At 61.5% G+C, this 112,019-nt stretch carries 107 protein-coding genes (1 of these 107 running past the window's edge); 45 read left to right on the top strand and 62 right to left on the bottom strand.

Annotated elements, in window-relative coordinates:
• The 5 genes from QCBJ_RS25605 to pilG form a co-directional block, all read right to left on the bottom strand.
• A protein-coding gene (locus QCBJ_RS25605; RefSeq protein ID WP_102061865.1) for an Hpt domain-containing protein crosses the window boundary here: on the bottom strand, positions 1–5,159 show its 5' portion. The gene continues 661 nt to the left of window position 1, outside the view; 5,159 of the gene's 5,820 nt are visible here — the first part of the coding sequence; its start codon is at positions 5,157–5,159; the stop codon falls past the left edge of the window.
• A 106-nt stretch (positions 5,160–5,265) separates the two neighbouring features.
• Entirely contained in the window at positions 5,266–7,317 is a 2,052-nt protein-coding gene (locus tag QCBJ_RS25600) for a methyl-accepting chemotaxis protein (RefSeq protein ID WP_015886334.1), read from the bottom strand.
• Complete coding sequence (locus QCBJ_RS25595; protein WP_015886335.1) at positions 7,314–7,838, bottom strand: chemotaxis protein CheW; 525 nt, start codon at positions 7,836–7,838, stop codon at positions 7,314–7,316. The genes QCBJ_RS25600 and QCBJ_RS25595 overlap by 4 nt, the downstream gene beginning before the upstream one ends.
• Before the next feature lie 12 nt (positions 7,839–7,850).
• Positions 7,851–8,216: a twitching motility response regulator PilH gene (gene pilH / locus QCBJ_RS25590; RefSeq protein WP_014720320.1), complete on the bottom strand. Its 366-nt coding sequence runs from the start codon at positions 8,214–8,216 to the stop codon at positions 7,851–7,853.
• Positions 8,217–8,262: 46 nt separating this feature from the next.
• Complete coding sequence (gene pilG / locus QCBJ_RS25585; RefSeq protein WP_003176671.1) at positions 8,263–8,670, bottom strand: twitching motility response regulator PilG; 408 nt, start codon at positions 8,668–8,670, stop codon at positions 8,263–8,265.
• A 239-nt stretch (positions 8,671–8,909) separates the two neighbouring features.
• Between pilG and gshB the strand changes: the two genes are divergently transcribed.
• The 7 genes from gshB to QCBJ_RS25550 all read left to right on the top strand — a co-directional run bounded on the left by gshB (position 8,910) and on the right by QCBJ_RS25550 (position 14,965).
• Positions 8,910–9,863 (top strand): glutathione synthase, encoded by a 954-nt coding sequence (gene gshB / locus QCBJ_RS25580; RefSeq protein WP_102061864.1) that lies wholly within the window; start codon positions 8,910–8,912, stop codon positions 9,861–9,863.
• A 77-nt stretch (positions 9,864–9,940) separates the two neighbouring features.
• On the top strand, positions 9,941–10,846 hold the full coding sequence (locus QCBJ_RS25575) for an energy transducer TonB (RefSeq protein ID WP_015886336.1): 906 nt from the start codon (positions 9,941–9,943) through the stop codon (positions 10,844–10,846).
• Positions 10,847–11,081: 235 nt separating this feature from the next.
• Positions 11,082–11,651, top strand: a complete 570-nt coding sequence (locus QCBJ_RS25570) for a YqgE/AlgH family protein (RefSeq protein ID WP_015886337.1) — start codon at positions 11,082–11,084, stop codon at positions 11,649–11,651.
• The gene (ruvX, locus tag QCBJ_RS25565; protein ID WP_102061863.1) at positions 11,651–12,088 is read left to right on the top strand and encodes a Holliday junction resolvase RuvX; all 438 of its coding nucleotides are present in this window, start codon (positions 11,651–11,653) and stop codon (positions 12,086–12,088) included. Before QCBJ_RS25570 ends, ruvX begins: the two co-directional genes overlap by 1 nt.
• A 73-nt stretch (positions 12,089–12,161) precedes the next feature.
• Entirely contained in the window at positions 12,162–12,668 is a 507-nt protein-coding gene (pyrR, locus tag QCBJ_RS25560) for a bifunctional pyr operon transcriptional regulator/uracil phosphoribosyltransferase PyrR (protein WP_046034946.1), read from the top strand.
• Positions 12,669–12,692: 24 nt separating this feature from the next.
• A complete protein-coding gene (locus QCBJ_RS25555; protein ID WP_015886339.1) occupies positions 12,693–13,697 on the top strand; it encodes an aspartate carbamoyltransferase catalytic subunit in 1,005 nt (334 codons plus the stop codon).
• Positions 13,694–14,965 carry a dihydroorotase gene (locus tag QCBJ_RS25550; protein ID WP_102061862.1) on the top strand — a complete coding sequence of 424 codons (1,272 nt, stop codon included), beginning with the start codon at positions 13,694–13,696 and terminating at the stop codon, positions 14,963–14,965. The genes QCBJ_RS25555 and QCBJ_RS25550 overlap by 4 nt, the downstream gene beginning before the upstream one ends.
• An 85-nt stretch (positions 14,966–15,050) precedes the next feature.
• Here the strand turns inward: QCBJ_RS25550 and QCBJ_RS25545 are convergent, their stop codons facing one another.
• Positions 15,051–15,461, bottom strand: a complete 411-nt coding sequence (locus QCBJ_RS25545; protein ID WP_163825880.1) for a TM2 domain-containing protein — start codon at positions 15,459–15,461, stop codon at positions 15,051–15,053.
• Positions 15,462–15,729: 268 nt separating this feature from the next.
• Here QCBJ_RS25545 and QCBJ_RS25540 point away from each other — a divergent pair, with 268 nt between their 5' ends.
• Positions 15,730–16,365, top strand: coding sequence for a C40 family peptidase (locus tag QCBJ_RS25540; protein WP_046034944.1), 636 nt, complete (start codon positions 15,730–15,732; stop codon positions 16,363–16,365).
• Positions 16,366–16,557: 192 nt separating this feature from the next.
• On the opposite strand, the gene QCBJ_RS25535 is transcribed toward QCBJ_RS25540, so the two are convergent.
• On the bottom strand, positions 16,558–17,592 hold the full coding sequence (locus QCBJ_RS25535) for a type IV pilus twitching motility protein PilT (RefSeq protein WP_102061861.1): 1,035 nt from the start codon (positions 17,590–17,592) through the stop codon (positions 16,558–16,560).
• Positions 17,593–17,649: 57 nt separating this feature from the next.
• On the opposite strand from QCBJ_RS25535, the gene QCBJ_RS25530 reads away from it, so the two are divergent.
• From QCBJ_RS25530 to QCBJ_RS25490, 9 genes are all read left to right on the top strand, one after another.
• Positions 17,650–18,336, top strand: a complete 687-nt coding sequence (locus tag QCBJ_RS25530) for a YggS family pyridoxal phosphate-dependent enzyme (protein ID WP_015886344.1) — start codon at positions 17,650–17,652, stop codon at positions 18,334–18,336.
• A gap of 33 nt (positions 18,337–18,369) precedes the next feature.
• On the top strand, positions 18,370–19,188 hold the full coding sequence (gene proC, locus QCBJ_RS25525) for a pyrroline-5-carboxylate reductase (protein WP_015886345.1): 819 nt from the start codon (positions 18,370–18,372) through the stop codon (positions 19,186–19,188).
• A gap of 9 nt (positions 19,189–19,197) precedes the next feature.
• Complete coding sequence (locus QCBJ_RS25520; RefSeq protein ID WP_015886346.1) at positions 19,198–19,788, top strand: YggT family protein; 591 nt, start codon at positions 19,198–19,200, stop codon at positions 19,786–19,788.
• A 135-nt stretch (positions 19,789–19,923) separates the two neighbouring features.
• Positions 19,924–21,063, top strand: coding sequence for a homoserine O-acetyltransferase (locus QCBJ_RS25515; RefSeq protein WP_015886347.1), 1,140 nt, complete (start codon positions 19,924–19,926; stop codon positions 21,061–21,063).
• 7 nt (positions 21,064–21,070) lie between these two features.
• Positions 21,071–21,691, top strand: a complete 621-nt coding sequence (metW, locus tag QCBJ_RS25510; protein WP_003234603.1) for a methionine biosynthesis protein MetW — start codon at positions 21,071–21,073, stop codon at positions 21,689–21,691.
• A 21-nt stretch (positions 21,692–21,712) separates the two neighbouring features.
• Positions 21,713–22,147, top strand: a complete 435-nt coding sequence (locus tag QCBJ_RS25505; protein ID WP_015886348.1) for a DUF4426 domain-containing protein — start codon at positions 21,713–21,715, stop codon at positions 22,145–22,147.
• Positions 22,144–22,740 (top strand): RdgB/HAM1 family non-canonical purine NTP pyrophosphatase, encoded by a 597-nt coding sequence (rdgB, locus tag QCBJ_RS25500; RefSeq protein WP_043206037.1) that lies wholly within the window; start codon positions 22,144–22,146, stop codon positions 22,738–22,740. The genes QCBJ_RS25505 and rdgB overlap by 4 nt, the downstream gene beginning before the upstream one ends.
• Positions 22,737–23,939: a radical SAM family heme chaperone HemW gene (hemW, locus tag QCBJ_RS25495; protein ID WP_102061860.1), complete on the top strand. Its 1,203-nt coding sequence runs from the start codon at positions 22,737–22,739 to the stop codon at positions 23,937–23,939. Before rdgB ends, hemW begins: the two co-directional genes overlap by 4 nt.
• A 17-nt stretch (positions 23,940–23,956) precedes the next feature.
• Positions 23,957–24,280 carry a DUF3392 domain-containing protein gene (locus QCBJ_RS25490; protein ID WP_015886351.1) on the top strand — a complete coding sequence of 108 codons (324 nt, stop codon included), beginning with the start codon at positions 23,957–23,959 and terminating at the stop codon, positions 24,278–24,280.
• A 142-nt stretch (positions 24,281–24,422) separates the two neighbouring features.
• Here QCBJ_RS25490 and trmB read toward each other — a convergent pair whose 3' ends face one another.
• The 4 genes from trmB to QCBJ_RS25470 form a co-directional block, all read right to left on the bottom strand.
• Positions 24,423–25,148, bottom strand: coding sequence for a tRNA (guanosine(46)-N7)-methyltransferase TrmB (gene trmB / locus QCBJ_RS25485; RefSeq protein ID WP_015886352.1), 726 nt, complete (start codon positions 25,146–25,148; stop codon positions 24,423–24,425).
• Positions 25,149–25,157: 9 nt separating this feature from the next.
• Complete coding sequence (locus QCBJ_RS25480; protein ID WP_102061859.1) at positions 25,158–25,952, bottom strand: thiazole synthase; 795 nt, start codon at positions 25,950–25,952, stop codon at positions 25,158–25,160.
• A 52-nt stretch (positions 25,953–26,004) separates the two neighbouring features.
• Positions 26,005–26,205 (bottom strand): sulfur carrier protein ThiS, encoded by a 201-nt coding sequence (thiS, locus tag QCBJ_RS25475; RefSeq protein ID WP_015886354.1) that lies wholly within the window; start codon positions 26,203–26,205, stop codon positions 26,005–26,007.
• A gap of 71 nt (positions 26,206–26,276) precedes the next feature.
• Positions 26,277–26,654, bottom strand: a complete 378-nt coding sequence (locus tag QCBJ_RS25470) for a DUF423 domain-containing protein (RefSeq protein ID WP_015886355.1) — start codon at positions 26,652–26,654, stop codon at positions 26,277–26,279.
• A gap of 74 nt (positions 26,655–26,728) precedes the next feature.
• On the opposite strand from QCBJ_RS25470, the gene mtgA reads away from it, so the two are divergent.
• Positions 26,729–27,451, top strand: coding sequence for a monofunctional biosynthetic peptidoglycan transglycosylase (gene mtgA, locus QCBJ_RS25465; RefSeq protein ID WP_015886356.1), 723 nt, complete (start codon positions 26,729–26,731; stop codon positions 27,449–27,451).
• A gap of 128 nt (positions 27,452–27,579) precedes the next feature.
• On the opposite strand, the gene rpoH is transcribed toward mtgA, so the two are convergent.
• The 4 genes from rpoH to ftsY all read right to left on the bottom strand — a co-directional run bounded on the left by rpoH (position 27,580) and on the right by ftsY (position 31,657).
• The gene (gene rpoH / locus QCBJ_RS25460) at positions 27,580–28,434 is read right to left on the bottom strand and encodes an RNA polymerase sigma factor RpoH (RefSeq protein ID WP_003176698.1); all 855 of its coding nucleotides are present in this window, start codon (positions 28,432–28,434) and stop codon (positions 27,580–27,582) included.
• A gap of 129 nt (positions 28,435–28,563) precedes the next feature.
• Positions 28,564–29,589: a permease-like cell division protein FtsX gene (gene ftsX / locus QCBJ_RS25455; RefSeq protein ID WP_046034939.1), complete on the bottom strand. Its 1,026-nt coding sequence runs from the start codon at positions 29,587–29,589 to the stop codon at positions 28,564–28,566.
• Entirely contained in the window at positions 29,586–30,257 is a 672-nt protein-coding gene (gene ftsE, locus QCBJ_RS25450; protein WP_003234627.1) for a cell division ATP-binding protein FtsE, read from the bottom strand. Before ftsE ends, ftsX begins: the two co-directional genes overlap by 4 nt.
• Positions 30,254–31,657, bottom strand: a complete 1,404-nt coding sequence (gene ftsY, locus QCBJ_RS25445; RefSeq protein ID WP_102061858.1) for a signal recognition particle-docking protein FtsY — start codon at positions 31,655–31,657, stop codon at positions 30,254–30,256. The genes ftsE and ftsY overlap by 4 nt, the downstream gene beginning before the upstream one ends.
• A 337-nt stretch (positions 31,658–31,994) precedes the next feature.
• Between ftsY and QCBJ_RS25440 the strand changes: the two genes are divergently transcribed.
• The 4 genes from QCBJ_RS25440 to QCBJ_RS25425 all read left to right on the top strand — a co-directional run bounded on the left by QCBJ_RS25440 (position 31,995) and on the right by QCBJ_RS25425 (position 36,622).
• Complete coding sequence (locus QCBJ_RS25440; RefSeq protein ID WP_015886359.1) at positions 31,995–33,350, top strand: pitrilysin family protein; 1,356 nt, start codon at positions 31,995–31,997, stop codon at positions 33,348–33,350.
• Positions 33,343–34,833: a pitrilysin family protein gene (locus QCBJ_RS25435; RefSeq protein WP_015886360.1), complete on the top strand. Its 1,491-nt coding sequence runs from the start codon at positions 33,343–33,345 to the stop codon at positions 34,831–34,833. The genes QCBJ_RS25440 and QCBJ_RS25435 overlap by 8 nt, the downstream gene beginning before the upstream one ends.
• A complete protein-coding gene (rsmD, locus tag QCBJ_RS25430; RefSeq protein WP_015886361.1) occupies positions 34,833–35,450 on the top strand; it encodes a 16S rRNA (guanine(966)-N(2))-methyltransferase RsmD in 618 nt (205 codons plus the stop codon). Before QCBJ_RS25435 ends, rsmD begins: the two co-directional genes overlap by 1 nt.
• Before the next feature lie 179 nt (positions 35,451–35,629).
• The gene (locus QCBJ_RS25425; RefSeq protein WP_102061857.1) at positions 35,630–36,622 is read left to right on the top strand and encodes a hydrolase; all 993 of its coding nucleotides are present in this window, start codon (positions 35,630–35,632) and stop codon (positions 36,620–36,622) included.
• On the opposite strand, the gene QCBJ_RS25420 is transcribed toward QCBJ_RS25425, so the two are convergent.
• A complete protein-coding gene (locus QCBJ_RS25420; protein ID WP_102061856.1) occupies positions 36,609–37,463 on the bottom strand; it encodes a sulfurtransferase in 855 nt (284 codons plus the stop codon). The genes QCBJ_RS25425 and QCBJ_RS25420 overlap by 14 nt on opposite strands.
• Before the next feature lie 33 nt (positions 37,464–37,496).
• Complete coding sequence (locus QCBJ_RS25415) at positions 37,497–38,168, bottom strand: TetR/AcrR family transcriptional regulator (protein WP_015886364.1); 672 nt, start codon at positions 38,166–38,168, stop codon at positions 37,497–37,499.
• A 146-nt stretch (positions 38,169–38,314) separates the two neighbouring features.
• Between QCBJ_RS25415 and QCBJ_RS25410 the strand changes: the two genes are divergently transcribed.
• The 5 genes from QCBJ_RS25410 to QCBJ_RS25390 all read left to right on the top strand — a co-directional run bounded on the left by QCBJ_RS25410 (position 38,315) and on the right by QCBJ_RS25390 (position 43,101).
• Positions 38,315–39,742, top strand: a complete 1,428-nt coding sequence (locus QCBJ_RS25410) for a coniferyl aldehyde dehydrogenase (protein ID WP_102061855.1) — start codon at positions 38,315–38,317, stop codon at positions 39,740–39,742.
• A gap of 28 nt (positions 39,743–39,770) precedes the next feature.
• On the top strand, positions 39,771–40,316 hold the full coding sequence (locus QCBJ_RS25405; RefSeq protein ID WP_102061854.1) for a twin-arginine translocation pathway signal protein: 546 nt from the start codon (positions 39,771–39,773) through the stop codon (positions 40,314–40,316).
• 82 nt (positions 40,317–40,398) lie between these two features.
• Positions 40,399–41,994, top strand: coding sequence for a GMC family oxidoreductase (locus tag QCBJ_RS25400; RefSeq protein WP_015886367.1), 1,596 nt, complete (start codon positions 40,399–40,401; stop codon positions 41,992–41,994).
• 103 nt (positions 41,995–42,097) lie between these two features.
• Complete coding sequence (gene coaD / locus QCBJ_RS25395; RefSeq protein WP_003176711.1) at positions 42,098–42,577, top strand: pantetheine-phosphate adenylyltransferase; 480 nt, start codon at positions 42,098–42,100, stop codon at positions 42,575–42,577.
• 272 nt (positions 42,578–42,849) lie between these two features.
• Entirely contained in the window at positions 42,850–43,101 is a 252-nt protein-coding gene (locus QCBJ_RS25390) for a YfhL family 4Fe-4S dicluster ferredoxin (RefSeq protein WP_003195146.1), read from the top strand.
• Positions 43,102–43,218: 117 nt separating this feature from the next.
• Here the strand turns inward: QCBJ_RS25390 and mutM are convergent, their stop codons facing one another.
• Together mutM and QCBJ_RS25380 are read right to left on the bottom strand one after the other, a co-directional pair.
• Positions 43,219–44,031, bottom strand: coding sequence for a bifunctional DNA-formamidopyrimidine glycosylase/DNA-(apurinic or apyrimidinic site) lyase (mutM, locus tag QCBJ_RS25385; protein ID WP_015886368.1), 813 nt, complete (start codon positions 44,029–44,031; stop codon positions 43,219–43,221).
• 21 nt (positions 44,032–44,052) lie between these two features.
• A complete protein-coding gene (locus QCBJ_RS25380) occupies positions 44,053–44,865 on the bottom strand; it encodes an HDOD domain-containing protein (protein WP_173390415.1) in 813 nt (270 codons plus the stop codon).
• A gap of 209 nt (positions 44,866–45,074) precedes the next feature.
• On the opposite strand from QCBJ_RS25380, the gene QCBJ_RS25375 reads away from it, so the two are divergent.
• The 3 genes from QCBJ_RS25375 to ilvD all read left to right on the top strand — a co-directional run bounded on the left by QCBJ_RS25375 (position 45,075) and on the right by ilvD (position 49,669).
• The gene (locus QCBJ_RS25375) at positions 45,075–46,271 is read left to right on the top strand and encodes a class I SAM-dependent rRNA methyltransferase (protein ID WP_015886370.1); all 1,197 of its coding nucleotides are present in this window, start codon (positions 45,075–45,077) and stop codon (positions 46,269–46,271) included.
• A gap of 125 nt (positions 46,272–46,396) precedes the next feature.
• On the top strand, positions 46,397–47,587 hold the full coding sequence (locus tag QCBJ_RS25370) for an MFS transporter (RefSeq protein WP_015886371.1): 1,191 nt from the start codon (positions 46,397–46,399) through the stop codon (positions 47,585–47,587).
• A gap of 240 nt (positions 47,588–47,827) precedes the next feature.
• Positions 47,828–49,669 carry a dihydroxy-acid dehydratase gene (ilvD, locus tag QCBJ_RS25365; RefSeq protein ID WP_102061853.1) on the top strand — a complete coding sequence of 614 codons (1,842 nt, stop codon included), beginning with the start codon at positions 47,828–47,830 and terminating at the stop codon, positions 49,667–49,669.
• A gap of 95 nt (positions 49,670–49,764) precedes the next feature.
• Here ilvD and QCBJ_RS25360 read toward each other — a convergent pair whose 3' ends face one another.
• The 4 genes from QCBJ_RS25360 to QCBJ_RS25345 all read right to left on the bottom strand — a co-directional run bounded on the left by QCBJ_RS25360 (position 49,765) and on the right by QCBJ_RS25345 (position 55,093).
• Positions 49,765–52,212 (bottom strand): TonB-dependent siderophore receptor, encoded by a 2,448-nt coding sequence (locus QCBJ_RS25360; protein ID WP_102061852.1) that lies wholly within the window; start codon positions 52,210–52,212, stop codon positions 49,765–49,767.
• A gap of 131 nt (positions 52,213–52,343) precedes the next feature.
• Entirely contained in the window at positions 52,344–53,291 is a 948-nt protein-coding gene (locus tag QCBJ_RS25355; protein ID WP_102061851.1) for a FecR family protein, read from the bottom strand.
• Entirely contained in the window at positions 53,288–53,821 is a 534-nt protein-coding gene (locus tag QCBJ_RS25350; protein WP_015886374.1) for an RNA polymerase sigma factor, read from the bottom strand. Before QCBJ_RS25350 ends, QCBJ_RS25355 begins: the two co-directional genes overlap by 4 nt.
• A 213-nt stretch (positions 53,822–54,034) precedes the next feature.
• Positions 54,035–55,093: a hypothetical protein gene (locus QCBJ_RS25345; protein ID WP_064054339.1), complete on the bottom strand. Its 1,059-nt coding sequence runs from the start codon at positions 55,091–55,093 to the stop codon at positions 54,035–54,037.
• Positions 55,094–55,335: 242 nt separating this feature from the next.
• On the opposite strand from QCBJ_RS25345, the gene QCBJ_RS25340 reads away from it, so the two are divergent.
• Positions 55,336–56,727 carry an L-cystine transporter gene (locus tag QCBJ_RS25340; protein ID WP_015886376.1) on the top strand — a complete coding sequence of 464 codons (1,392 nt, stop codon included), beginning with the start codon at positions 55,336–55,338 and terminating at the stop codon, positions 56,725–56,727.
• A 94-nt stretch (positions 56,728–56,821) separates the two neighbouring features.
• Here QCBJ_RS25340 and QCBJ_RS25335 read toward each other — a convergent pair whose 3' ends face one another.
• Positions 56,822–57,334, bottom strand: coding sequence for a dihydrofolate reductase (locus tag QCBJ_RS25335; RefSeq protein WP_043206339.1), 513 nt, complete (start codon positions 57,332–57,334; stop codon positions 56,822–56,824).
• A 69-nt stretch (positions 57,335–57,403) separates the two neighbouring features.
• Between QCBJ_RS25335 and QCBJ_RS25330 the strand changes: the two genes are divergently transcribed.
• Together QCBJ_RS25330 and QCBJ_RS25325 are read left to right on the top strand one after the other, a co-directional pair.
• Positions 57,404–58,783: a DUF2868 domain-containing protein gene (locus QCBJ_RS25330; protein ID WP_102061850.1), complete on the top strand. Its 1,380-nt coding sequence runs from the start codon at positions 57,404–57,406 to the stop codon at positions 58,781–58,783.
• Positions 58,776–60,134, top strand: a complete 1,359-nt coding sequence (locus tag QCBJ_RS25325; protein WP_015886379.1) for a DUF3482 domain-containing protein — start codon at positions 58,776–58,778, stop codon at positions 60,132–60,134. Before QCBJ_RS25330 ends, QCBJ_RS25325 begins: the two co-directional genes overlap by 8 nt.
• A 9-nt stretch (positions 60,135–60,143) precedes the next feature.
• Here QCBJ_RS25325 and QCBJ_RS25320 read toward each other — a convergent pair whose 3' ends face one another.
• The 8 genes from QCBJ_RS25320 to QCBJ_RS25285 form a co-directional block, all read right to left on the bottom strand.
• A complete protein-coding gene (locus tag QCBJ_RS25320) occupies positions 60,144–60,707 on the bottom strand; it encodes a hypothetical protein (protein WP_102061849.1) in 564 nt (187 codons plus the stop codon).
• 141 nt (positions 60,708–60,848) lie between these two features.
• A complete protein-coding gene (locus QCBJ_RS25315; RefSeq protein WP_046034922.1) occupies positions 60,849–61,400 on the bottom strand; it encodes a phosphonate degradation HD-domain oxygenase in 552 nt (183 codons plus the stop codon).
• Positions 61,400–62,533: a TIGR03364 family FAD-dependent oxidoreductase gene (locus QCBJ_RS25310; protein ID WP_102061848.1), complete on the bottom strand. Its 1,134-nt coding sequence runs from the start codon at positions 62,531–62,533 to the stop codon at positions 61,400–61,402. The genes QCBJ_RS25315 and QCBJ_RS25310 overlap by 1 nt, the downstream gene beginning before the upstream one ends.
• Before the next feature lie 125 nt (positions 62,534–62,658).
• Complete coding sequence (locus QCBJ_RS25305; RefSeq protein ID WP_015886383.1) at positions 62,659–63,681, bottom strand: putative 2-aminoethylphosphonate ABC transporter substrate-binding protein; 1,023 nt, start codon at positions 63,679–63,681, stop codon at positions 62,659–62,661.
• Between the two features lie 18 nt (positions 63,682–63,699).
• Complete coding sequence (locus tag QCBJ_RS25300; RefSeq protein ID WP_102061847.1) at positions 63,700–65,406, bottom strand: putative 2-aminoethylphosphonate ABC transporter permease subunit; 1,707 nt, start codon at positions 65,404–65,406, stop codon at positions 63,700–63,702.
• Between the two features lies 1 nt (position 65,407).
• Positions 65,408–66,472 (bottom strand): putative 2-aminoethylphosphonate ABC transporter ATP-binding protein, encoded by a 1,065-nt coding sequence (locus QCBJ_RS25295; RefSeq protein ID WP_015886385.1) that lies wholly within the window; start codon positions 66,470–66,472, stop codon positions 65,408–65,410.
• Positions 66,473–66,695: 223 nt separating this feature from the next.
• A complete protein-coding gene (locus QCBJ_RS25290; protein WP_046034919.1) occupies positions 66,696–67,559 on the bottom strand; it encodes a LysR family transcriptional regulator in 864 nt (287 codons plus the stop codon).
• Positions 67,560–67,575: 16 nt separating this feature from the next.
• Positions 67,576–69,834: a heavy metal translocating P-type ATPase gene (locus QCBJ_RS25285; protein WP_102061846.1), complete on the bottom strand. Its 2,259-nt coding sequence runs from the start codon at positions 69,832–69,834 to the stop codon at positions 67,576–67,578.
• 85 nt (positions 69,835–69,919) lie between these two features.
• Here QCBJ_RS25285 and cadR point away from each other — a divergent pair, with 85 nt between their 5' ends.
• Positions 69,920–70,360 carry a Cd(II)/Pb(II)-responsive transcriptional regulator gene (cadR, locus tag QCBJ_RS25280; protein ID WP_015886388.1) on the top strand — a complete coding sequence of 147 codons (441 nt, stop codon included), beginning with the start codon at positions 69,920–69,922 and terminating at the stop codon, positions 70,358–70,360.
• A 79-nt stretch (positions 70,361–70,439) separates the two neighbouring features.
• Here the strand turns inward: cadR and QCBJ_RS25275 are convergent, their stop codons facing one another.
• From QCBJ_RS25275 to QCBJ_RS25265, 3 genes are all read right to left on the bottom strand, one after another.
• Positions 70,440–71,273, bottom strand: a complete 834-nt coding sequence (locus QCBJ_RS25275) for a thymidylate synthase (protein WP_015886389.1) — start codon at positions 71,271–71,273, stop codon at positions 70,440–70,442.
• A gap of 51 nt (positions 71,274–71,324) precedes the next feature.
• Positions 71,325–72,137, bottom strand: coding sequence for a prolipoprotein diacylglyceryl transferase (gene lgt, locus QCBJ_RS25270; protein ID WP_015886390.1), 813 nt, complete (start codon positions 72,135–72,137; stop codon positions 71,325–71,327).
• Positions 72,138–72,214: 77 nt separating this feature from the next.
• Positions 72,215–72,997 (bottom strand): sulfite exporter TauE/SafE family protein, encoded by a 783-nt coding sequence (locus tag QCBJ_RS25265; RefSeq protein WP_015886391.1) that lies wholly within the window; start codon positions 72,995–72,997, stop codon positions 72,215–72,217.
• Between the two features lie 122 nt (positions 72,998–73,119).
• Here QCBJ_RS25265 and QCBJ_RS25260 point away from each other — a divergent pair, with 122 nt between their 5' ends.
• Positions 73,120–73,866 (top strand): NRDE family protein, encoded by a 747-nt coding sequence (locus QCBJ_RS25260; protein ID WP_102061845.1) that lies wholly within the window; start codon positions 73,120–73,122, stop codon positions 73,864–73,866.
• A 147-nt stretch (positions 73,867–74,013) separates the two neighbouring features.
• Here the strand turns inward: QCBJ_RS25260 and ptsP are convergent, their stop codons facing one another.
• Positions 74,014–76,293, bottom strand: coding sequence for a phosphoenolpyruvate--protein phosphotransferase (gene ptsP / locus QCBJ_RS25255; RefSeq protein ID WP_015886393.1), 2,280 nt, complete (start codon positions 76,291–76,293; stop codon positions 74,014–74,016).
• Between the two features lie 22 nt (positions 76,294–76,315).
• Positions 76,316–76,795, bottom strand: coding sequence for an RNA pyrophosphohydrolase (locus QCBJ_RS25250; RefSeq protein ID WP_003176750.1), 480 nt, complete (start codon positions 76,793–76,795; stop codon positions 76,316–76,318).
• Positions 76,796–76,938: 143 nt separating this feature from the next.
• Between QCBJ_RS25250 and QCBJ_RS25245 the strand changes: the two genes are divergently transcribed.
• The gene (locus QCBJ_RS25245) at positions 76,939–77,595 is read left to right on the top strand and encodes an HAD family phosphatase (RefSeq protein WP_015886394.1); all 657 of its coding nucleotides are present in this window, start codon (positions 76,939–76,941) and stop codon (positions 77,593–77,595) included.
• Positions 77,596–77,697: 102 nt separating this feature from the next.
• On the opposite strand, the gene QCBJ_RS25240 is transcribed toward QCBJ_RS25245, so the two are convergent.
• Together QCBJ_RS25240 and ilvA are read right to left on the bottom strand one after the other, a co-directional pair.
• The gene (locus QCBJ_RS25240; protein ID WP_015886395.1) at positions 77,698–78,111 is read right to left on the bottom strand and encodes a DUF2269 family protein; all 414 of its coding nucleotides are present in this window, start codon (positions 78,109–78,111) and stop codon (positions 77,698–77,700) included.
• Between the two features lie 40 nt (positions 78,112–78,151).
• Positions 78,152–79,666 (bottom strand): threonine ammonia-lyase, biosynthetic, encoded by a 1,515-nt coding sequence (ilvA, locus tag QCBJ_RS25235; RefSeq protein ID WP_102061844.1) that lies wholly within the window; start codon positions 79,664–79,666, stop codon positions 78,152–78,154.
• A gap of 136 nt (positions 79,667–79,802) precedes the next feature.
• Here ilvA and rpiA point away from each other — a divergent pair, with 136 nt between their 5' ends.
• On the top strand, positions 79,803–80,474 hold the full coding sequence (rpiA, locus tag QCBJ_RS25230) for a ribose-5-phosphate isomerase RpiA (protein WP_015886397.1): 672 nt from the start codon (positions 79,803–79,805) through the stop codon (positions 80,472–80,474).
• Positions 80,475–80,501: 27 nt separating this feature from the next.
• Here the strand turns inward: rpiA and QCBJ_RS25225 are convergent, their stop codons facing one another.
• The 4 genes from QCBJ_RS25225 to QCBJ_RS25210 all read right to left on the bottom strand — a co-directional run bounded on the left by QCBJ_RS25225 (position 80,502) and on the right by QCBJ_RS25210 (position 84,724).
• Complete coding sequence (locus tag QCBJ_RS25225; RefSeq protein ID WP_015886398.1) at positions 80,502–81,416, bottom strand: SdiA-regulated domain-containing protein; 915 nt, start codon at positions 81,414–81,416, stop codon at positions 80,502–80,504.
• A 120-nt stretch (positions 81,417–81,536) separates the two neighbouring features.
• Positions 81,537–82,463: an SdiA-regulated domain-containing protein gene (locus tag QCBJ_RS25220; protein WP_102061843.1), complete on the bottom strand. Its 927-nt coding sequence runs from the start codon at positions 82,461–82,463 to the stop codon at positions 81,537–81,539.
• Positions 82,464–82,642: 179 nt separating this feature from the next.
• Positions 82,643–83,308: a fumarylacetoacetate hydrolase family protein gene (locus QCBJ_RS25215; RefSeq protein ID WP_064054353.1), complete on the bottom strand. Its 666-nt coding sequence runs from the start codon at positions 83,306–83,308 to the stop codon at positions 82,643–82,645.
• A 21-nt stretch (positions 83,309–83,329) separates the two neighbouring features.
• Positions 83,330–84,724: an FAD-binding oxidoreductase gene (locus QCBJ_RS25210; RefSeq protein WP_015886401.1), complete on the bottom strand. Its 1,395-nt coding sequence runs from the start codon at positions 84,722–84,724 to the stop codon at positions 83,330–83,332.
• A 204-nt stretch (positions 84,725–84,928) separates the two neighbouring features.
• Between QCBJ_RS25210 and serA the strand changes: the two genes are divergently transcribed.
• Positions 84,929–86,158, top strand: coding sequence for a phosphoglycerate dehydrogenase (gene serA / locus QCBJ_RS25200; protein WP_003176761.1), 1,230 nt, complete (start codon positions 84,929–84,931; stop codon positions 86,156–86,158).
• 63 nt (positions 86,159–86,221) lie between these two features.
• On the opposite strand, the gene QCBJ_RS25195 is transcribed toward serA, so the two are convergent.
• On the bottom strand, positions 86,222–86,662 hold the full coding sequence (locus QCBJ_RS25195) for a DUF4399 domain-containing protein (RefSeq protein WP_015886402.1): 441 nt from the start codon (positions 86,660–86,662) through the stop codon (positions 86,222–86,224).
• Positions 86,663–86,797: 135 nt separating this feature from the next.
• Between QCBJ_RS25195 and QCBJ_RS25190 the strand changes: the two genes are divergently transcribed.
• Positions 86,798–87,292, top strand: a complete 495-nt coding sequence (locus tag QCBJ_RS25190) for a transporter substrate-binding domain-containing protein (RefSeq protein WP_043206040.1) — start codon at positions 86,798–86,800, stop codon at positions 87,290–87,292.
• 104 nt (positions 87,293–87,396) lie between these two features.
• Here the strand turns inward: QCBJ_RS25190 and QCBJ_RS25185 are convergent, their stop codons facing one another.
• Both QCBJ_RS25185 and QCBJ_RS25180 read right to left on the bottom strand, forming a co-directional pair.
• Positions 87,397–87,891, bottom strand: a complete 495-nt coding sequence (locus QCBJ_RS25185; protein WP_015886404.1) for a DUF523 domain-containing protein — start codon at positions 87,889–87,891, stop codon at positions 87,397–87,399.
• A 2-nt stretch (positions 87,892–87,893) separates the two neighbouring features.
• The gene (locus QCBJ_RS25180; protein WP_043206041.1) at positions 87,894–88,526 is read right to left on the bottom strand and encodes a 2OG-Fe(II) oxygenase; all 633 of its coding nucleotides are present in this window, start codon (positions 88,524–88,526) and stop codon (positions 87,894–87,896) included.
• A 131-nt stretch (positions 88,527–88,657) separates the two neighbouring features.
• Between QCBJ_RS25180 and QCBJ_RS25175 the strand changes: the two genes are divergently transcribed.
• Positions 88,658–89,410 (top strand): DUF2059 domain-containing protein, encoded by a 753-nt coding sequence (locus tag QCBJ_RS25175; protein WP_102061842.1) that lies wholly within the window; start codon positions 88,658–88,660, stop codon positions 89,408–89,410.
• Between the two features lie 46 nt (positions 89,411–89,456).
• Here QCBJ_RS25175 and QCBJ_RS25170 read toward each other — a convergent pair whose 3' ends face one another.
• On the bottom strand, positions 89,457–90,398 hold the full coding sequence (locus tag QCBJ_RS25170; RefSeq protein ID WP_102061841.1) for an alpha/beta hydrolase: 942 nt from the start codon (positions 90,396–90,398) through the stop codon (positions 89,457–89,459).
• A gap of 99 nt (positions 90,399–90,497) precedes the next feature.
• On the opposite strand from QCBJ_RS25170, the gene QCBJ_RS25165 reads away from it, so the two are divergent.
• Both QCBJ_RS25165 and QCBJ_RS25160 read left to right on the top strand, forming a co-directional pair.
• Positions 90,498–91,073: a DUF6436 domain-containing protein gene (locus QCBJ_RS25165; protein WP_046034914.1), complete on the top strand. Its 576-nt coding sequence runs from the start codon at positions 90,498–90,500 to the stop codon at positions 91,071–91,073.
• 30 nt (positions 91,074–91,103) lie between these two features.
• A complete protein-coding gene (locus QCBJ_RS25160) occupies positions 91,104–93,458 on the top strand; it encodes a penicillin acylase family protein (RefSeq protein ID WP_102061840.1) in 2,355 nt (784 codons plus the stop codon).
• 49 nt (positions 93,459–93,507) lie between these two features.
• On the opposite strand, the gene QCBJ_RS25155 is transcribed toward QCBJ_RS25160, so the two are convergent.
• The gene (locus tag QCBJ_RS25155; RefSeq protein WP_093542575.1) at positions 93,508–94,473 is read right to left on the bottom strand and encodes a GlxA family transcriptional regulator; all 966 of its coding nucleotides are present in this window, start codon (positions 94,471–94,473) and stop codon (positions 93,508–93,510) included.
• Positions 94,474–94,681: 208 nt separating this feature from the next.
• Between QCBJ_RS25155 and QCBJ_RS25150 the strand changes: the two genes are divergently transcribed.
• Positions 94,682–95,323 carry an HD domain-containing protein gene (locus tag QCBJ_RS25150; protein ID WP_102061839.1) on the top strand — a complete coding sequence of 214 codons (642 nt, stop codon included), beginning with the start codon at positions 94,682–94,684 and terminating at the stop codon, positions 95,321–95,323.
• A 265-nt stretch (positions 95,324–95,588) separates the two neighbouring features.
• Here the strand turns inward: QCBJ_RS25150 and QCBJ_RS25145 are convergent, their stop codons facing one another.
• From QCBJ_RS25145 to QCBJ_RS25110, 8 genes are all read right to left on the bottom strand, one after another.
• Positions 95,589–96,473, bottom strand: a complete 885-nt coding sequence (locus QCBJ_RS25145) for an ABC transporter permease subunit (RefSeq protein WP_015886412.1) — start codon at positions 96,471–96,473, stop codon at positions 95,589–95,591.
• On the bottom strand, positions 96,470–97,351 hold the full coding sequence (locus QCBJ_RS25140) for an ABC transporter permease subunit (protein WP_232504883.1): 882 nt from the start codon (positions 97,349–97,351) through the stop codon (positions 96,470–96,472). The genes QCBJ_RS25145 and QCBJ_RS25140 overlap by 4 nt, the downstream gene beginning before the upstream one ends.
• 35 nt (positions 97,352–97,386) lie before the next feature.
• Complete coding sequence (locus tag QCBJ_RS25135) at positions 97,387–98,529, bottom strand: ABC transporter ATP-binding protein (protein WP_003195240.1); 1,143 nt, start codon at positions 98,527–98,529, stop codon at positions 97,387–97,389.
• A gap of 66 nt (positions 98,530–98,595) precedes the next feature.
• The gene (locus QCBJ_RS25130) at positions 98,596–99,690 is read right to left on the bottom strand and encodes a polyamine ABC transporter substrate-binding protein (RefSeq protein WP_102061838.1); all 1,095 of its coding nucleotides are present in this window, start codon (positions 99,688–99,690) and stop codon (positions 98,596–98,598) included.
• Between the two features lie 241 nt (positions 99,691–99,931).
• Entirely contained in the window at positions 99,932–101,026 is a 1,095-nt protein-coding gene (locus tag QCBJ_RS25125; protein ID WP_015886415.1) for a polyamine ABC transporter substrate-binding protein, read from the bottom strand.
• 195 nt (positions 101,027–101,221) lie between these two features.
• Positions 101,222–102,586 carry an aspartate aminotransferase family protein gene (locus QCBJ_RS25120; protein ID WP_015886416.1) on the bottom strand — a complete coding sequence of 455 codons (1,365 nt, stop codon included), beginning with the start codon at positions 102,584–102,586 and terminating at the stop codon, positions 101,222–101,224.
• 59 nt (positions 102,587–102,645) lie between these two features.
• Positions 102,646–104,004 (bottom strand): glutamine synthetase family protein, encoded by a 1,359-nt coding sequence (locus QCBJ_RS25115; RefSeq protein ID WP_046034908.1) that lies wholly within the window; start codon positions 104,002–104,004, stop codon positions 102,646–102,648.
• Between the two features lie 79 nt (positions 104,005–104,083).
• On the bottom strand, positions 104,084–104,323 hold the full coding sequence (locus QCBJ_RS25110; RefSeq protein ID WP_102061837.1) for a hypothetical protein: 240 nt from the start codon (positions 104,321–104,323) through the stop codon (positions 104,084–104,086).
• Positions 104,324–104,601: 278 nt separating this feature from the next.
• On the opposite strand from QCBJ_RS25110, the gene QCBJ_RS25105 reads away from it, so the two are divergent.
• Entirely contained in the window at positions 104,602–105,978 is a 1,377-nt protein-coding gene (locus QCBJ_RS25105) for a glutamine synthetase family protein (protein ID WP_003213894.1), read from the top strand.
• A 260-nt stretch (positions 105,979–106,238) separates the two neighbouring features.
• On the top strand, positions 106,239–106,868 hold the full coding sequence (locus QCBJ_RS25100; protein WP_046034907.1) for a TetR/AcrR family transcriptional regulator: 630 nt from the start codon (positions 106,239–106,241) through the stop codon (positions 106,866–106,868).
• A 115-nt stretch (positions 106,869–106,983) separates the two neighbouring features.
• Here the strand turns inward: QCBJ_RS25100 and QCBJ_RS25095 are convergent, their stop codons facing one another.
• The 6 genes from QCBJ_RS25095 to ssuE form a co-directional block, all read right to left on the bottom strand.
• A complete protein-coding gene (locus QCBJ_RS25095) occupies positions 106,984–107,199 on the bottom strand; it encodes a molybdopterin-binding protein (RefSeq protein WP_003213899.1) in 216 nt (71 codons plus the stop codon).
• Between the two features lie 28 nt (positions 107,200–107,227).
• Positions 107,228–108,034 carry an aliphatic sulfonates ABC transporter ATP-binding protein gene (gene ssuB, locus QCBJ_RS25090; RefSeq protein WP_015886420.1) on the bottom strand — a complete coding sequence of 269 codons (807 nt, stop codon included), beginning with the start codon at positions 108,032–108,034 and terminating at the stop codon, positions 107,228–107,230.
• On the bottom strand, positions 108,031–108,819 hold the full coding sequence (gene ssuC / locus QCBJ_RS25085; RefSeq protein ID WP_015886421.1) for an aliphatic sulfonate ABC transporter permease SsuC: 789 nt from the start codon (positions 108,817–108,819) through the stop codon (positions 108,031–108,033). The genes ssuB and ssuC overlap by 4 nt, the downstream gene beginning before the upstream one ends.
• Before the next feature lie 9 nt (positions 108,820–108,828).
• The gene (gene ssuD / locus QCBJ_RS25080) at positions 108,829–109,977 is read right to left on the bottom strand and encodes an FMNH2-dependent alkanesulfonate monooxygenase (protein ID WP_015886422.1); all 1,149 of its coding nucleotides are present in this window, start codon (positions 109,975–109,977) and stop codon (positions 108,829–108,831) included.
• Between the two features lie 25 nt (positions 109,978–110,002).
• Positions 110,003–110,971: a sulfonate ABC transporter substrate-binding protein gene (locus QCBJ_RS25075; RefSeq protein WP_015886423.1), complete on the bottom strand. Its 969-nt coding sequence runs from the start codon at positions 110,969–110,971 to the stop codon at positions 110,003–110,005.
• A 94-nt stretch (positions 110,972–111,065) separates the two neighbouring features.
• Positions 111,066–111,659 carry an NADPH-dependent FMN reductase gene (ssuE, locus tag QCBJ_RS25070; protein ID WP_015886424.1) on the bottom strand — a complete coding sequence of 198 codons (594 nt, stop codon included), beginning with the start codon at positions 111,657–111,659 and terminating at the stop codon, positions 111,066–111,068.
• Positions 111,660–112,019: the final 360 nt, after the last annotated feature.

The raw sequence follows: 112,019 nt of genomic DNA, 5'->3' as shown, positions 1-112,019 counted from the left end.
CGGCTGACGGTGTGCAGCAGGTCGCCCAGGTAGAACAGCTCATAGCGCTGGCCGGCGTATTCATAACACGGCGGGTCTTGCTGGTAATGGCCCGCCAGCTCATGGGGCAGCACCCGCACCAGACCCTCGATGGTGTTGAGCGGAATCGCGTACTGGTCGTCCGCACATTGCACCATCAGCGCACGGTTGACCGACACGGTAAACGGCAAGCGAATACGGAAATGCACACCCTCGCCCGGCGTCGAATCAATGACCATCGAGCCGCCAAGCTGACGCACTTCCTCATGCACCACGTCCATGCCCACGCCGCGTCCGGAAATCTGCGTGATCTTTTCGGCGGTGGAGAAGCCCGGCTGCAGGATGAACTGCAACACGTCGCGGTCGCTGATCTCTTGATGCGGGCCCAGCAAGCCACGCTTGATCGCCTTGCGCCGCACGGCCTCCAGCGGTACACCTGCGCCGTCATCGCGCATGTCGAAAACGATGTCGCCGCCTTCGTGGGTCAGGTCCAGGGTGATGCGGCCTTTCTCGGGCTTACCGGCCAGCAGTCGCACATCGCGGGACTCCAGGCCATGGTCGACGGCGTTGCGCAGCATGTGCTCCAGCGGTGCCGCCATGCGTTCCAGCACATTGCGGTCCATCTCGCCCTCGGCGTTGCCGACGATGAATTCCACGTCCTTGCCCAGCTCACCCGCCACCTGGCGCACGATACGCTTGAGGCGCGGCAGCATGCGTTCGAACGGCACCATGCGCGTGCGCATCAGGCCTTCCTGCAACTCGGTGTTGATGCGCGCCTGTTGCTGCAACAGGTCGTGCGCGTCCTCGTTGCGGCGCTCGAGGGTGTCCTTGAGGTCGAGCAGGTCGGAAGCGGACTCGGACAACGCGCGGGACAATTGCTGCAGCTGCGAGTGGCGGTCCATTTCCAGCGGGTCGAATTCTTCATAACCCAGGCGCTCGGCCTCGGCCTGCTGGCGACTGAGGATGCGGCCCTGGGTCTCGGTATCGAGACGCCGCAGTTGGTCGCGCATGCGCTCGATCGTGGTTTCCACTTCGGTCAGGGCAATGCGGGCGTCGTTGACTTGCTGCTCGATACGGCCACGGAAGATCGAGGTTTCACCGGCCAGGTTGACCAAGTCGTCGAGCAGCTCGGCAGAGATCTTCACCATGTCGGCGGCCGGGTCTACCACGGCCTCCGCCTTGCCCGTCGGCAACGCCACCGGTGTCACCGGTTCGTCGCTGGGGTGCACCAGGCTTTTGATGCGCTCGATGAGCTTGTCCACCGAGCCGACCGGCAAACCGTCGGCCACCGCGTCGATCATCTGCGCCAGGCGGTCGTGGCAGCCTTGCAGCAACGCAAACAGCTCGGCGGACGGCGCCAGTAGGCCTGCGGACAGCCCTTCGTAGAGAAACTCCAGTTCATGGGCCAGATCGCCGATCGGCCCGATCTCGACCATGCGCGCGCCGCCCTTGAGGGTGTGCAGGTCGCGCAGCAGGGTTTCGACTTCCTGGCGGCTGCCGGGCTCGGCCTGCCAACGCAGCAAAGCGCTGCCTGAGCTGTCGAGAATGTCGGCGGCTTCTTCGAGGAAGATATCCAGCAATTCAGGATCAGCACCCGAGGCTTGCGCAGCCTCGGTCGGTGCCGTCGGTGTGCTGCCCTGGCGGAATCCACGCAATTGGGCGATCAACTCGCCGGCATCGCTCAGGGGCCGTTGCTGTTGCAATTCATCAAGCTGCAAGGCCAGCCGCTCATGGCTGGCCATCAGTAACAGCGACAGCTCGGGAGAGTAGCTGTAGCGACGGTCCACCAGCCCTTCATACAAACATTCCAGCTCGTGGGCCAGGTCAGCCACCGGCCCGATTTCGGCCATGCGCGCGCCGCCCTTGAGGGTGTGCAGGTCACGTTGCAACGAGGACAGCGGTCCCGCGTTATCCGGCTCCAGCAACCAGCGTTTGAGCGACTGCCCGGCGCTGTCGAGGATGTCCACGGCCTCTTCCAGGAAGATCTCGACGATCTCATCGTCCATCGTCGTTGGCTGATCCAATTGCGCCGTGGCCGCCCCCAGCTCGGAGATGCTCAAGGCGCGGCTGCCGTCGCTTTTGATCAGGCCGGTGGCCGACGGGTCAAGGGCCTCATCCAGCAACTCGCGCAACGCCTGCACCCGTGCCGGCGCCGGGCTGATTTCCTGCCCGGCGGCCAATTGGTCGAGCATGTTGATCAAGGCTTCATGGGCCTGCTCGGCCTCGTGGAAAAACCGCTCGCTCACCGCCAGGCTGCTCTCCTCCACCGCGCCATAGAGGTCGAGCAGCGCTTCGCAGAGTGCGTCGATGGCGTGCAGGTCGGCGACGTGCGCGCCCTCCCCCAGGGTGGTCAGTTCGTCCAGCAGCGCGGTGAGTTCCTGGCGTTCGCCGGGATGCTGTTGCCAGCGGCGCAGCAGGCTTTCGGCGTCGAGCAGAATGTCCATGCCCTGGGCCAGGAAGTTGGCGATCAGTTGCGGGTCGCGCTTGATACGCAGACCGGTATTCGGGGCGTCGAGCAATGCTTCAAGCTGCTGATCCAGCAGGCGTTGGGTGCGGTTGATCAGGTCCTCTGCGCCTTTGATCGGCGCCAACGGGTCGCTGTCCAGATCACGCAGCCCGCGCTGGAACAGGCTCTCGGCTTCGAGCAGCAACTCCACTTCGTCCAAGTCCAGCGGCAGGCGGTGTGCCTTGTATTCGCGGGTGAGGTGGTCCAGCGGGCGCGCCAGTTCGGCGATGGGCAGCACGCCGGCCATGTAGGCGCTGCCTTTGAGCGTGTGCAGGGCGCGTTGCAGTTCATCGCTGACGTGCAGCGGTACATGCTCGGCGGCCTGTTGCAGGAAGTGATTGAGGCTGTCCAGATGGCTTTGGACTTCGTTGCGGAAGATCTCCAGCAGCATCGGGTCATGGGGTTCGGCAGACGGCTGCGGCGTACCGCTGGCCAAGGCGTGGGCGCGGGCGGCCAGGGCGTCGACTTCATCGCGCTGGCGCTGGTCGTCGGTGGCGAAGTCCGCGATCAACTCCGGCAGCAAGGCCACCGCTTCATCCAGCACCTGTTGTACCTCGGGGCTCAGGGCTACGCTGCGTTCCAGTACGCGATTGAGCAGGTTTTCCACAGCCCAGGCCAGCTCGGCCAGGACCAGTGCGCGGACCATGCGGCCGCTGCCCTTGAGGGTGTGGAAAGCACGGCGCATTTCGCCCTGGGCGGTTTTGTCCGCGCTGTTGGGCAGGTAACGGTGCAGCACGTCGAGGACTTCGTCGGTTTCCTCGAGGAAGACCTCGCGCAGCTCATCGTCGATGGGCTCTTCGTCGGCCGGTGGCGGCAGCAGGCTACCGGGGCGTTGCAGGGCCGGCGGGTTCAGGCGCGACGTGGGGCTGGCCAGCGCGTCGAACTGCGACTGGCTCGGCGCGACCTCCACCGCCAGCGCTCCATCCGGTGCAACCAGGGCTTGGCGCCAGGGTTTCTCGGCAGGCAGGTAACCCAGCGCCGCCAGGCCTTGGGTGGCCAGCTCCAGCACCCGTTCACCTGCGGCATCGGGGTCTTGGAGCATCCGTTCGAGGTAGTACTCCAGGCTGCTGATCACGTCGGCAAAATGCGCCAGTTGCCGCTCGGTCGGCGGCGCGTCGTTGCCCATCAACTGTTCATCGACGTAGTCCGTGCAACCGCGCATCAGGCTCGCCGCGCGTGGCAAAGGGATCATGGCCAGGGCGCCGCGCACCTGGCTCAGCAGTTCCGGCAGGGACTCAAGGCGCTGGCGGTCCCAGTCGGCTTCGATGCAATCGATCACGAGTTCCTTGGCTTGCTTGAGGCACTGGCAGGATTCACGGATCACCAATTGGTGGATCTGGGTCAGGTCGGTGGTGGGCAGGCGGCTTTCTTCGCGGCTTTCCGGCTCCACGGTGCCGGCCATGCCAGCCAGTGTGGCTTCGACATAGAGCAAGGCGCCGGCGACGTCCATCAGCACGGCATCGTTGGGTTCGCGTTGGCCCTGGGCCAGGCTCAGCACCACGGCAAGCTGGTCGATGATGACTTTACGCGGCTGGCCGAAGCCCAGCACCGCCAAGGTGTCGGCGATCTGCCGCAGTGGCGCGAGCAGCGCGTCGAGGTCGCTGGTGTGCTGACGGTCGCTGCGTACGAACAGGTCGAGGCGTTCTTTTACCCGCACCAACTCTTCACACAATGCACCCAGCACCGAGCCCATGGCGTTGCGGTCCGGCCCGGCCAGACGTGCGCGTTCGGCATCGACCACCGTGCTGTCCGGCAAGGCTTCATCCAGGCCGTAGCGTTCCTTGAGGCTTTGCATGCGCGGTGTCGGCCGGGTGACCTTGGCCACATAAAACAGCAAGCTCTTGAGCAACTCATCTGGCGCCGGCTGGTTGATGCCGCCGATGCCTTGGGCGAGCAGGCGCTTGAGCTGTTTGTCACTGGCCTTGAGCAAACTGCGCAGCGCTGGGCTGTTGGCGATCACGCCGATGAGCATGCCTTCGACCAGCGCCGAAGTGACTTGCCACAGCGGCAACAACGGCGCGCCCTGGCACAAGGCTTCGAGACGCGCGAACACCCGCGCCATGTCCTCCAGGTTGCTGGGGCCGTGGTCTTCGCGCAGCAGCCCGGCCAGGGCCTGTTGCAGCAGCTGATGCCACTGGCGCAGTTGCTCTTTCAGGTCGGGCACCGCGCGTTGCGCCAGCGCTTCATCGGGCAGCGGCGCGATGGTGAGCAGTTGCGGGCTGAACAGGCTGGTCTCCGACAGCAGGCTTTCGCCGCGGGCGCTGCGCAGGTCGTTGAGCAACGGCAATACCACCAGCGGCAGGTCGCGGCGGGCGCTGTGCACGCGGTCCAGGTAGAGCGGCAATTGGTTGAGGGCCTGTTGCAGCAGGCGGATGCTTTCGTCGCGCTGGCTCACATGGCCGGCTTGCAGAGCCAGGGCCAGTGCTTCGACTTCCTCGGCCAGCAGGGCCGCGCCGTAGAACTCGACCATTTGCAGCGCGCCATGCACCTGATGGATGCCGGCCAGGCATTCGCTGATCGCGTCGCCGTCAGTGGTTTCGACGTACGCATCCAGCGCCGAACGGGCCTGTTGCAGGGTTTCGGCAATGTCGCCCTTGACCCATTCGAGGGCCACGTAGTCGTGCCGATCAACCATAACTGCTCCGCTTAGAATTCGTGGGTTGCTGGTGGTGCGAGATCTCAAGACAGATAGAGATCAAATGTGGGAGGGGGCAAGCCCCCTCCCACATTGGTACTGCATTTCAATCGTCGACCTGCTTTGGCGGCGGCAAGGTAAACCCCGACACCGACCGGCGCAGTTGGCTGGCCATTTTCGCCAGGTTGCCGATGCTTTCGGCGGTGGCCGTGGAGCCCGACGAGGTCTGGGTAGTGATCTGCTGAATCACGTTCATGGTCAGGGAGATCTGCCCCGCCGACGAGGTCTGTTGCTGCGCCGCGTTGGAAATACTCTGGATCAGCGCCGCCAGGGTTTTCGACACGCCTTCGATCTCTTCCAACGCCACCCCGGCGTCCTGTGCCAGCCGCGCGCCGCGCACCACTTCGGTGGTGGTCTGCTCCATGGAGATCACCGCTTCGTTGGTGTCAGCCTGGATCGCCCGCACCAGGGTTTCGATCTGCCGGGTGGCCGCCGACGAGCGCTCGGCCAGCCGTTGCACTTCATCGGCCACCACCGCAAAGCCGCGCCCGGCGTCACCGGCCATGCTCGCCTGGATCGCGGCGTTGAGGGCGAGGATGTTGGTTTGGTCGGCAATGTCGTCGATCAGGCTGACGATGTCGCCAATCTCCTGGGACGACTCACCCAGGCGCTTGATGCGCTTGGCGGTGTCTTGGATCTGTTCGCGAATGTTGTCCATGCCGTGGATGGTGTTGTGCACCACCTCGTTACCCTTGTTGGCGATCTCCACCGAGCGCTCCGCCACCGCCGAGGACTCGGCGGCGTTGGCCGACACCTGGTCGATGGACTGGGCCATCTGGTTGATCGCCGTGGACGCTTCGGCGATCTGCTGGGCCTGGTGCTCCGACGCCTGGGCCAGGTGCATGGCGGTGGCCTGGGTGTCCTGCACCGCACCGGCGACTTGCCCGGCGGTGAGGTTGATGGTGGCGACCAGGTCGCGCAGTTGGTCGACGGAGTAGTTGATGGAATCGGCGATGGTGCCGGTGAAGTCTTCGGTCACCGAGGCCGTCACGGTGAGGTCGCCGTCGGCCAGGTCTTCGATTTCATCCAGCAGGCGCATGATCGCGTTCTGGTTGCGCTCGTTCTTCTCGGCGGTTTCATGCAACTGGCGGTTGGTCTCGCGCACCATCACCAGGCCGATCAGGATGATCGAGGTCAGCGCCAACAGCCCCAGCACATAACCGCCGATGGTGTCGAAACTGCGCCCGCTGGCCAGGTTTTCAAAACCGGTGGCCAGGTGCGAGGCTTCATCGAGCAGGGTTTGCGACAGGTTGAAGATATTGCTCGCCGAGGCGCGGACCTGGAACAGTTGCGGCGAGGTCTCGAGGATTTCATCCACGGAGCCGGAGACAAATTCGAACAGCTCGGCGATTTCCGCCAGCCGCGCCCGGGCGTCGCGGTCTTCGACCTGGGTGATGCGCAGGCCGGGGTTGCCCTGGAGCATGCCGTTGAGCACCTGGCCGAAGCGGTTGGCGTCACGGCCAAAGGCGTCGGCGGCCTGCACGGCGGTTTCGTCGCCGGCCAGTACGGTGTTCACCGCGCCAAGGATCCGTTCGGCCAACAGTGACTGGCGCTGGGCCAAGGCCACTTGGCTGGCCGGGGCGCCACGCTGCAGGAGGATATCGACGACCTTTTCCGACTCCATCTGCAACTGCGGCACGGTTTCGGCCAATGTCGCGGCGACCTGATGCAAGGACAACACGGTCTGTTCGCTGGCGAGGATGGCGTCTGTGTTTTTCAGCAGCGCTTCCCAGTCGGTCTGCACCGCGCGCATTTCGGCGCGCACGGCGTTGGGCGCGGCAGGCAAGCCGGTTTCCGGGTCACCTTTTTTCAGGTAGCCCCAGCGCTGGGCGAAGTCGTTGCGCGCATCGCCCAGCAGCTTGAACGCGGCGGCCTTGCCGGCGGCGGCTTCGGTGGCGTTCTTGGCGATGCGCTGGGACAGTACGCGCAGCTCACCGGCGTGGCCGATGTACTGTTTGTCATAGGTGGACTGGGTGTTGAGGTACGCAAAGTTGGCGAACAGCAACATGATGAACACGATCAGTGCGATGAACAGCACGATGATCTGCGAGCGGCTGCGCGAGCCGGCCTGGGGTTTTGGCGTGGTGGCGGTGGTCATGCGGCAACATCCATGAAACCTGGAGCCTGGGCCAGGGCGAATGGGCTGAAGACCTGCCACTGCTGGTCGCCCTCGAACTGGCCCTGGATAAACGGAACACCGGGCGCGGCGCTCGCCAGCAGTGCGTCTTGTGCGAAATGCTGCATCCCCACCACCTCGTCCACCAGCAGCCCGACAAACAAGTCGTTGAATTCCACCACCAATACGCGCCGCTGTTTGCGCGCCTTGGACAGTTCAAGCCCGAGAAACCCACCCAGGTCCATCACCGGCAACAGGCGCCCACGCAGGTTAGCCACGCCCTTGACCCAGGCCTTGACCCCGGGCATAAGCGTGCAGCGCGGTTCATGCAGGACTTCGGCAACTTCGCCCATGGGTGCCACATACCAGTGCGGCCCCAAGCGAAAACCGATCCCGCTCCAACGTTGCAGGCGGGCTTCCTGGGACGGCAGGTCGGCGGCCAGCAGGCGGCAGCGCCGGTCGATGTCCAACAGCAGCTCGAAGGCGGTTTGCGACTCGGTCATGATGGCGAACCGTCAGCCGGCCAGCACCTTGTTCAGGGTGGCGATCAGGGTTTCTTCATCCACCGGCTTGGTCAGGTAATCCTTGGCGCCCTGGCGCGCCCCCCAGATCTTGTCGGTTTCCTGGTCTTTGGTGGTGATGATGATGATCGGGATGCCGTTGGTTTCCGGCTCCTTGGACAGTTGGCGGGTGGCCTGGAAGCCATTGAGGCCCGGCATCACGATGTCCATCAGCACGGCGTCGGGTTTTTCCTGGCGGGCCAGGGCCACGCCGTCCGCACCGTTTTCGGCCTTGAGAACCTGATGGCCATGCTTTTCCAGCATGCCGGTCAGTTTGTACATTTCGGTCGGCGAATCGTCGACGATCAGAACACGTGCCATGGTTTTCCCCGCTACATAAGTTCGCGCCGACCCTCGTGAGGCGACGTCAGTGTGCTTGTTCTACTGCGGCGAAGCCGGGCACGTAGGCCTTGATCGCACTCAGCAGTTCTTCCTTGCTGAAAGGCTTGGTCAAAAACTGATCGACGCCGACGATGCGCCCCTTGGCCTTGTCGAACAGGCCGTCCTTGGAGGACAGCATGATCACCGGGATCGACTTGAACGCCGGGTTGTTCTTCACCAGGGCGCAGGTCTGATAACCATCCAGGCGCGGCATCATGATGTCGACAAAGATGATGTGCGGGTGATGATCGACAATCCGGGCCAGGGCATCGAAACCGTCGATGGCCGTGATGACATCGCACCCCACGTTCTTCAACAAGGTTTCAGCGGTACGGCGGATCGTCTTTGAGTCGTCGATCACCATCACTCTCAAGGCGTTGGAATGCTGTTCCATATCTGCTCTGCCATCGCCACAGCGAATCGGTTTTCGGTGTGTACTGCCTGATGTTGCACAGGATGAGCGCCGCAAGCCTTGGAATTCAAGGGCTGCTGCGCCGTGGCAGTCTTTTTAGCACAGTCTCCGGGCGCAATCTATCGAGCAACCGGCCAGGTGGTTTTTCCTTGACCCACAACAGCCACAGCGCCACTCTGACGCCACTTTTATGCGCCCTAATTTGCTAGAGGAAATCCCCCATGAGCGTTCGCGTCGGCATTGTCATGGACCCTATCGCCAGCATCTCCTATAAAAAGGACAGCTCGCTGGCCATGCTCCTGGCCGCCCAGGCCCGCGGCTGGACGTTGTTCTATATGGAGCAGCGCGATCTTTACCAGGGTAACGGCGAGGCCCGCGCACGCATGCGTCCGCTGCAGGTGTTTGCCAACCCTGAGAAGTGGTTCGAGCTGTCGGACGAAATCGACAGCCCGCTGAGCGATCTGGACGTGATCCTGATGCGCAAGGACCCGCCGTTCGACATGGAATTCGTCTACTCCACCTACCTGCTGGAGCAGGCCGAGCGCGCCGGCGTGCTGATCGTGAACAAGCCGCAGAGCCTGCGCGACTGCAATGAAAAGCTGTTCGCCACCCTCTTCCCGCAGTGCACCCCGCCCACCGTGGTCAGCCGCCGCGCCGACGTGCTGCGTGAATTCGCTGCCAAGCACGGCGATGTGATCCTCAAGCCGTTGGACGGCATGGGCGGCACCTCGATCTTCCGTCACCGCGCAGGCGACCCGAACCTGTCGGTGATCCTGGAGACCCTGACCGCCCTGGGCACTCAGCAAATCATGGGCCAGGCCTACCTGCCGGCGATCAAGGACGGCGACAAGCGCATCCTGATGATCGACGGCGAGCCGGTGGACTACTGCCTGGCGCGCATCCCGGCGGCTGGCGAGACCCGCGGTAACCTGGCAGCCGGCGGTCGTGGTGAAGCACGCCCTCTGTCGGACAAGGACCGTTGGATTGCCGCCCAGGTTGGCCCGACCCTGCGTGAAAAGGGCTTGCTGTTTGTCGGCCTGGACGTGATCGGCGAGAACCTGACTGAAATCAACGTCACCAGCCCCACCTGCATTCGCGAGATCGACAACGCATTTGGCACGAACATCGGCGAAATGTTGATGGCTGCCATTGAGCGCAAGCTACAAGCCAAGTGACATAGAACAGCCGGACACACACCAACATTGCGTTATCATGCGCCACCTGTGAAACGCGCGATGTTGGTTTTTTTGTCATGACGCTCCCGTCCGAACTGCCCCCCGAACTCTCCCATAGCGGCGTGCGCCCGGCTGATCGGCTCGGATTTACCCTGTTCCTCGCTGCACTGATTCACCTGGCCCTGATCCTCGGCGTGGGGTTCACCCTGGTCGAACCCAAGCAAATCAGCAAAACCCTGGAAATCACCCTCGCCACGTTCAAGAGTGAAAAGAAGCCCGAGAAGGCTGACTTTCTCGCCCAGGACAACCAGCAGGGCAGCGGCACCCTCGACAAGAAGGCCGTGCCCAAGACCACTGAAGTGGCGCCGTTCCAGGACAACAAGGTGAATAAAGTCACCCCGCCGCCGGCGCCCAAGCCCGAGGTGAAGCAGGCCGCGCCCAAGGCTGCGGTGACCACCGTCGCGCCCAAACCGCAAAAAGCCCCGACCCAGCGCGAAAAAACCAAGACCGAACCGACGCCCGAGCCCGTGAAGCCCGCGCCGACGTTCGACAGTTCGACACTCTCCGACGAGATTTCCAGCCTGGAAGCCGAGCTGGCCAACGAACAGCAGCTGTACGCCAAGCGCCCGCGCATCTACCGGCTGAACGCCGCCTCGACCATGCGCGACAAAGGCGCCTGGTATAAGGACGAGTGGCGCAAGAAGGTCGAGCGTATCGGTAACCTCAACTACCCGGATGAAGCGCGACGCCAGCAGATTTATGGCAATTTGCGCTTACTGGTGTCGATCAACCGCGACGGCACGTTATATGAAGTCCAGGTGCTGGAATCGTCAGGCCAGCCGCTGCTGGACCAGGCCGCCCAGCGCATCGTGCGCCTGGCCGCGCCCTTTGCCCCGTTCAGCGGCGACTTGAACGACGTCGACCGCCTTGAAATTATCCGCACCTGGAAGTTCGCCAAGGGCGACCGCCTGTCCAGCAACTGAATACGCCCTTTGTGGTAAGCGGGGTTGTTGTGGTGAGCGGGCTTGCCCCGCGCTGGGGGGGCGAAGCCCCCCCAATCCAGGCACAGAGGTTCTCCAGCTAAAATGAAACATCCGGTTTTGGGGCGGCTTCGCAGCCCAGCGCGGGGCAAGCCCGCTCACCACAACAACCCTGTTTGCCACAATTATGGTCCACCCCAGCTTGTCAGTTCGCCCCTCCACCGCCACACTAGCGGACATGAAAAATGTCAGCCCGACCTACCTCAAGCACCAATTCCTGATCGCCATGCCCCATATGGCCGACCCGAACTTTGCGCAGACCTTGACCTACATCGTCGAGCACACCGCCAAAGGTGCCATGGGGTTGGTCATCAACCGCCCGCAAGAGCTGAACCTGGCGGATATCCTTGAGCAACTGCGCCCGGAGGTCGACCCTCCAGCCCGCTGCCAGGGCGTGCCGATCTACATCGGCGGGCCGGTGCAGACCGATCGCGGCTTTGTGCTGCACCCCACCGGGCCGAAGTTCCAGGCCACGGTCGACCTGGAAGGCGTGTCGCTGTCCACTTCACAGGACGTGCTATTCGCCATCGCGGACGGCGTGGGCCCTGAGCAAAGTGTGATCACCCTCGGCTACGCGGGTTGGGAAGCCGGCCAACTGGAAGCCGAGCTGGCCAGCAACGCGTGGCTGACTTGCCCCTTCGACGCTGAAATCCTGTTCAACACGCCCAGCGAACTGCGCCTGGAGGCAGCCGCGGCCAAACTGCGCGTCAACCTCAACCTGCTGACCAGCCAGGCGGGGCACGCCTGATGGCTTTGCGCTTAATCCTCGGTTTTGACTACGGCACCAAGCAGATCGGCGTAGCCGTCGGCCAGGTCATCACCGGCCAGGCTCGCGAACTGTGCACCTTGAAAGCCCAGAACGGCATACCGGACTGGAACCAGGTCGAGGCCCTCATTAAAGAGTGGAAGCCCGACGCCGTGGTGGTCGGCCTGCCCTTGAACATGGATGGCACGCCCAGCGACATGTGCCTGCGCGCGGAAAAATTCGCCCGACGCCTCAATGGCCGCTACAACATCCCCTTCTATACCCACGACGAACGCCTGACCACCTTCGAAGCCAAGGGTGAGCGCCGAGACCGTGGCGGCCAGAAGGGCAGCTACCGCGACAACCCCGTGGACGCCATCGCCGCCGCGCTGCTGTTGCAGGGTTGGCTGGACGACAACACCGCTTTATTTGAATCCTGACTGACGCGGCTTGCCGCGTCTTTTTACGTTTGAGCCCGGACCTTGCCTGCGCCAAGGTCCTGAAGGAGCCTGCATGAGCTTGCCGAACCCCGCCGAACTGATCAGCCAAATGGCCAAAGACCTCACGGCCCATCTGCAACACCGTGCCATCAGCGAGCCACGTTTCATTGGCATTCGCACCGGTGGTGTGTGGGTGGCCCAGGCGTTGCTGGAAGCGCTGGGCAGCGACTCGCCCCTCGGCACCCTGGATGTGTCCTTCTACCGCGACGACTTCAGCCAGAACGGCCTGCACCCACAAGTGCGTCCGTCGGCGCTGCCTTTCGAAATCGAAGGCCAGCACCTGGTGCTGATCGACGACGTGCTGATGAGCGGTCGCACCATCCGCGCCGCCATGAACGAATTGTTCGACTATGGCCGCCCGGCCAGCGTGACGCTGGTGTGCCTGCTGGACCTGGACGCCGGTGAGTTGCCGATCAGCCCGGATGTGGTCGGCGCCACCCTGTCGCTGCAAGCCCACCAACGGGTAAAATTGTCCGGTCCCACGCCGCTCGAACTCGAACTGCAAGACCTCGCCCTTTAAACCGCCTTGTAAAGAGTCCCCGCGATGACGCCTCTAGATGCCAAGCGCCCGCTGCAGCTCAATGCTCAGGGTCAGTTGCAACACTTCTTGTCCCTCGACGGTTTGCCCCGCGAACTGCTGACTGAAATCCTCGACACCGCCGACTCGTTCCTCGAAGTCGGTGGCCGCGCGGTGAAGAAGGTCCCGCTGTTGCGCGGCAAGACCATCTGCAACGTGTTCTTCGAGAACTCCACCCGCACCCGCACCACCTTTGAACTGGCGGCCCAGCGACTGTCGGCCGACGTGATCACGCTGAACGTGTCCACCTCGTCGGCGAGCAAGGGCGAAACCCTGCTCGACACCCTGCGCAACCTGGAAGCCATGGCCGCCGACATGTTCGTGGTACGCCACGGCGACTCCGGCGCCGCGCACTTCATCGCCGAGCACGTGTGCCCGCAGGTAGCGATCATCAACGGCGGCGACGGCCGTCACGCCCACCCGACCCAGGGCATGCTCGACATGCTCACTATCCGTCGGCACAAAGGCAGCTTTGAAAACCTCTCGGTAGCCATCGTCGGCGACATCCTGCACTCGCGGGTGGCACGCTCGAACATGCTGGCCCTGAAAACCCTGGGTTGCCCGGACATCCGCGTGATCGCGCCGAAAACCCTGCTGCCGATCGGTATCGAGCAGTACGGCGTGAAGGTCTACACCGACATGGCCGAAGGCCTCAAGGATGTGGATGTGGTGATCATGCTGCGCCTGCAACGCGAACGGATGTCCGGTGGCCTGCTGCCGAGCGAAGGCGAGTTCTACCGCCTGTTTGGCCTGACCACTGCACGCCTGGCCGGCGCCAAGCCGGATGCCATCGTGATGCACCCTGGCCCGATCAACCGTGGCGTGGAGATTGAGTCGGCGGTGGCCGACGGTAACCAGTCGGTGATCCTCAACCAGGTGACCTACGGCATCGCCGTGCGCATGGCGGTGTTGTCCATGGCCATGAGCGGGCAAACCGCGCAACGTCAATTCGAGCAGGAGAACGCCCAGTGAAGCTCAGCATCCTCGGCGCCCGCGTCATCGATCCGGCCAGTGGCCTGGATCACGTCACCGACCTTCATCTGGAAGCCGGCAAGATCATCGCCATCGGCGCCGCGCCCGCAGGCTTCAGCGCCAGCGAGACCCTCGACGCCAAAGGCCTGGTGGCCGCGCCTGGCCTGGTCGACCTGAACGTCGCCCTGCGCGAGCCAGGCTACAGTCGCAAGGGCAACATCATCAGCGAAACCCGCGCCGCTGCGGCCGGTGGCGTGACCAGCCTGTGCTGCCCGCCGCACACCAAGCCGGTGCTGGACACCTCGGCGGTGACCGAGCTGATCCTCGACCGCGCCCGTGAGGCCGGCAATTGCAAAGTGTTCCCTATCGGCGCCCTGAGCAAAGGCCTGGAAGGCGAACAACTCGCCGAGCTGATCGCCCTGCGTGACGCCGGTTGCGTGGCCTTCGGCAACGGCCTGGAAAGCTTTCGCAGCACCCGGACGCTGTTACGCGCCCTGGAATACGCAGCCACCTTCGACCTGACGGTGATCTTCCACTCCCAGGACCGCGACTTGGCTGAAGGCGGCCTGGGCCATGAAGGCGCCGTGGCCAGCTTCCTCGGCCTGCCGGGCATTCCGGAAACCGCCGAAACCGTAGCCCTGGCCCGTGACCTGCTGCTGGTGGAACAAAGCGGTGTGCGTGCGCACTTCAGCCAGTTGACCAGCGCCCGAGGCGTCGCCCTTATCGCCCAGGCACAGGCTCGCGGACTGCCGGTCACGGCGGATGTGGCGTTGTATCAGTTGATCCTGACGGATGAGGCGCTGATCGACTTCTCCAGCCTGTACCACGTGCAACCGCCGCTGCGCACCCTGGCCGACCGCGAAGGTTTGCGTGCGGCGGTCAAGTCCGGTGTGGTCTCGGCGATTTCCAGCCATCACCAGCCCCATGAGCGGGATGCCAAGCTGGCACCGTTTGGCGCGACAGAGCCGGGCATCAGCAGTGTCGAACTGTTGCTGCCGCTGGCGATGACACTGGTGGAGGATGGATTGCTGGACTTGCCGACACTGCTGGCACGCCTCAGCGCAGGCCCGGCTGAGGCATTGCGCCTGCCGGCGGGTAAGTTGGCGGTGGGTTCGGCGGCGGACTTGGTGCTGTTTGACCCGGCCCGCTCCACGGTTGCCGGGGAGCACTGGCTGTCCAAAGGTGAAAACTGCCCGTTCATCGGCCATAGCCTGCCGGCGACGGTGCGCTACACCTTGGTGGATGGGCGGATCAGCTACCAGGCCTGAAAAATCCCACATCTAATGTGGGCATGATCAATGTGGGAGGGGGCTTGCCCCCTCCCACATGTTGATCTCCACCAGAAGTTAAAGATCAGCGGCCGCTGTTGCGCTCGGCATTGCGGATCGATATCTGTGTATTCAACGTCCAGAAGTCATACAACACCCCCACCAGGAACAAACCGCCGGTCAGCAGGTAGATCAGGCCGGTGATCCATTTGCCTTGGTACATGCGGTGCACGCCAAACACCCCGAGAAACGCCAACAGCACCCAGGCCACGTTGTATTCGATCGGCCCGGCGGTAAAACGCAGGTCCGCTTCACGGTCCATGGCCGGGATCAGGAACAGGTCGATCAGCCAGCCGATACCCAGCAAGCCAAAGGTGAAAAACCAGATCGTGCCGGTCACCGGTTTGCCGTAATAGAAGCGGTGCGCCCCAGTAAAACCAAAAATCCACAGCAGGTAACCGATCACCTTGCTGTGGGTGTCTTGCTGCGAACCAATCTGCTGATAGGTGTTCATCGCGTACCTCTTTTGCCTCGATAGATAAATTTTTTCACTTTCTTTGTGACTTTTTTACAGGCGCCCGACGTACGGCAAATGGTATCTTCCCTGCCCTGAAAGCCTTATGCCACCTGACTTGTGTAGGACAATTGCGGCGAATCGTCGCGTTTTTCCTGATTTTGACGTCAAGGTTCAGTCGACAAACGGCCTGAGAACGACACAAAAAGCTGTTATAAAGTTGCGCGCAAACCCATAAGAGCCACGCCTAATGCGACCATTTTTCAAGACATGGCTAACCATTTGCCTATTAATGCCACTGGCCGCCCACGCCACCAATCGTGAGCAACGACTTCCTAACGTTAACGGTTTCACCCCTAAAGTTCACAGCACACCCAGCACGGCCAAATCGGTAAAGCTGACCGTCAACCGCCCGACTCAACTGAGCAAGGCCCACGGTAAAGCAAACCCGGCCCTGATGGCAGTCAACACCAAACAGAGCAGCACCGTCCTCAGCCGCGCCGTGAACGTGCTCGGTACTCCTTATCGTTGGGGCGGCAGCAGCCCAAGTAAAGGGTTCGACTGCAGTGGTTTGGTGAAATATGCGTTTAACGACGTAGCGGCCGTGGATTTGCCGCGCACCTCCAACGCCATGGCCGCCGGCCACGGGCAGAAGGTTGACCGCAAGGACCTGAAACCGGGTGACCTGCTGTTCTTCAAACTGAAGAGCCGCCAGGTGAACCACGTTGCCATCTACCTGGGCAACGACCGTTTCATCCACGCACCGCGCCGTGGCAAGGCGGTCAGCATCGACACGCTGAAGAAGCCGTTCTGGGACAAGAACTACGTGATCGCCAAGCGGGTGCTGCCGAAAGAGCAGAACAATCTGCGGGTCGTCCAGCGCTAAGCCTGCCGCAAAGCTATAGGCGGCTTGTTGTAGTGAGCGGGCTTCTGTGGTGAGCGGGCTTGCCCCGCGCTGGGGCGCGCAGCGGCCCCAATGAGGCCACCGAATTTCCGCAGATACAACTCGTCGCCTGGTTTTTGGGGCGGCTTCGCCACCCAGCGCGGGGCAAGCCCGCTCACCACAACAAGCCCGCTCTCATATATCTGCTGGCATCCTCGCCTTCTCCCGTGCGTCTTCGCGACTGATCACCCCCTCCCCGACCAGCGCCTTCAAGCTCATATCCAACGTCTTCATCCCCAACGCCCCACCGGTCTGGATCGCTGAAACCATCTGCGCCACCTTGTCCTCGCGGATCAGATTGCGAATGGCCGGCGTGCCCAGCATGATTTCATGGGCCGCTACGCGCCCGCCGCCGACCTTCTTCACCAGGACCTGGGACACCACCGCCTGCAACGACTCCGACAGCATCGAGCGGACCATGGCCTTTTCCCCCGCCGGGAACACATCCACCAGCCGGTCTACGGTCTTTGCCGCAGACGTGGTGTGCAGGGTGCCAAATACCAGGTGCCCGGTCTCAGCCGCTGTCAGCGCCAGGCGAATGGTTTCCAAGTCGCGCAATTCGCCTACCAGGATTACGTCCGGGTCTTCACGCAGCGCCGAGCGCAGGGCGGTGGAAAAACTGTGAGTGTCACGGTGCACCTGGCGCTGGTTGATCAGGGCGGTCTTGGGTGTGTGGATAAACTCGATGGGGTCTTCGAGGGTGAGGATGTGCTGGCGCCGATGCTGATTGAGAAAATCGATCATCGCCGCCAGGGTGGTGGACTTGCCCGAGCCGGTCGGGCCAGTCACCAGCACCAAGCCGCGTGGCAGCAGGGCGATACGCCGGAACACTTCGCCAAGACCAAGGCTTTCAAGGCTCTGCACCTCGCTGGGAATCGTGCGAAACACCGCCCCCATGCCACGGTCCTGCGTGAACACATTGGCCCGGAAGCGCGCCACGCCAGGCAGGTCGAACGCGAAATCCGTTTCAAGAGATGTTTCGAAATCCTTTTGCTGGTGCTGATTGAGCAACGGGCTCAATAAGTCCGCCACTTGCCGGGGTGAGAGCACCGGCCAATCCAACGGCCACACCTCGCCATCCACCCGCAACATCGGCGCCAGGCCGGCCGACAGATGCAGGTCGGAGGCGCCACGGCTTACGCTGGCCGCCAGCAATTCAGTGATATCCATAGGGCTTTCCATTTCCAGTAGAATGCCGCGGACTCCATATCCACGGGCGCATCTTGAATGTCGACGATAGCAGACAACATCGGCCAGGTTAGCCAGCGCATCCGCGCCGCAGCCGACGCCGTGCAACGTGACGCAAGCAGCATCCACCTGCTGGCCGTGAGCAAGACCAAACCCGCGCCAGCCGTGCGCGAAGCCTATGCCGCCGGAATGCGCGACTTTGGCGAGAACTATCTGCAGGAAGCCTTGGGCAAACAGGCCGAATTAACCGACCTGCCCTTGAGTTGGCACTTCATCGGCCCCATTCAATCGAACAAGACGCGCGCTATCGCCGAGAACTTCGCTTGGGTGCATTCCGTGGACCGCCTCAAAATTGCACAACGCCTGTCCGAACAACGCCCGGCCGACCTGCCACCGCTGAACATCTGCATCCAGGTCAACGTCAGTGGCGAAGCCAGCAAGTCCGGCTGTACGCCCGCCGACCTGCCGGACCTGGCCAATGCGATCAGCGCCCTGCCGCGCCTGAAGTTGCGTGGCCTGATGGCGATTCCTGAGCCGACTGAAGATCGCGCCGCGCAAGATGCAGCGTTTGCCGCTGTACGCGACCTGCAAAACAGCCTGAACCTGCCGCTCGACACACTTTCCATGGGCATGAGCCACGACCTTGAGTCGGCCATCGCCCAAGGCGCCACCTGGGTGCGGATCGGTACCGCCCTGTTTGGCGCCCGCGACTACGGCCAGCCATGAAATGGCTGACTTCCATCTGAGTAAGGACCTGTCATGAGCAACACGCGTATTGCCTTTATCGGCGCCGGTAACATGGCGGCCAGCCTGATCGGTGGCCTGCGGGCCAAGGGCCTGGGCGCCGCGCAGATCCGCGCCAGCGACCCCGGCGCCGACACCCGTGCCCGCGTCAGCGCCGAGCACGGTATTGAAACCTTTGCCGACAACGCCGAGGCCATCCGTGGCGTCGATGTGATCGTGCTGGCGGTGAAGCCGCAGGCCATGAAGGCCGTGTGCGAAAGCCTGCGCCCGAGCCTGCAACCGCAGCAACTGGTGGTGTCCATCGCCGCCGGCATTACCTGCGCCAGCATGAATAACTGGCTGGGCGCCCAGCCGATCGTACGCTGCATGCCCAACACCCCAGCGCTGGTCAGCCAAGGCGTGAGCGGCTTGTACGCCACCGCCGAAGTGAGCGCCGAACAACGCAACCAGGCGCAAGCGCTGCTGTCCGCCGTGGGCACCGCCCTGTGGTTGGAACACGAGCAGCAGCTGGACGCGGTCACCGCCGTGTCCGGCAGCGGCCCGGCGTATTTCTTCCTGTTGATCGAAGCCATGACCGCCGCCGGGGTGAAGCTGGGACTGTCCAAGGACGTTGCCGAGCAACTGGCCGAGCAGACCGCCTTGGGTGCCGCGCATATGGCGGTTGCCAGCGATGTGGACGCGGCCGAGTTGCGCCGTCGCGTGACCTCCCCCGGCGGCACCACACAGGCGGCCATCGAGTCGTTCCAGGCCGGGGGCTTTGAAGCCCTGGTGGAAAAAGCATTGAGTGCCGCTGCGCACCGCTCGGCGGAACTCGCCGAACAACTGGGCAAATAAGGAGCCAACATGATTGGTTTGAACACCGCAGCCGTCTACGTGCTGCAAACCCTCGGCAGCCTGTACCTGCTGATCGTACTGATGCGCTTTGTGCTGCAACTGGTACGCGCGAACTTCTACAACCCGCTCTGCCAGTTCATCGTCAAGGCCACCCAGCCGCTGCTCAAGCCGTTGCGTCGGATCATCCCGAGCCTGTTCGGCCTGGACATGTCGTCGCTGGTGCTGGCGATCCTGGTGCAGTTGGCCTTGATGGCGCTGACCCTGCTGCTGACCTACGGCACCACCGGCAATTTCGTACAGTTGCTGATCTGGGCGATCATCGGCGTGACCGCGCTGTTCCTGAAGATCTTTTTCTTCGCCTTGATCATCAGCGTGATCCTGTCCTGGGTCGCGCCGGGTAGCCACAACCCTGGCGCCGAGCTGGTGAACCAGATCTGCGAACCGGCCCTGGCGCCGTTCCGCAAGCTGCTGCCGAACCTGGGCGGCCTGGATATCTCGCCGATCCTGGCATTCATGGTGCTCAAGTTGCTGGATATGCTGGTGATCAATAACCTGGCGGCGATGACCATGATGCCGGACATTCTGCGTTTGCTGATCTAACGCGGATCAAATGTGGGAGCAAGCCTGCTCCCACATTTTCGAACTGCACACTGAATTCAATCCGCGCAGGCCTTTGCTTGCCGCTGGGGTTCGCGCTCTTTAGACTTACGCCTCATTTAAACGAGAGCAGGGTCGATGCCAACTGCCTTTCCCCCCGATTCTGTTGGACTGGTCGTGCCCCAAATGGCGCACTTCAGCGAACCGCTGGCCCTGGCCTGCGGCCGTTCGCTGCCTGCCTACGACCTGATCTATGAAACCTACGGCCAACTGAATGCCACGGCGAGCAACGCCGTGCTGATCTGCCACGCCCTGTCCGGCCATCACCACGCTGCCGGCTTCCACTCGGTCGACGAGCGCAAACCCGGCTGGTGGGACAGTTGCATCGGCCCCGGCAAGCCCATCGACACGAACAAGTTCTTTGTGGTCAGCCTGAACAACCTCGGCGGCTGCAACGGTTCCACCGGCCCGAGCAGCCTCAACCCTGAGAACGGCAAGCCGTTCGGCGCAGACTTCCCGGTGCTCACCGTGGAAGACTGGGTGCACAGCCAGGCGCGCCTGGCCGACCTGCTGGGCATCGACCAATGGGCCGCCGTGATCGGCGGCAGCCTGGGCGGCATGCAAGCGCTGCAATGGACCATCACTTACCCCGATCGCGTGCGCCATTGCCTGGCCATCGCCTCGGCCCCTAAATTGTCGGCGCAGAACATCGCCTTCAACGAAGTGGCGCGCCAGGCGATCCTGACCGACCCTGAGTTCCACGGTGGTTCGTTCCAGGAAGCCGGTGTGATCCCCAAGCGCGGCCTGATGCTGGCGCGGATGGTCGGGCACATCACTTACCTGTCCGATGACTCCATGGGCGAGAAATTCGGCCGTGGCCTCAAGAGCGAGAAGCTCAACTACGACTTCCACAGCGTCGAGTTCCAGGTAGAAAGCTACCTGCGTTATCAGGGTGAGGAGTTCTCGGGGCGTTTCGACGCCAACACCTATTTGCTGATGACCAAGGCGTTGGACTACTTCGACCCAGCCGCCAACTTTGATGACGACCTGGCGAAAACCTTCGAAGGCGCCACGGCCAAGTTCTGCGTGATGTCATTTACCACCGACTGGCGCTTCTCGCCGGCGCGCTCCCGCGAGCTGGTGGATGCTCTGATGGCTGCGCGCAAGGACGTCTGCTACCTGGAAATCGATGCACCGCAAGGCCACGACGCCTTCCTGATCCCGATCCCACGCTACTTGCAGGCCTTCAGCAATTACATGAACCGCATAACTTTGTGAGAACGCCATGAGAGCCGACCTGGACATCATCCAAGACTGGATCCCCGCCGGCAGCCGCGTGCTCGACCTTGGCTGCGGCGATGGCGAACTGCTGAGCTGGCTGCGCGACCACAAGCAAGTCACCGGCTACGGCCTGGAAAACGACCCGGACAACATCGCCCAGTGCGTGGCCAAGGGCATCAACGTGATCGAGCAGGACCTGGACAAGGGCCTGGGCAACTTTGCCAGCAACAGCTTCGATATCGTGGTGATGACCCAGGCCCTGCAGGCGGTGCACTACCCGGACCGCATCCTCGACGAGATGCTGCGCGTAGGTCGCCAGTGCATCATCACCTTCCCCAACTTCGGGCATTGGCGCTGCCGCTGGTACCTGGCCACCAAGGGCCGCATGCCGGTGTCGGACTTCCTGCCGTACACCTGGTACAACACGCCGAACATCCACTTTTGCACCTTCGAAGATTTCGAAGCCCTGTGTGGCGAGCGTGAAGCCAAGGTGATCAACCGCCTTGCCGTCGATCAACAGCATCGCCACGGCTGGGCGAGTAAGCTATGGCCCAATCTGTTGGGCGAAATCGGTATTTATCGGGTCAGCAGTCCTGGCCTCACGGACCACAAGATTGCCGTCTAATCATTTTCAAGAGGGACGATCATGAGTCGTTTGGCTGTTTTTCTATTGACCGCATGCCTGGGTGCCAGCGCCATGGCCGCGGACGCTATCGACGCTAATCGCAAGAAAGATTTCGGCGATATCACCGTTCACTACAACACGTTCACCTCCAGCTTCCTGCAACCGGAAACCGCCCAGAAAGTCGGCGTAGTGCGCAGCAAGGAGAAGGGTTTGATCAACGTGACCGTGATCAAGGGCGTGACCCCGGTGGCCGCGCAAGTGACGGGCACCATCAAGGATTTGGGTGGCAAAAGCGAGATCCTCACCTTCAAGCAAATCAACGAAAAAGGTGGCATCAATTATCTCGCGCCCTACGCCGTGACCCAGCGCGAATACAAGACCTTTACCATCAACGTTGAAACCGGCGGCAAAGCCCATAGCTTCCAATTCAACCAGGAACTGTTTCCGGCGGAATGATGAACCTTACCCAACTCGTACTGGCCAGCCATAACGCCGGCAAGCTTAAAGAACTGCAAGCCATGCTCGGCGACTCCGTGCAGTTGCGCTCGATCGGCGAGTTCAGCCAGGTGGAGCCGGAAGAGACCGGCCTGTCGTTCGTCGAGAACGCCATCCTCAAGGCGCGCAATGCTGCGCGTATCTCCGGCCTGCCAGCGCTGGCGGACGACTCGGGCCTGGCGGTGGACTTCCTCGGCGGTGCGCCGGGCATCTACTCGGCACGCTACGCCGATGGCAAGGGCGACGCCGCCAACAACGCCAAGCTGCTGGATGCGCTCAAGGGCGTGCCCGACGCCGAGCGCGGCGCACAGTTCGTCTGCGTGCTGGCCTTGGTGCGGCATGCCGATGACCCGCTGCCGATCTTGTGCGAAGGCCTGTGGCACGGGCGCATCCTGCACGCGGCCAGTGGTGAGCACGGTTTTGGCTATGACCCGCTGTTCTGGGTGCCGGAACGTAACGTTTCCAGCGCCGAACTGAGCCCGGCCGACAAGAACCAGATCAGCCACCGTGCTCGCGCAATGGATTTGCTGCGCCAACGCCTGAGCCTGAAATGACCCAGAACACCTCTGCGCAGCCACTGATCCACGGTGGCGCGCAAACACTTCGGGCGGCCTTGCCTGTGCTGCCGCCTCTGGCGCTGTATATCCATATCCCGTGGTGCGTGCGCAAATGCCCCTATTGCGACTTCAACTCCCACACCGCCAGTAAAGTGCTGCCGGAAGAAGAGTACGTGGACGCCCTGTTGGCCGACCTCGATCAGGACCTGCACGCGGTTTACGGTCGCGAACTGAGCTCGATCTTTTTTGGTGGCGGTACGCCGAGCCTGTTCAGCGCCGCAGCGTTGGGCCGTTTGCTCAAGGGTGTGGAAGCGCGCATCCCGTTCGCCAGTGATATCGAGATCACTCTGGAAGCCAACCCCGGGACGTTCGAGCAGGAAAAGTTCGTGGCGTACCGCCAGCTGGGGATCAATCGCCTGTCCATCGGTATCCAGAGCTTCCAGCAGCAAAAGCTTGAGGCTCTGGGCCGTATTCACAACGGCGATGAAGCCGTACGCGCTGCCGGTATGGCGCGCCAGGCCGGGTTCGATAACTTCAACCTGGACTTGATGCACGGTTTGCCCGATCAGTCCCTGGACGACGCTTTGAGCGACCTGCGCCAGGCCATCGCGCTGAAGCCAACGCACTTGTCCTGGTACCAGCTGACCCTGGAACCCAACACCGTGTTCTGGAACCAGCCGCCCGCGCTGCCGGAGGACGACACCTTGTGGGATATCCAGGAAGCCGGCCAGGCACTGCTCGCCGAACACGGTTATGCGCAATATGAAGTGTCGGCTTATGCCCAACCGGGCCGCCCGGCCCGGCATAACCTCAACTACTGGAGCTTCGGTGACTTCATTGGCATCGGCGCCGGTGCCCACGGCAAACTCAGCCACCCCGACGGGCGCATTGTACGTACCTGGAAGACCCGAGCACCGAAGGACTACCTCAACCCGGCCAAAAGCTTCCAGGCCGGCGCGAAAGAACTGACTAACGAAGAACTGCCGTTCGAATTTTTGATGAACGCCTTGCGCCTGACCGAAGGCGTCGAAGCGAAGCTCTACGCTGAGCGCACCGGGCTGGCGTTGTCGAGCCTGGATGAAGGCCGCCGCGAGGCAGAACAAAGTGGCTTAATGCAGGTCGAACCGTCACGCCTGGCGGCGACCGACCGCGGGCAACTCTTTCTCAATGACCTGTTGCAGAAGTTTTTGAGCTGACGCTCTAAGGAAATCGAATGGATTTGGTACTCGACCTGCTCGCCACCGTATCCCGTTGGAGCCGTAGCAACCTGTCGGAAATCTCCCTGGCCCTCGTCGGCTGCCTGCTGGTGCTGTTTGGCGCCGATATCAAAGGCTGGGTGGAAGCGCGCTTGGGCAGCATCGCAGGCGCATTGCGCGTCCCGTTAATGGCGTTGGTGTGCATGATCGGCAGCGGCGCGGCGTTGATCTACGCCACGCCGTGGATTGTACGGGGGTTGAGCCAGTTCAATAACTACAGCCTGGCGCCGGTGTTGATCGTGGTACTGGTACTGATCGGTGTAGTCGCCGACCGCCGCTGATCATGAGCAAAACGTCGATACAAATGTGGGAGGGGGCTTGCCCCCGATGGCGGTGGACCAGTCACTGTTTGTGGTGACTGACACTCCGCTATCGGGGGCAAGCCCCCTCCCACATTTGATTGCATTTCAAGCTAATGGTGAGTTACGCCAACTTCTCGAACTTCAGATCCCACACCCCATGCCCCAATCGCTCGCCACGGCGTTCGAACTTGGTGATCGGGCGTTCAGCCGGGCGTGGCACGCATTTGCCGTCTTCCGCCAGGTTGCGATAGCCGGGGGCGACGTTCATCACTTCCAGCATGTATTCCGCGTAGGGTTCCCAGTCGGTGGCCATGTGCAGGATGCCGCCAACCTTGAGCTTGCTGCGTACCAGCTCCGCGAAGGAGGCCTGGACGATGCGGCGCTTGTGGTGGCGGGCTTTGTGCCATGGGTCGGGGAAGAACAGCATCAGGCGGTCGAGGCTATTGTCGGCGATGCAGCGGTTGAGCACTTCAATCGCGTCGCAGTCGTAGACCCGCAGGTTGGTCAACCCTTGGGTCAACACACCATTGAGCAGCGCGCCGACACCGGGGCGGTGGACCTCCACGCCGATGAAGTCCTGGTCGGGCGCGGCGGCCGCCATTTCCAGCAGGGAGTGGCCCATGCCGAAGCCGATTTCCAGGGAACGCGGGGCCGAACGGCCGAACACCTGGTCGTAGTCCACCGGCGCGTCGGCCAAGGGCAACACGAACAGGGGCGTACCTTGCTCCAGGCCCTTTTGCTGGCCTTCGGTCATGCGACCGGCGCGCATCACAAAACTCTTGATGCGGCGGTGCTTGGACTCGTCGCCTGCTTCCGGGGTGTTCGGCGTTTCGTTTGATTCAGTCATCAATGGCTCTTACTTGATCAGACCATCCAGCGGCGAAGAGGCGCTGGCGTAGAGTTTTTTCGGCATGCGACCGGCGAGGTAGGCCAGGCGGCCCGCGACGATGGCGTGGTTCATGGCTTCGGCCATCATGATCGGTTGCTGGGCATGGGCGATGGCCGAGTTCATCAGCACTGCGTCGCAGCCCAGCTCCATGGCGATGGTCGCGTCGGAGGCCGTGCCCACGCCCGCATCCACCAGCACCGGGATCTTGGCTTCTTCGAGGATGATCTGCAGGTTGTACGGATTGCAGATACCCAGGCCGGAACCGATCAGGCCGGCCAGCGGCATCACGGCGATACAGCCGATTTCCGCCATTTGCCGCGCGATGATCGGGTCATCGCTGGTGTAGACCATCACGTCGAAGCCTTCCTTGACCAGGGTTTCAGCGGCCTTGAGGGTTTCGATCACGTTGGGAAACAGGGTTTTCTGGTCGGCCAGCACTTCCAGCTTCACCAGGTTGTGGCCGTCGAGCAGTTCACGGGCCAGGCGGCAGGTGCGCACGGCTTCGATGGCGTCGTAGCAACCGGCGGTGTTCGGCAGGAAGGTGTAGCGATCCGGCGACAGCACTTCGAGCAGGTTCGGCTCGCCTTCGATCTGGCCGAGGTTGGTGCGGCGGACGGCGAAGGTGACGATCTCGGCGCCCGAGGCTTCGATGGCCAGGCGGGTTTCTTCCATGTCGCGGTACTTGCCGGTGCCGACCAGCAGACGGGACTGGTAGGTACGACCGGCCAGGACGAAGGGCTTGTCGCTACGAACGATGCTCATGGGAAATCCTCGAAATGGGGTGAGGTTCTGCAGAATTCAGGAAGCTGCGCGATCAGCCGCCGCCGATGGCGTGGACCACTTCGACCTGGTCACCTTCGGTGAGCGCGGTCTCGGCGTGCAGGCTACGCGGGACGATATCCAGGTTGAGTTCCACTGCGACGCGACGCCCGGTGAGGTCCAGGCGGGTCAGCAGGGCCGCAACGGTTTCACCGTCGGGCAGTTCAAAGGATTCGCCGTTCAACTGAATGCGCATGCCACGGGCCGCCATCGTTTTTAGGGGCCCGCATTCTAGCCCGATCAAGGTTGATGACCCAAGTCCCTCGGTCAGATCGCCTGCAAGCGCCAGGCAGCCAGCCCCAGGAAAAACCAGCCCAGCAAGAACGCCAACCCGCCAAATGGCGTGATGATGCCCAGCTTGCTGATGCCCGTCATCGTCAGCACATACAAGCTGCCGGAGAACAACAGGATGCCGACAGTAAAGGAGATGCCCGCCCAGCTGACCAACCGACCAGGAATATGCGCGGCCAGCAGCGCTACGCCGAACAGCGCCAAGGTATGTACCAGTTGGTAGGTCACCCCGGTATGGAAGATCGCCAGGTACTCGGCGCTCAAGCGGTTTTTCAGGCCATGGGCGGCGAACGCGCCAAGGGCCACACCGGTGAAGCCAAAAAAGGCAGCCAGCATCAGAAAGCTACGCAGCATCAGGAACTCCAGTCAGACTCATCGGGCAGGGTCTGTATAATGGCCCGCTCAACGGGTTCGGCCAAGCCATCTCTATGCTGCGTCTCCTCTTCAAACGCTTTCTCAATGTCGTTAAATGGTTTGCCATCGCCAGTGTGCTGTTGGTACTGCTGTTTCGCGTCGTCCCGCCGCCCTTCACCGCGCTGATGGTGGAGCGCAAGGTCGAATCCTGGTTCGACGGCGAACCCATTGACCTGCAGCGCAGCTGGGTGCCGTGGGACGAGATCTCCGATGACCTCAAAGTGGCGGTGATGGCCGGTGAAGACCAGCGTTTCCCGCAGCACTGGGGCTTTGATTTCGGCGCGATCCAGGCGGCTATCCAGCACAACGAGCGCGGTGGTTCGATACGCGGCGCCAGCACGTTGAGCCAGCAGGTGTCGAAAAACCTGTTCCTGTGGGCCGGCCGCAGTTATTTGCGCAAAGGCCTGGAGGCTTGGTTTACCGGGCTGATCGAGGTGTTGTGGCCCAAGCAGCGGATTCTTGAGGTGTACCTCAACAGCGTGGAGTGGGATGAAGGCGTCTTCGGCGCGGAGGCGGCGGCGCGGCATCACTTTGGGGTGAGTGCCAAAGGGTTATCGCGGCAGCAGGCCAGCTATTTGGCCGCGGTGTTGCCGAACCCTCGGGTGTGGAGTGCCAGTCATCCGACGGCGTATGTGGCAAGGCGCGCTGCTTGGATTCGGCAGCAGATGAGCCAGCTGGGTGGTGATGGATATCTGGTTGAGTTGAATAACGCCCGCAAAGCCCCTTGGTCCGACTGAACCAACACAAAAACAAATGTGGGAGGGGGCTTGCCCCCGATAGCGGTGGATCAGTCAGCTTATTTGTAGCTGACCCACTGCAATCGGGGGCAAGCCCCCTCCCACATTTTTATTGACCGCGTCGCGTTTTAGGCGGCGATCGACAACTTCAGCTTATTCATCGCGCTTTTCTCAAGCTGACGAATCCGCTCGGCCGACACGTTGTACTTCTGTGCCAGGTCGTGCAGCGTGGCTTTTTCTTCCGCCAGCCAGCGCTGGTAGAGGATGTCACGGCTGCGGTCGTCCAGCACTTCCAGCGCTTCGTGCAGGTTGTGGTTGGAGTTGTCACTCCAGTCCGCATCCTCCAATTGACGCGCCGGGTCGTACCGGTGGTCTTCCAGGTAGTTGGCCGGCGATTGGAAGGCGCTGTCGTCGTCCGCTTCGGCGGCCGGGTCGAAGGCCATGTCATGGCCGGTCAGGCGGCTTTCCATCTCGCGCACTTCACGCGGTTCCACGCCCAGGCTTTCAGCCACGCGGTGGACTTCCTCGTTGTTCAGCCACGCCAAGCGTTTTTTCTGGCTGCGCAGGTTGAAGAACAGCTTGCGCTGGGCCTTGGTGGTCGCGACTTTCACAATGCGCCAGTTGCGCAGGATGAACTCGTGGATTTCCGCCTTGATCCAGTGCACGGCAAACGACACCAAGCGCACACCCATCTCAGGGTTGAAGCGCTTTACCGCCTTCATCAGGCCAACGTTGCCTTCCTGGATCAGGTCAGCCTGGGCCAAGCCGTAGCCGCTATAGCTACGGGCGATATGTACGACAAAACGCAGGTGGGCGAGCACCATCTGCCGAGCCGCCCCCAAATCCTGCTCATAGTAGAGACTCTCGGCCAGTTCACGCTCCTGCTCGGGCGTCAGCAATGGAATGCTGTTGACCGTGTGCACATAGGCTTCCAGGTTCGCACCCGGGACCAAGGCATAAGCAGGTTGCAAAGAAGTGGTCATACGAAAAAACCTCCGACTCACATAACTCGTGCAGTTCAGCACTGCGAAAATTGACCGGGAACCGTAGGACAAGTTCCCTAAACCACTGATACGGTCAATACAAACGAAACCACATTAATCTGACATTAACTACTTCGGTGCCAGCTCACGTAAATGCCGAGCGACCGCAATCCAAGCACCGATATACCCCAACAATACCGCGCCAAGCAAGAGACTAAGACCATCGGCTACCGGCACACCGGCCAGCGCGAAATCGCTGCCGTAGAGTCCGGCCAGCCCGACCACCGCGTCGTTCAGCCAGTCCAGGCCAAATGCCAGCACCCCCCAGGACAAAATCCCCGCACCGAAGCCATAAAGCGCGCCCATGTACAGAAATGGACGACGCACATAGCTGTCCGTGCCGCCGACCAGTTTAATCACTTCTATCTCTGTGCGACGGTTTTCAATATGAAGACGAATGGTATTGCCTATCACCAAAAGTAATGCAGACACCAACAGCACCGTCAGGCCGAACACAAACCGGTCGCCGAGCTTGAGGATCGCCGCCAGGCGCTCTACCCAGACTAGATCAAGTTGTGCCTGCTGCACCTTCGGCATCTCTGCGAGCTTTTGTCGCAGGGCCTCCAGCGCCGGCTTGTCGACTTCATTCGGCGTCACCAGCACCACGCCCGGCAGCGGGTTCTGCGGCAACTCCTTGAGCGCCTCGCCCAGGCCGGATTGTTGCTGGAACTCCTCCAGCGCCTGATCGCGGCTGATGTACTCGGCATCCGCCACGCCGGGCAGGTTCTTGATGTCATCGCGCAAGGACTCGCCGTCTTTAGCGCTGGCGTCGATGTTCAAGTACAGCGAGATCTGCGCCGCGCGCTGCCAGGAGCCGCCCAGGCGCTCCACATTATTAAGCAGCAGCGACAGGCCCATCGGCAGGCTCAGGGCCACCGCCATCACCAGGCAGGTGAAAAAGCTGCCGATCGGCTGTTTGCCCAGGCGGCGCAGGCTGTCGAGCAGGCTGGCGCGATGGCTTTCGATCCAGGCGCGCAGCAAGGTGCTGAAGTCCGGACCGTCGTCATCGTGATCGTGTTTTTTCTTCTGCGGTTGCGGGTCGGCCGGTTTCGGCGCCACGCGCTCGGAGACTTTAGGGCTGCGTGTTGCACTCATACGCCGGCCTCCCCATCACCGATCAGGCGGCCGCGTTGCAGGGTCAGCATGCGATGGCGCATGCGTGCGATCAGCGCCAGGTCGTGGCTGGCGATCAGCACGCTGGTGCCCAAGCGGTTGATGTCTTCGAACACCCCCATGATCTCGGCCGCCAGGCGCGGGTCGAGGTTACCGGTGGGTTCGTCCGCCAGCAGCAAGGCCGGGCGGTGGACGATGGCGCGGGCGATGCCGACGCGCTGTTGCTGACCGGTGGAGAGATCGCCAGGGTAGAGATCGGTCTTGTCCGACAGCGCCACGCGCTCCAGGGCCGAATCCACGCGCTTGACGATCTCGGCCTTGGACAGCCCGAGGATCTGCAACGGCAGCGCCACGTTGTTGAACACGGTGCGATCGAACAGCAACTGGTGATTCTGGAACACCACGCCGATCTGGCGGCGCAGGAACGGGATTTGCGCATTACTGATGGTTGCCAGGTCCTGGCCGGCCAGCAGCAGTTTGCCGGTGGTCGGGCGCTCCATGGCCAGCAGCAGGCGCAGCAACGTACTTTTACCGGCGCCGGAGTGGCCGGTGACAAACAGAAATTCGCCGCGACGCACTCGAAAGCTCAGCTCATGCAAGCCGACATGCCCGTTGGCATAGCGTTTACCGACCTGTTCGAATCGAATCATGAACGCTCCCGCTCGGCAAAGAGTGCCTGTACAAAGGGTTCGGCTTCAAAGGTGCGCAGGTCATCAATGCCTTCACCGACACCGATATAACGAATCGGCAACCCGAACTGTTTGGCCAGGGCGAAGATCACGCCGCCCTTGGCCGTGCCGTCGAGCTTAGTCAATGCCAGGCCGGTCAGTTGGACCGTCTGGTTGAATTGTTTGGCCTGGCTGATGGCGTTCTGGCCGGTACCGGCATCCAGCACCAACAGAACCTCGTGCGGCGCGTCTGCGTCGAGCTTGCCGATCACGCGACGGACTTTTTTCAGCTCTTCCATCAAATTGTCTTTGGTGTGCAGGCGACCGGCGGTATCGGCGATCAGCACATCGATGTTCCGTGCTTTGGCGGCCTGCACCGCATCGAAGATCACCGAGGCGGAATCGGCGCCGGTGTGCTGGGCGATGACCGGGATCTTGTTGCGCTCGCCCCAGACCTGCAGCTGTTCAACCGCTGCGGCTCGGAACGTATCGCCCGCCGCCAGCATCACCTTCTTGCCTTCGGACTGCAGCTTTTTGGCCAGCTTGCCGATGGTGGTGGTCTTGCCGGCGCCGTTAACGCCCACCACCAGGATCACAAACGGCTTTTTCGGGGTGATCACCAGCGGCGCTTCCACCGGCTTGAGCATGGCGGCCAGCTCGGCCTGCAGGGATTTGTACAGCGCGTCGGCGTCGGTCAGTTGCTTGCGCGCGACCTTCTGGGTGAGGCTCTGGATGATCACGGCGGTGGCTTCGACACCCACGTCGGCGGTGAGCAGGCGGGTTTCGATGTCTTCCAGCAATTCGTCATCGATGACCTTTTTACCCAGGAACAGGCTGGCCATGCCTTCGCCGATACTGGCGCTGGTCTTGCTGAGGCCTTGCTTGAGGCGGGAGAAAAAGCCGGCTTTGCTGGTTTCAACAGGGGAAACGGGTTGCTCGATGACCGCAGGAGCGGCAACCAATGGCTCGACCGCCACGGGTGCTGGTGCTGGTGCTGGTGCTGGTGCTTCAACGATAACCGGCTGCGGCTCAACGATCACCGGAATCGGTGGAACCACATGCTCGGCCTGCACATCTTCAACCAGTGCCACGGGCTCTTCAGCCACCGGCAGTTCCAGCCATGGCTTGTGCTCGGGTTCCGGCTCAGGTTCCGGCTCCGCCTCGGCGACCGGCTGCAATACCGGCTCAGCCATCGGCAATACCACCGGCGCAGGGGTTTCGGCGACCGGTTCGGCTTCTACTATAGGCTCGGGGATCGGTTCGGCTTGAACCTGCGGTTGTTCGTCAACGGTTTCCTGCGGCTTTTTGCGCAGCCATCCGAACAGGCCTTTTTTCTCGCCAGCCGGGGCTGGGGTCTTCTTGTCGTCGTTGGAACCAAACATGGAGACGGCTATCTCAAGGTAGCGATGCGCCAGGGCGCCTCGGTAAATAAATTCGATGCAGAACAGACTGCTTTAACGCCCGCTTGTTCATGCGCAACATTTTGTAAGGCGTAAATAAAGGCCTCAACAAATCGACTCAATATAGGACTGAAGCGACAAAATCGGCGAAAAGTGGAAGATCATCGGGGAAACCCTCCATCTATCCCAACATTCCTACGACCGGATTCGGGACAAGATGACTACCGCAGTGGCCGTCCCTAAATCGGATCAGTATCCTAGCACCTCCTCGCCCGCCGACGCTAAGACCAAGCGGGCAGCCCAACAGGTTTAAAAACGAATGAATGCTCTAGCCCGCCGCGCCGCAGGCCTGCTGTTCAGCACAGTTTGTCTGCCTCTTTCAGCCTTGGCTGCCGACCCACAACCCACCCACGAATTCACCCTGGACAACGGCCTCAAGGTCGTCGTGCGCGAAGATCATCGCGCCCCGGTGGTGGTTTCCCAGGTCTGGTACAAGGTCGGTTCGAGCTATGAAACCCCGGGCCAGACCGGTTTGTCCCACGCCCTGGAACACATGATGTTCAAGGGCAGCGCCAAGGTCGGCCCCGGCGAAGCCTCGCTGATCCTGCGCGACCTGGGCGCCGAAGAGAACGCCTTCACCAGCGATGACTACACCGCTTACTACCAGGTGCTGGCCCGCGACCGCCTGGGCGTTGCCTTCGAGCTGGAAGCCGACCGCATGGCCAGCCTGCGCCTGCCGGCCGACGAGTTCAGCCGCGAGATCGAGGTCATCAAAGAAGAGCGTCGCCTGCGCACCGACGACAACCCGATGTCCAAGGCCTACGAGCGTTTCAAGGCCATGGCATTCCCCGCCAGCGGCTACCACACGCCGACCATCGGCTGGATGGCTGACCTGGACCGCATGAAAGTCGAAGAGCTGCGCCACTGGTACCAATCCTGGTACGTACCGAACAACGCCACCCTGGTCGTGGTCGGCGACGTCACCCCGGACGAGGTGAAGAACCTCGCCCAGCGCTACTTCGGCCCGATTCCCAAGCGCGACGTACCACCGGCCAAGATCCCGATGGAACTGGCCGAACCCGGCGAGCGCCAGTTGACCCTGCATGTGCAGACCCAACTGCCGAGTGTGATGCTGGGCTTCAACGTACCCGGCCTGGCCACCGCCGACGACAAACGCTCGGTACAGGCTCTGCGCCTGATCTCCGCCTTGCTGGACGGCGGCTACAGCGCACGTATCTCCGAGCAGTTGGAACGCGGTGAAGAGCTGGTCTCTGCTGCGTCCACCAACTACGACGCCTATACCCGCGGTGACACCCTGTTCATGTTGAGCGCCACACCCAACCAGCAGAAAAAGAAAACCGTCGCCCAAGCGGAAGCCGGCCTGTGGCGCCTGCTGGACGAGCTGAAGGCCAAGCCGCCGACCGCCGAAGAACTGGAACGCATCCGCGCCCAGGTCATTGCCGGCCTGGTCTACCAGCGTGACTCCATCACCAGCCAGGCCACGGCCATTGGCTCCCTGGAGACCGTCGGCCTGTCGTGGAAATTGATGGACACCGAACTTGCCGACCTGCAAAGCGTGACGCCGGAAGATATCCAGAAAGCCGCACGCACCTATTTCACCCGCGAACGTCTCAGCGTCGCCCATGTCCTGCCTCAGGAGACCGCTCATGAGTGATCGCAAAAGCAGCCGCCTGATCCTGCCTGGCCTGATCGTCGTTACCCTGATCGCCGCCGGTGCCGTGTACTTCCTGCGCCCGAACGAATCCGTCGCCAGCCAGGCCTTGGAAAAAGCCCAATCGAGCAACCAGCTGCAATCCCTGGCGGAACTGGACGGCAAAGCGCCGACCAACCGCAAGCTCGATGTGCAAACCTGGACCACCGCCGAAGGCGCCAAGGTGTTGTTCGTCGAAGCCCATGAACTGCCGATGTTCGACGTGCGCATCCTGTTCGCCGCCGGCAGCAGCCAGGACGGCAACGTACCGGGCCTGGCGCTGATGACCAACGCCATGCTCAACGAAGGCGTGCCGGGCAAGGATGTGAGCCAGATCGCCCGCGACTTCGAAGGCCTGGGCGCGGACTTTGGCAATGGCGCGTACCGCGACATGGCGCTGGTGTCCCTGCGCAGCCTCAGCGACAGCGACAAACGCGACGCGGCGCTCGCGCTGTTTGACGACGTGATCGGGAAACCGACCTTCCCGGCCGACTCCCTTGCGCGGATCAAAAACCAGATCCTGGCCGGCTTTGAATACCAGAAGCAAAACCCTGCCAAGCTGGCCAGCCTTGAACTGTTCAAGCGCCTGTACGGCGATCACCCTTATGCGCACCCCACCGAAGGCACGCCAGAGAGCGTCCCGAAGATTACCCTGGCACAGTTGCAAGCCTTCCACGCCAAGGCATACGCAGCGGGCAACGCAGTGATTGCAGTGGTCGGCGACCTGACCCGCGCCGAAGCCGAAGCCATGACGGCCAAGGTTTCCGCATCGCTGCCCAAGGGCCCGGCCCTGGCAAAAATCGCCCAACCGACCGAACCCAAACCGGGTTTGAGCCGTATCGAGTTCCCGTCCAAGCAAACGCACCTGCTGTTCGCGCAACTGGGCATCGACCGCGCCGACCCGGACTACGCCGCCTTGTCACTGGGTAACCAGATCCTCGGCGGTGGTGGTTTCGGCACCCGTTTGATGAGCGAAGTGCGCGAGAAACGTGGCCTGACCTACGGCGTGTACTCCGGCTTCTCGCCGATGCAGGTGCGCGGACCGTTCATGATCAATCTGCAAACCCGCGCAGAAATGAGCGGCGGCACCTTGCGCCTGGTCGAGGACGTGGTGGCCGACTACCTCAAGACCGGCCCGACGCAAAAGGAGCTGGATGACGCCAAGCGCGAGCTGGCCGGCAGCTTCCCGCTGTCGACCGCGAGCAACGCCGATATCGTCGGGCAGTTGGGCGCCATGGGTTTCTATAACCTGCCGCTGAGCTATCTGGAAGATTTCATGAAACAATCCCAGGCCCTGACCGTAGATCAGGTCAAGGCTGCAATGAACAAACACTTGAGTGCCGACAAGATGGTCATCGTGACCGCCGGCCCGACCATTGCGCAAAAGCCACTACCGCCCCCCACTGATAAACCCGCCGAGCAGCCGCTCGGGGTTCCGGAGCATTAATGGCCAGTTCATCTCGCCCGAAAAAACCTGTCCACAACGTGCATAACGGTGTGGGCCAACTGCGCATCATTGGCGGTGAATGGGGCAGCCGCAAGCTGAGCTTCCCTGACGTCGTAGGCCTGCGCCCGACGCCGGACCGCGTGCGTGAAACCCTGTTCAACTGGCTTGCGCCGTACATCGCCGGCGCCAAGGTGCTGGACCCGTTCGCCGGCAGCGGCGCGCTGTTCCTGGAGGCGTTGTCCCGCGGTGCCGCACTGGCTCAGGCGCTGGATGCGAGCAATGTCGCAGTCTCCAGCCTCAAGGAACACCTGGGCACCCTGCGCTGCACCAACGGTCAGGTGCAAACCGCCGACGCGCTGCGCTACCTCGAAACCCAGGCCGCCAGCGAGTACGACGTGGTGTTCCTCGACCCGCCGTTCAACCAGAACCTGCTGCCGACCGTGTGCGCACTGTTGGAAGAACGTCAATGGCTGGCACCGGACGCGTGGATCTACACTGAAAGCGAGACCGCGCCTTCTACCCTGGGCTTACCGGGCGCATGGCGCCTGCACCGGGAGCAGAAGTCCGGGCGGGTGTATTACGCGTTGTGGCACCGCTTGGTCGAGAGCGCTGCGTGATCTTTCAGGCTGAACTCAATGGTGGCGAGGGAGCTTGCTCCCGCTGGGCTGTGTAGCGGCCCCAAAATCTGCAATCGTGTTCTGACTGAATAAATGCGGCGTTCTTGATGGGGCTGCTACGCAGCCCAACGGGAGCAAGCTCCCTCGTCACAGTGAGTTCGTTGCCCACCGAGAGTGTCATGACCCCTTCCGCCCACCTGTTCACCCCCGCCTACGGCCTCGGCAACCCCCACCTGCAAACGCTGTGGGGCCCGCTGTGGCGACCCACCACCCACATCGAACGCCAACGCGAACGTCTGTGGCTGGAAGACGGCGACTTCCTCGACCTTGACTGGCATGGCCCCCACGACGCGCAAGCGCCGTTGGTGCTGGTGTTGCACGGGCTGACGGGCTCCTCCAACTCGCCCTACGTGGCCGGCCTGCAAAAAGTCCTTGCCGCGCAAGGCTGGTCCAGCGCGGCGCTGAACTGGCGCGGGTGCTCAGGCGAACCGAATCTGTTGGCGCGCAGCTATCACTCGGGCGCGAGCGAAGACCTGGCAGCGACGATTGCCCATCTGCGGGCCAAGCGGCCGTTGGCACCGTTGTACGCCGTGGGTTATTCACTGGGTGGCAATGTGCTGCTCAAGCATTTGGGCGAAACCGGCGAGGCGTCAGGGCTGCAAGGCGCGGCGGCGGTGTCGGTGCCGTTTCGCCTGGACCAGTGTGCGGACCGTATCGGCTTGGGCTTTTCGCGGGTTTACCAGAAGCATTTCATGCGTGAAATGCTGGCGTATATCCGCGTCAAACAAAGCCGCTTTCTACAGGATGGGCGGGCGGATGGGCTGAAAACCCTGGAAGCCCTGGGCTCATTGGAGAAGATGCGCACGTTCTGGGATTTCGATGGCCGGGTTACCGCGCCACTGCACGGCTTCTTGAGTGCAGAGGACTATTACCGCCGCGCATCGAGCCGCTATTACCTGGGCGATATCCGCACACCCACCCTGATCATCCAGGCAGCGGATGACCCGTTTGTGTTCGCCCACAGCCTGCCCGAGGCACATGAACTGTCGGCGTGCACGGAGTTTGAACTGCTGGCCAAAGGGGGGCATGTCGGCTTTGTCGATGGAACCCTGAAGCGCCCCGGTTATTACCTGGAGCGCCGCATTCCTGACTGGCTGCTCAGTCGCCGGTAGCGATTGCCCGCGCCGGATCGTTAATCCACTCACTCCACGACCCCGCATACAATTTGCCCAACGGATATCCCGCCAGGCTCAAGGCGAACAGGTTGTGGCACGCCGTCACCCCCGAACCGCAATACGCCACCAGCTCATCTGGCGAGCGCCCCTGCAATTGGGTGGCGAAGCGCTGCTTGAGCTGCTCAGCCGGCAGGAAGCGGCCGTCGCTGCCGAGGTTTTCGTTGAACGCCGCGCACTGCGCGCCAGGGATGTGCCCGGCAATCGGGTCGATGGGCTCCACTTCACCGCGAAAGCGCGGTTGGGCGCGGGCATCGATCAGGGTCAGGCCGGGTTGGCCCAGGCGTTCTAGCAGGTGTTCGGCGTCCAGCACCATTCGATTATCCGGCGTACCGACGAAAGTGCCCGGCTCAACCACCGGTGCGTCCAGGCTCAACGGGAACCCCGCCGCATGCCAGGCCTTGAGGCCGCCATCCAGAATAAACACGCCATCACGCTTGCCCAGCCAGGCCAGCAACCACCAGGCCCGTGCGGCATAGGCGCCAGGGCCGTCGTCGTAGAGCACCACGTCGGTGTCGACATTGACGCCCCAGGCCCGCAATTGCTCGGCGAAGGCATTCGCTGCCGGCAATGGATGACGGCCGGTCACGCCCTTGGTCACCGGTCCGCTGAGGTGGCGCTCCAGATCGGCATACTGCGCGCCTTCGATATGCCCTTCGGCATAGCTGCAGCGCCCGTAATCCGGGTCTTCCAAGGCAAAGCGGCAATCGAGGATCACCACACCGCCGGCCTTCTGGCGTTCGGCCAATTGCTGAGGGCTGATCAGTTGGGCAAGCGGCATGACGGACTCCTATGAACAGATTCGGGAAAGGTCCTACTTCACTTCTTCCAATGCCTGATTCAACGGCACATAAAATTCTTTGAACAATGCATCCACTGCCTCTTTGGCCTGGGGCGTCACAAACCCAGCCTCCAGCACCAGCACCTGATACACCCCACGCTTGATCGCCTCGGCGCTCAAGTGGGCGGAGTTTTCGTTGGTGGTGCACAAAAAACGCACCCAGGAGGTGAGGATGATCCAGGCATTGAGGGTCAGGGCTTCGGTTTGCACCGGGTCCATATTGAGAATACCGGCGTCGACGAACCCCTGGTAAATGGCGCCGCCCTGGACCAGGCAGCGTTGGGAAAAGCGCCGATAACCAGTGGCCAGTTCCGGGTCGCTTTCCAGCAGGTGTTCGAGGTCGCGGTGCAGGAAGCGGTAGCGCCACATGCCGGCCAATACGGCTTGCAGGTAGAAACGTTTGTCTTCGACAGTGACAGCGCGGCCTTGGGGCGGGCGCAGGAAACTGTCCACCAGGGCTTCGTATTCGCGAAACAGCAAGGCGATGATCGCCTGCTTGTTGGGGAAGTGGTAGTACAGGTTGCCCGGCGAAATTTCCATATGGGCGGCAATATGGTTGGTGCTCACACTGCGCTCACCCTGCTGGTTAAAAAGCTCCAGGCTGGTTTGCACAATGCGCTCGCTGGTCTTTACTCGTGGTGCCATAGGGGATCAGCTTCTGTACACGTGATGGGGCATCTTACGGCCTATTCTCGTAGGGATAAATCCGCATGTAGGCGTAATGATATTTGACAATTTAGAGTAATGACTCTAAAAATCCAGGCAGACCTATAACAATCGGGAGCGCCGCCATGTCCGCCAACGTTGCCTACCTGCAAGATACCCAGGCGCTGGATCAACTCCAGCACCTGTTCGACACCCAGCGCCGTGCCTACGCAGCCAACCCGATGCCGCCAGCGGCCCAGCGCCAGCAATGGCTCAAGGCACTGCGCGATCTGCTCAGCAACGAGCGCCAGGCGCTGATCAACGCGATCAGCCAGGACTTCAGCCACCGCAGCGCCGACGAAACCCTGTTCGCTGAACTGATGCCCAGCCTGCATGGCATTCACTACGCCAGCAAACACCTCAAGGGCTGGATGAAACCTTCCCGCCGCGCTGTAGGCATTGCCTTCCAACCCGCGTCAGCCAAAGTCATCTACCAACCGCTGGGCGTGGTCGGGGTGATCGTGCCCTGGAACTACCCGCTGTACCTGGCCATCGGCCCCTTGGTTGGCGCGTTGGCGGCGGGTAACCGGGTGATGCTCAAGCTCAGCGAATCCACTCCCGCCACCGGCGAACTGCTCAAGGCGCTGCTGGCAAGAATCTTCCCCGAGGACCTGGTGTGCGTGGTGCTGGGTGAAGCGGAAGTCGGCATGGCCTTCTCCAAACTGCCCTTCGATCACCTGCTGTTCACCGGCGCCACCAGCATCGGCAAGCATGTGATGCGTGCAGCGGCCGAACACCTCACGCCGGTCACTCTGGAATTGGGTGGCAAGTCGCCCGCCATCGTGTCGGCCGACGTACCACTCAAGGACGCCGCCGAACGTATTGCCTTCGGTAAAGCGTTGAACGCCGGCCAGACCTGTGTCGCGCCAGACTACGTGCTGGTACCGGAAGACCGGGTCGACGCGTTCGTCGCGGCCTACACCCAGGCCGTTCGCGGATTTTATCCGACCCTGGTCGACAACCCAGACTACACGGCCATCATCAATGAGCGGCAACTGGCCCGGCTGAATGCTTACGTCAAGGACGCCACCGACAAAGGCGCCACCTTGATCCCGCTGTACGACCAGGGCCAGGCACGGCGCATGGCCCACAGCCTGTTGTTGAATGTCAGTGACGACATGACGGTGATGCAGGACGAAATCTTCGGCCCGGTGCTGCCGATCGTGCCGTATCGCGGCCTTGACCAGGCCTTTGCCTACATCAACCAGCGCCCTCGCCCACTGGCCCTGTACTACTTCGGCTACAACAAGACCGAGCAGAACCGCGTACTCCACGAAACCCATTCCGGCGGCGTGTGCCTGAATGACACCCTGCTGCACGTGGCCCAGGACGATATGCCGTTTGGCGGAATCGGCCCGTCGGGCATGGGCCACTACCACGGTCATGAAGGTTTTCTCACCTTCAGCAAGGCCAAGGGCGTGCTGGTGAAACAGCGCCTGAACGCGGCGAAGTTGATCTACCCGCCCTACGGAAAATCCATTCAGAAGTTAATCCAGAAGCTGTTCGTTCGCTGAAACCGCCACCCACGGGACAACAATAACAATGAACCCTAGCCTGACTGATTCACCTGCGCTGTCGCGGCGCGGCGTCTTGAAAATCGGCCTGTGCGCCAGCGCGTTCCTGGCCACCGCCGGGTTGGGCGCCAGCCTCAGCGGTTGCTCCAGCAGCACCCCGGCCAGCGGCTTTGCCCTGTTGCGCAGCAGTGACTTGCCGTTCTTGCGCGCGATCGTCCCGGTACTGCTCGAGGGCGTAGCCAGCGCTCAGGGAGTCGCCAGCGGGGTGGAAGACACGCTTAAAAAGCTCGACTTCAGCCTGCAGCGCCTGTCGCCGGAAATGTTCAAGCTCACCCAGCAATTGTTCGACGTATTGAGCATGGGCATCACCCGCGGGCCGTTGACCGGGATCTGGGGCAGTTGGGAAAACGCCAGCGGCGAGCAGATCCGCAACTTCCTGCACCGCTGGGAGAACAGCTACCTGAACCTGCTGCGCATGGGCCAGGGCTCGCTGCTCAAGCTGGTGATCATGGCCTGGTACTTCCAGCCGGCGTCCTGGGCCCACTGCGGCTACCCTGGCCCGCCGAAGATCTAGCCTTGATAACCGCCCCCCTGTGGGAGGGGATGTGCAGTGTTTTCCCGAACTCAACTTCGTACAAAAATAAGAGTGCATTCCTATGCCCGTACCTGATCTGTTCCGCGACGGCATGGCCCGTGGCTGGAAAACCCACAATGGCGCCGCCCTCGACAACGACCTGACCCTGGAAGCCGACGTGGTGATCATCGGCAGCGGTGCGGGGGGCGGCACCACCGCTGAAACCCTCAGCGCAGCGGGCTACAAAGTGCTGCTGATCGAAGAAGGCCCGCTCAAGACCAGCAGCGATTTCAAGCTGCTCGAAGACGAGGCCTACACCAGCCTCTACCAGGAAGGCATCGGCCGCATGAGCAAGGACGGCGCGATCACCATCCTGCAGGGCCGGGCCGTGGGCGGCACCACGCTGATCAACTGGACATCGAGCTTTCGTACCCCGGACGCCACCCTCGCCCACTGGGCCAGCGAATACGCCGTGAAAGGCCACAGCAGTGCCGAAATGGCGCCCTGGTTTGAAAAAATGGAACAACGCCTGGGCATCGCGCCCTGGGCTCTGCCGCCCAACCCCAACAACGATGTGATCCGCAAAGGCTGCGAAAAGCTCGGTTACAGCTGGCATGTGATCCCACGCAACGTGCGCGGCTGCTTCAACCTGGGGTATTGCGGTATGGGCTGCCCGGTCAACGCCAAGCAGTCGATGCTGGTGACCACGATTCCGTCGACCCTGGAGAAGGGTGGAGAACTGCTCTACCTGGCCCGTGCCGAACGCCTCATCTACAGCGGCGACACCATCAGCAGCCTGGAATGCGTGGCCATGGACGCCCTGTGCGTGGCGCCGACCGGACGCAGGATCACGGTGAAAGCCAAGCATTACGTGCTCTCGGGCGGCGGCATCAACAGCCCTGCACTGCTGATGCGCTCGGACGCGCCCGACCCGCACTCACGGCTGGGCAAACGCACCTTCCTACACTTGGTGAATTTCTCCGCCGGGCTGTTCGATGAGGTGATCAACCCGTTCTACGGCGCGCCGCAGTCGATCTATTCCGACCATTTCCAGTGGCAGGACGGCACCACCGGCAAAATGTCCTACAAGCTGGAAGCACCGCCTTTACATCCAGCGTTGGCCAGCACCCTGCTCGGTGGCTACGGCACCCAGAACGCCCTGGACATGAGCCAATTGCCCAACACCCACGCGATGCTGGCGCTGCTGCGCGACGGCTTCCACCCTGACAGCCCGGGCGGCAGCGTGGAGCTGCGCGGCGATGGCACGCCGGTGCTTGACTATCAGGTGTCGGACTACGCATGGGATGGCTTGCGCCGTGCCTTCCACAGCATGGCCGAGATCCAGTTCGCCGCAGGCGCCACGTCGGTCAAGCCGCTGCATCACGATGCGCGCTACGTGAAAACCTTGGGAGAAGCGCGCGCGATGATTGAAGGCCTCAACCTGGAATTGCACCGCACCTGCCTGGGCAGCGCCCATGTGATGGGCGGATGTGCCATGGGTGAAGACCCCAAAAATGCGGTGGCCGACAGCCTCGGGCGCCATCACCAGTTGCGCAACCTGTCGATCCACGATGGGTCGCTATTCCCCACCAGCATTGGGGCCAATCCACAATTATCGGTGTACGGTTTGACCGCGCAACTGGCGACGGCATTGGCCGAACGTCTGAAAACGGCATGAAAAAACCGTCGATTAACGGCATGTATCTCCATAAGTCGACTTGGCCGACCGGGATGGCTGCGATACCATCCGATTCCCCAACGGACTCCGCCAGGACGACGCGATGAACCGAGTGTTGTACCCAGGTACCTTCGACCCGATTACCAAAGGCCATGGCGATCTGGTCGAACGTGCCTCACGCTTGTTCGACCATGTGATCATCGCGGTCGCGGCCAGCCCCAAGAAAAACCCGCTGTTTCCCCTGGAGCAGCGCGTGGAGCTGGCGCGTGAGGTCACCAAACACCTGCCCAACGTGGAAGTGGTGGGTTTTTCCACGCTGCTGGCGCATTTCGCCAAAGAGCAGAACGCCAACGTGTTCCTGCGCGGCCTGCGCGCGGTGTCGGACTTCGAATACGAATTCCAGCTGGCCAACATGAACCGCCAACTGGCACCGGACGTGGAAAGCCTGTTCCTCACCCCGTCGGAGCGTTACTCGTTCATTTCCTCGACGTTAGTCCGTGAAATCGCCGCTTTGGGCGGAGATATCACCAAGTTCGTACATCCGGCCGTGGCCGATGCGCTGACGCTGCGCTTCAAAAAATAATTCTGATGAGCGGTCCAGTTGTAGTCATCGGGCTTGCTGTGGTGAGCGGGCTTGCCCCGCGCTGGGCTGCGCAGCAGCCCCTCTGAACACACCTTGCACTGTCGGTTACACCTTGCCGTCAGGGTTTAGGGCCGCTTCGCGCCCCAGCGCGGGGCAAGCCCGCTCACTACAGACAAGCACCTACCTCAGGCTCGCACTGCGGGCGCCAATGCGGCACAATTGCGCGCATTAGTTTTCAGATGCCTTGGCTGACAGCCCTGGCAGGAGTTTCCATGTCCTTGATCATCACCGACGATTGCATCAACTGCGACGTCTGCGAACCCGAGTGCCCGAACGCCGCGATTTCCCAAGGCGAAGAGATCTACGTGATCGACCCCAACCTGTGCACCCAGTGTGTCGGTCACTATGACGAGCCGCAGTGCCAGCAGGTTTGCCCGGTGGATTGCATTCCGCTGGATGAAGCTCATCCGGAAACGGAAGAGCAGTTGATGGAGAAGTACCGGAAGATTACCGGTAAGGCCTGACGCTGTTTAGCGCCTGTCATGGCCTCATCGGGGTGCCCCCTCCCACAGTGAAAGTGTTCGCAATTCAAATGTGGGAGGGGGCAAGCCCCCGATGGCAATATCAGCCATCACATAGAATCAGCGCTGGCACCTAGGGCAAAACACACTTGCCCGCTGCCCCAGCACCACGTTGCGCAACTCGGTCCCGCAGACCTTGCACGCCTCCCCTCCCCGGCCGTAGACGAACAGTTCCTGCTGGAAATACCCCGGTTGCCCGTCGCCGCCGATAAAGTCTCGCAACGTGGTGCCACCGCGTTCGATGGCAGCCGCCAGCACACGCTTGATCTCGATCGCCAGCTTCAAATAGCGCCCACGTGAAATACCGCCTGCGGCCCGACGCGGGTCAATCCCCGCCGCGAACAGCGCTTCAGTCGCATAGATATTACCCACGCCCACCACCACCGCGTTGTCCATGATGAATGGCTTCACCGCCATCGACTTGCCACGCGACAGCTGGAACAAACGATCACCGTCAAACAGCTCGGTCAGCGGCTCCGGCCCCAGGCGAAGCAGCAGTTCGTGATTGTGCGGGTCCTGGCTCCAGAGCATCGCGCCAAAGCGACGCGGGTCGGTGTAGCGCAGGGCCATGCCCGATTCCAGTTCGATATCCACATGTTCATGCTTGGCCGCCGGCAGGCCGACTTCCACCAGGCGCAGGTTGCCCGACATGCCCAAATGGCTGATCAAGGTGCCCACTTCGGCATTGATCAGCAGGTACTTGGCGCGCCGCTCCACCAACACGATGCGCTGGCCGGACAGGCGCACATCGAGGTCTTCCGGGATCGGCCAACGCAAGCGCCGCTCACGCACCACCACGCGGCTGACCCGCTGGCCTTCCAAGTGCGGGGCAATCCCGCGCCGGGTGGTTTCGACTTCTGGTAACTCGGGCATGTGTACCTCTTGCAAGAAGGATCAGTGGGCGCCGAGCTCGCGAATCGACAACTTCAAGCTCTCGAAGTCGTAGTCCGACAGGCCCACGTAGTCCAGCACCAGGTGGCTAATGGCATTCCACTCATGGTCCACCGCCTGGTTGCCCAGTACGCGGTAGGACGAGCAAATGTGCTCGGCCATTTTCAGGATCGCCAGCAGGTTTTTAAGCTGCGGATTGCGCGACGACTCGTCGCTGAAAATCGCCAGGGCGTTGTGGTGGTTGGCGATCGCGTCGGTCACATGCTCCGGCAGGCGCCAGGACTTGGCGGTGTAGTAACCCACCACGGCATGGTTGGTGTTGAACGCGTTGTTCTCGGTATCGACCACGCGGCAGTCGGGGCCGGCATTCGCATACGCCTGTTCCAGCACCGACATATAGCTGGGAAAGCGCTTGAGCATCAGCGGTACGCCACAGTCGTGGAACAACCCCAGCGCGTAGGCCTCATCCACCGCCTGGGCGCCGGTGCGCTTGGCCAAGGTGAGGCAAGTCATGGCCACATCCTGGGCGGTGTCCCAGAAACGGTTGAGCGTGACGATGGTGTCGTCGCTCATCTCGCCTTTGATCGACAGGGCGTTGATCAGGTTGATGATCGACCGGCTGCCCAGCAAATTCACCGCTCGCTGGATCGAGGCAATCTTGTTGCTCAGTCCGTAGTACGACGAGTTGACGATCTTCAGCAGCGCGCCGGACAGGCCGGGGTCCTGGGAGATCAACCGCGCGATCACTTCCAGGTCCGGATCGGGCATGTATTGCTCCATTTGCAAATCCACCATGATTTGCGGCTGGGGCGGCACGCTGATGCCTTGCAGGGCCTGTTGGATCTGTTCGGCGGAAAGCTCTTGGGACATAAGTACACACTCTGGGCTAGGCAGGGATTCTAACCCCTAAGCAAAGCTGACTGACACCTCAAAACCCGAATTGAAACCAGCGCCCACATGTCCGGCGGCGCCACCGAGCCCTATACAAAAAGGTATACTCCCGCTCTTTTTTCCGGAGCGACGTCATGTCCCTGCCAAGCCTGCGTCTCAAAGCCAACGCCGATCGTCGTTTGCGCAACGGCCACCTGTGGGTCTACAGCAACGAAATCGACGTGGCCGCCACCCCACTTCACGGCTTCCAGGCGGGCGACCAGGCCATCCTCGAAGCGGCCGGCGGCAAGACCCTGGGCATCGTGGCCATGAGCCCGAACAACCTGATCTGCGCCCGCCTGCTGTCGCGCGACATCAAGTTGCCGCTGGACAAGTCGCTGCTCGTGCACCGCCTCAACGTTGCGCTGTCCCTGCGTGACCGCCTGTTCGACAAGCCGTTCTACCGCCTGGTCTACGGTGACTCCGACCTGCTGCCAGGCCTGGTAGTCGACCGTTTCGGCGACATCCTCGTGGTACAGATCGCCTCGGCGACCATGGAAGCCCATAAAGAAGACGTGATCGCCGCCCTGACCCAAGTGCTCAAGCCGAGCGGCATCCTGTTCAAGAACGACTCCGCCGCGCGCGACGCCGAAGGCCTCAACCGGTACGTCGAAACCGTGTTCGGCCTGGTGCCGGAGTGGGTGGCGCTGGAAGAAAACGGCGTGAAATTCGAAGCCCCGGTGATCCAGGGCCAGAAAACCGGCTGGTTCTACGACCACCGCATGAACCGCGCCCGCCTGGCCCCGTATGCCAAAGGCAAACGCGTGCTGGACCTCTACAGCTACATCGGCGGCTGGGGCGTGCAAGCTGCGGCCTTCGGCGCCAGTGAAGTGTTCTGCGTCGACGCGTCGGCCTTCGCCCTCGACGGCGTGGAGCGCAATGCCGCACTGAACGGCGTTGCCGAGAAAATGACCTGCATCGAAGGCGACGTGTTTGAAGCCCTCAAGGAACTGAAAGCCAGCGAAGAGCGCTTCGACGTGATCGTCGCCGACCCGCCGGCCTTCATCAAACGCAAGAAAGACATGAAGAACGGCGAAGGCGCCTACCGCCGCCTGAACGAGCAAGCCATGCGCCTGCTCAGCAAGGACGGCATCCTGGTCAGCGCCTCGTGCTCCATGCACCTGCCGGAAGACGACCTGCAGAACATCCTGCTGACCAGCGCCCGCCACCTGGACCGCAATATCCAGATGCTGGAACGCGGCGGCCAGGGCCCGGACCATCCGGTGCACCCGGCGATTGTCGAGACGCGGTATATCAAGAGCATTACGTGCCGGTTGTTGCCTAATAGCTGATGCCGTTGGCCTGTAGGAGCCTCCGGGCTCCTACGAGCTTTCAGGAAGTTTCGCACCGCACCAGGTTTTGACTTTCCTCTGCTCAGGCTCGATCCTCGACCCCCTCACGGAATCGAGGCTCGCGCATGTCGGCAGCAATCACACACGCTGAAAAACCCTTCATTGTTTTCTGGCTGATGACCATGACCTTGCTGGGCGTCTTCCCGCTTGACGTCGTGCTGCCGTCCTTTCCCGCCCTGGCGGAACACTTCTCCACCTCGACCACCCAGATCGCCCGCTCAGTCAGCCTATTCGCTATTGGGTTTTCCTGCTCCATGCTGTTGATCGGCCCGCTGTCCGACAGGATCGGCCGCAAAAAACTGCTACTGGCCAGCATGGTCGTTGCAATCATTGGCGCGGCCGGGTGCTTGGCGGCCAGCAACACGCCCCAATTCCTGTTTTTCCGTGTCATCCAGGCCATGGGCTGCGGCGGCTTCATACTGTCCCAAGCGCTGGTACAGGACCTGTTCTTCGGCAGAGAACAAGAGCGGTTGCGGATCGCAATGGTCACGGCCGGAGGAATCTTCATTTCGATTTCCCCGCTGCTGGGCGCGTGGCTGCAACTGCACTGGGGATGGCAAGCAAGCTTCTATGTGTTTATAGCGCTTTGTGCCGCAACCTTGATCATGGCTCACCGGCTACTCCATGGCGGCTTGCCTCAAGCGTCAGCGAGCCAGCAGAGCATGTTCAAGGCCTACGCCAAGGTCTTCGCCAACCGCCACTTCGCCAGCTATGCCACGATCTCGGCGATTACTTTCGCCTGCCATTTCTCGTTCATCGTGGTTTCACCGCTGATTTTCATGGACCAGCTACAGCTGTCGCCCCACGAATACTCCTTGACCTTGCTTCTCTACGGCGCCGCTTACGTATCGGGCGGAATCTGTGCAGGCTTCCTGCATAAACGGCTACCGGCTGCGACCCAGATGGCCATCGGGCTGGTACTGATCGCGATATCGGGCGTGGTCATGCTGTCCCTGGCCTATCATTTCGGCCTATCAACACTGACCGTGCTGGTGCCCATGCTGCTCTGCACTGCTGGCACCACAATCACCCGGCCCATTTCTAACTCCAAGGCCATGAGCTTGTTTCCAGACAACGCAGGTACGGCGGCTTCAGCCGTTGCAGCGGTACTATTCATTGCCGGCGGCCTTATCAGTGCATTCATCAGCACCTTTACGCACCACCTGAGCACTGCGCTGGGTCTGTGCTTTCTGATCCTGAGCATCGCCGCCCTGGTCCTGAACGCATGGGCACGGCGCCACCCGCACGTCCCGTAGCCGTTATCTTCACGGTTTCGGCCATTCCCTCCAGCCTCCAGCGGTGTAGAATCGGCCTATTCATCGCCAGTCATCCCCCGGCGGGTTTATGAGCTCGAGGCCCAAGCAAGCGGCGATCCCGCGACGCGAGTGGCAACTTCCGGACACACGGCTATTTTCGGGTGTTCCAGTCGTCAATTAGAAGCTCACTCCCCAGTAGTACCTGATAGTAGTTACTTGATTAGCCGCCCGGAGTGCTCCATGCCAGATTACCGCTCGAAAACATCCACCCATGGCCGCAACATGGCCGGCGCGCGCGCACTGTGGCGTGCCACGGGGATGAAAGATGACGACTTCAAGAAGCCGATCATCGCGATTGCCAACTCGTTCACCCAATTCGTACCGGGCCACGTCCACCTCAAGGACCTGGGCCAACTGGTCGCCCGTGAGATCGAACGTGCTGGCGGCGTAGCAAAAGAATTCAACACCATTGCCGTGGACGACGGCATCGCCATGGGCCATGACGGCATGCTGTATTCCCTGCCGAGCCGCGAGATCATCGCCGACTCCGTGGAGTACATGGTCAACGCCCACTGCGCCGACGCCATCGTGTGCATCTCCAACTGCGACAAGATCACCCCTGGCATGCTGATGGCCGCCCTGCGCCTGAACATCCCGGTGATCTTCGTCTCCGGCGGCCCGATGGAAGCCGGCAAGACCAAGCTCGCCTCCCACGGCCTCGACCTGGTCGACGCCATGGTCATCGCCGCCGATTCCAGCGCTTCTGACGAGAAGGTCGCGGAATACGAGCGCAGCGCCTGCCCGACCTGCGGCTCGTGCTCCGGCATGTTCACCGCCAACTCGATGAACTGCCTGGTGGAAGCTCTGGGCCTGGCTTTGCCGGGCAACGGTTCCACCCTGGCCACCCACAGTGACCGCGAGCAGCTGTTCCTGCAGGCCGGCCGTACCATCGTCGAGCTGTGCAAGCGTTACTACGGCGAGAACGATGAGTCGGTATTGCCGCGCAATATCGCCGACTTCAAGGCGTTCGAAAACGCCATGACCCTGGACATCGCCATGGGCGGTTCCACCAACACCATCCTGCACTTGCTGGCCGCCGCCCAGGAAGCCGAGATCGATTTCGACCTGCGCGACATCGACCGTCTGTCCCGTCACGTGCCACAACTGTGCAAAGTCGCGCCGAACATCCAGAAGTACCACATGGAAGACGTGCACCGCGCCGGCGGGATCTTCTCAATCCTCGGCTCGCTGGCCCGTGGCGGCCTGCTGCACACCGACCTGCCGACCGTGCACAGCAAGTCCATCGCCGAAGGCATCGCCAAGTGGGACATCACCCAGACTGACGATGAAGCCGTGCACACCTTCTTCAAGGCTGGCCCGGCAGGCATCCCGACGCAAACCGCGTTCAGCCAGTCGACCCGTTGGGACACCCTGGACGACGACCGTGAAAACGGCTGCATCCGCAGTGTCGAACACGCCTACTCGCAAGAAGGCGGCCTGGCCGTGCTGTACGGCAACATCGCCCTGGATGGCTGCGTGGTGAAAACCGCCGGCGTGGATGAGTCCATCCACGTCTTCGAAGGCCGCGCCAAGATCTATGAAAGCCAGGACAGCTCGGTACGCGGCATCCTCGCTGACGAAGTGAAAGAAGGCGACATCGTGATCATCCGCTACGAAGGCCCGAAAGGCGGCCCGGGTATGCAGGAGATGCTCTACCCGACGTCGTACCTGAAGTCCAAGGGCCTGGGCAAAGCCTGCGCCTTGCTGACCGACGGCCGTTTCTCCGGCGGCACCTCGGGCCTGTCCATCGGCCACGCTTCGCCGGAAGCCGCTGCCGGTGGCGCGATTGGCCTGGTGCAGGATGGCGACAAGGTGCTGATCGACATTCCAAACCGCTCAATCAACTTGTTGATCAGCGACGAAGAACTGGCTGCACGCCGGGTCGAGCAGGACAAGAAAGGCTGGAAGCCGGTGGAGAAGCGTCCACGTAAAGTGACCACCGCGCTGAAGGCCTATGCCTTGCTGGCTACCAGTGCCGACAAAGGGGCGGTGCGTAACAAGGCGATGCTCGACGGCCTGTAAGCCTCGCCCATAAAAATGCCCCGCCAGGTGCGGGGCATTTTTTTGCCTGAAACAACGCTCCAAAACAATGGAGATCAAATGTGTGCGGGCGCTCTTTAAAACTGCGGCGTGTAGGTCATGGTAAACATCACATTGCGCGGGTCGCCATAGTAGTTACTGCCCCAATTAGCGTTGTACGCCGGGATGTAATACTTCTTGTCGAACATATTGTTCAGGTTCGCCGCGACGGTGAACTCCTGGTTGATCTTGTAGGCCACCCGCGAATCCCACAGCGCATTGCCGGGAACGCTGAACGTGCGGTCATAGGCGACGGTGCTGCTTTGTGTGGTCACGCCGGCGCCGACGCTGACGTTGCTCCAGTCCCCCGGCAACTGGTAGTCCCCCCAGACCTTGAGCAGGTGCTTGGGCGTCCAGGTGCTGAAGATCTTGCCTTCGTAGGTGTCGTCCTTGAGGAATTGAGTGGTGTTGTAGGTGTAGCTGGAGACCAGTTGCAGCCCCGGCAGCACTTCACCGCTCAACGTAGCCTCAAAGCCCTGGCTACGGACCTTGCCGGAGGCGAGCGAGCAGTACCAGCCGCCGCAGACTTTACCGCCTTGCAGGTCTTGAGCCGCCCGGTTTTCCTGGTCATAGCGGAAGAGAGCGAACGAGGTATTGAGCCGACCGTCCGCCAGTTCGCCCTTCAGGCCCAGCTCGTAATTCTGGCCTTCAATGGGCTTGAGCACGGTCAATGAGGTGGTCAGGTTGGTTTGTGGCTCAAAGGCATCGGTATAGCTGGCGTAGGCCGACCATTGCTCGTTGAGTGCATAGACCAGGCCGGCGTAGGGCGTGACGTGGCCATTGCTGTGCGTGGTGCTCCGGGTTGGGTCGCCGTACACACCCTGGAACCCGCTCTCGTCCCTGTAGGAATAGTCATACCAACTGGTGCGCGCACCGAGGATCAACGTCAGCGGGTCAGCTACCTTGACACGCCAGGTGCCATAAATGCCCTTCTGGCGAATGTCATACCAGCTCTTTGTCGCATTCCCCGCCTGGAACAACTGATTCCTGTCGCGCTGCGGCCGGTTGTGGTCGATGTTGAAAATATCTGCACCCGGCGTCGCCGCGCGTGCCCAGAAATCATCCGTGGTGAGTTTGGAATAGTTGGCGCCCAGAATCATTTCCTGCTGGAAACCCAGGCCTTCGAACTTGCCGTCGACATACACATCGACACCACGGCTCTTGGTGTTGAAGTCAGTGACCCAATCGACATAACGCACGGTGCCACTGTCGCCGGGGTTGGGGATGGTGTCCCACGTCGCCTGGTAGGTCGCGTCATTGTGTTCGTCCATCGTCACCAGGGCGGCCTTCACTTTCCAGTCATCGTTGAAGCGATGCTCGATATCGGCAAACACCTGGGTCTGGTTATTGACGTTGCGGTTCCAACTGGCGCCGACGAAGGTCGATCGCGACAAGCCGATGTCACTGCCGTTGGCGTAACGCGGCAGCGACATGAAGTTGGGGCGCGAATGCCCCTTCTGGTTGCTGATGCCCACGCCGACGGTGGTGTCTGGCGTGAAGTCGTAGTCCACCGCTGCATAGACCGTCTGATTCCAGCCGCCAGCGTAATCGACGAAGGAATCGGTGGTGTCGTAATCCGCTACAAACCGGCCGCGCAACGTGCCTTCGGTATTGAGCGGGCCGCCGGCATCGACTTGGGTGCCGTAATGGTCCCACGAGCCGGCCTTGGCGGTGATGGTCACGGTCGGTGCCTGTTGCCCGCGCTTGCGCACCAGGTTCATGGTGCCGCCGGGGCTGTTCGCGCCTTGCAGCAAGGCGGCTGGGCCGCGCAGGGTTTCCACACGGTCGTAGATCGCCATGTTTTCGGTGAGGTAGCTGCCCAACGCGTAGGTGTTACGCGGAATGCCGACACCGTCGTATTGCAGGGTGCCGACTTCGAAACCCCGGGAGAAGATGAACATCCCAGGGCCGGGGGATTTGGTCGCCGTCAGGCCGGGCGTGCGCTTGACCACCTCGGAAAGCTTGGTGGTGTTCTGGTCATCCATCTGCTTGCGGGTCATGACGCTGACCGATTGCGGGATGTCCTTGAGCTTCTGCTCACCCTTGCCCAAGGTTACGGCACCCGTGGTGTAGGAGCCGGTGCCTTCGGTGGTGGCCCCCAGGCGTTCGGCGCTGATGGTGGTGGCGCCGACTTCGAGGGCGCCGCCTGTGTCGACACGTTTTTCCAGGGTAACGGTATCGGCATTGATAAAAGCGGCGCTCAACCCTGTGCCGCCCAACAGCTGGCCCAACGCCTCGCGCTGACCCAGAGTGCCACTCACACCGGGCGACACCACACCCTGTGTCAACTCACCGGACACCAACACCTGAACCCGCGTGACCGCCGAAAACGCCGCCAGCGCACCGTCCAGACTCTGCCCTGGAATATCGAAGCGGTAGGCCTGGGCCTGGGTGCTTTCAGCAGCTTGCAAATACAGCGGCGCAGTGCCGCAGGCCAAGGAAATGGCCAGTGCCAGCAAGGGCCGTGCGGCGAATCGGTGTGCCATGGATGGTGCTCCCCGGTGCAAAAAGTCTGTGATCGGCGCCGCACTACTTGAGAGTGCTTACTATTTACGCCTCAGTGATCAAGGACGATGGCTTGCGGGGAAACCCTGAAAATATTTTGAAAAAGTTGCTGTCAGGACGCTTTGCCTTCGCGCAACACCAGTAAATACGGGGTGTAGTGCTCGGCGCGCAGGTTGAGGGTGTATTCCAGCGCCTTGATCACGGCCTCGGGCTTGTCGATCTCGAACACGCCGGACACCACGCGATTGCGCAGCGCATCACCGAGCACCAGGGTCTTGCCCGGCCAATAGCGGTTCAACTCGCTGACCACTTCGGACAGCGGTTGTTGACGGAACACCAACTGCCGCTGACGCCAGGCAAAGCCGCTGGCCGGATCGAAACCGTGGACGTCGGCGAGGCGCTGGCCCTGATACTCCACCGCCCGTCCCGGTTCCAAATAAACCGCCGTACCCCTGCCGGAACTGACCTGCACCTTGCCCTGCGCCACCTGCACTCGCGTCTGCGCATCGCGCCGTGTCACGCTGAACTGAGTGCCGACCACCTTCACCCAGCCATCGCCGGACTGCACTACGAAGGGCCGCGCCGGGTCTTTGGTGACGTCGAAGAAGCCTTCGCCACGCAGCAAACGAATCTGCCGCTCACCGGCACTCATGCGGACCTGCACGGCGCTGTCGGTGTTGAGCTGCAAGTGGGAACCATCAGCCAGTTCGACCGTGCGCGATTCGCCGGTGCCAGTGGCGTAGTCCGCGCGCAGGCGGTCGAGCCAGGGCGTGTTCTGCACGGTCAGCCCCACCGCCAGCAACAGGCCGGCGGCGCAGGCCCAACGCCGGGCGGGCTTGCGCCAGGCAGCCTGTTCGGCGCGGCGGATCAGGCGTGCCGGTTCACGTAAGCCACCGAGCATCGCCTGCACTTCCTGCCAGGCGTCATCCTGGGCCGGGCCCTGCCCGAGCCACGCGGCAAAGGCGTCCATTTCGGCCGGGGTTACATCCTCAGCCTGCAGGCGGAAATACCAGCCGGACGCTTCTTCGAATAGGTCGTCGGCAGTGTGTGTGGCAGTCATGACCGACGTCCTTGTGTCTCGCAGGCAAGCCGCGTCTTGATGTAAGCGCGGCATTCAATCAAGGCGCGACGCAATTGGTATTCCACACTGCGCGGGGTGATCGACAGGCGCTCACCAATTTCGCGGTAGGACAGTTCGTCGACATGATAGAGCAGGAAGATCTGCCGAGTCGCTTCGGGCAACGCCAGGATCGCGTCCTGCATGAGTTGCTCCTGTTGGTAGGCGGCCAATTGTTCGTCGGCACCTGGGTTGCCGCACGGCAACTCTTCGCTGGGCTCACCGGCATCCAGCCGTTCACGGCGGATGGCCTGGCGCTGGTGATCGCGCACCAGATTACTGGCAATGGTGAAGAGGAAGGCCGGGAGGTTGTCGATCTTCTCGCCGGAGTCCAGGCGCGCCAGGCGCAGGAACGACTCCTGGGTCAGGTCGGCGGCCACCTGGGCGCTGCCGGTGCGGCGGGTGACGAAGGCTTCGAGGGCTTTCTTCTGCTCCGCGAACAGGCGCGCGATCTGCGAATTCCAGGAGGGCACAGCACTACCTTGAGAAGAACGGAGGGTTCAGGAAGTGCGCACGCTAGCAGAGGATGAGATTGGTTCGCAATTGATATCTATTTTAGCCAAGGCTTTGCGGTGTCAATCAAATAGCTATCGGGGGCAAGCCCCCTCCCACACTGACTGCATTCTCATGTTGGAACTCGGTCAAATGTGGGAGGGGGCTTGCCCCCGATTAAAGCCACCTCAGGCTTACTGAATTTCGTCAGGTTTGACGATCACCCAGTTTTTGTCCGCCGTCACCGGCAACCCTTCCTTGGCCTGCGCCGCCGCGTGCTTGGCGATCATGCCGTTCAGTTGGGTCATGTATTTGTCTTTACGGTTGATCCACAGGTGGATGCCGCCCTTGGCCACGTCCACATCGTGGAACAGCATGTAGCCGTCGCTGGTCGGTGTGTCACCGCCAACGATCACCGGCTTCTTCCATTCGTCGATGTAGGTGAGGATCGCCGCGTGCTTGCCTGCCATCCAAGTGGCCGGCGTCCACAGGTACGGGGTCAGTTCCAGGCCGAGGTTGGCCTTCTCGTCATATTTGCCGGCGGTGATCTGTTTGCGCGCGGTGGTCAGCTCACCGGTCTTGCGGTCCTTGAGCAAGGTGCTCACGCCGATGACGTTCTCGGGTTTGACGTTGTAGCCATACTTCGGATCGGCGGCGACCATGCGCACCAGCTCCTCGGAAGCGGCGGTCATCACATACACCTCGATGCCGTTTTCCATCAGCTTGTTGTACAGCTCGGCCTGGCCGGTGAAGACTTTCGGCGGTTGCACTTCGGACTGCTTCACCACGTCGCCGTCAAAATAACTGACCGGCACGGGCTTGCCGGAGGCCATCAGCTCATCGACCTGCACTTTGAGCTCCTTGAGGGTGAAGCCCGAGAACACCTGGGCGACCCACGGGTAGCAAACCATGTCGTCCACTTCGCAGAGGCGATAGTAGTAACTGAACAGACTTTCCTTATGGTCGGCGGTGTCTTTGAACGGCATAAGCTTGAGCGACGGATCAAGGCTGTCGCGGGTAATCAGACCCTTGTTTTCCATGTAGGGCAGCAGGGACTCTTCGAGGTCGTAGCGGTAGCTGGTGTTGTCCATGTCGAACACCGCGAAGTTACCCTTGTTGGCATTGGCGGCGATCATTTCATTGAGCTGCTTGGCGGCAGGCGCCGGCCAGTGTTTCAACTCGGTGGCGGCGAACGCCTGGCTGACGAGTCCGAGGCAGAATGCGGCGGCTAGTAATTTCGGCGCGAACTTCATAGGCGGTGTCTCCCTGAGTGAAAGATACCGACGCTAACAAATCCCTGTGACAGTTCCCACGTTGAGCACGACCGTACGCGTCCTGATCCCGTCACCCTCATGTGCCTGAGCGTCAGGTGCTTATTCCAAAAACGACAGCCACCATTCCATATCGATATTAAATCAATATATTTCAAGCTGTTAGGCTTGCCGGTTCGCAGTCGCAGGCTCGCGCGATTGGCTGCCCTCTCAACGGAGTTTCAATGAATCTTCCCCTGATTCTCAATTTACTGGTGTTCGCGGCCCTCTTGCTGGGCCTGGCACAAACCCGCCGCACAAACTGGAGCCTCGCCAAGAAGGTCCTGTTTGCGCTGGTTCTCGGCGTGGTGTTCGGTGCCGTTCTGCACACGATCTACGGCGACGGCAATCCTGTGCTCAAAGCCTCCATCGGCTGGTTCGACCTCGTCGGTAACGGCTACGTACAACTGTTGCAAATGATCGTGATCCCGCTGGTATTCGCCTCGATCCTCAGCGCCGTGGCACGTCTGCACAACGCCTCATCACTCGGCAAGATCAGCTTTTTGACCATCGGCACGCTGCTGTTCACCACCGCGATTGCGGCGCTGATCGGTATCGCGCTGACCAACCTGTTCGGCCTCACCGCTGAAGGCCTGGTGGCCGGCACCCAGGAAATGGCGCGCCTGCAAGTGATCCAGAGTGACTACGCCGGCAAGGTCGCCGACCTGAATATCCCGCAATTGCTGCTGTCGTTCGTGCCCGCCAACCCGTTCGCCGACCTGGCGCGGGCCAAGCCGACATCGATCATCAGCGTGGTGATCTTCGCCGCCTTCCTGGGGGTTGCCGCACTGCAACTGCTCAAGGATGACGTGGAAAAAGGCCAGAAAGTGCTCAACGCCATCGACACCCTGCAAGCCTGGGTGATGCGCTTGGTGCGCCTGGTCATGAAGCTCACGCCCTATGGCGTGCTGGCACTGATGACCAAAGTCGTCGCTGGCTCCAACCTGCAAGACATCATCAAGCTCGGCAGTTTTGTGGTCGTGTCATACCTGGCGCTGGGCCTGATGTTTGTGGTGCATGGCCTGCTGCTGTCGCTGGCGGGGATCAACCCGCTGCGCTTCTTCCGCAAGGTGTGGCCGGTGCTGACCTTTGCCTTCACCAGCCGCTCCAGCGCGGCGGCGATCCCGCTGAGCATTGAAGCGCAGACCCGTCGCCTGGGCATCCCGCAATCCATCGCCGGTTTCGCCGCGTCGTTTGGCGCGACCATCGGCCAGAACGGCTGCGCGGGTCTCTACCCTGCGATGCTGGCGGTGATGGTTGCACCGACTGTCGGCATCAACCCGCTGGATCCGCTGTGGATCGCGACCTTGGTGGCGATTGTGACCCTGAGTTCGGCCGGTGTGGCGGGCGTGGGCGGCGGGGCGACCTTCGCCGCATTGATCGTACTGCCGGCGATGGGCCTGCCGGTGTCGCTGGTGGCGCTGCTGATTTCCGTGGAGCCGCTGATCGACATGGGCCGTACGGCGCTGAACGTGAATGGTTCGATGACGGCGGGCGCGATTACCAGCCAGATCATGGGGCAGACGGATAAAGAACGGTTGAATGCGGATGAGCATGCTGAGTTAGCGCAGGCCTGATAGACCGCAATCGGGGGCAAGCCCCCTCCCACATTGGACCGCGTTGTTCAAAACCACTCGGTCAACTGTGGGAGGGGGCTTGCTCCCGATGCTCTTAAGCTTTTTCCCAAACCTCAAAGCTGTACGCTGGCTTATCACCCTCAGCCGCATTCTCGACATTCGACACCAGCGTCCACTGGCCCGCATCAAACTGCGGAAACCACGCATCCCCTTCCGGGCTCAGCGCCACCCGCGTCAAATACAGGCGATCCGCCTGCTCCAACCCCTGCGCATACAACTGCGCACCGCCGATCAGCATCAGCTCATCCACGCCCTGCTCCAACGCCCACGCCTCGGCGCGTTCAACTGCAGCATCCAGTGACGGAAAAACTTCCGCACCTTCGAGCGCCAGATCGGTCTGACGGCTAACCACCAGGTTCAGGCGCCCCGGCAGCGGTCGGCCCAGGGAATCCCAGGTCTTGCGCCCCATGATGATCGGCTTGCCGAGCGTGGTGGCCTTGAAATATTTGAAATCCCCCGGCAAATGCCAGGGCATGCTGTTGTCGACGCCGATCACACGGTTTTCACCGAGGGCTGCGATCAGGCTTAAAGGGAGAGTTTTTTTCATGGCGACGAGAATACCAGAGCCGCAGGTCTGCGGTTATGCTCCAACCTCACTTGCTCAACAGGACGGCGCGTGACTGCACTGAACCCCCTGCAAAAACTCTGGCTGACAGAAACCGTACGCCTGCGCGAAGAACACGCCGGCAACCTGGAAGACCTGGAAGCCAACCGCCTGGCCCGCACGGCCGGCGGTGACCTGCCGACGCGCATCCAGCAGCGCGCCCTGCACCTGGCCGAGCGCGATGGACTCTCCGCCGCCCTCACCCGCTGGCTGCAAGGCGCGCGTTTGGCGCTGGTGCTGCTGGTCATCGTCGCCGTGATCAGCGGCGCCGGACTGGCCTTTGCTGCGCTGGGTAACGGCCTGACCCCGGTGAATGTGTTCTGGGCCCTGGGCAGCCTGCTCGGCTTGAACCTGATCCTGCTGATCAGTTGGGCGCTGGGTCTGATGTTTGCCGGCGAACACAGTGCCAGCCTGGGGCGACTGTGGTTGTGGCTCAGCGAAAAACTCGCCCGTGATGCTAAAGCGGCCCAACTGGCACCCGCGCTGTTACTGCTGCTGCAACGGCAGAAACTCAATCGCTGGGCGGTGGGTGTGCTGGTCAACAGCCTGTGGTTGTTAGCGTTGCTCAGTGCGCTGGTGATTCTTCTTACGCTGCTCGCCACCCGCCGCTACGGCTTTGTGTGGGAAACCACCATTCTTGGTGCCGACACTTTTGTCGCCGTCACCCAGGCCCTTGGCACCCTGCCCGCGTTGCTCGGCTTCAACGTGCCGACCGTCGAGATGATCCGCGCCAGCGGCGACTCGGCGCTGAATATCGAAAGCGCCCGCCAAGCCTGGGCCGCCTGGCTGGTGGGCGTGCTGCTGGTCTACGGCCTGCTGCCCCGCCTGGTCCTCGCGCTGCTGTGCCTATGGCGCTGGAAACGCGGGCGCGCGGCATTGCGCCTGGACCTGAACCTGCCGGGCTACAGCCAACTGCGTGAGCGTTTGATGCCGAGCAGCGAGCGCCTCGGCGTCAACGACGCCGCACCCGAACAGCTGCATCACGTCAGCGGCGGCGTCAGTGAACTGGAAAGCGACGGCGCGCTGGTGGTCGCCATCGAATTGGACGATCAACACGCTTGGCCACCCAAACTGCCGGCCAGCGTGAAGAACGCCGGCATCCTCGACAGCCGCGAATCGCGCCACAAACTGCTCGAACAACTGACGCGCTTTCCGCCCGCACGCCTGGCCATTGCCTGCGACCCGCGCCGTTCGCCCGACCGTGGCAGCCTGGCGCTGATCGCCGAGTTGGCGCGCAGCGCCACCGCCACCCGCGTGTGGTTGCTGCAAGCCCCGTCCGGCCAGGCCTTGGACGCCGAACGCTTGGGCGACTGGCACGCCGCATTGCAACAGCTTGAGCTGCCGTTCGCCGATTGTGCGCCATTGAACTGGCTGGAGAGCGGTCATGACTAAGCCCCTGAAACTCGCCGTGGTCGGCCACACCAATGTCGGCAAGACCTCGCTGCTGCGCACCCTCACGCGTGACGTGGGCTTTGGCGAAGTCTCCCACCGCCCCAGCACCACGCGGCATGTCGAAGGCGCGCGTTTGTCGGTGGACGGCGAAGCCTTGCTGGAGCTGTACGACACGCCCGGACTGGAAGACGCCATCGCCCTGCTCGATTACCTGGAGCGCCTGGATCGCCCCGGCGAACGCCTCGACGGCCCGGCACGCTTGGCGCGCTTTTTGGAGGGCAGCGAAGCCCGCCAGCGCTTCGAGCAGGAAGCCAAAGTGCTGCGCCAACTGCTGGCCTCCGACGCCGGGTTGTACGTGATCGACGCCCGCGAGCCGGTACTGGCCAAGTACCGCGATGAGCTGCAAGTGCTGGCCAGCTGCGGTAAGCCGCTGCTGCCGGTGCTCAACTTTGTCAGCAGCAGCGACCACCGCGAGCCGGACTGGCGCGAAGCCCTCGCCCGCCTTGGCCTGCATGCGCTGGTGCGCTTCGACAGCGTGGCGCCGCCGGAAGACGGCGAGCGACGCTTGTATGAAAGCCTTGCCTTGCTGCTGGAGAACGCGCGGCCACAGCTGGAGCGGTTGATTCTCGACCAGCAAGCCCAACGCCAGGCCCGTCAGCAAAGCGCCGCGCGCTTGATCGCCGAGCTGCTGATCGACTGCGCCGCCTGCCGCCGCAGCGTGCTCACCGAAGATGAACAGCAAGCCATCGGTGACCTGCGCAAAGCCGTACGCCAACGTGAACAAAAATGCGTGGAAGCCTTGCTCAAATTATTCGGCTTCCGCCCGCAGGACGCCGCCGCCAGCGACCTTCCCTTGCTGGACGGGCGCTGGGGCGATGACCTGTTCAACCCGGAAACCCTCAAGCAACTGGGCGTGCGCGTCGGCGGCGGGATCGCGGCAGGCGCGGCCGCAGGGGCCGGTGTGGATTTATTGGTCGGTGGCTTGACGCTTGGCGCCGCCGCCCTGGCTGGCGCGATTGCCGGTGGCGCACTGCAAACCGCACGCAGTTATGGCAGCCGCCTGTTGGGCAAAATCAAAGGCCAGCGCGAGCTGACCGTCGACGACAGCGTGTTGCGCCTGCTCGCCCTGCGCCAACGCCAGTTGCTCAAGGCCCTCAACCTGCGCGGCCATGCGGCGATGCACAGCATCAAGGTCGACACGCCCCAGGACAAAAGCTGGCGCGAAGGCAAGTTGCCGGACGCATTGCACAAAGCCCGCGCCCATCCGCAGTGGTCGTCGCTGAACCCGCATGCCAAGCTGAGCCAGGCAGAGCGCAACGAACAGATCGAAAGCCTGGCCAACGCACTCTGAGACCAGCGCTCAACGCCCGTTACAACGTGGCGCCCCCTCGGGCTCATGCCATTTGAATCTCAAGTAGGTCTCGGCAAGCTGTTGAACCAGCGTCCTGTCGATGTCGTCAATAACGCCATCATGGTTAACATCAAAGTGAATATTCCATTCGAGCGCCCCGTCATTATCAAAGTCATACGCCGCGTTCCACATGACCTGTGTTTTTTTAGTGATAGGGCCGAAGCCCTTATACAGATGTAAACGGACAGTATCTGGGGTGCCGTCCTTATAAAAATCCTCGGTAAAGATATGCATATAACGCATTGAAGCAAGCCCGCTGCTGAACCAGTTAAATTTCAGATAGGCGCCGGCAAACTTGCTCAGCAACTGGTGATCACGGGTACTTTCCAGCTCATTATTTGTGACATCTCCCAAGCAGACATCAATGCCTCCGTCTTCATTGATATCAAGCGCGTAGGCGTTATTAATCACCGCCTCTTTGCTGCCAGCCACCGTTGCGCAAAACTTCAGCACGACGGTATCTGGCCTGCCACTGTAAGAGCGGTCTTGAGCAATCACCTTTAAATAACGCATGGACCTTCTCCCTTTAGAACACGCTCACACGCTAGAGCAAGGGAGGTTTATCAACTAGGTCAGCGCGGCCATGCCGAAGACAGGAAAGTACAACTGAACAACACCCTGCCTGTACCTTTCCCTGTCGGCAAAAGCCCCCTGTCAGCGCAACATCCCACGGGCCTTGACCTTCAACACCTCAACGTCCAACACGGGTACGTTCACGCCTTTGGCCTGTTCGTCCCAGTGACGCATGCGCAAACTCACGGCGCACAGCGGGTCCTGCTCAAAGGCTCGGGCTTCTTCGGCGCTCATCACCCCGCCCTGGTAAACCAGGGTGCGACGGCTGGCTTCACTCAAGCGCGCGTAGTAATCCGGTTGAACAAAGGTCAGGTAGCGTTTGGCCTGTACGTGATACTCGACCAACTTGGCCATGCGCTCGCTGAACCCTGCGCGGCGTAGATAATCCGCACCCAGCCGCTCATGGCTGACGACGCCATAACCGTCCATGTTCTCGCCACCCTGGCCGCAGAGGTGACCGATATCGTGGAAAAACGCCGCCAGCACCACTTCATCATCAACGCCCTCAGCCATGGCCAACTGCGCAGCCTGGGACATGTGCTCGAGCTGCGACACCGGCTCGCCGATGTAGTCCGCCGTGCCGTATTGCTCATACAAGCCGAAGACGTCGGCGATTGCCTGTTCCGGGTTCATCACGCCGCTCCCCACAATGTGGTGATATTGCGCTCTGCCATCGCCGGCCCCACGCTCATGCCCACGCCGGTGTGCATCAACGCCGCACTGATGCCTGGAGCAGCCCGCAGGAAGGAAAACGGCGCCGGCCCGCGCGAGCCGTACACGCCCTGCCAGCGTTCCACCACCTGGATCTTGCAGCCCAGCGTCTGCTCGGCCAGTTCGATCATCCAGTCATCAATCTGCTCGGCATTGAAGGGCGACGCATCGCTGCCGTAGTCATGGGAGTCGCCGATGATCAGTTCTCCATGGGGTGTCGGGCTGATCAGCAGATGGATGCCGTGTTCGTGCAGGTGCGGCGCTTCACGCAGGATCTGCGCCTGCACCGGCGCGGCTTCCGGCAGATCGGCGAAGGCGCCGTAGTGCACGCAACTCAAGCCGGTGAGCAACGCGTGTTGCAGGTTCAGGTTCACCGCAGGCCGCGCACGCAGCATTTGCAGGCGGCAGATGCTCGGGTTGAGTTCGGCGATCGCCTCGGCCAGCAGGGTCTGGTAGTCGTGGCCGGAGCACACGATGATCTGCTCGCCGCGAAAGCTGCCCGCCCTGCTGTGCAACTGGCCCGGTTCCACATCGCGCACCAGCGTGGAGAAGTAGAACTCCACGTTCAGCGCTTGCGCCAGGTAGTTGATCAGCGCCGGGATCGCTTCGCGCGAATACAACTGCTGATCGTCCTTGCCATGCAGCGCGGCGCGATGATGACGGAACTGGCCGCCGTATAGATCTTTCATCGCTACGCCTTGCAGCAGGTCAACGTTGTAGCCGTGCTCCTGTGCACGGCCGGCACAGAAGGCTTCCAGCAGATGCTCTTCCGCTTCGGTGCGGGCGAACAGGTAGGCGCCGTTGCGCTTGAGCTGCAGACCCGCCCGCTCAGCCCATTGCCCCCAGATAGCGCGACTTTCCCGTGCCAGGTCGAGCATCGGCCCCGGCGGTTGGCCGGTGACCAGCGCCTGGCCAAAGTTGCGCACCGAGGCGCCCAGCGGGGTGGCACTGCGCTCGAACACCTTGACCTTGAGGCCGCGCTTGGCGGCGGCGTAGGCATGGGACAGGCCGAGGATGCCGGCGCCGATGATCAGCAGGTCGCTGTGGTGTGTCATATCGTGATGTCCTGTTTTCCAGACCGCCATCGGGGGCAAGCCCCCTCCCACAGTTCGATTTGTGAATGCCATCAGTGTGGGAGGGGGCTTACCCCCGATGAGGCCAGTAGCCCTAACGAAAAACCTTACTGCCCTGCCACTTTCTCCGACTTGCCGTCATAGCGCTTACGCCACTCGGTCAAAATGCTGTCGCGGTTCTTCGAGGCCCAGGCAAAGTCGTTCTTGATCAGGCGCTGTTCATAATCGGCCGGCAATTCGGTCTGCGGCTTGGCAATGCCGGGCTGGGCGAGGACGGCGAAGTTGTCCTTGTACAGGTCCATGGCAGCCGGGCTTGCGGAGAAATCGGCGAGTTTTTTCGCGGCGTCGGCGTGGGCTGTGCCTTTGATCACCGCCGTGGCTTCGATGTCCCAGCCCAGGCCTTCCTTCGGCAGGATGATGTCCAACGGCGCGCCCTGGCGCTTCAACTGCACGGCCGGGTATTCGAACGAAATCCCGATCGGGAATTCACCCGACGCTGCCAGCTTGCACGGCTTGGAGCCGGAGTGAACGTACTGCCCGATGTTCTGGTGCAGGTCGTCCATGTACTGCCAGCCTTGCTTCTCGCCAAAGGTCTGCAGCCAGGCGCTCACATCCAGGAAGCCAGTGCCGGACGACGCCGGGTTAGGCATGACGATCTTGCCCTTGTACTCAGGCTTGGTCAGGTCCTGCCAACTCACCGGCTTGGTCAGGCCCTGTTTCTCGGCCTCCACAGTGTTGAAGCAGATCGTCGCGGCCCACACATCCATGCCGACCCAGGCCGGTGGGTTGGCGGCGTCGCGGTAGTTCTTGCCGATCTTGTCCAGGTCCTTGGGTGCGTAGTTGTCCAGCATGCCCTGCTGGTCGAGGATCGCCAGGCTGGAGGCGGCCAGGCCCCACACCACATCGGCCTGCGGGCGGGCTTTCTCGGCCAGCAGCTTGGCGGTGATGATGCCAGTGGAGTCGCGTACCCATTTGATTTCGATATCGGGGTTGGCCTTTTCGAAGGCCTGCTTATAGGTCTTCAACTGCTCGGCTTCGAGGGCCGTGTACACGGTCAACTCGGTCTTGGCGAAGGCATTCAGGCTGAATGCAGTGAGTACGGCAGCGACCAGCGCCAGGGGCTTGAACATGAAACACCTCCTTCAGGATTATTGGCTCGGCGCGGTCTGGCGCCAGGCTTGGGAGCGGCGCAGCGCGCCATGTGAAGCCCACGCCAGCAGCAGCGAGACGCCGGCCGAGGTGAACAGAATCAAAGTGGACATGGCCGCCGCACCGCCGACGTTGCCGGCGTCGTCCATATTCAGCACGGCGACGGCGGCGAGGATGGTGTCGGGGCTGTAGAGGAAGATCGCGGCGGACACGGTGGTCATCGCCGACACAAACAGGTAGCGCACGATGTCCAGCAGCGCCGGCAGGCAGATCGGCACCGTCACTTTCAAGTAATGGCGGTACAGCGGCGCCTTGAGCGACAGCGCGGCGGCTTCGAACTCCGCGTCGAGCTGACGCAGTGCAGTGGTGGCGGTCATCTGTGCGGTGGTCAGGTAGTGCGCGATGGTGCACACCACCAGCAGGGTCATGGTCCCGTAGAACACATGCAGGGGGTTGCCGTTGAGGTTGAAAAAGAACACGTAGCCCAGGCCCAGCACCAACCCAGGCACCGCCATCGGCACAAAACTGAGCATGCGCAGCGCCAGGTTCAGGCCCTTTTGGCCTTTGGTCTTTTCCATCAGATAGGCCCCAGTGAAGATCAGCACGCTGCCGATCAACGCCGTGCACAGCGCCATGGTCAGGCTGTTGCGGTAGGCCAGCCAGCCGCCGCCGGCGGTGTCTTCGAACTGATAGTGGTTAAGGGACAGCGACAGGTTGTACGGCCAGAATTTCACCAGCGACGAATACACCGCCATGCCGAACACCAGCAGCAACACGGCACAGATCAACAGCACGATAGTCAGATAGCAGCCGTCTCTCAGGCGCGAGGGTGCCGGCTGGAACACTTGGGCGCGGCCGCTCATGGAATCGCCGTGGCGACGACGCAGCCAGGCATCCACGCCAAAGCTGAACAGCGCCGGCAGCAGCAACACCATGCCGATCAATGCGCCACGCCCGAACTGCTGCTGGCCAACCACGGCTTTGTAGGCCTCAAGCGCCAGCACCTGATAATCGCCGCCCACCACCACGGGCACACCGAAGTCAGTGATGGTCAGGGTGAACACCAGGCAAAACGCGGCGAACACCGCCTGGCGTGTGGCTGGCCAGGTGATGCTGCGAAACGCCCGAGCCGGGCTCGCGCCCATGCTGGAAGCCGCATCAAACAGCCGCGCGTCCGCCAGGGACAACGCCGACAGCAGAATCATCAAGGCATGTGGGAAGGTGTAGATCACCTCACCCAGCACAATGCCCCAGAAGCCGTAGATGTTGTCCGAGAGCAGCCCGCGCAGCATGCCCTGGTTGCCGAACAGGTACACCAGCGCAATGCCCGGCAACATCGACGGCGCCATCAACGGCAGCAGCGATAGGCCGCGCCAGATCGCCTTGCCGGGAATCAGCGTACGTTGCAGGGCGTAGGCAAACAGGTAAGCCAGCGGTACGACGATGGCCGCCACGCTGAGGGAAACTTTGAGGCTATTGCCCAGCAGCCAGTGGAAGTTGTCGCTCGTGACCAGTTCCCGCGCGGCGACCAGGCCACCGCCCTGCCCGGCTTCGCTGCTGAAACCGCGCCAGAAGATCGCCAGCAATGGCAGCAGCACGGCGATGCCCAGCAGCAACAGCCACAACAGCTTGCCGCCGAGCACGAAAATACGGTCGCCCGTTTCGGCGCGGGAAGCCTGGCGCGGCAGCGTCATCACGGCAGCCATCTCAGGCAAACACCTGCAGGCTGCGCGGCGGCAAGGCCACCCAGATATCCTGGGCGCCCAGGCGCGGCATGGCTTCCGGCGCCAATTCGGCCAGTAACGGGTGGCCGGGCAATTGCTCCAGTTCAAAGCTCATGCGGCAGCGGTTGCCGAGGAAGGTGATCTCACGGACCTTGGCCGGGAACAGGTTCTCTTCGTGCACCGGCGGGTTGATGCTGATCGCCTCCGGGCGGCAGAACAGGCGCCCGGACTTGGCCGCACCGGCATCGTCGGCCAGGCGCATGTTCATGCCGCCGACCTGGGCGTGGCTGGCACTGTTGCGGCTGAACGGCAGCCAATTGCCCTGGCCGACGAACTCCGCCACGAACGGCGTGGCCGGGCGGTCGTAGATCTCCTGGGGCGTGGCGTATTGCTCGACCTTGCCGTTGTTCATCACGGCAATGCGGTCGGCCATCAGCATGGCTTCGTCCTGGTTGTGGGTGACCATCAACGTGGTGATACCCAGGCGTCGTTGCAGTTGGCGCAACTCGGTGCACAGATGCTCGCGCACGCGGGCGTCGAGGGCTGACATCGGTTCATCCAGCAGCAATAACGACGGCGCCGGGGCCAAGGCACGCGCCAGGGCGACCCGCTGCTGTTGGCCACCCGAGAGTTGCCCGGGGTATTTCTTTTCGCTGCCCAGCAGGCCGACCAATTCCAGCATCTGGCCAACGCGCTGGCGTACTTCATCACGACCGCTGCCGGTGAGGCCGTAGCCGATGTTCGCTTCGACGGTGAGGTTGGGAAACAGCGCGTAGGACTGGAACAGGATGCCGTAGTCCCGTGCCTGGGGCGGCAGCAGGGAAACATCCCGGTTGCCCAGGTAAAGTTCGCCGCTGTCCTGGCGTTCCAACCCGGCGATGCAGCGCAGCAAGGTGGTCTTGCCGCAGCCGGACGGGCCCAGCAGGCACACCAGCTCGCCGGCGGCGACGTCCAGGGAGACGTTATCCAGCGCGGTAAAGGCGCCGAAGCGTTTCTGGATACCGCGCACCTTCATCGGCGCGCCGGGTTGGGTCAGGGCTGTGTTCATGGTGGCACCTCATCAAACTGATGAAGGCCATGCTAGGCAGGCAATGCGTCCCTGATGTGGCAGAAAGGCAAAACGCGGTGATAGTGGTATTGGTGGATTTGGGTAGAGCTCTCAGCGGTGAGTTGCCTGGTCTATCGCTATCGGGGGCAAGCCCCCTCCCACACTTGACCGAGTTCCAAGATGAGGCTTGCCCCCGATTGGCCCTCAAGGCAGCCACACACCTCTAAATTGGCGACATTTCCTGCGCCAACCCCAGAAACGCCGCTGGCAACCGCGCGCCCTTTCTTTCCTTCAGGCAGTACAGGTATTCCGGAATCTGCGGCGCATTCTCGATCGTCAGCACCCGCAGCTGCGGGTCATGGGGCACTTCCTGACGGGCAATGATACTGATGCCGATATTGCGCAGCACCGCTTCACGAATGGATTCGCGGCTGCCGATTTCCAGCAGCGGGCCGTAACTCACGCCGGCGCCCTGCAGCATGTCTTCGGTCAGCCTGCGGGTGGTAGAGCCGGCCTCACGCATCAACAGCGTATGCCCTGCCAACGCGTTCAACGACACATGATCAAGCTGGGCCAGTGGATGATTGCGATGCACCGCCAACACCAGCGGATCAGTGCCCAATACGCGGCGAATCAGGCGTGGGTCTTCCAGCAATTGCGAGGAGGCGGCGACGTCGACGCGATAATCGTCCAGCGCTTCCAGCACTTGCTGGGAGTTGCCGATTTCTACCGACACCTCCACCTGCGGCAGGCGTTCGCGGAAGGCTTTGACCAGGTCAAGGATGTAATACGGCGCGGTTGCGGCAATTCTCAATGCACCCTGGACCTGGCCATTGTTGCGCAGGAAGAACTCGATATCCGCTTCCTGCTGCAACAGCGCCTTGACCATCGGCAGCAGGCGCGCGCCGTCGTCGCTGACGGTGAGGCGGCGGCCGCCTCGGTAGAACAGCTCGACGCCGTATTGGCTTTCCAGGTTACGGACCTGGGTGGTGACCGTGGGTTGGCTCAGGCCGAGCTTTTTCGCCGCCTGGGTGATGCTGCCCAGGCGGGCGACCATGTAAAACGCCTTCAACTCGGCACTCAGCACACCACCCTCTCATCGACTATTTGCGCAACAAGCGCAGGCCATTGAACACCACCAACAGGCTCACGCCCATGTCGGCGAACACCGCCATCCACATGGTGGCCATGCCCAGGAAGGTCACGGCGAGGAAAATCGCCTTGATCACCAGCGCCAGGGCGATGTTCTGTTTGAGGATACTCGACGTTTGCCGCGACAGACGAATGAATGCCGGAATCTTGCGCAGGTCATCATCCATCAGCGCTACGTCAGCGGTCTCGATGGCGGTGTCGGTACCGGCGGCGGCCATGGCAAAACCGATCTCGGCACGGGCCAGCGCCGGTGCGTCGTTGATGCCGTCGCCGACCATGCCCACGCGATGGCCTTGGCCGTAGAGGGTTTCGATAGCTTGCAGTTTATCGGTAGGCAACAGGTCGCCCTGGGCCTGGTCGATGCCGACCTGGGCAGCAATCGCCTGGGCGGTGTGGGTGTTGTCGCCGGTGAGCATCAGGGTCTTGATGCCCAGCTCGTGCAGTTGCTGGATGGCCTCGCGACTGCTGTCCTTGACCGTGTCGGCCACGGCGAACAGCGCCAGCGGGCCGGATTTGTCGAGCAGCAGCACCACGGACTTGCCCTGTTTCTCGAGGGCGAAGAGTTTTTCTTCCAGCGCCGGCGAGCAGAGGCCCAGGTCTTCCACCAGGCGGTGGTTGCCCAAGTGGTAGGTTTCGCCATTGATATCGCCGCGCACGCCGCGACCGGCCAGGGCCTCGAAGTTATCCACAACGTGGATGGGCAGGTTTTTATCCACAGCCGCGTTGGCAATCGCCAGCGACACCGGGTGGTCGGAACGCCCGGCCAGACTGGCGGCCAGGGCCGGCGCGCTGTCTTCGACGTTAGGGAACAACGCCAGGTAATCGGTTTGCACCGGCTTGCCGTGGGTGATGGTGCCGGTCTTGTCGAGGGCCAGGTAGTCGAGCTTGTAACCGCCCTCCAAGTACACGCCGCCCTTGATCAGGATGCCTTTGCGCGCCGCCGCAGCGAGACCGCTGACGATGGTCACAGGGGTGGAAATCACCAACGCACACGGGCATGCCACCACCAGCAGCACCAGGGCACGGTAGATCCAGTCGAACCAGACGCCAGCCATGAACAGCGGCGGAATAATGGCCACACCCAAGGCAAACAGGAACACGGCCGGGGTGTATATTTTCGAGAACCTGTCGACGAACCGCTGGGTCGGCGCCCGTGCGCCTTGGGCCTGTTCCACCGCGTGAATGATGCGCGCCAGGGTGGAGTTGTTGGCCGCCGCGGTCACTTTATATTCCAGAGAACCGGCCTGGTTGATGGTGCCGGCGAAGACTTTATCGCCCACGGTTTTTTCAATCGGCAGGCTTTCACCGGTGATCGGCGCCTGGTCGATGGTGGATTGGCCGGCAGTGACTTCACCGTCCAGGCCGATGCGTTCGCCGGGCTTAACCCGCACAATCGCACCCATTTCTATGCTTTTGACCTCTTTTTCAACCCACGTGCCGTCAGCCTGCTGCACGGTGGCCTGCTCGGGTGTCATCTGCATCAAGCCGCTGATGGCATTACGCGCGCGATCCAGGGATTTGGCTTCGATCAACTCGGCGACAGTAAACAGGAACATCACCATCGCGGCTTCCGGCCACTGGCCAATCAGGATCGCGCCGGTCACCGCGATACTCATCAAGGCATTGATGTTCAGGTTGAGGTTTTTCAGGGCAATCCAGCCCTTCTTGTACGTGGTGAGGCCGCCGCTGAGGATCGACACCAACGCCACCACCGCGATCACCCAGGTAGGCGCGGCGTCAGTGAAGTGCAGCACTTCGGCAGCCAACGCGCCGACGCCGGACAACGCCAGCGGCCACCAGTGTTTCTTGGCGGGCGGCTCAGCGGCAGGCGTGCCTTCTTCGATGGGATCGGCCTGCATGCCGAGGGATTTGATCGCGTCGATGATCGGCGCGGTGCTCGGCAGGTCATGGGTGACCCCGAGGATGCGGTTGATCAGGTTGAATTCCAGCTGCTGCACGCCCGCAAGCTTGCCCAGTTTGTTCTGAATCAGCGTCTGCTCGGTGGGGCAGTCCATGGCTTCGATGCGAAAGGTGCTCAGCCGCGAACCGGCGGTGGGCGCTTCGCTCAGTTGCACCAACGCAGGGGCCTGCGTGCCGGAACAGCAGGAGCCGCCATAGCCGTGGTCATGCACGGGGGTCAATTTCTTCGGGCCATGATCGTGATCGTGATCATGGTCATGTTTGTGCGGGGTGTGGATGGAATCGCTCATTCTGTCGCGTCCGTAGAGGTGCCTGTTGCCAAGTAAAGACCCTGTAGCCACTATAGGGTCAAGCACCCATTTGGAGATTGCTGTGATGAAGATCGGCGAATTGGCCAAACTGACCGACTGCCCGGTGGAAACCATCCGTTATTACGAGAAGGAAGGCCTGCTGCCGCCCCCGGCGCGCACTGACGCCAACTACCGCGTGTACACCCAGGCGCACACCGAGCGGCTGGTCTTTATCCGCAACTGCCGCAGCCTGGACATGACCCTCGAAGAAATCCGCAGCCTGCTCGGGCTACGGGACAGCCCGCAGGACCAGTGCGAAAACGTAAATGCGTTGATCGATGAGCATATCCACCATGTGAAAGCGCGGATCGACGGGCTGCTGGCGCTGCAGGAGCAATTGCTGGACCTGCGTCAGCGCTGTGGCGGCGGGGATCATTGCGGGATTTTGCAGCAACTGGAGGTCAGCGGAGGTGTTGCCGCCAGCGAGGCAGAGCCCTCGCATGTGGGCAGAAGCCACGGCCATTAATTCAAGCGAACACGGCTCAAATGTGGGAGGGGGCTTGCCCCCTCCCACACAAGCCCACACCTTAAGACCAGGACAGCCTTTAAATAGCGACGTCGGCCTTGATGCTTGGATCAGCGTCGTAACCTACGATTTCAAAATCTTCGAATTTATAATCGTAGATCGACGCAGGCTTACGCTTGATCACCAGTTCCGGCAACTTTTTCGGTGTGCGCGCCAACTGGGTGCGAATCTGCTCCATATGATTGCTGTAGGCGTGGGTGTCGCCGGTGGTGACGATGATCTCGTGAGGGATCAGATCACATTGCTGGGCCAGCATATGGGTGAGCAACGCCAGCGCGGCGGTGTTGTACGGCAGGCCGAGAAACACGTCGGAGCTGCGGATATACAACTGCATCGACAAGTGACCGTCGTGTACGAACGCCTGGTACAACAGGTGGCACGGCGGCAGGGCTTGTTTACCGTTGCGCGCGTTTTCCTGCGGGCTCTTGGTTTCGTCGGGCAGGTACTCGACGTTCCAGCCGTGGAACAGGATGCGACGGCTGTTAGGGTTGGTCTTGAGCGTATGGACCATGTAGTCGATCTGGTTGATCGTGCCACCGTCCTTGGTCGGCCAGGCGGTCCACTGCTCGCCGTACACCGGACCGAGGTCACCGTCTTCGGTGGCCCACTCGTCCCAGATTTTCACGCCGTTTTCGTTGAGCCACTTGATGTTGGTGTTGCCGCTCAACATCCAGATCAGCTCGTTGGCGATACTTTTGAAGTGAAGCTTCTTGGTGGTCAGCAACGGGAAGCCGTCGGCCAAGTTATGCCGATACTGACGGGCGAACACCGCTTTGGTGCCGGTGCCGGTGCGATCGCCCTTGGTCAATCCATTGGTCACGACGTCGTTCAGTAGTTCGAGATATTGCTTCATTTGGGTACCCGTATCGTTGAAGCCGAGGCTTGGAAGCCTCGGCATTCGAATTTATAGCGCGGTGTTCTTCAAAGGCTGCGGGCGGTTGTAGGCCCACCACAGCAGGCCCAGGCCGCCCAGGATCATCGGCAGGCTGAGGATCTGGCCCATGGTCACCCAACCGAACGCCAGGTAGCCCAGTTGCGCATCCGGCACGCGCACGAACTCGACGACAAAGCGGAAGATCCCGTAGAACAACGCGAACATGCCCGACACCGCCATGGTGGGGCGCGGCTTGCGCGAGAAGATGTACAGGATAAGGAACAGTGCCACACCTTCCAACGCGAACTGGTAGAGCTGCGACGGGTGGCGCGGCAATTGCGCCGGGTCGCTGAACGGCGGGAAGATCATCGCCCACGGCACGTCGGTCGGCTTGCCCCACAACTCGGCGTTGATGAAGTTACCGATACGCCCGGCGCCCAGGCCGATCGGCACCATCGGCGCAACGAAGTCCATCAGTTGGAAAAACGACTTGCCGTTGCGGCGACCGAACCACCAGGCCGCGATCATTACGCCGATAAAGCCGCCGTGGAACGCCATGCCGCCTTTCCACACTTCGAAGATCAGCGTCGGGTTGGCGATGTACGCGGGGAGATCGTAAAACAGCACATACCCCAGGCGACCACCGACGATCACCCCCATCGACAGCCAGAAAATCAGGTCGGAGAGCTTCTCCTTGGTCCAGGTCGGATCGAAACGGTTCAGGCGTCGGGAAGCCAGAAACCAGGCACCGCCGATGCCAATCAGGTACATCAACCCGTACCAGTGGATTTTCAGCGGACCGATGGCCAGGGCCACCGGGTCGATCTGCGGGTAAGGCAGCATTGCGACTCCTCGTTAAATCATTCGTGATGGCGCCGGACCATGCCGGGGCGCGATTAAGCCTGCATTACTCAAGTTGTTTAAAGCAAAAAGTTTATGCCGACGCAGAACAGCAACCCGGCGAACAACCGCTTGAGCAAACGCGGCGACAACCGATGTGCCAAGCGTGCGCCGAAGCGGGCAAACACCATGCTGGTCAGGGCAATGCCCAACAGTGCCGGCAAATACACGAACCCTAGACTATGAGCGGGCAACAGTGGGTCATGCCAGCCCAGAATCATGAAACTTAAAGCGCTGGCCAGCGCAATCGGCAGGCCACAGGCCGATGAGGTGGCCACCGCTTGCTGCATCGGCACGCTGCGCCAGGTCAGGAACGGCACGGTCAGCGAGCCGCCGCCAATCCCGAAAATCGCCGAGGCCCAGCCAATCACCGTCCCCGCCAGGGTCAGGCCGACCTTGCCCGGCACCGTCCGGCTGGCTTTGGGCTTGACCTCCAGGGCCAACTGCACGGCCACCAGCAGGGCGAACACGCCAATGATCTTCTGCAGGTGCGGGCCGGAAATCGCTTCGGCAGTCAGCGCACCAAAGCCGGCGCCGAGCAGGATGCCCACGGTCATCCACACGAAGATCGGCCAACGCACCGCGCCACGTCGGTGGTGCTCACGCACCGCGTTCACCGAGGTAAAGATGATTGTTGCCAGGGACGTGCCCACGGCCAGGTGGGTCAGCACCTGCGGGTCGAAGCCCTGCAAGGTGAAGCTGAACACCAGCACCGGCACGATGATAATCCCGCCGCCCACGCCGAATAGCCCGGCGAGCACGCCCGCACAGGCGCCAAGCAGCAAATACAGCAGAAATTCCATGGGAGCCCCCCAACCAAGTCCGGCATGTTAACGGATGGAAGGCATGCGACCCAACTGGATACGATGGAACGCTGCAGCCGGTGTGGGTAGAGTGGCAAAAAAAACACAAAAGGGATCGCCTGATGTGCCTGATTGTTTTCGCCTGGCGGCCGGACTATGCCCAGCCGCTGATCGTTGCGGCCAACCGCGATGAGTTCTACGCCCGCCCCAGCCTGCCGCTGGCCCAGTGGCCAGATGCGCCCGATGTCTACGCCGGTCGCGACCAGGAAGCGGGGGGCACTTGGCTGGGTGTGAATGCCGATGGGCGTTTTGCCGCCCTGACCAATATCCGCGATCCCCACCAGCCGCCGGCACGCAAGTCCCGAGGGGAACTGGTGGCGCGTTTTCTCAACGGATCACTGCCGATTGAGGACTATTTGGCCGACGTTAATGGCCGTTCGATTGAATATGCAGGATTCAACCTGCTGGTGGGCACGCGGGATGAGTTGTGGCATTACAACGCCAACCATACCGAGCCGACGCGGTTGAAGGCTGGGGTGTACGGGTTATCCAATGCTGGGTTGGATACGCCGTGGCCTAAGTTGCTCAAGGCCAAGGCGGCGTTGAGCGAACTACTTGGGGACCCACAGCCGGAGGCGTTACTGGGGATTTTAAGTGACCCACAGACGGCGCCGTTTGCGGACCTGCCAGATACAGGGGTGGGCTTGGCGACGGAAAGCCTTTTATCCAGCGTGTTTATTGCCAGCCCGAGTTACGGGACGCGGGCGAGTACGGCGCTGATTGTGAATGCCGACGGGACGCGGCGGATGGTGGAGCGTAGTTTTGGACCGCATGGCGGCAGACTGGGCGAGGTAGAACTCCTCCTGTAGTGAGCGGGCTTGCCCCGCGCTGGGTGGCGAAGCCGCCCCACAACCCGCTAACCGGTTCTATCTGAAAGCATGCGGCGCTTGTATTAGGGCGGCTTCGCCACCCAGCGCGGGGCAAGCCCGCTCACTACAAAAGCCGACCGCCTGAAATTAGAGGGTTTTTGCGGAGGCGGGGTTGATCATCCGCGTCAGCCCCAAATTCTTCAGCGCCAACTGCAGCGAGCTGTGGATAACTTGCGGGTTGTCGATGGTCATCAGTTCCGCCAGCAGATCCTTGGCCATGCTCAGTTCAACTTGGCGTAGCATCCACTTCACCTTCGGCAAGTTGGTGGCGTTCATCGACAGGCTGTCAAAGCCCATCGCCATCAACAGCACCGCCGCCGCCGGGTCGCCGGCCATTTCACCGCAGATGCTCACCGGCTTGCCTTCGGCATGGGCGTCGCGCACCACGTGTTGCAGGGCTTGCAGCACCGCCGGGTGCAGGTAGTCGTAGAGGTCGGCCACCCGTGGGTTGTTACGGTCCACGGCCAGCAGGTATTGGGTCAGATCGTTGGAACCCACCGACAGGAAGTCCACCTGCCGCGCCAGCTCCTTGGCCTGGTACACCGCCGCCGGGATTTCGATCATCACGCCAATCGGCGGCATCGGCACGTCGGCGCCTTCGTCGCGTACTTCGCCCCAGGCACGGTGGATCAGGTGCAGCGCCTCTTCCAGTTCATGGGTACCGGAGATCATCGGCAGCAAAATGCGCAGGTTGTTCAGGCCTTCGCTGGCCTTGAGCATAGCGCGGGTCTGTACGAGGAAAATTTCAGGGTGGTCGAGGGTGACGCGGATACCGCGCCAGCCGAGGAACGGGTTGTCCTCTTTAATCGGGAAGTACGACAGTGACTTGTCGCCGCCGATGTCCAGGCTGCGCATGGTCACCGGCAACGGGTGGAAGGCTTGCAGTTGCTCGCGATAAATCGCCAGCTGCTCCTTCTCACTCGGAAAACGCTGGTTGATCATGAACGGCACTTCGGTGCGGTACAGCCCCACCCCTTCTGCGCCGCGCTGTTGCGCACGGGCCACGTCGGCCAGCAGGCCGGTATTTACCAGCAGTGGCACACGGTGGCCATCGGTGGTCACGCACGGCAGCTCGCGCAATGAATCGAGGCCCAGCGCCAGTTGCTTCTCTTCTTCAACCACTTCGGCGTACTGCTTGCGCATCACTTCGCTGGGGTTGGTAAACACTTCGCCGCGGTGGCCATCGACAATCATGTCGATGCCGTCGACTTTGGAATACGGCAGGTCCACCAGGCCCATCACCGTCGGGATACCCATGGCACGGGCCAGGATCGCGACGTGGGAGTTACCCGAACCCAATACCGACACCAGGCCGACCAGCTTGCCTTCCGGCACTTCGCCAAGCATGGTGGCGGTCAGTTCTTCACTGATCAGGATGGTGTTGTCGGGGTAGACCAGGTTGGTGGTGCGGTCTTCCTGCAGGTACGCCAGCAGACGGCGACCGAGGTCACGCACATCCGAGGCGCGTTCGCGCAGGTAGGCGTCGTCCATCAGTTCGAAACGGTTGACGTGATCGGTGACCACCTGGCGCAACGCGCCCTGGGCCCACTGGCCGGTCTTGATCACGGTCTTGACTTCATTACCCAGCGACGCGTCGTCGAGCATCATCTGGTACACGTCGAACAGCGCACGCTCTTCGGGGCGCAACTGGGTGGCCAGCTTGGTCGACAGGTTGCGCATGTCGGCGCGTACGCCTTCCAGGGCGGTCTTGAACAGTTTGATTTCAGCGTCGATGTCATGGACGGTCTTGTCCGGCACCACATCGAGGTCGGCCGGCGGCAGCATGACCACCGCAGTACCGACCGCCGCACCCGGCGAACCCGGTACGCCGACGAACTTGGCTTCCTGGATGCCCTTGCCCTGGCGCCCCAGGCCGCGAATCGAGCCGGTGGCTTCGGCGTGGGCAATCACGCCAGCGAGCTGCGCACTCATGGTCACGAGGAAGGCTTCTTCACCTTCGTCGAACTGGCGGCGCTCTTTTTGCTGGATGACCAACACGCCGACGACGCGGCGGTGGTGAATGATCGGTGCGCCGAGGAACGAGGCGTAACGCTCTTCACCGGTTTCGGCAAAGTAGCGGTAACGCGGGTGATCGGCCGCGTGTTCAAGGTTCAGGGGTTCTTCACGCGTCCCCACCAGGCCCACCAGACCCTCATTGGGCGCCATGCTGACCTTACCGATAGAGCGCTTGTTCAAGCCCTCGGTGGCCATCAGCACAAAACGGTTGGTCTCGGGGTCCAGCAGGTAAACCGAGCAGACCTGGCTGCCCATGGCTTCCTTGACGCGCAACACAATAATCCCCAACGCCGCCTTGAGATCCTTGGCGGAGTTAACTTCCTGGACGATCTTGCGCAGCGTATTGAGCATGGCTCGGGGTCGAACTCCGTCGTCAGTCGCGCGCTAAAAGGCGCGGGGCAAGCTCTTTGAGAGCGCGACGATAAACTTCGCGCTTGAATGTCACCACCTGGCCCAACGGGTACCAATAGCTGACCCAGCGCCAGCCATCGAACTCCGGTTTACCGGTCAAATCCATCCGCACCCGCTGCTCGTTGGAGATCAGGCGCAGGAGAAACCATTTCTGCTTCTGGCCGATGCACAGCGGTTGGCTGTGGGTACGCACCAGGCGTTGCGGCAAACGATAGCGCAACCAGCCACGGGTACAGGCCAGAATTTGTACATCTTCACGCTCAAGGCCGACTTCTTCATTCAACTCACGGTACAAGGCGTCTTCAGGGGTTTCGTCGGGGTTGATTCCGCCTTGAGGAAACTGCCAGGCATCTTGGTTGATTCGGCGAGCCCATAGCACCTGTCCGGCATCATTCGTAAGAATAATCCCGACATTAGGACGGAAACCATCGGGGTCGATCACGGCAACAACCTCGCAAACGCATGTCGCCGCATTGTTCCACAAAGGTTGATGAAGCGGCAACGAGGCTTCTTACCTTATGTGCACTCTTGTGAAAAGACCGTATTCTGGACGCCTTTTTACAGACTTTTCAGCGAGTAACTGCAATGCGCCTGGCTTTATTCGACTTGGACAACACCCTTCTCGGCGGTGACAGCGACCACGCCTGGGGCGATTACCTATGTGAACGCGGGATTCTCGACCCGGTGGCCTACAAGGCCCGCAACGACGAGTTCTACCAGGACTACCTGGCCGGCACGCTGGACAACGCCGCCTACCTGAACTTCTGCCTGGAAATCCTTGGCCGCACCGAAATGGCCCAGCTGGACGAGTGGCACAACGACTATATGCGCGACTGCATCGAGCCGATCGTGCTGCCCCTGGCCCTGGAACTGCTGGCCAAACACCGCGCCGCCGGTGACACCCTGGTGATCATCACCGCCACCAACCGTTTCGTCACCGCGCCAATTGCCGCACGCCTGGGCGTCGAAACCCTGATCGCCACCGAGTGCGAGATGGAAAATGGTCGCTACACCGGACGCAGCACCGACGTACCGTGCTTTCGTGAGGGCAAGGTGACGCGCTTGAACCGCTGGCTGGAAGAAACCGGGTACAGCCTGGAAGACAGCTACTTTTACAGCGATTCGATGAATGATTTGCCGTTGCTGGAGCAGGTGACGCACCCGGTGGCGGTGGATCCGGATCCAAATCTGCGGGCCGAAGCCGAGAAGCGTGGTTGGCCGGTGATTACGCTGCGCAGCTGATGGCCCTATCGGGGGCAAGCCCCCTCCCACACTTGATCGGGTTCACACGGTCAAAATGTGGGAGGGGGCTTGCCCCCGATGCAGGCGACTCGGTCTAAAGCCTCAAACCGGCTTTGCACCCATGAGCCCCGCAATCGCCACAAACCCCACCAGACTGACCACCGCCAGCACCAACGTGAAGTTCAAGCTACCGCCCTCGCCTTTGCGCAAGCGATTAAGCCGTGCCACCAGCCAGAACCATGCCAGCGCCGCCACGGTATAGAGGAGGCTGGACCCCAGGATCCACGTCTGCCCCAGCGGCCAGCCGATCAGATGCGCCAGCCACCAGCCGGTAAACGGCATGCTCACCACGCAAATCCCCATCAACAACCAGACGAATGCCCACGGGCGCTGCACGGTCACCGCCGGGCCGGCGCTGCGTTTGCGCCAGGCCAGCAACGCCAGCCCCAGGCCGCTGAGCAGCAGCAACACGGTGGCTGCAACGTGGATAACTTTCAAGGTAGTCAGGGTTTCCATGTGTCGTTTTCCTTAAAGGTCGCCCCGTCAGCGTAGTCGCTCAACCGAGGAACAGTGTGTAGGCCGGGTTATCGCTTTCATCCCAGTATGGGTAGCCAATGGCTTCCAGGGCTGCCGGTACCAGGTGACGCTCGTCCGCCGGCACTTGCAGGCCGGCGACCACACGGCCATCGGCTGCGCCGTGGTTGCGATAGTGGAACATCGAGATGTTCCAGCGCCCGCCCAATTTGTTAAGAAAGTTGAACAAGGCGCCCGGACGCTCCGGGAATTCGAAACGCAACACCACTTCGTCACTGACTTTGGCCGCGTGCCCGCCGACCATATGACGGATGTGCAACTTGGCCAGTTCGTTCTCGGTCAGGTCCAGCACCGGGAAACCCTGGCTCGTGAGGCTGGCGATCAGTGCACTGCGCGGGTCGGTTTCCGGATGAGTCTGCACGCCGACGAAAATGTGCGCCTCGCTGCCGGAGTGGTAGCGGTAGTTGAATTCGGTAATCTGGCGCTTGCCCACGGCTTCGCAGAACGCCTTGAAGCTGCCGGGCTTCTCGGGAATGGTCACGGCGATGATGGCTTCGCGGCCTTCACCCAACTCGGCGCGCTCGGCCACATGGCGCAGGCGGTCGAAGTTAACGTTGGCGCCGGAGTCGATGGCCACCAGGGTCTGGCCGGTCACACCACGGGTTTCCACGTATTTCTTGATCCCGGCCACACCCAATGCCCCCGCCGGCTCGGTGATGGAACGGGTGTCGTCGTAGATGTCCTTGATCGCCGCACAGATTTCATCGGTGCTCACGGTGATCACTTCATCCACATAGTGCTTGCAGATGTCGAAGGTGTGCTGGCCGATCTGCGCCACCGCCACGCCATCGGCAAACAGGCCCACGGTCGGCAATACCACGCGCTCGCCCGCCGCCAGGGCGGCTTGCAGGCAGTTGGAGTCGTCCGGCTCGACGCCGATGACCTTGATCTCCGGCCGCAGGTACTTCACGTAGGCCGCGATACCGGCAATCAGCCCGCCGCCGCCCACCGGTACGAAAATCGCGTCCAGCGGCCCTGGGTGCTGGCGCAGGATTTCCATCGCCACGGTGCCCTGCCCGGCAATGGTGTGCGGATCGTCGTAGGGGTGGATGTAGACGTAGCCTTTTTCGTCGACCAGTTTCAGCGAGTAGGCCAGGGCTTCCGGAAAGGAATCGCCATGCAGCACCACTTTGCCGCCACGGGAGCGCACGCCTTCGACCTTGATCTCGGGGGTGGTCTTTGGCATCACGATGGTGGCTTTCACCCCCAGCACCTTCGCCGCCAGGGCCAGGCCCTGCGCATGGTTGCCCGCCGATGCGGTGACCACGCCACGCGCACGCTCTTCAGCGGTCAGCTGCGTCAGCTTGTTATAGGCGCCGCGAATCTTGAACGAGAACACCGGCTGCAAGTCTTCGCGCTTGAGCCAGACCTTGTTGCCCAGCCGCTCGGAGAGCTGGCGAGCGGTCTGCAACGGGGTTTCTACGGCAACGTCGTAAACGCGCGAGGTGAGGATCTTTTTGACGTACTGTTCAAGCATCGGCGGAAATCACTGGGCGAGTTGGGCAGGGCCAAGGAGTCTAACCCAGCGTTTGGGCGGGCGACCACACGAATCCAGAGGTTTTGTTGGGTTATACTCGCGCCCCTCTTTACTCCCCGCCCGTTCCGGAGCCCGCATGACCCAGGATCAACTCAAACAGGCAGTGGCCCAGGCCGCCGTCGATTTAATCCTTCCTAAACTCGACGACAAAAGCATCGTCGGTGTCGGCACCGGCTCCACCGCCAACTGCTTTATCGATGCGCTGGCCCAGCACAAGGGCGCGTTCGACGGCGCCGTGGCCAGCTCCGAAGCCACCGCCGCTCGCCTCAAGGGCCACGGCATTCCGGTGTATGAGCTCAACACCGTGAGCGACCTGGAGTTCTACGTCGACGGCGCCGATGAAAGCGACGAACACCTGAACCTGATCAAAGGCGGCGGCGCAGCCCTGACCCGCGAGAAGATCGTCGCGGCCGTGGCCAAGACCTTTATCTGCATCGCCGACGCCAGCAAGCTGGTGCCGGTCCTCGGCGCGTTCCCGCTGCCGGTGGAAGTGATCCCGATGGCCCGCAGCCACGTGGCCCGCGAGCTGGTGAAACTGGGCGGCGACCCGGTGTACCGCGAAGGCGTGTTGACCGACAACGGCAATATCATCATTGACGTGTTCAACCTGCAGATCACCAACCCGGTAGAGCTGGAGACGCAGATCAACGCGATCGTCGGCGTGGTCACCAACGGCTTGTTCGCGGCGCGCCCGGCGGATGTGCTGTTACTCGGGACCTCTGAAGGCGTGAAAACCCTCAAGGCCTGAGAACACCCCATTAGTCATGCAGTGTTTTCAGGGACTGGGTTTCTTGAAGACGTAGAACAGGTTCGGCTCGCTGACGAGGTACAACGTGCCCTCGTCATCCATAGCGATCCCTTCGGCCTGCGGCACCCGCTTCGTCAGGCCATGGCGCCCGTTCAGCAGTGACAGACTGCTTAGCGGGCGACCGTCGATATCCAGTTCCAGCACTAGGAACGACTCATCCGACAGCGCCAGCAAATGGCCGCTGCGCTCATCGTATTGCAGGCTCGACAGGTCACGTACAAACAGCCCGGCATCGCGCTTGGGGTTGTTGATCACGTGCACCGAGTAGGTTTTTTCCGGTTTGAAATGCGGGAAGCCGTGGACCTCGTAGATCAGCATCGGGTCGCGCTCCTTGGCCACGAACAGGCGCTTGCCCACCGAGTCATAGGCCAGGCCTTCAAAGCCCTTGTTGCCCCCCACGTGCAGGCCCAGCGTCATCTGTTCCGCATCGGCGGCATCGAGGAATTGGGTGTCGTCGTCCACATGCACCTTGATCAGCCGCTGCTGGCGCTCATCGCTGATGACATAAATGTTGTCGCTGATAAATTCCACCGCCTCGGCATCGCCGAAGCCCACCAAGGGAATACGCCGCAGGATCTTGCCCTCAAGGGACAACTCGATCAGCTCGGCGTTTTTATTGGTAACGGTAAACAGGCTTTTGCGCACCGGGTCGTAGGTCAGGGCCGACACATCGTCATCGAGCCCTTCGATCACTTGGGCCTCCAGCGCCACACGGTAATCCGCCAAGCCGATGGAGCGCTCATTCGTCGGCTGACGCCACGCCTGCCAGTTGAACCAGGCACGCTCGAACAGGCGAAAGTGCTGCGCAACGGCCCCGGCGCAGATCAGCGCGATCAACACAAGAATAGAGAACAGGGGTTTGGGGCGGGCTAGTCGACGCATCGGGGCGGGCTCAAAGTCAAAAGTGGCGAATGAATATCACGCCTGTCTGAATTTAAACTTAAACGCGCCCTGATGTCTGGCAAATGCCGCACACAGCGACATATCTGACGTAATCAGTTGTTATTTCTGCTTTTCGAAGCGATAGAACAGGTTGGGTTCACTGACCATGTAGAGCGTGCCGTCGTCGTCCATGGTCACGCCCTCGGCACGCGGAATGGTGTCTTTCAGGCCATTGAAACCGCCCAGCAAGGTCATGAAGCTGACTTGCTCACCCCTCTCGTCCAGCTCCAGCAGCAGATGGGAGTCGGCCGACAACACCAGTAGATGCCCGGTGCGCGGGTCGACCGCCAGTGCCGAGAGGTTGCGCATGTCCAGTTCGGTGTTGGTCAGCTTCACCTTGTTACCCGCCAGGGTCTGGCTGCCATCGCTTTTCCAGGTAAACAGGGCAGGCGGGCGCTCTTCGCCCAGGACCAATTGCTGGTTGCGCTTATCCCAGGTGATCGCTTCAAAGGCCTTGTTCTGGTCCTTGGACGGGCCCAGGTCATAACTTGGGAAGTCGGCCTTGTTCAGCGCCGTGGTGGCAGCGTCGACCTTGACGATGGTCAGGCTATGCTGGCGCTCGTCGACCACGGCCATCAGGCCGTTTTCCATCATTGTCAGCCCTTCGGGGTTGTTCCATCCGTTGAGCGGCATCTTGCGCAGCACATCACCTTGCAAGGTCAGCTCGACGAGAAACGGGTTTTTGCCCATGACCGAGAACAGCGTCTTGGTCTGGGGGTTATAGGCCAGGTCCGAGGCCTCGTCCTTCTCCATACCCGGTAGCAACTTGGCGTCGATGACTGAGTGGTAGTCCGGCAACCACACGCTTTCCTGGCGCTCAGCGGTGGTTTCGAAACGTTCCAGCACCCACAGCACACCGCGATCATCCCAGTGCATGGCCCAGGCAATGCCGTACACAATCGCCCCGGCGAGAAACACCCAGGAATACCAGCGCAGGGCAAAACGGGAACGCAGCTTAGGGGTGACGGTAGGCAGGGGCACGGCCATTGGGCACTTTTCCGGAAAGTCAGCGTTAGGTGATAGCACAGGAACAACGGACCCGCGCGCTTGAGGCAGAGGATTATCCGGATGGGGTGTGAAAAAAATGCAAAAACTTGGATTTTGCGGTTGCACACGAATAAAGGTGGGAGGGGCTTGCCCCCTCCCACAGTTTTAACCGCGTTTCGTCAGCGCACGCTGCTTTCGAAGCGGTTCACACCCGACAGTTCCAGCACCAGCTCATCACCCACATTCAGCGGGCCCACGCCGGCCGGGGTGCCGGTAAGGATCACATCGCCCGCCTGCAGCGAGAAGCAGCCGGCCATGTGCTGGATCATCGGGATGATCGGGTTGAGCATCTGCGCGCTGTTACCGTCCTGGCGCACTTCGCCATTGATGCTCAGGCGGATACCGATATCGGTCACGTCCTGGAAAGTGCTGCCCACTACGAACGGCGCAATCACCGCCGCACCGTCGAACGACTTGGCGATTTCCCACGGCAGGCCCTTGGCTTTCAGCTCGGCCTGCTTGTCGCGCAGGGTCAGGTCCAGGGCCGGGGCGAAGCCGGAGATGGCGTCCAGTACTTCTTCACGGCTGGGCTTGTTCGACAATGGCTTGCCGATCAATACCGCGATTTCCGCTTCGTAGTGCACCGAACCGCGCTCGGTAGGGATGCTGAAACCACCTTCCAGCGGCACCACACAGCTGCCCGGCTTAATGAACAGCAACGGTTCGGTCGGCACCGGGTTGTCCAGTTCCTTGGCGTGCTCGGCGTAGTTACGCCCGATACACACCACTTTACCAACTGGAAAGTGGATGTTGGTGCCGTCGACATACTTGTGCTGGTAGCTCATGGAACGACTCCTTAAGGGCGGTTAAACAGCGAAGATCTTGCCTGGGTTCATGATCCCGTTAGGGTCGAACACCGCTTTGACGGCCTTCATGTATTCGATTTCAACCGGCGAGCGGCTATAGGTCAGGTAATCACGCTTGGTCATACCCACACCGTGCTCGGCCGAGATGGAACCGTTGTACTTCTGGACGGTTTCAAATACCCACTTGTTCACGGTGGCGCACTTGGCGAAGAACTCATCCTTGCTCAGGTTTTCCGGCTTGAGGATGTTCAGGTGCAGGTTGCCGTCGCCGATGTGGCCGAACCAGACGATTTCGAAATCCGGGTAGTGTTCGCCGACGATCGCGTCGATTTCTTTCAAAAACCCTGGGACTTTGGAGACAGTCACCGAGATGTCGTTCTTGTAGGGGGTCCAGTGGGAAATGGTCTCGGAGATGTACTCGCGCAGTTTCCACAGGTTGTGCAGCTGGGTTTCGCTCTGGCTCATCACGCCGTCCAGCACCCAGCCCTGCTCCACACAGTGCTCGAAGGTTTCCAGCGCGTGGTTGGCGACTTCTTCGGTGGTGGCTTCGAACTCCAGCAGCGCGTAGAACGGGCACTCGGTGTCGAACGGCGCTGGCACGTCGCCACGGCCCATGACCTTGGCCAGGGCCTTGTCAGAGAAGAATTCAAAGGCGGTCAGGTCCAGTTTGCTCTGGAACGCGTGCAGCACCGGCATGATCGAGTCGAAATCGGTGGTGCCGAGCACCATCGCAGTAAGGTTTTTCGGCGCACGGTCCAGGCGCATGGTGGCTTCGACCACAAAGCCCAGGGTGCCTTCGGCACCGATGAACAGCTGGCGCATGTCATAGCCGGTGGCGTTCTTGATCAGGTCGCGGTTCAGCTCCAGTACGTCGCCCTTGCCGGTGACGACCTTCATGCCGGCCACCCAGTTGCGAGTCATGCCGTAGCGAATGACCTTGATCCCGCCGGCATTGGTGCCGATATTGCCGCCAATCTGGCTGGAGCCCGACGACGCGAAGTCCACCGGGTAGTACAGGCCTTTTTCTTCAGCGACGTTCTGCAATTGCTTGGTAACCACGCCCGGCTGGCACACGGCGGTGCGGTCGGTGAGGTTCACGTCGAGGATCTGGTTCATATAGTCGAACGAGACGACCACTTCACCATTGGCCGCCACTGCCGCCGCCGACAGGCCGGTACGACCACCCGACGGCACCAGCGCCACCTTGTGTGCATTGGCCCAACGAACAATGGCTTGCACCTGCTCGGTCGTCTTGGGGAAGACGATGGCGGTCGGCGCGGGTGCGAAATGCTTGGTCCAATCCTTGCCGTAAGCCTCCAGGGAGTCGGCATCGGTCAGCACTTTGCCGGGCTCAACCAGGGTCTTTAGCTCATCAATCAGGGCAGGATGGGTCATCGACAGAACTCTCGAACAATTCATGGTCATCCTGAGAACGCTTCACGTCGCAGGAATGAGTGTTAGCGGGGCGCGTATGCTAGCATACCGCCCCCGCAGGACAGAGCCCAAGGGCGTTTCTGCGGTGACGGCTTTCCTGCCGTCCGGGTCAGCTTGCGCTGCTCGATTCCCTGCCATTTTTCTCCGGGATACAGGTTTACGCAGATGAGCAAGACTTCTCTCGATAAGAGCAAGATCAAGTTCCTTCTTCTGGAAGGCGTCCACCCATCGGCTGTCGACGTTCTGAAAGCCGCCGGGTACACCAGCATTGAGTACATCACCAGTTCTCTGCCGGAAGCCCAGCTCAAGGAAAAGATCGCCGACGCGCACTTTATCGGCATTCGCTCCCGCACTCAGCTGACCGAAGAGATCTTCGATCACGCCAAGAAACTCGTGGCGGTCGGCTGTTTCTGCATCGGCACCAACCAGGTCGACCTCAACGCAGCGCGCGAGCGCGGCATCGCGGTGTTCAACGCACCGTACTCCAACACCCGCTCCGTTGCGGAACTGGTGCTGGCCGAGGCTATCCTGCTGCTGCGCGGCATTCCTGAGAAGAACGCTTCCTGCCACCGTGGCGGCTGGATCAAAAGCGCGGCCAACTCCTTCGAAATCCGCGGCAAGAAGCTGGGTATCGTCGGTTACGGTTCGATCGGTACGCAACTGTCGGTCCTGGCGGAAGGCCTGGGCATGCAGGTGTTCTTCTACGACACCCTGACCAAGCTGCCGCTGGGCAACGCCACGCAAGTGTCGAGCCTGACCGAGCTGCTGGGGATGTCCGACATCGTGACCCTGCACGTTCCGGAAACCGCTGAGACCCAGTGGATGATCGGCGAGAAGGAAATCCGCGCCATCAAGAAAGGCGGCATCCTGATCAACGCGGCACGCGGCACTGTGGTCGAGCTGGACGCCCTGGCCGACGCGATCAAGGACAAGCACCTGATCGGCGCCGCCATCGACGTGTTCCCGGTAGAGCCACGCTCCAACGACGACATCTTCGAAAGCCCGCTGCGTGGCCTGGACAACGTGATCCTGACCCCGCACATCGGTGGTTCCACCGCTGAAGCCCAAGCCAACATCGGCCTGGAAGTGTCGGAAAAGCTGGTCAAGTACAGCGACAACGGTACGTCCGTTTCCTCGGTCAACTTCCCGGAAGTGGCGCTGCCGGCTCACCCTGGCAAGCACCGTCTGCTGCACATCCACCAGAACATCCCTGGCGTGATGATGGAGATCAACAAGGTCTTCGCGGAAAACGGCATCAACATCTCCGGTCAGTTCCTGCAGACCAACGAGAAGGTCGGCTACGTGGTGATCGACGTCGACGCCGAATACTCGGACCTGGCGCAAGAGAAGCTGCAGCACATCAACGGCACGATTCGTAGCCGCGTGTTGTTCTAAGGTTTCAACGCAGCACGAAAAAGGGAGCCCCTCGGGGCTCCCTTTTTTTCATCTGAACAAATCTTACTTGACGTTAACCGTGATCACTTTTGAGGCTACAGTCGGGTTGAACTGCATGTGCAGTTTGTCGCCGGCAACCAGTTGCAGCGTGTGTTTGCCTGGGGTGAGGGTCAGCTCGGTTTCGGTCTGGGCCTTACCGTAGTGGATCACGGTGTCGGTGGCGGGGATCGGCACGCCGGCGTCAGGCAGTTCTTTCTGGTCGACCAGCAGATGGTGGTGACCGGTGCCTGGATCCTGGCTGGTAGCCGGGGCCAGCTTCAGGCCTTCCATGCCGAATTTGACGGTGAAGGTCTTGTCGACGGTGGCGCCGTCTTTTGGCGACACGATGAATACTTTGGCGCCTTCAGGTGGAGCACTGCGCGGGATGCCGTCGGCGGCGGTAGCCAACATCGAAGCACCCAGCAGCAGGCTGGCAATCGTTGCACGGGACAAAAGGGCTTTCATTCGCTTCTCCAGTTTTTCTATGAAATCTGTAGGGTTATGACAACTTCGCGACAAATTGCGGTCCAAGGCACTCAACACCATAGCAAAGCGAGGCTGAACGGCGTCCTCGCACATTCGAATTCTTTAGGAGTGACCATGCGCTTTTCGCCTGGCCTGTTACTGCTGCTTCCCCTTCTGAGCCCTTTGGCGCATGCCGAACTGGTCGATGATGTGTTCGACCGTGGCGAACTGCGCATCGCCGTTGAAGCCAACACCCCGCCGTTCAACTTCAAGCAAGGCGACAAACTGACCGGCTTCGAAGTGGAGCTGGGTGAGCAACTGGCCCAGGAGATGGACGTGCGCCCCTCGTTTATCACCACCGATGACACCGACCTGCTGCCGGGGGTGGAAACCGGCAAGTACGACGTGGCCATCAACCATATCGCTATGACTGCCGAGCTGCAGGATCGGTTCGATTTCAGTGAGCCTTACAACGAGAAGCCTGAGCTGACGATCCCGTTCCAGAAGGGTAATCCGGCGTTCAAGGCGAGCCTGGACAAGGCGTTGCAACGCTTGAAGGCGGATGGCCGATTAAAGGCATTGGCGCACAAGTGGCTTGAAGGCGACACACCGGTAGCCAAGGCACAGTAGATCAACGGTGGGAGGGGGCTTGCTCCCGATTGCGGAGTGTCAGCGACTGCATGGTTGACTGATTCACCGCTATCGGGAGCAGCCCCTCTCCCACAATTTTTGATCTAGGCAGGGCTTGAGAGTTGGGTCAGGGCGGCGGCGGCCTCGGGGAGTTCCAGCTCGCTGAACACCTGTACCCCATGCTGCCTGAGCAGCGCCGTGGTGACGCCTTCGCCTGCCACCTTCACGCCCCTGAAGGTGCCGTCGTAGGTCTGCAGGTTACCGCACGACGGGCTATTGGCCTTGAGCACAGCGATGCGGATGTTGTGGCGCTGCACCAGCGCCAATGCCTGGCGGGCGCCATCGAGGAACGCGGCGCTGAAATCTTCGCCCTCGGCGGTCAGCACCTGGGCACGGCCCTCCCACACATCCACGCCCTGCCCGCCCGGAATCTCCGCGGCCGGGCGCGGCGTCGGCAACCCGCCCGACACTTCCGGGCAGATCGCAACCACGCGCCCCTCGGCCTGCCACACCGCCAACAGGTCGAATGGCCCGCTGGCCCCGCCGTCGTAGCGCACCTTGTGGCCAAGCAGACAGCGGCTGATCAGAATCTTTTGCATGCTTAAAACGGCTCGTTGCCCCGCCGGCGAAACCAGCCGGTGAGGGACAGGCGTTCGCGCGTAGCGGGCATGACTTCGTGGGGCACTTCGCCCGACAGGAACACCACCAGGCAACCGCCGGTAGGCACCACATCGTATTCGACGCCGTCCTTGAGGTACATGCGCAACTGGCCGCCATGCTCGGGCAGCCAAGCGTCGTTCAAGTAGATCACCGCCGAGACCATACGCCGGTCATCGTCGCGGAAGCGGTCCAGGTGCTTGAGGTAAAACGCCCCCGGCGGGTACAGCGCAAAGTGGCTTTCGAAATCCTCAAGGCCGAGGAACAAACTGCGGTTCATGGCCAGGCGCAGGCTGTCCATCAACGCCATATAGGTGTCGCAGACCGCCGCATCGCCCTCTTCCAGCCACTGGATGTGGTCGCCGCGAATACCTTCGCGAATCTCCTGGGTCGGACCGCGTCCCACCGCTGCCGGAGCCAACTCACCCTCGGCTGCACGTTTATGGCACTCAGCCGCCAGTTCCAGGGTCAGAGCCTGGGGTAGGAAGCCGTCCTGCCGGGACCAGCCCTTTTCGGCCAGGTCGTCGACAATACGTTGCAGCAAAGGGTGATCGAGGGGTATTTGCATGGCGCGCATAGTATCCATACGCCTGTGAATCCGACAGAGCCGCCGAGCGTCTGAATACACTTTAGTCAGGTGACTGATAGGACTTCTCGACAAATCCTACGCCCGACACGGACAATAGTGGCCGATTGACAGGAGTCCATATGCGTCGTTTGTTTTTTTCATTGCTGATGTTCTGCGTTTTGCCCGCCTGGGCAGACGGCCATGACCAGTTGTACGAGGTCGCCGGCTGGGCCGAACAACGTGCACATTTCAATGACGCCCTAAGTGCCGCCCAGCAACGCTACCGCAATAGCCTGCCGCCAGCGGTGTACCAGGCGCTGGTGGACAACAGTAATAAACGCTTTGCCGCGCAGTCCATGGACCAGCGCGCCGAGGCGCAATTGCGCAAGAACCTGGCGGACCCGAAGCCCGCCCTGGCCTTTTTCCAATCGCCCCTGGGCCGCAAGATTGTCGCCGCTGAGTTGCTCGCCACGCGCCGCGACCAGTTGGCAAAAAACGCCCAGGGCTTGCCGAAAATCCAAGCCGACGCGACCCGCAGCCTGATCATCGGCCACCTGGCCCAGGCCCTGCCCGCCCGTGAAGCCGGCGCGGAAGTCAGCCTGGCGATTGCCGGTGTGGCGGCCGACAGCCTGAGCCAGATGATCCCCGGTTTGTTGGGCGGTGGTCAGGCCCAGGGCATGTTGAATGGCCAACGCGAGCGGCTGATGCAGCAGATCGACAAAGATCTGAACAACACGCTGTTGTACGTCTATCGGGATTTGTCTGACCCGGAGCTGGAAGAATTCGCTACGTTTGCGGAGTCGCCGGAGGGTAAGGCGTATTACCAGGCGGCGCTGGCAGCCATTCGCGCGGGCCTTGCGGTCGGCCAAAGCACCTCTAGCCTGACGCAGTAACAAATGTGGGAGGGGGCTTGCCCTCTCCCACATTTTTTAGATTGAGTTACTTCAGGTGATCGGTGAGGTACGTGAAATACGCTTCGCGAATCTCCGGTATCTCATTCGCCAAATGGTGCCTGCCACGCGGCAGCATCAACACCTCGGGCTGGTCGAACTTGCTCCTTAGCACCTGCAAGTTGTGCTGCCAGTCCACCGTCATATCTTCCTCCCCCTGCACAATCACCGGCCGCCTAGGGCTGCGCGGTGCGGCTTCGATACGTTTGATCCAGAGCACCAAGGCGCCCACCCAGGCGGTAGGCAGTTGACGCGGCTGCAGCGGGTCGGCCTCAAGGAAGGGCTTGAACGCGGGATCGTGGGTGTTCTCGCTGAACCGCCGCGCGATGCCTTTGACGAAGGGCCGCAGCAGGTAATAGCTGACCTGCGACCAGCCCCAGGCACGCGGCCGCACCAGTGGCGAGAGCAGGAACGTCTTGCCTTGGGCCGGGCTCTCAACGCCATGGTTGAGCACGTGATCCACCACCACCGCGCCGCCGGTGCTTTGCCCGAACAGGTGCCAAGGTTGCGGCAGTTGCAGTGCTTCGGCTTGGCCAAACAGCGCCTGCACCACCTGTTGATACACCGCAAAATCATCGATGCTGGCGCGCGCGCCGCTGGACAGGCCGTGCCCCGGCAAATCGCAGGCGATCACCACGAAGCCCTGGTCCAACGCCCAGTCCACCACATGGCGATACAAGCCCATATGGTCGTAGAAGCCGTGGAACATGAACATCGTCGCCACCGGCACGGGCGGCCACCACACTTGCGCGACCACCTCGAACCCGTCCACCTCGAAGCGTCCCAGACGGCTGACCACCGGAACGTTGCGCGCCGCCAGGTCCAGCCCGTAGAAACGTTGATAGACCCGTGCCTCGGCTGAAAGCGGCTGCGCATCCACCAGGGGCCGCAAGCTTTCGCGCAGATGATCGGGGTCAAAGGTGACGGGCATAAAGGGTTCCAGACTGACGGCGAAGATGAATATCGAGCTGCGATATTCATCTGTCAGGACAAGCATGGCAAGCTACGCGACCTTCGAGGATACATCTGAATGCGACAGCCCTACCGTACCGCCCTGTTCGCCAGCCTGATCCTGGTTATCTGCGCCGGCGTGCTGTGGGCCGCGTATGACTGGTTCCAGGGCCGCTACCTGCGCGCCTTCAGCGAACACACGGCGGTGTTTTCCGGTGACCCGCTGAAACTGCCTGCCGACCTCGCCGGCCCCGGCCCGATCCGCCTGGTGCACTTCTGGGACCCCGCCTGCCCCTGCAACGTCGGCAACCAGCAGCACCTGGGCGAGCTGATCGAGCACTACGCGCCTCAAGGCGTCGAGTTCTACGCCCTGCAAAAGCCCGGCAGCCACGGCCAACTGCCCGACAACCTGCGCCGCATGAAAACCCTCACCGCCCTGCCCGGTGCCGACCAAGTACCGGCCAGCCCGGCCGTGGGCATCTGGGACCGCAGCGGCAAGCTCGCGTATTTCGGCCCCTACAGCGAAGGCCTCACGTGCAATTCCAGCAACAGTTTTATTGAGCCGATCTTGAAGGCCCTTGAAGCGGGACGCGAGGTGAATGCCACGCACACTCTGGCGGTGGGCTGCTATTGTTCGTGGCCAACAGGCTCGTAACTCGCCACCCACTCTTGGTAAGGAATGTTCATGAAGCGCGTCTTGCGGGTTCTCGCGGTTCTTGTAGTGATGATCGCCCTCGGCGCAGGCGCGTACGTCTACAGCAAACAACCCACCCGCCAGGGCACGGTGACACTGGCCAACCTGCAAGGCTCGGTCACGGTGCGCTACGACGACCGTGGCGTGCCGCACATTCGGGCCGAGAATGAAACCGACCTGTATCGCGCCTTGGGCTATGTGCATGCCCAGGACCGCCTGTTCCAGATGGAGATCATGCGGCGCCTGGCCCGTGGCGAGCTGGCCGAGGTGCTCGGGCCCAAGGTGCTGGAGACCGACAAGTTGTTCCGCAGCCTGCGCATTCGCGATCGCGCGGCCACCTATGTGGCGCAGCTGGACCATGAGTCGGCGCACTGGAAGGCGCTGCAAGCCTATCTGGACGGGATTAACCAATATCAGGACAGCCACGCCCGCCCGATGGAGTTCGACGTGCTGGGCATCCCCAAGCGGCCGTTTACCGCCGAGGACACCATCAGCGTCGCCGGGTATATGGCCTACAGCTTTGCCGCTGCCTTTCGTACCGAGCCTTTGCTGACTTACGTACGTGACCAATTGGGCAGCGACTACCTGAAAGTCTTCGACCTCGACTGGCAACCCAAGGGCGCCCTCAACCTGGCTGCCGGCGATTGGCAGACCCTCGGCGCCATCGCTGCCCTGAGTGAGCAGGCCCTGGCCGACAACGGCCTGCCGCAGTTCGAAGGCAGCAACGCCTGGGCCATCAGCGGCAACCGCACCCAGAGCGGCAAACCGTTGCTGGCCGGCGACCCGCATATCCGTTTCTCGGTGCCGTCGGTGTGGTATGAAGCGCAGCTGTCAGCGCCAGGGTTCGAGTTGTATGGCTATCACAACGCCCTCGTGCCGGTGGCGTTCCTGGGGCACAACCTGGACTTCGGCTGGAGCCTGACCATGTTCCAGAACGATGACCTCGACCTCATCGCCGAAAAGACCAACCCGGACAACCCCAACCAGGTCTGGTACCACGGCCAGTGGGTCGACATGACAAGCACCGAGCAACAGATTGCGGTGAAGGGCCAGGCGCCGGTGACCTTGACCCTGCGCCAATCGCCCCACGGCCCGATCATCAATGACGTGCTGGGCGAAAACGCCGGCAACACACCGATTGCCATGTGGTGGGCGTTCCTCGACACCCAGAACCCGATCCTCGAAGGGTTCTACCAGCTCAACCGCGCCGACACCCTGGTCAAGGCGCGTGCGGCGGCAGCCAAGGTGTCCGCGCCGGGGCTGAACATTGTGTGGGCGAATGCCAAGGGCGATATCGGCTGGTGGGCGGCGGCGCAGTTGCCGATTCGTCCGGCCGGGGTCAACGCCGGGTTTATCCTCGACGGCAGCAGCCCCCAAGCCGACAAACTGGGCTTCTACCCCTTCAGTGCCAACCCCCAGGAAGAGAATCCGGCACGTGGTTATGTGGTGTCGGCCAACGCCCAGCCGGTTTCGCCCACCGGCATGGAGATCCCCGGCTATTACAACCTGGCCGACCGTGGCCAGCAGTTGAACGCGCAGTTGAGCGACAAGAGCGTGAAGTGGGACGTGAACAACAGCCAGGCCCTGCAGCTGGGCACCACCACCGCCTTCGGCCCGCGCCTGCTGGCGCCGCTGTTGCCGTTGCTGCGCGAGGCGGTCAAGGACCCGGCGCAGTTGAAACTGGTGGAGCAGCTTGCACGCTGGAAGGGTGACTACCCGCTGGACTCCACCAGCGCCACGCTGTTCAACCAGTTCCTGTTCAACCTGGCCGACGCCGCCTTCCACCCGAAGCTCGGCGACGCCATGTTCAAGACCCTGCTCAGCACCCGCGTGATCGACGCTGCCCTGCCACGCCTGGCCGCCGCGCCGGATTCGCCGTGGTGGGATGGCAAGCGCGCGGAGACCGTCAAGCTCGCCTGGGACAACAGCCTGGCGCACCTCAAGGCCACCTTAGGGGATGATCCGACCCAGTGGCAGTGGGGCAAGGCGCACACCCTGACCCACGGCCACCCGCTGGGCTCGCAGAAGCCGTTGGACCTGATCGTCAATGTCGGCCCGTTCCCGGCGCCGGGCACCCACGAAGTGCCGAACAACCAGTCCGCCAATATCGGCCCGGCGCCGTGGCCCGTCACCTACGGGCCTTCTACGCGCCGCCTGATCGACTTCGCCGACGTGGCGCACGCCCTGACCATCAACCCGGTCGGGCAAAGCGGTGTGCCGTTTGACCGGCATTACGGCGACCAGGCGGAAACCTACATCGAAGGCGGTTACGAACAGGCGCATTTCACCGATGAAGAAGTGACGGCCAATACGCGCGGAACACTGAAACTGCTGCCCGCCAGATAACCGCTTGCAACGCGGTCAAACGGTGGGAGCGGGCTTGCTCGCTCCCACATTAGATCGGCGCCGCAAAGTTAAGCCGGAACTGTTGCGGCGTCACGCCCAGCCGGCGGTTGAACACACTGCGCATGTGCTGGGCATCGCGAAAGCCGCATTGATAGGCCACAGTCTTGAGCGGCGCCGGGCTGCTTTCCAGCATCACCCGCGCCGCGTCCACCCGCGCCCGCTCGACAAACTCCGCCGGGGTGATGCGTGCTTCACGGGCAAACACCCGCGAGAAGTTGCGCGCGCTCATATTGGCTGCCTTGGCCAAGTCGGCAATGGTCAGGTCCCCCGTCAGGTTCGCCAGCACGTGCAACTGCACCTGCGCCACCGCTGACGTGGTTTCGGCGTGGGGCGTGAGAAACGGGCTGAACTGCGACTGCCCACCCGAGCGCTGGGTAAACACCACCAGGCGCTTGGCCACACTCAACGCGACTTCCGGGCCATGATCCTGGGCCAGCAGATACAGCGACAGATCGATGCCCGCCGTGACCCCGGCCGAGGTGTAGAGGTTGCCGTCCTGCACGTAGAGGCGGTCGGCCTCAACCTGGGCGGTGGGGCACAGGCGCGCCAGATCAGCCGCGTCGTTCCAATGGGTGGTGACGGTTTTCCCATCCAGCAGCCCAGCTCGGGCCAGCATGAACGCGCCGTTGCAGATCGAACCGAAGCGTTGCGCACGCGCCGTGGCGCCCCGCAACCAATCATCGAACTGCGTGCCGAAGTCTTCGAAGGGTAACTGCGGGCCGCCAGCGACCAGCAGCAGGTCATAAGCGTGCAGGGCTTCGCTGTAGTGCCGGTGGGCCTGCAATGACAGGCCGTTGGAGGCGGCCATGGTGCCACGGCCAAGGCCAATCACTTCAAGCTGGTAATGGTCCTCAGGCGCTAGAAACCGGTTGGCCTCGCAAAACACATCCATGGGGCCGGTCACGTCCAGTGACTGGACGCCGGGAAAAATCAGGATGGCAACGGTTTTGCCCATGAACAACACACCTTCTCTAACTGAATAAACGCAATTGCCCTCCCACATTTTGATTTTTGCACGGTTCGAGGGACCAATCGCCTGCTACACCCTAGCTGATTTTGCCTTGGCACGATGTGGCTGCACATTGGCCGACATCGCTTCCTCGCCGCGCTAGCCCCTCCACGGGCACGCGACCAGACTGGATGCTTTCCAGAGGAGAACGCCCATGACCACCACCATCGCCGGCATCCAGATCCCTGACAGCGCCCTGGCCAAGGCCACCACCGAATACATCCGCGACGTCGAATCCGATCTGCTTTACCACCATTCCCGCCGGGTATTCCTGTTCGGCGCGTTGAGTGGCGAACGCAAGCAACTCGTCTACAACCCGGAGCTGCTCTACGTCGGCGCGATGTTCCATGACCTCGGCCTGGTGGAAGGCCATCGCAGTAACGACGAACGCTTCGAAGTGGACGGCGCCAACGCCGCCGCGGACTTCCTCAAGCCTTACGGGCTGAGCGATGACGATATCGAACAGGTGTGGTTGTCCATCGCCCTGCACACCACGCCGGGGGTACCGCAACATTTGCGTCCAACCGTTGCACTGGTGACTGCGGGTGTCGAGATGGACGTGCTGGGCATGGACTACGCCGCGTTCAGCAACGTGCAGCGCGACGCCGTGGTGCATGCGCATCCACGCGGTGAAGGGTTCAAGGAGTGCATCATCTGCGCGTTCGCCGACGGTTTGCGCCATCGCCCGCAGACCACGTTTGGCAACGTGAAGACGGATGTGCTGGTGGATCAGGAGCCGGGGTTCCGGCCGATGAATTTTGTCGAAGTCATCCGCAAATCCCCCTGGACGGCTTAACCAACAAGCCAAACCCGATCCATGTAGTGAGCGGGCTTGCCCCGCGCTGGGCTGCGGAGCGGCCCCAAAACCAGGCACCGCGTTCTTTCTGAAGGAATGTGGTGTCTGCAAAAGGGGCCGCTCCGCAGCCCAGCGCGGGGCAAGCCCGCTCACCACAACAAGCCCGCCCACCACAGCGAGCTTGCTCACCACAGCAGGCCTACTCACCACAGCGAGCCCGCTCACCTCAGCAGGCCCCTCCCACATTGGGTCCCCGTTCCGGGTTTTAAACCGGTGCAGGCGCCCGACGCTTGTCCGGCTGCTGCCAGCCATCTGCCGCTGCTTCTTCGATGGCTTGCTGGATCGCCTTCTTGCGCATCTCTTCCGCACGGCGGCTGAAGAACCACACCAGGAAGGTCACCAGCGACACCGCCAACAGGATCAGGCTGGCCACGGCGTTGATCTCGGGTTTAACCCCAAGACGCACCGCCGAGAACACTTCCATCGGCAAGGTCGTCGACCCCGGCCCCGACACGAAGCTCGCCAGCACCAGGTCATCCAGGGACAGCGCGAACGACATCATGCCGCCCGCCGCCAACGACGGCGCGATCATCGGGATGGTGATCAGGAAGAACACCTTCCACGGCCGCGCGCCCAGGTCCATCGCCGCTTCTTCGATCGACAGGTCCAGCTCACGCAGGCGCGCCGACACCACCACGGCTACATACGCCGCGCAGAACGTGGTGTGGGCGATCCAGATGGTGACGATGCCACGTTCCTGGGGCCAGCCAATCATCTGCGCCATGGCCACGAACAGCAGCAACAGCGACAGGCCAGTGATCACTTCCGGCATCACCAATGGCGCGGTCACCAGGCCGCCGAACAGCGTGCGGCCCTTGAACTGGCTGATGCGCGTCAGCACGAACGCCGCCAATGTACCCAGCGCCACTGCCGCCACTGCCGTGTAGCAGGCGATTTCCAGGGAGCGGGCCACCGAGCCCATCAACTGGGTGTTGTCCAGCAGGCCCACGTACCACTTGATCGACCAACCGCCCCACACTGTGACCAGCTTGGATTCGTTGAACGAGTAGATCACCAGGATCAGCATCGGCAGGTAGATGAACAACAACCCCGCCACCAGCATGAAGCTTGAGAAACTGACGCGCTTCATATCTTGCCCTCCATCTCTTTGGCTTGGCTGCGGTTGAACAGGATGATCGGCACGATCAGGATCGCCAGCATCACCACCGCCAGGGCAGACGCCACCGGCCAGTCACGGTTGTTGAAGAATTCTTGCCACAACACTTTACCGATCATCAGGGTTTCCGGGCCGCCCAGCAGTTCCGGAATCACGAACTCGCCCACCACCGGGATAAACACCAGCATGCAGCCGGCGATGATGCCGTTCTTGGACAGCGGCACGGTGATTTTCCAGAAGCTGTTGAAGGTGCTCGAACCCAGGTCGGATGCGGCTTCCAGCAGGCTCTGGTCATGCTTCACCAGGTTGGCGTACAGCGGCAGGATCATGAACGGCAGGTACGAATAGACCACGCCGATATACACCGCGATGTTGGTGTTGAGGATCTGCAGCGGCTCGTTGATCAACCCCATGGACATCAGGAAGCCATTGAGCAAGCCGTTGTTGCTGAGGATGCCCATCCACGCATACACGCGGATCAGGATCGCGGTCCAAGTCGGCATCATGATCAGCAGCACCAGCACGGTCTGCATCTCTTTGCGCGCAGTGGCAATGGCGTAGGCCATCGGGTAGCCGATCAGCAGGCACAGCAGCGTGCTGAAGAACGCCATTTTCAGCGAGCCCAGGTACGCGGCGATGTACAACTCGTCGCCCGCCAGCAGGCTGTAGTTCGCCAGGTTCAGCACCACCTGCAGCTTCTGCTCAACGTAGGTGTAGATCTCGGTGTAGGGCGGGATCGCCACGTCGGCTTCGGCGAAGCTGATTTTGAGGACGATGAAAAACGGCAACGCGAAGAACAGGAACAGCCACAGGAACGGAATCCCGATGACGACCTGCTTCCCGGTGGGGATTATGCGGTTCAAGCGGCGCTTGAGCTTCTTGGTGTTCATGAGCGAAGTACCACGCCGCTGTCGTCTTCCCACCACACGTAGACCTGGTCACCCCAGGTCGGCCGCTGGCCACGGCGCTCGGCGTTGGCCACGAAGGACTGCACCAGCTTGCCACTCGGCAGCTCCACGTAGAACACCGAGTGGCCACCCAGGTAGGCGATGTCGTGCACCTTGCCGCTCGACCAGTTGTGCTCGCAGGTCGGCATTTCGGTGGTAACCAGCAGCTTTTCCGGGCGGATGGCGTAGGTCACCGATTTGTCTTCCACCGAGGTGGCGATGCCGTAGCCCACGTAGATATCGCGGTCCAGGTCCGGGCACTTGAGCACCGCGTGGCCTTCGGCGTCGTCCACCACTTGGGTGTCGAAGATGTTGACGTTGCCGATGAACTCGCACACCAGGCGACTGGTAGGCGTTTCGTAGATGTCGATCGGGCTGCCGATCTGGGCGATCCAGCCCAGGTGCATGATCGCGATGCGCTCGGCCATGGTCATGGCCTCTTCCTGGTCGTGGGTCACCATCACGCAGGTCACACCCACGCGCTCGATGATTTCCACCAACTCCAGCTGCATCTGCGAGCGCAGTTTCTTGTCGAGGGCGCCCATCGGCTCATCGAGCAGCAGCAGTTTCGGGCGCTTGGCCAGGGAGCGCGCCAACGCCACACGCTGACGCTGGCCGCCGGACAACTGGTGCGGCTTGCGCTTGGCGTACTGGCTCATCTGCACCAGCTTGAGCATCTCAGCCACACGGGCGTCGACCTCGGCCTTGGGAATCTTGTCCTGCTGCAGGCCGAACGCGATGTTCTGCGCCACGGTCATGTGCGGGAACAGCGCATAGGACTGGAACATCATGTTGATCGGCCGCTCATAGGGCGGCATGTCAGTGATGTCCACACCGTCGAGGTAGATGCGCCCCTCAGTCGGGCGCTCGAAACCTGCGAGCATGCGCAGCAAGGTGGACTTGCCCGAACCCGAACCGCCGAGCAAGGCGAAGATCTCACCTTTCTTGATTTCCAGGGACACATCGTCCACGGCAATCGTCTCGTCGAACTTCTTCGTGACCCGGTCGATTTTGACCAACACCTTCTTCGGTGTCTGGTCGCCCTCGAGGGCTTTCTTATAGGCGCCGGAGGCAACTGCCATTTACGAAACTCCCAAAAAAAACAGTGCAGTTCGCCCGAGGCGGGCGAACCCAGGATAGTTTGAGCCTTACTTGCCCGTCTTGACCTTGGTCCAGCTACGGGTCATCAAACGTTGCACTTTCGGGGGTAGCTCGAAGTTCACGAATGTCCGGTCGAGTACCGCCTGCGGTGGGTAAACCGCTTCGTCGGTGCGTATCGATTGCTCCATCAGTTTGTCCGACCCAGGGTTAGGGTTGGCGTAACCGACGTAATCACTGACCTGGGCGATCACCTCAGGTTGCAGCAAATAGTTGATGAAGGCGTGGGCCTCTTTGACGTTGGTGGCATCCTTGGGGATGGCCAGCACGTCGAACCACAAGTTGCCGCCTTCTTTCGGAATGGCGTAGGCGATGTTCACGCCTTTGCCCGCCTCGGCCGCGCGCGCCTTGGCCTGGAACACATCGCCGGAGAAACCGGCCGCCACGCAGATGTTGCCGTTGGCCAGGTCGGAGATGTATTTGGATGAATGGAAGTAGGTCACGTAAGGACGCACTTTCAGCAGCTTGGCTTCAGACTTCTTATAGTCTTCAGGGTTGGTGCTGTTGGGATCAAGGCCCATGTAGTTGAGCACCGCCGGCAGCATTTCATCCGCAGAGTCCATGAACGACACGCCGCACGTCGCCAGCTTCTTCATGTTTTCCGGCTCGAACAGCACGGCCCAGGAGTCGATATGGTCGACGCCCAGCACTTCTTTCACCTTGTCGACGTTGTAGCCGATGCCATTGGTGCCCCACAGGTACGGCACGGCGTACTGGTTGCCCGGGTCGTTCTTTTCCAGGCGCTTGAGCAACGCCGGATCGAGGTTGGCGTAATGTGTCAGCAGCGACTTGTCGAGCTTCTGGAACGCCCCGGCCTTGATCTGCTTGCCGAGGAAGTGGTTGGACGGCACCACCACGTCGTAGCCGGTACGCCCGGCCAGCAGCTTGCCTTCCAGGGTTTCGTTGGAGTCAAACACGTCATACACGGGCTTGATGCCGCTGGCTTTTTCGAAGTTGGCCAGGGTGTCGGTGCCGATGTAGTCCGACCAGTTATAAATATGCACAGTCGGTGCGGCCTGCACGCTGACAGCCAGCGTGATACCTGCACCCACCAGCAAGGCTTTGCGAAATAAAGAAATTGGCACGTGGAGGTCCTCTTAAATAGTTGGGCCTTAAAGTTGTTGCCCGGCAACAAAACCGGCGCGCAACTTACCCTCGATAAACCGATCCGGCAAAACTTTCTGGCATTTAATGTGTGGGAGGGAGCTTGCTGTGGTGAGGCGGCTTGTCCACCGCCGGGTTCACCGCAGATTGGTGGGGCTGCTTCGCAGCCCAGCGCGGGGCAAGCCCGCTCACCACATTTCCCCCTCCCACAAGGTTCAGGGCTTATTTACCGGACTTGATCTTGGTCCAGCTGCGCGTCATTTCACGCTGGGTTGCGGCTGGCAGGTCAGCAATGGCATAGAGCTTGGCTTGCACGTCTGCTGGCGGGTAGATGCCCGGGTCGCTGGTGATGTCTTTGTCGACCAGTGCGGTGGCTTTCGCGTTACCGTTCGGGAAACGTACGCTGTTGGTGATCGAAGCCATTACTTCCGGCTTCAACAGGTAGTTCATGAATTTGTAGGCGGCGTCGACGTTTTCGGCATCTTTAGGGATGGCGACCATGTCGAAGAAGCTACCGGCGCCTTCTTTCGGAATGTCGTAGGCCACTTTCACTTTGCCACCGGCTTCAGCCGCGCGGGACTTGGCCTGCTGGATGTCACCCGAATAACCCACGGCGACGCAGATGTTGCCGTTGGCCAGGTCGGAAATGTACTTGGACGAGTGGAAGTAGCCGATCGAAGGACGGATCTTCAGGAACAGCGCTTCGGCTTGCTTGAGGTCGTCTTTCTTCTGGCTGTCGGTCGGCAGGCCCAGGTAATGCAGCGCGATCGGCAGCATTTCGGTTGGCGAGTCGAGGAAGCTCACGCCGCAGCTTTTCAGCTTGGCGATGTTCTCAGGCTTGAGCAGCACGTCCCAGGAATCGATCTTGTCCACGCCCAGCGCAGCCTTGACCTTCTCCGGGTTGTAGCCGATGCCGATCGAGCCCCACATGTACGGGAAAGCGTGCTTGTTGTCCGGGTCGCTGACCGACACGGCTTTCAGCAGGGATTTGTTCAGGTTGTCGTAGTTGGACAGTTTGGTCTTGTCCAGCTCCTGGTAGACGCCCGCCTTGATCTGCTTGGCGAGGAAGTTGTTCGACGGTACGACGATGTCGTAACCGGACTTGCCTGCCAGCAACTTGGCTTCCAGGGTCTCGTTGCTGTCGAACACGTCGTACACCACTTTGATGCCGGACTCTTTTTCAAAGTTGGCGATGGTATCCGGCGCGATGTAGTCGGACCAGTTGTAGACGTGCAGCACTTTATCGTCTGCCTGGGCCGCGCCCGCCATTGCGCCCATCAGGGACAAGGCGAGGAGGGTCTTGCCAGCGTTCTTCAAACCTAATGCCTTCATTTGGTGATGCTCCAATTTTTCTTTTTTGGGCCACGTTCTTACAAGGTTTTGCGGCCCGTCTAAAGGGCAACAAAACAGGGCGACAGTCTGGCAAGTTCTGAGGCCGGCTTTCAACCAAAGCCTCATCTATAACTGCTCGGTACACAGCGCCCGAAAGCCGCTGCGCACTGAGCCTAGCACTTAGCCCTGCAATGCCGCCAAAGTCAGGTCCAGGCAATGCCGAGCCTTGGTCACCAGCTCGTCAATTTCGGCCTGGCTGATCACCAGCGGCGGCGAAATGATCATGGTGTCGCCCACGGCGCGCATGATCAGGCCATTCTCGAAGCAGAAGGTTCGGCAGATCATGCCTGCGCCCTTGCCTTCGTAACGCTTGCGCGTTGCCTTGTCCTGCACCAGCTCAATCGCACCGAGCATGCCCACACCGCGCACTTCACCCACCAACGGGTGATCCGCCAGCTCCCGTAGACGTTTCTGCAAATACGGTGCCGTTTCGTCGTGAACGCGGTTAACGATTTTTTCATCGCGCATGATGCGGATGTTTTCCAGGGCCACTGCCGCCGCCACCGGGTGGCCGGAGTAGGTGAAGCCGTGGTTGAAATCGCCACCTTCGTTGAGCACGGCCACCACATCGTCGCGCACGATCAAGCCGCCCATGGGGATGTAACCCGAGGTCAGGCCCTTGGCGATGGTCATCATGTGGGGCTTGAGGTCGTAGAAATCGCTACCGAACCACTCACCGGTCCGGCCGAAACCGCAGATCACCTCATCGGCGACAAACAGGATGTCGTACTTGGCGAGGATTTCCTTGATGCGCGGCCAGTAGGTGGCGGGCGGCACGATCACACCACCAGCGCCCTGGATCGGCTCGGCAATAAAGGCACCGACGTTGTCCACGCCCAGTTCCAGGATCTTCTCTTCCAACTGGTTGGCAGCCCACACGCCGAATTCTTCGGGGCTCATGTCGCCGCCTTCGCCAAACCAGTACGGCTGCGCGATGTGGGTGATGCCCGGGATCGGCAAGTCGCCCTGCTCATGCATATAGGTCATGCCGCCCAGGCTGGCGCCGGCCACGGTGGAGCCGTGGTAGCCATTCTTGCGGCTGATGATGGTTTTCTTGTTCGGCTGGCCCTTGATCGCCCAATAGTGGCGGACCATGCGCAACATGGTGTCGTTGCCTTCGGAGCCGGAACCGGTGAAGAACACGTGGTTCATGCCGGCCGGTGCGATATCGGAAATGGCCTTGGCCAACTCCAGTACCGGTGGGTGAGCGGTCTGGAAGAACAGGTTGTAGTACGGCAGTTCTTTCATCTGCTTGGCGGCGGCGTCAGCCAGTTCATCGCGACCGTAACCGATCGCCACGCACCACAGGCCGGCCATGCCGTCGAGGATCTTGTTGCCTTCGCTGTCCCACAGGTAAACGCCGTGGGCTTTGGTGATGATCCGTGGGCCTTTCTCTTTCAATTGCTTGAAGTCGCTGAACGGCGCCAGGTGGTGATCACTGCTCAAGGCTTGCCATTCACGGGTTTGCGGGTTGTTGCTGGACATACCGATCTCCTAGACTTTTCAGTAAAGGGCGCGCCGCTTTCAAGGGCGCGCCCGGCGCATCAGACGGCGAAGAGCAGGAATTCCCGCTCCCACGAACTGATGACGCGCTTGAAGTTTTCATGCTCGGCCCGCTTGACCGCGACGTAGCCTGTGATGAATTTCTGACCCAGGTATTTCTCGATGGTCTTGCTGTTTTCCATGCGTTCCAGGGCGTCTTCGATGGTCAACGGCAGGCGCAGGTTGCGACGCTCGTAACCACGGCCTACCACTGGCGCGCTGGGGTTATGGCCTTCGACCATGCCGATGTAGCCACACAGCAGGCTGGCGGCAATCGCCAGGTACGGGTTGGCGTCGGCGCCCGGCAGGCGGTTTTCCACACGCCGGTTCTGCGGGCCGGCATCCGGTACGCGCAGGCCCACGGTGCGGTTTTCTTCGCCCCACTCCACGTTCACCGGCGCCGAGGTATCCGGCAGGAAGCGGCGGAACGAGTTCACGTTAGGCGCAAACAGCGGCAGCAATTCAGGGATGAATTTCTGCAGGCCGCCAATGTGGTTGAGGAACAGCTCGCTCATGGTCCCGTCTTCATTGGAGAAGACGTTCTTGCCGGTAGCGATGTCGATGATGCTCTGGTGCAGGTGCATCGCGCTGCCGGGCTCGCCGGTCATCGGCTTGGCCATAAAGGTCGCGGCCACATTGTGCTTGAGCGCGGCTTCACGCATGGTGCGCTTGAACACCAGGATCTGGTCGGCCAGCGACAGGGCATCGCCATGACGGAAGTTGATTTCCATCTGCGCCGTGCCGTCTTCGTGGATCAGCGTGTCGAGGTCCAGTTCCTGCAGTTCGCACCAGTCGTAGACGTCTTCGAACAGCGGGTCGAATTCGTTGGCGGCTTCTATAGAGAAGGATTGGCGACCGGTCTCGGGGCGCCCGGAACGGCCAATCGGCGGTTGCAGCGGGAAGTCCGGGTCTTCGCAGCGTTTGGTCAGGTAGAACTCCATCTCCGGCGCCACGATGGGCTGCCAGCCTTTGTCGGCATAGAGCTTGAGGACTTTCTTGAGTACGTTGCGCGGCGACAGCTCGATCGGGTTGCCTTGCTTGTCGTAGGTGTCGTGAATCACCTGGGCGGTCGGCTCGATGGCCCAAGGCACCAGGAACACCGCGTTCTGGTCGGGGCGGCAGATCATGTCGATGTCGGCCGGGTCGAGCAATTCGTAATAAATGTCGTCTTCGACATAGTCGCCGGTCACGGTCTGCAACAGAACGCTCTCGGGCAGGCGCATGCCTTTTTCGGCGATGAACTTGTTGGTCGGCGAGATCTTGCCCCGGGTGATGCCGGTGAGGTCGCCAATCATGCATTCGACTTCTGTGATCTTGTGGTCTTTCAACCAATCGGTGAGCTGGTCGAGGTTGTTACTCATAAATGCCTCTGGGCTGGGTTTCCTGGCATCCATTAAAGGCCAGGCGTTGGTTGACGCAGCATCCGCGTCGTTTTTTCATTCAGGGTAGGAGCTTACCTGCCATTTGCTGCAGCGTTGCATTCCTCACGCCAAAGTTGTGTGCAATTTTGAGCAGCACAGCGGACGCGAGCCGTTCGGTGGCAAACGAGAAGGCAAAAAAGAGGTCGGACCGGGCGTCAAGAATATTGGCCGGGGCGCGAGCAATCACGCGGGAGGAATGGACGGATGACACAGCCTGGCTGAAGCAGGCCAAGACGCCGAGTGGCGGCAGGCGAGACATGAAGCACCCCGGTATTATTGCTGTTATGGGTTTGAATCGAGCTTAGCCTTGTTCATTTTTTTACACAACACCCCCGTAAAAAATACAACACGGCCCGCTCAAGCCTGCGAGTCCCAAGCCCGTCAAACCCAAAAAACCGCCCCAAAAAGCCCCAAAAAAGCCTTCGCAGCGCTTTTTTAGGGCAAAAAAGGCCTCGCTTGACTTCGGCATGCCGTTCGGGTTGACTGAAACCAGAAAAGATCAATGATTGATATTTTTAACAACAAAGGTGTTGCATCATGTCGGTACCCCCGCGTGCCGTTCAGCTTAACGAAGCGAACGCGTTCCTTAAGGATCATCCTGAGGTTCTGTACGTAGACCTTCTAATTGCGGATATGAATGGTGTGGTGCGCGGCAAGCGCATCGAACGCACCAGCCTCCACAAGGTTTACGAGAAAGGCATTAACCTGCCTGCCTCTTTATTTGCCCTGGATATCAACGGCTCTACGGTGGAAAGCACCGGCCTGGGCCTGGACATCGGTGATGCTGACCGAATCTGTTATCCAATCCCCGACACCCTGTGCAATGAACCCTGGCAAAAGCGCCCTACCGCGCAACTGCTGATGACCATGCACGAACTTGAAGGTGAACCTTTCTTCGCCGATCCGCGCGAAGTGCTCCGCCAAGTTGTAAGCAAATTTGACGACCTTGGCCTGACCATCTGCGCCGCTTTCGAACTCGAGTTCTACCTGATCGACCAGGAGAACGTGAACGGCCGCCCACAACCGCCCCGCTCGCCGATCTCCGGCAAACGTCCGCACTCGACACAGGTTTACCTGATCGACGACCTCGACGAATACGTCGACTGCCTCCAGGACATCCTGGAAGGTGCCAAAGAGCAAGGCATCCCGGCCGACGCCATCGTCAAGGAAAGTGCCCCGGCGCAGTTCGAAGTGAACCTGCACCACGTGGCCGACCCGATCAAGGCGTGCGACTACGCGGTCCTGCTCAAGCGTCTGATCAAGAACATCGCCTACGACCATGAGATGGACACCACCTTCATGGCCAAGCCTTACCCAGGCCAGGCAGGCAACGGTTTGCACGTACACATTTCGATCCTGGACAAAGACGGCAAGAACATCTTTGCCAGCGAGGATCCCGAGCAGAACGCCGCATTGCGTCACGCGATCGGCGGTGTGCTCGAGACCCTACCCGCTCAAATGGCGTTCCTGTGCCCCAACGTCAACTCCTATCGCCGTTTCGGCGCACAGTTCTACGTGCCGAACTCGCCGTGCTGGGGCCTGGATAACCGCACCGTGGCGATTCGCGTACCGACCGGCTCGTCCGATGCCGTGCGTATCGAACACCGCGTGGCGGGCGCCGACGCCAACCCTTACCTGCTGATGGCTTCGGTTTTGGCAGGCGTGCACCACGGCCTGACCAACAAGATCGAGCCTGGCGCACCGGTGGAAGGCAACAGCTACGAGCAGAACGAACAAAGCCTGCCGAACAACCTGCGCGATGCATTGCGTGAGTTGGACGACAGCGAGGTGATGGCCAAGTACATCGATCCTAAATACATCGATATCTTCGTTGCCTGTAAGGAAAGTGAGCTGGAAGAGTTCGAACATTCCATCTCCGACCTTGAGTACAACTGGTACCTGCATACCGTGTAAGCGGTTGCGGTATTCAATGCGGTGGGCGGGCTTGCTGTGGTGAGCGGGCTTGCCCCGCGCTGGGTTGCGAAGCAGCCCCACAACCCGACGCCGAGTTCCTTCTGAATGAACTCGGTGTTTCTATTGGGACTGCTTCGCAGCCCAGCGCGGGGCAAGCCCGCTCACTACAACACACTCACTCGCCACGAAAGCGCCTACTCCCAGGTATGGATCATCCTTAAGCTCTGCGTACAATGCGCTCTGCCTTGTAGGAGACTTCCATGACCACCCGCCCCGCCACCCCTCGCAAACCCCGCGCCCGTAGCCAGGCCCGGATCGACGCGATTCTCGACGCCGCCCGCACCTTGCTGGCCGCCGAAGGCGTGGCCGGTTTGTCGATCTACAGCGTGGCCGAACGGGCGCAGATCCCGCCGTCGTCGGTGTATCACTTTTTCGCCAGCGTGCCCGCGTTGCTGGAAGCGCTGACAGCAGATGTGCACGCAGCATTCCGGGCGGCCATTCAGGCGCCCATCGAGCACGACTCACTCAAGCACTGGCGTGATCTGTCCTACATCGTCGAGCAACGCATGCTCGCCATCTACGACGAGGACGCCGCCGCACGCCAGTTGATCCTGGCCCAGCACGGGCTGACCGAGGTGACCCAGGCGGATCGACAGCATGATCTTGAATTGGGGAACTTGATGCTGGACGTGTTCAATCGCCACTTCGAAGTGCCGACACTGCCCAGCGATGTCGACGTGTTTGCCCTGGCGCTGGAACTGAGCGATCGCGTGTATGCGCGCTCGGTGCATCAGCATGGGCTGATCACGCCACGCATGGCGGAGGAAGGGATGCGGGTGTTTGATGCTTACGTCGGGCTCTATTTACCGGCGTATTTGCCCAAGCGTTGAGTAGTGTGGTGGCTGGGCCGGCCTCATCGGGGGCAAGCCCCCTCCCACCTTTTGAATGTATTCACAGGTCAAAATGTGGGAGGGGGCTTGCCCCCGATGGCGGCCTCAGGCGCGATCACAACTTGGCAATCGACACCTCGGTGGACTTCACGAAGGCGATCACTTCGCTGCCAATCACCAACTCCAGCTCTTTGACCGAGCGGGTGGTGATCACGGAAGTGACGATGCCGGACGCGGTCTGTACGTCAATTTCCGACAGCACGTCGCCTTCGACGATTTCCTTGATGGTGCCTTTGAACTGGTTACGCACGTTGATGGCTTTAATAGTCATGTTGTTCTTCCTTCATGGGACAAGTGAGTTATTGAGCCCAACGCAATTGCGTAGGCAGCGGTGAAACAGGTTCGGGTTCCGGCGGCGTGCCGGGTAACGACAACACACGGTTGAGCACTTCGGCTTCCAGCGCGGCCAGGCGATGTGAGCCCCGGGCACGTGGGCGCGGCAGGTCGACGATGAGGTCGAGGCCGATTTCGCCGTCTTCGATCAGGATCACCCGGTCGGCAATGGCCACGGCTTCGCTGACGTCGTGGGTCACCAGCAACACGGTGAAACCGTGCTTCTGCCAGAGGTTTTCGATCAGTTGCTGCATCTCGATGCGGGTCAGGGCATCCAGCGCGCCCAGCGGTTCATCGAGCAGCAGCAAGCGCGGTTGGTGAATCAGCGCACGGGCCAGGGCCACGCGTTGCTTCTGCCCGCCAGACAGCGCCGCCGGCCATTCATTGGCACGTTCGGCCAGGCCGACCGCTTCAAGGGCTTCCAACGCTTTGGGGCGCCAGTTGCCTTTAAGGCCCAGGCCGACGTTATCGATGATCTTTTTCCACGGCAGCAGGCGCGCTTCCTGAAACATCAGCCGCGTGTCTTCAATGGCTTCGCTTAGCGGTGCGGAACCGGCCAGCAGCTCGCCGCCGCTGGCTTTGTCCAGGCCGGCCAGCAGGCGCAGCAAGGTACTTTTGCCGCAACCACTGCGACCGACCACCGCCACGAATTGGCCGGCAGGAATGTGCAGGTCGATGTCCTTGAGCACTTCGCGCGCGCCAAAGGCCTTGCGCAACTTGCGTACCGCCAGGGGGATGCCCTTGAGCAGGCGCGGGGGTTGTTGAGCTGTCATGCCGCACCGCCTTTATTCACTTGATACGCCGGGTGCCAGCGCAGCCACACCCGCTCCAGGCCGCGAGCGGCCAGATCGGCGAGCTTGCCGAGGATGGCGTACATGACGATGGCCAACACCACCACGTCGGTTTGCAGGAATTCACGCGCATTCATCGCCAGGTAACCGATGCCGGAGCTGGCGGAAATGGTTTCCGCCACAATCAGCGTCAACCACATAAAGCCCAGGGCAAACCGCACGCCCACCAGGATCGACGGCAGCGCGCCCGGCAGGATCACCTGACGGAACAGGCTGAACCCGGACAAGCCGTAGCTGCGCGACATTTCCACCAGTGCCGGGTCGACGTTGCGAATGCCGTGGTACGTGTTGAGGTAGATCGGGAACAGCGTGCCGAGCGCGACGAGGAAAATCTTCGCCGTCTCGTCGATGCCAAACCACAGGATCACCAGCGGAATCAACGCCAGGTGTGGCACGTTGCGGATCATCTGCACCGAGCTGTCCAGCAGGCGTTCGCCCCACGTCGACAGGCCGGTGATAAAACCCAGGGCCAGGCCGATGCTGCCGCCGATCACAAAACCCAGGCCCGCGCGCCAGCCACTGATGGCCAGGTGGGTCCAGATTTCGCCGCTGGCCACCAGGTGGACGCCGGCTGCAATCACGGCGCTGGGCGCCGGCAGAATACGCGTCGACAACCAACCCGCCGACACCGACAACTGCCACACCGCCAGCAACAACACCGGCAGCACCCAGGGCGCGACGCGGTGGCTTAATTTTTCAAAACTCATGGCGCCACCTCAGCTCTGTGACGCAGCTTTAGGAAGGATGTCGTTGGCGACCATTTCGCCGAACGGGCTCACGTACCCGGCGCTTTTCGGCAGCTCGGGACGTTCGATATCCAGGTGGGGGAACAACAGCTCAGCCACCCGATACGACTCTTCCAGGTGTGGATAACCGGAGAAGATAAAGGTGTCGATGCCCAGTGCTGCGTATTCCTTCACGCGTGCCGCGACGGTTGGGCCATCGCCTACCAGCGCGGTGCCCGCACCGCCGCGCACCAGGCCGACGCCGGCCCACAGGTTAGGGCTGACCTCGAGGTTGTCGCGATTGCCGCCATGCAAGGCCGCCATGCGTTGCTGGCCAACAGAATCGAAGCGCGCCAGGGAGGCCTGGGCACGGGCGATGGTGTCGTCGTCCAGGTGGGAGATCAGTTTATCGGCGGCTTTCCACGCTTCATCGTTGGTTTCGCGCACGATCACATGCAGGCGAATACCAAAGCGCACCGTGCGCCCCAGCTTCGCGGCCTTGGCCCGCACCTGTGCGATTTTTTCCGCGACAGCGGCCGGTGGCTCACCCCAGGTCAGGACCATTTCCACCTGTTCGGCCGCCAGGTCCTGGGCCGCTTCGGAGGAACCGCCGAAGTACAACGGCGGACGCGGTTGCTGGATCGGCGGGTAAAGCAACTTAGCGCCTTTGACGCTGATGTGTTCGCCGTCGTAATCCACGGTTTCACCTTCCAGCACACGACGCCAGATACGGGTGAATTCCACCGAGGCCTGGTAACGCTCTTCGTGGCTGAGGAACAGACCGTCGCCGGCCAATTCTTCCGGATCACCACCGGTGACCAAGTTGAACAACGCACGGCCGCCGGACAGGCGGTCGAGGGTCGCGGCCTGACGTGCCGCCACCGTCGGGGAAATGATCCCAGGGCGCAGCGCGACGAGGAATTTCAAACGCTGGGTCACCGGGATCAGCGAAGCGGCCACCAGCCACGAGTCTTCGCACGAACGCCCGGTCGGGATCAGCACCCCGCCGAAACCCAGGCGATCAGCGGCCTGGGCCACTTGCTGCAGGTAACCGTGGTCAACGGCGCGAGCGCCTTCGGCGGTGCCAAGGTAATGGCCGTCGCCGTGGGTAGGCAGGAACCAGAAAATATTGAGGCTCATGGAGTTGTCTCCTGAAGAAGTCGGATTACGGCGCTTTAGCCACGGCGGCGGGTGGCGTCCAGATCACGTCCTTGATGCTCAAGGGCTTGGGGATCAATTTGAGTTGGTAGAAGCTGTCGGCGATTTTCTGCTGGGCCGCCACCACTTCCGGGGTCAGGAACAGTGCGCCGTAGCCTTGGCGCTTCACCGAGGTCAGGGTGATGTCTGCCGGCAGGCCGAGCAGCGGCGCCACTTGTTCAGTCACTTCCTGTGGGTTGGCCTTGGACCACTCGCCCACGGCGCGCACTTCTTCGATCAGAGCCTTGAGCACCTCAGGGTGTTTTTCAGCGTACGGCTTGGTGGCCAGATAGAACTGATGGTTGTCGGCGATGCCGGTACCGTCACGCAGGGTGCGGGCCTGCAGTTGTTTCTCGGCGGCGGCCTGGTACGGGTCCCAGATTACCCAGGCGTCCACGCTGCCACGCTCGAAGGCGGCACGGGCATCGGCGGGCGGCAGGAACACGGTCTGCACGTCGGTGTATTTCAGGCCGGCATCTTCCAGGGCACGTACCAACAGGTAGTGCACGTTGGAGCCTTTGTTGAGCACGACTTTCTTGCCCTTGAGTTCGGCCACGGATTTGATCGGCGAATCTTTCGGCACCAGGATCGCTTCGCTGGTCGGCGCTGGCGGCTCGTAGGCCACGTAGAGCAAGTCGGCACCGGCGGCCTGGGCGAATACCGGTGGGGTTTCGCCGGTCACGCCGAAGTCGATGGAGCCGACGTTCAGGCCTTCAAGCAGTTGCGGGCCGCCCGGAAACTCGGTCCATTGGACATTGACGCCCTGGGCCGCGAGGCGTTTTTCCAGGGAACCCTTGGCTTTGAGCAGCACCAGCGTGCCGTACTTCTGATAACCGATACGCAGGGTCTCGGCGGCTTGAGCTTGAACAATGGCGCCGAAGGACACAGCCGCAGCAAACAGTGCGACCAGACCACGACGCAAGATGACAGTGCGCATGGCGCTCTCTCCAAATAATGCGATGAGGGGGTTGGCTGCACCTGCTTGGCCGTTAGCGGCTGAGTAAGGTGAGTACTACAAAATCCGGTAAGGCTCAGATGCTCCAGCGAGCACTCAACAAACGTTCATTCAACACATGGGGGTCCAGCGGTTTCGGGCGACGGGCCATGGCGCCGTAGAGCGTTTCCAGGGCCTCGTGCAAACGGTGTTCAAGCACCGGCACCAGTTGCGCCTGGGCGCTGCCTTCGCCATAGGCGATCTGGCTGTCTTCGGCAAAAATACCGTGGAGCAATTCCTGGGCTTTCAGCGCCGACAACACCGGTTTCAGCGCGTAATCCACCGCGAGCATATGCGCGATGCTGCCGCCGGTCGCCATCGGCAACACGATCTTGTGGGCCAGGGCGCGCTCGGGCAGCAGGTCCAGCACCGTCTTCAGCGCGCCGGAGAACGAGGCCTTGTACACCGGCGTGGCGATCACCAGACCGTCCGCGTTAGCCACTTGTTGCAGCAGGTCGATGACCTTTGGGCTGTCGAAACGCGCATGCAGCAAGTCCTCAGCCGGGAAGTCCCGTATCTGGTAACTCACGACTTCTACGCCTTTGTCTTGCAACCACTGACGGGTTTTATCCAGCAACACCCCGGAGCGGGAACGCTGGCTGGGACTGCCTCCAAGTGTTACGACCAACATGCAGGAATTCCTTGAGCAAGTGCCGGCGGTTCGCTGTGTGGCGATGGCGCCAAGATGGAACAGACCTTATCAGCAGATTCATATATCTTTAAATCTTATTTTTTCATTTGTTTATTCTTTAAATGCATATAAGGAAGGTTAAACGTCAGGCGAAAAAAAGGCCGTCGAAACGGCCTGAAAACCCCTGTTGTGATTCAGCTTCAACGACGGTGTATTGAACGACGCCATCGGGGGCAAGCTGAACTGGCCTAATGATTTTGGACACTTCAATCGGGCGCTATGATAGCGCCCAAATCTGAGGTGTTTGGATATGCGTAAATCTTATTCGAGTGAGTTCAAGCTCAAGGCTGCCAGCATGGT

The organism is Pseudomonas sp. QC2 (assembly GCF_002859085.1).
GTDB lineage: Bacteria > Pseudomonadota > Gammaproteobacteria > Pseudomonadales > Pseudomonadaceae > Aquipseudomonas > Aquipseudomonas petroselini.
Note: the sequence above shows the minus strand (reverse complement) of the source record. Positions and strands in the feature narration are given on the sequence as shown.

Bases quoted from the DNA above. Each gene is read 5' to 3' on its own strand.
- ptsP (WP_015886393.1), bottom strand. From the start codon at position 76,293: ATGCTCAATACGCTGCGCAAGATCGTCCAGGAAGTTAACTCCGCCAAG.
- QCBJ_RS25600 (WP_015886334.1), bottom strand. From the start codon at position 7,317: ATGACCACCGCCACCACGCCAAAACCCCAGGCCGGCTCGCGCAGCCGC.
- pyrR (WP_046034946.1), top strand. From the start codon at position 12,162: ATGAGCTTGCCGAACCCCGCCGAACTGATCAGCCAAATGGCCAAAGAC.
- gshB (WP_102061864.1), top strand. From the start codon at position 8,910: ATGAGCGTTCGCGTCGGCATTGTCATGGACCCTATCGCCAGCATCTCC.
- QCBJ_RS25220 (WP_102061843.1), bottom strand. From the start codon at position 82,463: ATGGCCGTGCCCCTGCCTACCGTCACCCCTAAGCTGCGTTCCCGTTTT.
- QCBJ_RS25480 (WP_102061859.1), bottom strand. From the start codon at position 25,952: ATGAGCATCGTTCGTAGCGACAAGCCCTTCGTCCTGGCCGGTCGTACC.
- QCBJ_RS25415 (WP_015886364.1), bottom strand. From the start codon at position 38,168: ATGGCACCACGAGTAAAGACCAGCGAGCGCATTGTGCAAACCAGCCTG.
- cadR (WP_015886388.1), top strand. From the start codon at position 69,920: ATGAAGATCGGCGAATTGGCCAAACTGACCGACTGCCCGGTGGAAACC.
- QCBJ_RS25555 (WP_015886339.1), top strand. From the start codon at position 12,693: ATGACGCCTCTAGATGCCAAGCGCCCGCTGCAGCTCAATGCTCAGGGT.
- QCBJ_RS25120 (WP_015886416.1), bottom strand. From the start codon at position 102,586: ATGTCCAGCAACAACCCGCAAACCCGTGAATGGCAAGCCTTGAGCAGT.
- ssuC (WP_015886421.1), bottom strand. From the start codon at position 108,819: ATGAGTTTTGAAAAATTAAGCCACCGCGTCGCGCCCTGGGTGCTGCCG.
- mutM (WP_015886368.1), bottom strand. From the start codon at position 44,031: ATGCCCGAGTTACCAGAAGTCGAAACCACCCGGCGCGGGATTGCCCCG.
- QCBJ_RS25400 (WP_015886367.1), top strand. From the start codon at position 40,399: ATGCCCGTACCTGATCTGTTCCGCGACGGCATGGCCCGTGGCTGGAAA.
- QCBJ_RS25305 (WP_015886383.1), bottom strand. From the start codon at position 63,681: ATGTTCAAGCCCCTGGCGCTGGTCGCTGCCGTACTCACTGCATTCAGC.
- QCBJ_RS25225 (WP_015886398.1), bottom strand. From the start codon at position 81,416: ATGCGTCGACTAGCCCGCCCCAAACCCCTGTTCTCTATTCTTGTGTTG.
- QCBJ_RS25260 (WP_102061845.1), top strand. From the start codon at position 73,120: ATGTGCCTGATTGTTTTCGCCTGGCGGCCGGACTATGCCCAGCCGCTG.
- QCBJ_RS25375 (WP_015886370.1), top strand. From the start codon at position 45,075: ATGTCCCTGCCAAGCCTGCGTCTCAAAGCCAACGCCGATCGTCGTTTG.
- QCBJ_RS25575 (WP_015886336.1), top strand. From the start codon at position 9,941: ATGACGCTCCCGTCCGAACTGCCCCCCGAACTCTCCCATAGCGGCGTG.
- trmB (WP_015886352.1), bottom strand. From the start codon at position 25,148: ATGACTGAATCAAACGAAACGCCGAACACCCCGGAAGCAGGCGACGAG.
- QCBJ_RS25240 (WP_015886395.1), bottom strand. From the start codon at position 78,111: ATGGAAACCCTGACTACCTTGAAAGTTATCCACGTTGCAGCCACCGTG.
- QCBJ_RS25115 (WP_046034908.1), bottom strand. From the start codon at position 104,004: ATGAGTAACAACCTCGACCAGCTCACCGATTGGTTGAAAGACCACAAG.
- QCBJ_RS25210 (WP_015886401.1), bottom strand. From the start codon at position 84,724: ATGACCCATCCTGCCCTGATTGATGAGCTAAAGACCCTGGTTGAGCCC.
- QCBJ_RS25505 (WP_015886348.1), top strand. From the start codon at position 21,713: ATGAGTCGTTTGGCTGTTTTTCTATTGACCGCATGCCTGGGTGCCAGC.
- rdgB (WP_043206037.1), top strand. From the start codon at position 22,144: ATGATGAACCTTACCCAACTCGTACTGGCCAGCCATAACGCCGGCAAG.
- QCBJ_RS25300 (WP_102061847.1), bottom strand. From the start codon at position 65,406: ATGGCTGCCGTGATGACGCTGCCGCGCCAGGCTTCCCGCGCCGAAACG.
- pilG (WP_003176671.1), bottom strand. From the start codon at position 8,670: ATGGAACAGCATTCCAACGCCTTGAGAGTGATGGTGATCGACGACTCA.
- QCBJ_RS25535 (WP_102061861.1), bottom strand. From the start codon at position 17,592: ATGGATATCACTGAATTGCTGGCGGCCAGCGTAAGCCGTGGCGCCTCC.
- thiS (WP_015886354.1), bottom strand. From the start codon at position 26,205: ATGCGCATTCAGTTGAACGGCGAATCCTTTGAACTGCCCGACGGTGAA.
- QCBJ_RS25390 (WP_003195146.1), top strand. From the start codon at position 42,850: ATGTCCTTGATCATCACCGACGATTGCATCAACTGCGACGTCTGCGAA.
- QCBJ_RS25265 (WP_015886391.1), bottom strand. From the start codon at position 72,997: ATGGAATTTCTGCTGTATTTGCTGCTTGGCGCCTGTGCGGGCGTGCTC.
- serA (WP_003176761.1), top strand. From the start codon at position 84,929: ATGAGCAAGACTTCTCTCGATAAGAGCAAGATCAAGTTCCTTCTTCTG.
- QCBJ_RS25105 (WP_003213894.1), top strand. From the start codon at position 104,602: ATGTCGGTACCCCCGCGTGCCGTTCAGCTTAACGAAGCGAACGCGTTC.
- QCBJ_RS25470 (WP_015886355.1), bottom strand. From the start codon at position 26,654: ATGCTGCGTAGCTTTCTGATGCTGGCTGCCTTTTTTGGCTTCACCGGT.
- QCBJ_RS25135 (WP_003195240.1), bottom strand. From the start codon at position 98,529: ATGGCAGTTGCCTCCGGCGCCTATAAGAAAGCCCTCGAGGGCGACCAG.
- QCBJ_RS25285 (WP_102061846.1), bottom strand. From the start codon at position 69,834: ATGAGCGATTCCATCCACACCCCGCACAAACATGACCATGATCACGAT.
- QCBJ_RS25360 (WP_102061852.1), bottom strand. From the start codon at position 52,212: ATGGCACACCGATTCGCCGCACGGCCCTTGCTGGCACTGGCCATTTCC.
- QCBJ_RS25420 (WP_102061856.1), bottom strand. From the start codon at position 37,463: ATGCCGCTTGCCCAACTGATCAGCCCTCAGCAATTGGCCGAACGCCAG.
- QCBJ_RS25435 (WP_015886360.1), top strand. From the start codon at position 33,343: ATGAGTGATCGCAAAAGCAGCCGCCTGATCCTGCCTGGCCTGATCGTC.
- QCBJ_RS25530 (WP_015886344.1), top strand. From the start codon at position 17,650: ATGTCGACGATAGCAGACAACATCGGCCAGGTTAGCCAGCGCATCCGC.
- QCBJ_RS25215 (WP_064054353.1), bottom strand. From the start codon at position 83,308: ATGAGCTACCAGCACAAGTATGTCGACGGCACCAACATCCACTTTCCA.
- QCBJ_RS25405 (WP_102061854.1), top strand. From the start codon at position 39,771: ATGAACCCTAGCCTGACTGATTCACCTGCGCTGTCGCGGCGCGGCGTC.
- QCBJ_RS25490 (WP_015886351.1), top strand. From the start codon at position 23,957: ATGGATTTGGTACTCGACCTGCTCGCCACCGTATCCCGTTGGAGCCGT.
- ruvX (WP_102061863.1), top strand. From the start codon at position 11,651: ATGGCTTTGCGCTTAATCCTCGGTTTTGACTACGGCACCAAGCAGATC.
- QCBJ_RS25520 (WP_015886346.1), top strand. From the start codon at position 19,198: ATGATTGGTTTGAACACCGCAGCCGTCTACGTGCTGCAAACCCTCGGC.
- QCBJ_RS25160 (WP_102061840.1), top strand. From the start codon at position 91,104: ATGAAGCGCGTCTTGCGGGTTCTCGCGGTTCTTGTAGTGATGATCGCC.
- pilH (WP_014720320.1), bottom strand. From the start codon at position 8,216: ATGGCACGTGTTCTGATCGTCGACGATTCGCCGACCGAAATGTACAAA.
- QCBJ_RS25370 (WP_015886371.1), top strand. From the start codon at position 46,397: ATGTCGGCAGCAATCACACACGCTGAAAAACCCTTCATTGTTTTCTGG.
- QCBJ_RS25515 (WP_015886347.1), top strand. From the start codon at position 19,924: ATGCCAACTGCCTTTCCCCCCGATTCTGTTGGACTGGTCGTGCCCCAA.
- QCBJ_RS25315 (WP_046034922.1), bottom strand. From the start codon at position 61,400: ATGAACCCGGAACAGGCAATCGCCGACGTCTTCGGCTTGTATGAGCAA.
- QCBJ_RS25185 (WP_015886404.1), bottom strand. From the start codon at position 87,891: ATGCAAAAGATTCTGATCAGCCGCTGTCTGCTTGGCCACAAGGTGCGC.
- QCBJ_RS25110 (WP_102061837.1), bottom strand. From the start codon at position 104,323: ATGTCTCGCCTGCCGCCACTCGGCGTCTTGGCCTGCTTCAGCCAGGCT.
- QCBJ_RS25100 (WP_046034907.1), top strand. From the start codon at position 106,239: ATGACCACCCGCCCCGCCACCCCTCGCAAACCCCGCGCCCGTAGCCAG.
- hemW (WP_102061860.1), top strand. From the start codon at position 22,737: ATGACCCAGAACACCTCTGCGCAGCCACTGATCCACGGTGGCGCGCAA.
- QCBJ_RS25195 (WP_015886402.1), bottom strand. From the start codon at position 86,662: ATGAAAGCCCTTTTGTCCCGTGCAACGATTGCCAGCCTGCTGCTGGGT.
- QCBJ_RS25145 (WP_015886412.1), bottom strand. From the start codon at position 96,473: ATGAAGCGCGTCAGTTTCTCAAGCTTCATGCTGGTGGCGGGGTTGTTG.
- QCBJ_RS25075 (WP_015886423.1), bottom strand. From the start codon at position 110,971: ATGCGCACTGTCATCTTGCGTCGTGGTCTGGTCGCACTGTTTGCTGCG.
- QCBJ_RS25155 (WP_093542575.1), bottom strand. From the start codon at position 94,473: ATGGGCAAAACCGTTGCCATCCTGATTTTTCCCGGCGTCCAGTCACTG.
- ssuE (WP_015886424.1), bottom strand. From the start codon at position 111,659: ATGTTGGTCGTAACACTTGGAGGCAGTCCCAGCCAGCGTTCCCGCTCC.
- QCBJ_RS25175 (WP_102061842.1), top strand. From the start codon at position 88,658: ATGCGTCGTTTGTTTTTTTCATTGCTGATGTTCTGCGTTTTGCCCGCC.
- proC (WP_015886345.1), top strand. From the start codon at position 18,370: ATGAGCAACACGCGTATTGCCTTTATCGGCGCCGGTAACATGGCGGCC.
- ilvA (WP_102061844.1), bottom strand. From the start codon at position 79,666: ATGCTTGAACAGTACGTCAAAAAGATCCTCACCTCGCGCGTTTACGAC.
- QCBJ_RS25440 (WP_015886359.1), top strand. From the start codon at position 31,995: ATGAATGCTCTAGCCCGCCGCGCCGCAGGCCTGCTGTTCAGCACAGTT.
- ilvD (WP_102061853.1), top strand. From the start codon at position 47,828: ATGCCAGATTACCGCTCGAAAACATCCACCCATGGCCGCAACATGGCC.
- metW (WP_003234603.1), top strand. From the start codon at position 21,071: ATGAGAGCCGACCTGGACATCATCCAAGACTGGATCCCCGCCGGCAGC.
- QCBJ_RS25150 (WP_102061839.1), top strand. From the start codon at position 94,682: ATGACCACCACCATCGCCGGCATCCAGATCCCTGACAGCGCCCTGGCC.
- QCBJ_RS25180 (WP_043206041.1), bottom strand. From the start codon at position 88,526: ATGCGCGCCATGCAAATACCCCTCGATCACCCTTTGCTGCAACGTATT.
- QCBJ_RS25320 (WP_102061849.1), bottom strand. From the start codon at position 60,707: ATGCGTTATTTAAAGGTGATTGCTCAAGACCGCTCTTACAGTGGCAGG.
- QCBJ_RS25595 (WP_015886335.1), bottom strand. From the start codon at position 7,838: ATGACCGAGTCGCAAACCGCCTTCGAGCTGCTGTTGGACATCGACCGG.
- QCBJ_RS25275 (WP_015886389.1), bottom strand. From the start codon at position 71,273: ATGAAGCAATATCTCGAACTACTGAACGACGTCGTGACCAATGGATTG.
- ftsX (WP_046034939.1), bottom strand. From the start codon at position 29,589: ATGAGTGCAACACGCAGCCCTAAAGTCTCCGAGCGCGTGGCGCCGAAA.
- rsmD (WP_015886361.1), top strand. From the start codon at position 34,833: ATGGCCAGTTCATCTCGCCCGAAAAAACCTGTCCACAACGTGCATAAC.
- QCBJ_RS25540 (WP_046034944.1), top strand. From the start codon at position 15,730: ATGCGACCATTTTTCAAGACATGGCTAACCATTTGCCTATTAATGCCA.
- QCBJ_RS25170 (WP_102061841.1), bottom strand. From the start codon at position 90,398: ATGCCCGTCACCTTTGACCCCGATCATCTGCGCGAAAGCTTGCGGCCC.
- rpiA (WP_015886397.1), top strand. From the start codon at position 79,803: ATGACCCAGGATCAACTCAAACAGGCAGTGGCCCAGGCCGCCGTCGAT.
- QCBJ_RS25340 (WP_015886376.1), top strand. From the start codon at position 55,336: ATGAATCTTCCCCTGATTCTCAATTTACTGGTGTTCGCGGCCCTCTTG.
- lgt (WP_015886390.1), bottom strand. From the start codon at position 72,137: ATGCTGCCTTACCCGCAGATCGACCCGGTGGCCCTGGCCATCGGTCCG.
- QCBJ_RS25410 (WP_102061855.1), top strand. From the start codon at position 38,315: ATGTCCGCCAACGTTGCCTACCTGCAAGATACCCAGGCGCTGGATCAA.
- ssuD (WP_015886422.1), bottom strand. From the start codon at position 109,977: ATGAGCCTCAATATTTTCTGGTTCCTGCCTACCCACGGCGACGGCCAT.
- QCBJ_RS25165 (WP_046034914.1), top strand. From the start codon at position 90,498: ATGCGACAGCCCTACCGTACCGCCCTGTTCGCCAGCCTGATCCTGGTT.
- QCBJ_RS25295 (WP_015886385.1), bottom strand. From the start codon at position 66,472: ATGAACACAGCCCTGACCCAACCCGGCGCGCCGATGAAGGTGCGCGGT.
- rpoH (WP_003176698.1), bottom strand. From the start codon at position 28,434: ATGACCACTTCTTTGCAACCTGCTTATGCCTTGGTCCCGGGTGCGAAC.
- QCBJ_RS25245 (WP_015886394.1), top strand. From the start codon at position 76,939: ATGCGCCTGGCTTTATTCGACTTGGACAACACCCTTCTCGGCGGTGAC.
- QCBJ_RS25325 (WP_015886379.1), top strand. From the start codon at position 58,776: ATGACTAAGCCCCTGAAACTCGCCGTGGTCGGCCACACCAATGTCGGC.
- QCBJ_RS25335 (WP_043206339.1), bottom strand. From the start codon at position 57,334: ATGAAAAAAACTCTCCCTTTAAGCCTGATCGCAGCCCTCGGTGAAAAC.
- QCBJ_RS25310 (WP_102061848.1), bottom strand. From the start codon at position 62,533: ATGACACACCACAGCGACCTGCTGATCATCGGCGCCGGCATCCTCGGC.
- mtgA (WP_015886356.1), top strand. From the start codon at position 26,729: ATGCTGCGTCTCCTCTTCAAACGCTTTCTCAATGTCGTTAAATGGTTT.
- ftsE (WP_003234627.1), bottom strand. From the start codon at position 30,257: ATGATTCGATTCGAACAGGTCGGTAAACGCTATGCCAACGGGCATGTC.
- coaD (WP_003176711.1), top strand. From the start codon at position 42,098: ATGAACCGAGTGTTGTACCCAGGTACCTTCGACCCGATTACCAAAGGC.
- QCBJ_RS25570 (WP_015886337.1), top strand. From the start codon at position 11,082: ATGAAAAATGTCAGCCCGACCTACCTCAAGCACCAATTCCTGATCGCC.
- ssuB (WP_015886420.1), bottom strand. From the start codon at position 108,034: ATGACAGCTCAACAACCCCCGCGCCTGCTCAAGGGCATCCCCCTGGCG.
- QCBJ_RS25345 (WP_064054339.1), bottom strand. From the start codon at position 55,093: ATGAAGTTCGCGCCGAAATTACTAGCCGCCGCATTCTGCCTCGGACTC.
- QCBJ_RS25425 (WP_102061857.1), top strand. From the start codon at position 35,630: ATGACCCCTTCCGCCCACCTGTTCACCCCCGCCTACGGCCTCGGCAAC.
- QCBJ_RS25095 (WP_003213899.1), bottom strand. From the start codon at position 107,199: ATGACTATTAAAGCCATCAACGTGCGTAACCAGTTCAAAGGCACCATC.
- QCBJ_RS25190 (WP_043206040.1), top strand. From the start codon at position 86,798: ATGCGCTTTTCGCCTGGCCTGTTACTGCTGCTTCCCCTTCTGAGCCCT.
- QCBJ_RS25355 (WP_102061851.1), bottom strand. From the start codon at position 53,291: ATGACTGCCACACACACTGCCGACGACCTATTCGAAGAAGCGTCCGGC.
- ftsY (WP_102061858.1), bottom strand. From the start codon at position 31,657: ATGTTTGGTTCCAACGACGACAAGAAGACCCCAGCCCCGGCTGGCGAG.